The organism is Streptomyces sp. NPDC058000, assembly GCF_042886435.1.
Taxonomy (GTDB): Bacteria; Actinomycetota; Actinomycetes; order Streptomycetales; family Streptomycetaceae; genus Streptomyces.
The window spans coordinates 1-90758 of sequence record NZ_JBHVQS010000034.1 but is presented as its reverse complement, the minus strand read 5'-3'; the positions used below and the strand labels follow the sequence as shown (position 1 = coordinate 90758).

Here is a 90758-nt window from a genome sequence, read left to right as displayed (position 1 = left end):
ACGTAAAGCGAAGCAGTCCGACACACCCCAGCCCCACAGCCCCGACACCGCGGCCGAACAGCCCGCGCAGCGGACCCCGCCCCGCGCAGCGGACCCACCCGCCGCAGGCGAAACGCCGCCGCGCAACGGCAACGCCCGCGCCGCCAGGCGCAAAAACAGCAACCCCCACGGCGGGACGGCCGACAACGTGGGAAGCCAGCCAAGCGCAGCGCCGGGCCGGGCCACGCCTCACGACGCAGCCCGGCGCATCGCATCAGTCCTGTCGGCTGGAAACCTCGATGAGGTGGAACCCGAACTGGGTCTTCACCGGTCCCTGGACCGTGCCGATCGGGGCCGAGAAGACGACCGTGTCGAATTCCTTGACCATCTGTCCCGGACCAAACGATCCGAGGTCGCCGCCTTGACGACCCGAGGGGCACGTGGAGTGAGCCTTTGCGACCTCTGCGAAATCCGCTCCGGCCTCAATCTGGGCCTTCAGCTCCGACGCTTTTTCCTCGCTGGGGACCAAGATGTGACGTGCAGTTGCCCTGGCCATTTTGTTACGCCCTTTCGAGTAGACATCAACGCCGCCAAAGATTATGCGCCTAAGGGTCTTCGAGGTGGTAGCAATCACTGCCCCAACTCGCCACAAGTCCCTTCGGGCTTCCGTAAGCGGCTTCCGTAAGTCAGGCTGCACTATCTCACAGGCGATCACGCCATGGCCCACCAGACAGGGGGCCTTCCGCTGTTGTCGGTACAGGGCCGCTACTTCCGCGGCCTGGAGCGGGTGCACCTCGGATCCCACGGTTCCGGGGAGTCCGGGGTACATCCGTAGTACAGCCGACGAGATCAGCACTTGCCGTGCGTGATCAGCCCCGCGATCCCATGCATCGCCAACCCGCTCCACCAGGTCCATGGCCGCCATGCCGGCGTCCTATTCAATCGCTGCGAGCGTTCACGGGATCCCCGGGGGGCGCGCCCCCATTCCCTCCTTCCCCCCTTCCCCCTTCATTTGATCGACAGGTAGGGGACTTCCGCATGGCTATTCGCATGGCTAATTGAAGTGTTTCCACGGAACGCGGGACACCGACAAATGGAGCCCTTTTGTGTCGCAGGGATCCGAATTTGTTGGATAGCCGACCGCGACGGAAGTCAGCGAGGGAGTCTCAGCGGCTGGAAGGGTGCGGACATGAATGCGGAACAAGCCCGGCAGGTGGACGCCACGCTGCGGCGGCTCGGCAACTCCGGAGTCGTCGCGCCGGCAGACCCGGAGAACGCGGCAGGTGACCGGCGCGCGTACGACAGTGCAGACATCGAGACCCGCAAGGGCACCACCCTGGGCGCCGGCCTGGCGTCGGACGACGTGATGCGGTGGCTCCGTAGCGTCCCCGAGCAGCCCCGTCCTGGCCCTCTCCGGACGGGGCTCTCTCAGGCCCAGCACAGCAGTGGTCGTGATGAGCTTCGGGAAGTCAAAAGTGTGGGAGGCGAAGGAAACGCGCCGCTACCGCGCCCCGTACACCGGCTGCGCCGGCTCCGCAGCGGTCAGCAGGTCGCGGACGGCCGGGCCCACCTTCGCCGGAGCCCAGCGGGCGCCTTGGTCGGTGGTGGGGCCCGGCCGCCAGCCCTCCATCACGGTGATCCGGCCGCCTTCGGCTTCGAAGACCCGGCCGGTCACGCCGGTGCTGTCGGCGGAGGCCAGCCAGACGACCAGGGGGGAGACGTTCTCAGGGGCCATGGCGTCGAAGACGCCTTCCGCGGGCGTCGCCATGGTCTCGGCGAAGGTCTGCTCAGTCATCCGGGTACGGGCCGCCGGGGCGATGGCGTTGGCCTGGACGCCGTAGCGGCCCAGTTCGGCGGCGGCGACGAGGGTGAGGCCGAGGATGCCGGCCTTGGCCGCGGAGTAGTTGCCCTGGCCGACGCTGCCCAGTAGGCCGGCGCCCGAACTGGTGTTGATCACCCGGGCGTCGGGGGTGCGCCCGGCCTTGACCTCGGCCCGCCAGTGTGCGGCGGCGTGCTTGAGCGGCAGGAAGTGGCCCTTGAGGTGGACCCGCATCACCGCGTCCCAGTCGTCCTCGTCGAGGTTGACCAGCATCCGGTCGCGCAGGAACCCGGCGTTGTTCACCAGGGCGTCCAGGCGGCCGAAGGCGTCCAGGGCGGTGGCGACGAGGGAGCCGGCGCCGTCGTCGGTGGTGATGTCGCCGGTGTGCGCGACGGCCCGGCCGCCGTGTGCCCGGATCTCCTCGACGACCTGCTGGGCGGGGCCGGCGGAGGCGCCGGCGCCGTCGGCCGCGACCCCGAGGTCGTTGACCACCACGGCGGCCCCCTCGGCCGCCAACGCGAGGGCGTGGGCGCGGCCCAGGCCCCGGCCGGCCCCGGTGACGGCGGCGACGCGTCCGGTGCAGATTCCGGTCATCTCATGACTCCTTGGGGTGGTTGGCGGTGGCGGCGTCGAGGAAGGCGGGGCGTTCCCCACCGCCATGGACGAGCAGGCTGGCGCCGCTGACGTAGCCGGCGCGGCCGGAGGCGAGGAAGACGCAGGCGTCGCCGATCTCGGTGGGTTCGGCGAGCCGGCCGAGCGGGACGGTCGCGCCGACCGCGGCGACGCCCGCCTCGTCCCCGTAGTGCAGCGCGGAGAGTTCGGTCCGCACCATGCCGAGGACGAGGGTGTTGACCCGGACGTGGGGCGCCCATTCGACGGCCATCGAGCGGGCGAGGTTGTCCAGGCCGGCCTTGGCGGCGCCGTAGGCGGCGGTGCCGGGTGAGGGGCGGGTGCCGCTGACGCTGCCGATCATGATCATCGAGCCGCCGTCCGGCTGGCCGCGCATCACGTCGTACGCGGCGAGCGAGGCGGTCATCGGGGCGATCAGGTTGAGCTCGACGACTCGGGCGTGGCGTTCCGCGGCGGTCTCGCCGAGCAGCCGGTAAGGAGAGCCGCCGGCGTTGTTGACCAGGCAGTCCAGGCGGCCGTGGTCGGCGGCGACGGTGTGGAAGAACTCCCGGACGACGTCCGGTTCGCGCAGGTCGAGGGGGCGGAACCGGGCCGTGCGGCCGTCCGCCGTGACCGGGGTGTCCGGTGGCCGCCGGGCGCACACGACGACCTCCGCGCCGGCCTGGAGGAAGGCCCGGGCGATCCCGGCGCCAACGCCCCGGGTACCGCCGGTGACGACGGCGACCCGTCCGGTCAGATCGAGGTTCAGGGGCAACTGGTACCTCCCGCAGCGGGCGATCCGCTGCTAACTTCGCTACCTAACAAACGCTTGGTGGAAAGGTAGCTGATCTGCTCATGGGTGTCTCCACCTCCGCACCCGACCAGGGCGTCGCGGTCGTCACCGTGGACTTCCCCCCGGTCAACGCGCTGCCCGTACAGGGCTGGTACGACCTCGCCGACGCCGTACGGGCCGCCGGCCGCGACCCCGACGTCCGCTGTGTGGTGCTCACCGCACAGGGCCGCGGATTCAACGCCGGCGTCGACATCAAGGAGATGCAGCGGGACACCGCGGCCGGCGGCCACGGGGCGCTGATCGGCGCCAACCGTGGCTGTGCCGAGGCGTTCGCCGCGGTCTACGAGTGCGAAGTGCCGGTGGTCGCCGCCGTGCACGGCTTCTGCCTGGGCGGCGGGATCGGCCTGGTGGGCAACGCCGACGCGATCGTGGCCAGCCACGACGCGACCTTCGGCCTGCCCGAACTGGACCGGGGCGCGCTGGGCGCCGCCACCCATCTGGCCCGCCTGGTCCCCCAGCACCTGATGCGGGCGCTGTACTACACCTCGCGGACCGCCACCGCCCACGAACTACAGGCGCACGGCTCGGTCTGGAAGGTGGTGCCGCGCGACGAACTGCACGACGCGGCAATGGAGTTGGCCCGGGAGATCGCCCGTAAGGACGGCTACCTCATCCGGCTCGCCAAGGCCGCCATCAACGGCATCGACCCGGTCGACGTACGCCGTAGCTACCGCTTCGAGCAGGGCTTCACCTTCGAGGCCAACCTCAGCGGGGTCGCGGACCGGGTCCGTGACGCCTTCGGCACGGACCGGCCCCACAAGGACGAGGAGGACCGATCGTGACCGACAAGACCATGACCCCCGAGGACGTCGTCGCGCGGCTGCACAGCGGGATGACCCTGGGCATCGGCGGCTGGGGCTCCCGCCGCAAGCCGATGGCGCTGGTCCGGGCGTTGCTCCGGTCCGACGTCACCGACCTGACCGTGGTCTCCTACGGCGGACCGGACGTGGGACTGCTCGCCGCCGCCGGGAAGATCCGCAAGCTGATCACCGCGTTCGTCACCCTCGACTCGATCCCCCTGGAGCCGCACTTCCGCGCGGCCCGACAGGCCGGCGGGTTCGAGCTGAGCGAGGTCGACGAGGCGATGTTCATGTGGGGGTTGCAGGCGGCCGCCAACCGGCTGCCCTTCCTCCCGGTCCGGGCCGGCCTGGGCTCGGACGTGATGCGGGTCAACCCCGACCTGAGGACGGTCACCTCGCCGTACGAGGACGGCGAGACCTTCGTCGCGATGCCGGCACTGCGGATGGACGCGGCACTGGTCCACCTCAACCGCGCCGACCGGCTCGGCAACGGCCAGTACCTGGGTCCCGACCCGTACTTCGACGACCTGTTCTGCGAGGCGGCGGACCACGCCTACCTCTCCTGCGAGGAGCTGGTGGACGACTTCGGATCCGCCGTCCCGCAGACCCTGCTGGTCAAGCGGCACGCGGTCACCGGCGTCGTGGCGACGCCGAACGGCGCGCACTTCACCTCCTGCACCCCGGACTACGACCGGGACGAGGCGTTCCAGAAGCTCTACGCGACCACGCCCTGGCCGGAGTTCGCCGCACGGTTCCTGCACGGGGACGAGAAGAGCTACCAGTCGGCCGTCCAGACCTGGCACGAGGAGAACCGATGACCAGCCGCGCCGAATACTCCGTGCTCGCCTGCGCCGACGCCTGGCGCGGCAACGGCGAGGTGCTCGCCAGCCCGATGGGCGCCGTCCCGTCCATCGGCGCCCGGCTCGCCAAGCGGACCTTCTCCCCCGACCTGCTGCTCACCGACGGCGAGGCGCTGCTGGTGGGCCTCGACGGGCGGCCCGAGGGCTGGCTCCCCTACCGCCAGCACCTGGCCATGGTCACCGGCGGCAAGCGGCACGTGATGATGGGCGCCAGTCAGCTCGACCGGTTCGGCAACCAGAACATCTCCTGCATCGGTGACTGGGAGCGGCCCACCCGGCAGCTCCTCGGCGTCCGCGGCGCCCCCGTCAACACCCTGAACAACCCGACGAGTTACTGGGTTCCCAAGCACTCCCGGCGGGTCTTCGTCGAGCAGGTCGACATGGTCTGCGGGGTCGGCTACGACAACGCGGCCGCCGCCGGGCCGTCCGCCACCCGCTACCACCGCATCCCGCGGGTGGTCAGCAATCTGGGCGTCTTCGACTTCGCCACCCCGGACCACGCCATGCGGCTGGTCTCGCTGCACCCGGGCGTCACCGCCGCGGAGGTGCAGGAGGCCACCGGCTTCCCGCTGGCCCGCCCCGACGAGGTCCCGTACACCCGGGAACCCACCGCCGAGGAGCTGCGGCTGATCCGCGAGGTGATCGATCCGAAGGGGCTGCGCGACCGCGAGGTGCCGGCGTGAGCACCGACCGCACCCCGGCCACCGGCCCCGTCACGGACGACGCCCCCATCGACGCCCCCCTCACGGCCGACGCCCCGGTCCTCGCCACCCGGCTGACCAAGCTGGTCGGGGTGCGGCACCCGATCGTGCAGACCGGGATGGGCTGGGTGGCCGGCCCCCGCCTGGTGTCCGCCGCCGCCAACGCCGGTGCGCTGGGCATCCTGGCCTCCGCCACCATGACGCCCGACCAGCTGCGGGCCGCGGTCCGCGAGGTCAGGTCCCGCACGGACCAGCCGTTCGGCGTCAATCTGCGGGCGGACGCCGGCGACGCCGCCGAGCGCGTACGGATCATCGCCGACGAGGGCGTCCGGGTCGCCTCCTTCGCACTGGCGCCCTCGCGGGAGCTGATCGCCCGACTCAAGGACGCCGGGGTGGTGGTCATCCCGTCCATCGGGGCCCGGCGGCACGCCGAGAAGGTCGCGGCCTGGGGCGCCGACGCGGTCGTCGTCCAGGGCGGCGAGGGCGGCGGCCACACCGGGAACGTCGCCACCACCGTGCTGCTCCCCCAGGTCGTGGACGCGGTGGACATCCCGGTGATCGCCGCCGGCGGCTTCTTCGACGGCCGGGGCCTGGTCGCCGCGCTCGCCTACGGGGCGGCCGGGATCGCCATGGGCACCCGCTTCCTGTTGACCTCGGACAGCACCGTGCCGCCGGCCGTCCAGGCGCGCTACCTGGAGGCGGCGGTCAAGGACGTCACCGTCACCACGAAGGTCGACGGGCTGCCGCACCGGATGCTCCGCAGCGAACTGGTCGAGGCCCTGGAACGGTCCGGGCGCAGCACCGCGCTGCTCAAGGCGGTGCAGCACGCCGCGTCGTTCCGGAAACTGTCCGGCCTGAGTTGGGCCCAGATGGTCCGCGACGGGCTGGCGATGAAGCACGGCAAGGATCTGACCTGGAGTCAGATCCTGCTGGCGGCCAACACCCCGATGCTGCTGAAGGCATCGATGGTGGACGGCCGCACCGACCTCGGCGTGATGGCCTCCGGGCAGGTCGCCGGGGTGATCGAGGACCTTCCGTCGTGCGCCGAACTGGTCGACCGGATCATGGCCGAGGCGCACCGGTCGCTGGCGGGCCTCCCCCGCTGACCCACCGCCCGGGGTGCGGACCGGCACCGGCCCGCACCCCGGGCCCCTTCCCCCTCCCACAGGAGCTGCCGCGTGTACCCCTCCCGACGACGCGTCACCACCCTGCTCTTCGGCTCCGCGCTCACCCTCGGCGGGCTCACCGCCGCCGGCTGCGGAGCCACCGCCGCTGCCGCCACCACCCCACGTACCCCGCGGAGCACCCCGCCGCCCGACCGCCGGGTCCCGCTGCACGGTGCGGTCAACTGCCGTGATCTGGGCGGCTACCGGACCGAGGACGGAAAGCAGCTGCGGTACGGCCGGCTGTTCCGCTCCGACGCGCTCGCCAAGCTGACCCCGGAGGACGTGACCGCGCTCGGCCGCCTCGGGCTGCATACGGCCATCGACATGCGGGTGGCCTCGGAGGTCTCGTTCGACGGTGCGGACCGCCTGCCCGCCGGTCTGACGGTGACGTCGCTGCCGATCGACGACACCGGACTGTTCGCCGCGATGCAGGCGGCCATCGCCACCAAGGACCCGGTCGAGCAGCAGCGTCGGCTGGGCGACGGCAAGGCAGAGACCCTGATGCGTGACATGTACCCAACATTCGTCACCAGCGCCGCCAACCGCACCGCCTTCGGCGCGATGCTCACCCGGATCGCGGACGGCGACCGGCTGCCGCTGCTCTTCCACTGCACCTCGGGCAAGGACCGCACCGGCTGGCTGAGCTACCTCCTACTGCGCCTGCTCGGCGTCCCGCACGCCACCGCCGCCCAGGACTACCTGCTCTCCAACGCCCTGCGCCACGACGCCGACGCCGCGGTGCGCGCACAGCTCAAACAGGCCGGGCTGATGCAGGACCCGGACCTGCTGATCCCGCTCCAGGAGGTGCGCACCGGCTATCTGACGGCCGGACTCGACCGACTGCACCGGACCTACGGCAGCATCCCGCGCTACCTCACCGCCGGACTGGGCGTGGACGCCCGAACGACGGCCCGGATCCGCGCACAACTACTGCGCTGACCCGGACCGCGACCCGCCGGGCGGCAGCCCGGCGCCCCTCCATGAACTCGCGCCTTCCCGCATTCCATTGCAGGAAAGCGCAGGAAGTGCAGGAAAACGCAGGAGCTTGCCATGACCATCTCCCAGCCGTGATGGATCAGTGGGTGGTGCGGGTCTTCGGCCGCTTGGGAGCGTTCAGCGAGCGCCGACCCGTCCAGGTTCAGCTGATCGGCCAGGGCGTACGCGTCGACGGTCCTCCGCAGGCTCGCCACCGAGGTGAAGCGGAGGGCGCTGGCGTCCAGGTCGAGGTCCAGGTCGAGGTCGAGGTCGAACGGTTCCGGCAGGCGGACGGTACCCATGCGGGTGTTCCCCAGACCCGGGTACGGCCTTCACGTTGGGGTTGCTACAGGTTGACGCCGCCGGTGACGTCGATCTTGGTTCCGTGCGCGCGCAGTCCGGCCATGAGCGTGTCCACGTCGTCGGGAACGCCCAGTTCGGCGCCCACGATGAACGCCCGGCCACCGGCCTCGGCGATGGCCGCGGCGGTCTCCTTGGCCGCCGCCTCGTTTCTGCCGTAGTGCACGGCTACCAGAGCACCGGCCCGGGCCAGGCGTTCGGCGATGCCCCGCCCGATGCCCCGGCTGCTGCCGGTGACCAGCGTGACCTTCCCACTGAGGTTTCCCATGTTCACTCCTTGACCGTGTTCCGCAGCCTGAGCAGGCTGACGGCCCAGGTCACCGGGGTGACGCCGAACCGCTCTCAGAGGCGTTCGATGATGGTGACGTTGGCCTGTCCGCCGCCCTCGCACATGGTCTGGAGGCCGAACCGGCCGCCGGTGCGCTCCAGTTCGTTCAGCAGCGTGGTCATCAGCCGGACCCCGGTCGCACCCAGCGGGTGGCCGAGCGCGATGGCGCCGCCGTTGACGTTGACCCGCTCCGGATCGGCGCCGGTCTCCTTCAGCCAGGCCAGCACCACCGGCGCGAACGCCTCGTTGATCTCGACCAGGTCGATGTCGTCGATCGTCATCCCGGCCTTCTTCAGCGCGTACGCGGTGGCCGGGATCGGTGCGGACAGCATCCGGATCGGGTCCTCGGCACGGACCGAGAGGTGGTGGATCCGGGCGCGCGGGGTCAGGCCGTGCTCGGCCACCGCCCGCTCGGAGGCCAGCAGCATCGCGGCGGCCCCGTCGGAGACCTGCGAGGAGACCGCGGCGGTCAGTCGGCCGCCCTCCACCACCGGCGCGAGGCCCGCCATCTTCTCCAGCGAGGTGTTCCGGCGCGGCCCCTCGTCGGTGGTGACCTCCCCGTACGCGACGATCTCCCGGTCGAAGCGGCCCTCGTCGATGGCCCGGATCGCCCGCTGATGGGAGCGGAGCGCGAACTCCTCCATGTCCTGGCGGGAGATGTCCCACTTGGTGGCGATCAGTTCGGCGCCGTGGAACTGGTTGACGGGCTGGTCGCCATAGCGGGCCCGCCAGCCCTCGGAACCGGCGTACGGGCCCTGGGTGAGCCCCAGCGGCTCGGCGGCCTGGCGGCTGGCGAAGGCGATCGGGATCTGCGACATGTTCTGCACCCCGCCCGCCACGACCAGGTCCTGGGTGCCGGACAGCACCCCCTGGGCGGCGAAGTGCACGGCCTGCTGCGAGGAGCCGCACTGCCGGTCGACGGTGACACCGGGCACCTCCTCCGGCAGCCCGGCGGCCAGCCAGCAGGTCCGGGCGATGTCCCCGGCCTGCGGCCCGACCGTGTCCAGGCAGCCGAAGACGGCGTCCTCCACCGCGGCCGGATCGATCCCGGTGCGCCCCATCAGCGCGGTCAGCACGTGTGCGCCGAGGTCGGCCGGGTGGACGGCGGAGAGTCCGCCGCCCTTCTTCCCCACCGGGGTGCGGACGGCATCGACGAGGTACGCCTCGGACATGATGAACTCCTTGGTCAGATTGTGCGGATGTACCGGTCAGTCCCGCAAGGCGATGCCGTCAAGGACCATCGAGAGGTACTGGCGGGCGATCTCCTCGGGACTGTGCTGTGCGCCCGGCCGGTACCAGGAGGCCGCGACCCAGACGGTGTCGCGGACGAACCGGTACGTCAGCCGGATGTCGAGATCGGTGCGGAAGACCCCGTCGGCCACCCCGCGCTCCAACGTGCCGAGCCAGGCCCGGGCGAACCGGCGCCGGGCGTCGGCGAGGTAGCCGAAGCGCGGATGCCGGTCGGCGAGGTGCCGGGCCTCCTTCTGGTAGATCGCGACCGCGGCGCGGTGCCGGTCGATCTCCCGGAACGACTCGGTGACCAGCGCCTCGATGGTCTCCCGCGGGCCGAGGCCGGCCGCCAGGACCGCGTCGTAGCCGGCCCACAGCTCGTCCAGGAAGGCGGTGAGGATCTCGTCGACCATCGATTCCTTGGAATCGAAGTGGTAGTAGAGGCTGCCCGCGAGCATGCCGGCCGCGTCCGCGATCTGCCGGACGGTGGTCGCGTTGTAGCCCTGCGCGGCGAACACCTCGGCGGCGGTGGCGAGGAGTTCGCCGCGCCGCTCCTCACGCATGCTGCGAGCTGACCGAGACGGTCTCCCCGGTCATGTAGGAGGCGTAGTCACCGGCCAGGAAGACGATCACGTTGGCCACCTCCCACGGCTCGGCGTAGCGGCCGAACGCCTCCCTCGCCGTCAGCTCGGCCAGCAGTTCGGGGGTGGTGACCTTCACCAGGTGCGGGTGCATGGCCAGGCTGGGCGAGACCGCGTTGATCCGCACTCCGTACTCGGCGGCCTCCATCGCGGCGCAGCGGGTCAGCGCCATCACCCCGGCCTTGGCGGCGGCGTAGTGCGCCTGGCCGCGCTGGGCGCGCCAGCCCACGACGGAGGCGTTGTTGACGATCACGCCGCCCGCGCCCGCGGCCTTCATCCGGCGCAGCGCGGCCCGGGTGCAGCGGAAGGTGCCGCCCAGGGTGACGTCGATGACCTTCGCCCACTGGTCGTCGGTCATGTCGACGAGGTCGGCGGTGCCGCCGAGTCCGGCGTTGTTGACCACGATGTCGAGCCGGCCGTGCCGCTCCTCGGCGAGCGCGTACAACGCCGCCACCTGCGCCTCGTCGGTCACGTCGCAGGGCAGTCCGGCGACCCGGTCGGCCCCGAACTCCTCGGCCAGCGCGGCCGCGCTCTCCGCCAGCCGGCGGGCGTGCGCGTCGCCGATGACGATCCGGGCGCCCTCCTCCAGGAACCGGCGGGCGGTGGCGCCCCCGATCCCCGCCCCGGCGGCGGCGGTGATCACCGCCGTCCGCCCCTTGAGCAGACCGTGACCGGGCACGTAGGACGGTGCCGTCATGCCTTCGCCTCCTTCGGCAGGCCGAGCACCCGCTCGGCGATGATGTTCCGCTGGATCTCGTTGGAGCCCGCGTAGAGGGTGTCGGCGCGGGAGAAGAGGAAGAGCCGTTGCCAGTCGTCGAGGTCGTACGGCTCGCCGGCGGTGAGCATGCCGCCCGCGCCGCAGACGTCCATGGCGAGTTCGCCCAACTCGCGGTGCCAGGTCGCCCAGTAGATCTTCCCGATGGACGCCTCGGGGCCGGGGGCGCCGGCGGCGACGCCCTCCAGCATCCGCAGGGCGTTGCAGCGGATGGTTTCCAGGCCGATCCAGGCCCGCGCCAGCCGGTCGCGGATCAGTGGGTCGTCCGCCGCGCCGTTCCACCGCGCCAATTCCATCAGCGTCTCCAACTCCCGCCGGAATCCCACCTGTTGGCCGAGGGTGGAGACCCCGCGCTCGAAGCCGAGGGTGGCCATCGCGACCCGCCAGCCGTCGCCCGGTGCGCCCACCACGTGCGGGGCGCGGGCCCCGTCGAAGAACACCTCGTTGAACTCCGAGGTGCCGGTGAGCTGGGTGATCGGCCGGATGTCGACGCCGGGCCGGTCGAGCGGGACGAGGAGGTAGGAGAGGCCCCGGTGCCGGACGGAGCCCGGTTCGGTGCGGGCGACGACGAAGCACCACTGGGAGTCCTGGGCGAGTGAGGTCCAGATCTTCTGCCCGTCCACGACCCAGTCGCCGCGCTCCTCGTCCCAGGCCGCCCGGGTCCGGACGTTCGCCAGGTCCGAGCCGGCGTCCGGTTCGCTGTACCCCTGGCACCACAGCTCCCGGACGGCGGCGATCTCCGGCAGGAAGCGGGCCCGCTGCGCGTCGGTGCCGAAGGCGATCAGGGTGGGGCCGAGGAGTTGCTCGCCGATGTGGTTGACCCGGGCGGGGGCGTCGGCGAGCGCGTACTCCTCGTGGAAGGCGACCTGTTGTTCCAGGGTCGCCCCGCGCCCGCCGTACTCCACCGGCCAGCCGACGCAGGTCCAGCCCGCGGCGGCCATATGCCGTTCCCAGGCCAGGCGTTCGGCGAACGCCTCGTGTTCCCTGCCGGGGCCGCCTCGGCCGCGCAGGGCCGCGAACTCCCCGGTGAGGTTGGCCCGCAGCCACCCGCGGATCTCGGTGCGGAAGCTCTCGACGGTGGTGGGGGCCTCGACGCTGCTCATGGCCGTACGTTAACCTACCAAACACTTGTTAGGGAAGGAGGTCACCGATGACCGCCGGCGAAGAAACGCCCGTGGTGCGCTACGCCCGTCAAGGCCCGGTCGCCACCGTCACGATGAACCGCCCGGACTACCGCAACGCCCAGAACTCCGCGATGACCTACGCCCTGGACCGCGCCTTCTACCGCGCCGCGGACGACGACGAGATCAAGGTCGTGGTGCTGGCCGGCGAGGGCCGGCACTTCTCCGCGGGCCACGACATCGGCAGCCCCGGCCGGGACGCCCACCTCCCGTTCGACCGCAGGGCCGGACTGTGGTGGGACCACTCGGACAAGACCGGCGCGGAGAGCCGCTACGCCCGCGAGTCCGAGGTCTACCTGGGGATGTGCCGGCGCTGGCGGGAACTGCCCAAACCGGTGATCGCCTCCGTCCAAGGAGCGTGTGTGGCCGGCGGTTTGATGCTCGCCTGGATCTGCGATCTGATCGTCGCCGCCGACGACGCCTTCTTCGCCGACCCGGTCGTCCGGATGGGGATCCCCGGCGTGGAGTACTTCGCCCACCCGTGGGTGATGCCGCCACGGATCGCCAAGGAGTTCCTCTACACCGGCGACCGGATGCCGGCCCAGCGGGCGTACGAACTGGGCATGGTCAACCGCATCGTCCCCCGCGCCGAACTCGCCGACCGGACAAGGGAGTTGGCGGAGCACATCGCCGAGATGCCGCGGATGGGCCTGGCGCTGACCAAGCGCGCCGTCAACCAGGCAGAGGACCTCCAGGGCCTGCACACCGGCCTGGACTCGGTCTTCGGCCTGCACCACCTCGCACACGCCCACAACGCCGAGACCGCCCGGGACTCACTGGGCGGGATGGACATCAAGAAGATGAAGGAGGCCGGTTCCTGATGGACCTGGACGCCAGCGACGCCGACGCCGCGTTCCGGGCCGAGGCCCGCGCCTGGCTCGCCGCGCACGTCCCCACGACGCCACTGCCGTCGTTGGAGACCCGCGAGGGGTTCGCGGCACACCGCGCGTGGGAGCACCAACTCGCCGCCGACCACTGGTCGGTGGTCTCCTGGCCGGCCGAGCACGGCGGCCGGGACGCCACCCTCTTCCAGTGGCTAATCTTCGAGGAGGAGTACTACGCCGCGGGCGCCCCGGGCCGGGTCAGCCAGAACGGCATCAACCTCCTCTCCCCCACCCTCTTCGAGCACGGCACACCGGAGCAGCGCACCCGCATCCTCGGTCCGATGGCGACCGGTGAGGTCATCTGGGCCCAGGCGTGGTCCGAGCCGGAGGCCGGTTCGGACCTGGCGGCGCTGCGTTCGACGGCGGTACGGACCGACGGCGGCTGGCTGCTCCGCGGCCAGAAGACCTGGTCGTCCCGGGCCGCCTTCGCCGACCGCGCGTTCGGCCTGTTCCGCAGCGAGCCGGGCACCGCCCGACCGCACCAGGGCCTGACCTATCTGATGTTCCCGCTGGACGCACGCGGGGTGACGGTGCGTCCGATCGGCCGACTGGACGGCAAACCGGCCTTCGCCGAGCTCTTCCTCGACGACGTCTTCGTCCCGGACACGGACGTCATCGGCGAGCCCGGCCAGGGCTGGCGGGTGGCGATGAGCACCGCCGGCAACGAACGCGGGCTGACCCTGCGCAGCCCCGGCCGGTTCACCGCCGCCGCCGAACGGCTCACCGCGCTGTGGCGGGAGACCGCCGACCCGGCCGACACCGCGCTGCGCGACCGGGTCGCCGACGCGGTGATCGGCGCCCGCGCCTACCAGCTGTTCACCTACGCCAACGCCTCCCGGATCGCCGCCGGAGGCGACCTCGGCGCGGAATCCAGCCTGAACAAGATCTTCTGGTCGGAGCTGGACATCGCCCTCCACGAGACCGCGCTGGACCTGCTCGGTCCTTACGGCGCACTCGCCGACGACGCCGACGACGCCCCGGCACACGGCAGTTGGGCCGAGGGCTACACCTTCTCCCTCGCCGGACCCGTCTACGCGGGCACCAACGAGATCCAACGCAACATCGTCGCCGAGCGGCTGCTCGGCCTGCCGAAGGAGGCCCGGGCATGACGGAGCGCGGAAAGAACCGGGCCGGCACCGGCCGTCCCGGTCTCCCGGAAGGGCGCTGCCGATGCGCTTCCTGCTGACCGATGAGCAACGGGAGTTCGCCCGCACCCTGGATTCCCTGCTGGGCGCGGCCGGCACTCCGGCCGCGGCTCGGGCCTGGGCCGCCGGGGAGCACAAGCCCGGCCGCGACCTGTGGGCCCGGCTCGCGGAGACCGGGGCGTTCGCCCTCGCGGTCCCCGAGGAGTACGAGGGGATGGGTCCGCTCCCCCTCGAACTCGCCGTGGCCTTCACGGAGTTGGGGCGTCATGCGGTACCGGGCCCGCTGGTGGAGACCGCCGCCGCGGCGGTCTTCCTGCACCGGTTGGGGGACGCCGAGGCGGCGGCCACCTGGCTGCCGCGGATCTCCGCCGGTGACGCGGTCATCAGCCTGTGCGCGGACGGCGCCCCGTTCGCGCTGGACGCGGACGCCGCCGACGCCGTTCTGGTGGTCCGGGGCGACACGGTGTGCCGCACCGAGACCCACGGCCCGGTCCAACCCGCCCTCGACCCGGCCCGGCGGCTGTCCCGCCCGCTCGGCGGCACGGTCCTCGCCCGCGGCCCGGCGGTCAGCGCGGCGGCCGGGCACGCCACCGACCTCGCCCGGCTGCTCACCGCCGCCCAGGCGCTCGGGCTGGGCCGGGCGCTGCTGGCCGGGACCGTCGACTATGTGCGCCAACGCACCCAGTTCGGGCGGGCGATCGGTTCGTTCCAGGCGGTCAAGCACCGGCTGGCGGACGCCCTGATCGGGCTGGAGTTCGCCCAGCCGCTGGTGCACGCTGCGGCCCTGGCGCTGGCCGCGGACGCCCCGTCGGCCGGCGCGGAGGTGGCGGCGGCGAAGGTGGCGGCCGGCGAGGCGGGCTACGCCGCGGCGCGCACCGCCCTCCAGTTGCACGGCGCGGTCGGCTACACCGACGAGCCGGACCTCTCCCTGTGGATCCGCAAGGCCCGCCCGCTGCGGGACGCCTGGGGCACGCCGGCCGAGTGCCGGGCCCGGGTCCTGGCCGGATAGTCCCCGCGGACCGCGCGGACCCGGCCCCCCCGATCACCTCCGGGGGCACGGGACCGCACCTGCTTCCTCTTACGTCATCGCCTTGTGAATCAAGCGACTTGACGGTCTGTCAGTCCCAGCTCGGCGGCCAGGCGTCGCCGGTGTGCGGCGGGCGTGCCGAGGAGCTGGGCGCTGCCGTGCGCCCGCTTGAAGTAGCGGTGGGCGTCGTGCTCCCAGGTGATCCCGATCCCGCCGTGCAGTTGGATCGTCTCCCCGGCCACCGCCGAGAACGCCTCCGCGCAGGCGGACTTGGCGGCCGCGGCGTACCGGGGCAGCTCGGGCGCGCCGTCGGCGGCGGCGTACGCGGCGCCCAGCGCGATCGACCGGGCCGCCTCCACCTGGACGTAGGCGTCCGCCAGCCGGTGCTTGACGGCCTGGAAGGAGCCGATGGGGCGGCCGAACTGGACCCGTTCCCGGGCGTAGCCGACGGTCAGTTCCAGGCAGCGTTCGGCCGCCCCGACCTGTTCGGCGGCGAGCGCCACGATCCCCAGGTCCCGCACCCGGGCCAGCGCCCGTTCGCCGTCACCGTCCGCGCCCAACAGCCGGCCCGCGGCCCCGTCCAGCACGATCCGGGCCTGCGGACGGGTGGGGTCCATCGGCACCAGTCGCTCCCGGCGGACGCCGGGCCCTTCCACCGGGACGTCGAAGAGCGAGACCCCGGCGGCGGTCCGGGCGGCCACCACCAGCAGCGCGGCGTCCGCACCGTCCAGTACGTGGTCCTTGACGCCGGTCAGCCGCCAGCCGCCGTCCGGTGTCCGGTGGGCCGCGGCACGGACCGCGGCCGGCTCCCAGGAGCCGTCCTCGGCCCAGGCCAGTGCGCCCACCGCGGCCCCCTCGGCGAGCCCCGGGAGCAGTTCGGTGTCCCCGCAGGCGAGCAGGGCCTGGGTGGTCAGCACCGCGGACCCCAGGAAGGGCACGGGCGCCAGCGCCCGCCCCAACTCCTCCATCACCACATGGACTTCGAGCGGTCCGCAGCCGGCCCCGCCGTACTCCTCGGGCACCGCCAGCCCGGCCGCGCCGATCTGCCCGGTGAGCGGGCCCCAGGCGTCCGGACCGGACTGCCGCGCCAGCAACTGCCGTACCGCGGCCCGTAGTTCCTCCTGCTCGTCGGTCGGTCTCATCCGCCGCTCCTCCCTTCGTTGCTGGCCGTCCGGCGCAGCTCGCCCTTGAGGATCTTGCCGCCGGCGTTGCGGGGCAGTTCCGGTACGAGGTGGTAGTGCCGGGGCACCTTGAAGTTGGCGAGCCGTGCGCGGGCCCAGTCGGTCAGCTCCCCCGGTTCGGGCGCGGCGCCTTCGGTGGGGACGACGAACGCCACCCCGACCTCGCCGAGCCGCTCGTCGGGGGCGCCGACCACGGCGACGTCGGCGATCGCCGGATGGTCGCGCAGCACCCGTTCCACCTCCGCCGGATAGGCGTTGAAGCCGCCGACGACGTACATGTCCTTGATGCGGTCGGTGAGGGTGAGGAAGCCGCGGTCGTCGAGGACGCCGACGTCGCCGGTGTGCAGCCAGCCGTCGGGGTCCACGGCGGCGGCGGTGGCGGCGGGGTCGTCGAGGTAGCCTGGCATGACGTGGTAGCCGCGGGTCACCACCTCGCCCGGTTCGCCGGGTGGCAGGGGTCGGTTGGCCGGGTCGACGATCCGCAACTCCGTGCCGGGGAGCGGCAGTCCGACGGTGTGCGCGAGGGTTTCGGCATCGGCGTCGGTCGGGCAGATGGCGACGACCCCGGCGGATTCGGTCAGCCCGTAGGCGGTGAAGACGTCCGGGATCCCGAGTTCCGCGCGGATCCGTACGACGAGTTCGGCGGGGACGAGGGCGGCCCCGGTGCCGGCCAGCCGCAGCGAGTCGAGGCGGTGCCGGGCGCGTTCGGGGTGGTGGAGCAGGCCGTGGAAGACGGTCGGCGGGCCCATCAGCACGGTGATCCGCTCGTCGGCGGTGCGTCGCAGGATCCGGTCGGCGTCGTAGACCGGTTCGGGCAGCATGGTGGCGCCGCGCAGCAGGCAGGCGAGGATCCCGGCCTTGTAGCCGAAGGTGTGGAAGAAGGGGTTGACCAGCAGGTAGCGGTCGCCGGCACGCAGGGTGACCAGCCGTGCCCAGGCGTCGAAGACCCGCATGGTCTGGCCGTGGGTGGCGAGCACGCCCTTGGGGCGGCCGGTGGTGCCGGAGGTGAAGAGGATGTCGGACAGGTCGTCGGGGCCGACGGCGTCGGTGCGCGCGGCCAGTTCGGCATCGCCGGTGCGCCGGCCGGCCGCGAGGTAGGTGTCGTAGGAGAGGGTGCCGGGCCGTTCCGCTTCCCGGGGCGGGCCGTCGTCGCGGAGCAGCACGGTGCCCCGGAGCCGCCCCAGGTCCTCGCCGGAGTCGTGCAGCAGGTCGTCGTAGTCGCAGCCGAGGAAGCCGCGGGCGGTGAACAGCACGGTGGCGCCGCTGCGCCGGATGATGTCGGCGGCCTCGGCCGCTTTGTAGCGGGTGTTGAGGGGTACGAGGACGGCGCCCACGGAGACCGCGCCGAGGACGGCGGTGATCCACTGACGGCTGTTGGGGGCCCAGACGGCGATCCGGTCCCCGTGCCGTACTCCGTAGGCGATCGCGGCGCGTGCCGCGGCGGTGATCTCCTTCTCCAACTCTGCGAAGGTCCAACGGACTTCGCCGTCGGACAGCGCTTCACGGTCACCGTGGGCGCGGGCCGCGTGGGCGGCGAGTCGTGCGACGGTGGCCGGTGCCGCCGGCTGCGGCGGCCCTTGAGTGGTGTGGTGTGCCCAGGTCATCGGCCCTCCCGCTCCCTTGCTCGGAGGTGGCGGTGATGTGCGGTGCGGTACCGCCTACTTGACGTGTGGACGTGGCCGGTATCCAATCACAGTGTTTCGGTTAGGCATATACCTAGTAGAAACAAGTAGAGAAAATAACTCCACTCGGGAGGTCGCGTGCCCACCTACACCCCGCCCACCACTCCCGCCACACGGTGCGACGACGCCGCGATGCGGGACACCCTCAGCCGCTTCTGCACCGGCGTGGCGGTGATCACCGCAAGCCAGCCCGACGGACGGCCGGCCGGTATGGCCGTCCAGTCGTTCTCCTCGGTGTCCCTGGACCCGCCGCTGGTGTGCTTCTGCCCGGCCGGGACGTCCACGACCTGGCCGAAGATCAACGCGGTCGGACGGTTCGCGGTCAACGTCCTCGCCGCCGACCAGCAGGAGCTGTGCCGGCAGTTCGCGGTCACCGGCGGCGACAAGTTCACCGGCGTCGACTGGCGTTCCGGTATCAACGGCGCACCGCTGCTGACCGCGGCGCTCGCCACCATCGAATGCGAGGTGGCGGACGTACTGCCCGGCGGCGACCATCTGATCGTGCTCGGCCGGGTCACCGCCCTGACACCCCCGGAGCGACTGCGCGAGACCGACCCGCTGCTCTACTTCCGGCGCACCTACGGGCGCTTGGGCCCGTCTTCGCCGGGAGCGGCGTCGGCGTCGGCGGCCTCCGCGGCCACCATCTCGTCCAAATCGGCCAGCATCGCGTCCGCCAGGTCGCGTTCGGAGGCGTAGTACCGCTCCGACCACTTCAACGCGAGCGAGGGGTAGGCCCAGGCCGCCTCGGCGCGGGCGCCGGCGGCGTCCGCCTCGGCGCGCTGCCGCATCGTCTCGGCGTACTCCCGGTGCCGACCCAGCACCTCGCGCATCTGCTCGGCCTCCAGCAGGTGCCCCAGCCAGAGCCGCAGCATCACGCCGTGCTTGAGCACCGGCGGCTCCACGGGCGCCTCGCGCGCCCATCGGCGGACCGCCGCCATGCCCTCGTCGGTGATGACGTAGACCCGCTTGTCGCGGTTGCCGGTCTCCTGGGCGACCATCCGCGAACTGACGTAGCCGACCTTCTCCAGGCGCTTGAGCTCGCCGTAGATCTGGCTGAACGACGGGCTCCAGTAGAAGAAGCGCAGCGACCAGTCCGACCACTTCTTGAGGTCGTAACCGGACAACTCCTCACCGAAGGAGAGGAGTCCGAGCACCGCCCAGCTGGTCGCCGGCAGCGCCGGGCGCTCCGCGTCGTCCCCGGCCTGCGCTCCGCGCGCCTTCTTCTCCGTCACGCTCCGCAGTCTACGGCCTAGCCGATCCCCCACCTGACGGGACATCGCAGGCCCCCTTCCCTCTCACCGCGTATACCTGCTAGACATATTCCTATTAGAAATAGTCTCCCCATCCTCCAGAACCAGGAGGCAGTTCCATGAAGTTCTCGATGATCTTCGAGGCACAGCTGGCCGACCCGACGCCCGAACGGGAGCGCCAGGTCATCCACGACTGCGTCGAACAGGCCGTCTACGCCGAGGAGATGGGCTTCGACCGCATCTGGGCGGTGGAGCACCACGCGCTGAGCCAGTACGCGCACATGAGCGCCTCGGAGATCTTCCTCACCTGGGTCGCCGCCCGGACCTCCCGGATCCGGATCGGCCACGGCGTGGTCACCATGCCGTTCGGCTACCAGCACCCGGTGCGGGTAGCCGAACGGGCCGCGATGCTCGACGTCCTCTCCGGCGGCCGCGTGGACATCGGCGCCGGACGCGGCGCCACCAAGCAGGAGATGTCGATGTACGGGGTCCGGCCCGAGGACACCTACCCGCAGATGGAGGAGGCGTTGCAGATCTTCAGCAACGCCTGGCGGGAGGAGACCTTCGAGTGGCACGGCACGCTCGACATCGGCCCCGGCGCGATCCTCCCGCGCCCCGTGCAGGGCCCGCACCCGCCGCTGTTCATGGCGTGCAGCAAGCACGACACCCTCAAGCTCGCCGCCGAACTGGGCATCGGCGCCCTGGTGATGGGGTTCGCCGGCGCCGACGACGTGCGCACCATGCGCAAGGTCTACGACGAGGCGATCGCCACCCGCGGCGGCGACCGGCTGGTCTCCACCGAGACCAACGACCACTTCTCCGCGCTCTGCCCGACGATCGTGCTGGACGACGGCCCGGCCGCGTACCGCCTCGGCACCCGCGGCCAGCGGTTCTTCGCCGAGGCGATCGCCCACTGGTACGGCAACGGCCCGGCGCCCACCGTCCACGACGAGCACGACGACCACGTGGCGGCGCTGGCACAGGACCGCCAGGAGCTGGTCGCCAAACTGCACGAGGCCAACATCCCGGCCCGCCCGGTCGACACCGGCACCTACAACGCCCAGCACGCCTACGGCACCGCCCAGGACGCCATCGCCTACGTCGAGCAGCTGCGGGAGATCGGGGTGGACGAGGTGATGTGCCTGATCCAGATGGGCACCGTGCCGCAGGAAGCCTGCATGGAGACCATCCGGCACTGGGGCGAGACGGTCATCCCGCACTTCCGGGCCCTGGAGGGACAGGCATGACCGCCGACGGAGTGTCCTTGGACGGCAAGGTCGCGGTGATCACCGGCGCCGGGCGCGGGCAGGGCGCGGCCGAGGCCCGCCTGTTCGTGGCCTCCGGCGCCCGGGTGGTGCTCGGCGACGTCCGCGAGGAGGAGGGCCGGGCGCTCGCCGCCGAACTCGGCGACGCGGCCCGGTTCGTCCGGCACGACGTCACCGACGCGGACGGCTGGCGGACGGTCGTCGACACCGCGGCCACCGCCTTCGGCCGGCTGGACGTCCTGGTGAACAACGCCGCCCTGTGGCGGACCGCACCGGTCGACCAGGAGACCGAGGAGAACTTCGACCGCCTGCTGCGGGTCAACCTCCTCGGCCCCTTCCTGGGCATCCAGGCGGCCGTCCCCGCACTACGGAGCGCGGGCGGCGGCTCGATCGTCAACATCTCCTCGACCGCCGGACTGCGGGGCATCCCGGGGCACTCGGCCTACGGGGCGAGCAAGTTCGGGCTGCGCGGGCTCACCAAGTCCGCCGCGCTGGACCTGGCCGCGGACCGGATCCGGGTCAACTCCGTCCACCCGGGCATGATCGACACCCCGATGGTGGCGGGCGCCCTGGGCCCGGCCCCCGGCGAACAGGAGTGGCCAAGGGTGCCGCTGCGCCGCATCGGCCGCCCCGACGAGGTGGCGGAGCTGGTCCGCTTCCTGGCGTCCGACGCGTCCGCGTACATCACCGGCGCGGAGTTCGCGGTGGACGGGGGGTTGACCACCCGATGACCGACGCCCCGCCCGGCCCCGCGGCCGGCGGCCCCGACCCGCTCTCCCCCCGGGCGCGGGCGATCGTGGACGCGATGTCCGCGGGCTTCCCCGACCCGGCGCGCGGCCCGTTGGACGCCGCCGCGCTGCGCCGCGCCTCCCGGGCCGCGCGGCCCGAACCCGGGGACGGCACGGTTACCGCGGCCGACCGCACCGTCCCCGGCCCGCCCGGCGCCCCCGCCCTCCCGGTGCGCGTCTACCGGCCGGACGCCCCCGCCGCCGGCCCCCGCCCGCTGGTCGTCTTCTTCCACGGCGGCGGCTGGGTCCTCTGCGACCTGGACACCCACGACGGGCTGTGCCGCCAACTCGCCCGGCGCTGCGACGCGGTGGTGGTCTCCGTGGACTACCGCCGGGCCCCGGAGGACCGCTTCCCGGCCGCCGCCGAGGACGCCTACGCGGCGACCCGGTGGGCCCTCGCGCACGCGGCGGAGCTGGGCTGCGACCCGGCCCGGGTGGCGGTCGCGGGCGACTCCAGCGGGGGCAACCTGGCCGCCGCGGTCACCCTGCTGACCCGGGACCGCGGCGGGCCGCCGCTCGCCGCCCAGCTGCTGGTCTACCCGGCCCTCGACCACCGCCTGGCGGGCCGCTCGGCCGTCGCGTACGCCACCGGCTTCTTCCACACCACCGCCCACATGCGCTGGTACTGGGACCAGTACCTGGGCCCGGACGGCGACCGGGGCAACCCGTACGCCGCGCCCGGCCTCGCCCCGGATCTGACCGGTCTGCCGCCCGCCCTGCTGGTGCTGCCCGAGTGCGACCCGCTGCGGGACGAAGGGCTCGCCTACGGACGGGCGCTGCGGGCCGCCGGCGTCCCGGTGCGGGTGGACGCGTACCCGGACACCTTCCACGGGTTCCTCGGCGCCGCGGGAACGCTGCCGGCGGCGGACGCCGCGTTGGAGGCGGCCGGCAACTGGCTGGTCGGCACCCTGCGTGACGGCGGCGTGACGAGCGGGTGAGGGACGGGTGGCGAGGGTGGTGACAGTGTGCGGGGGAGCCGTGGCGGCCCGTCGATGCGGTGCGCCGCCGCACGTCGAGTGCCAGACTTGAAGCACCGCGCCCGGCGGCCGGCCGGGGCCTGGGGACCGAGGGGAACGACATGACCTGGGCATCTTGGACGACGGTGGGGATCCACGCCCGCCCCGGCGCGGTGCAGACCGAGGAGATCGGCCCGATGCAGGGCGATCTGACCATCCACACCACGTGGTCGGAGGACGAGGCGCACGTCGCCGTGCAGTACACCGGGTCCTCGGACTGGTACACCATGGTCGGCAGCCCCGTCCCGTGCCACTCGGAGGCGGACAGCCGCGCCTTCCACCAGGCCGTCGTCGAGGCGGTCCGCGGCGGCGAGAAGGCCCAGGCATCGCTGGAGGAGCTCTTCCGCACCGGCTAGGGCCGGCCCTGAGGCGCGCCCTCCATCCCTGACCGACCGGCCGGGACGGCATCAGCCGTCCCGGCCGTCGTCGTGTCCGGAAAATCTTTCGCGCGCCCGCACAACCCCCGTGCGGTCCGGTGAGTCTTTCCCGCCAGAACACGATTGGTCATCTTCCGACTACCTAAAGCTGATCAATTATCAATTTTTGACTACCTAGCGTTGAAAATTGATCATTCCTCTTTACATGCCCATGCCAGACATACCAGGGTCTGTGCGGGGCCGGACGGCCCCCGCGGTGTGCAACGCCACCGCGTGTACGGGCGGTTGACGCATGCCACCGCCCACAGCACATAAGGACGCAATTCTGTGCGTAGGCCCCACATACGCAGCCGCCACCTGGCGATAGCCCTGGCCGTCACCACGGCCGCCACCCTCACCGCCGGCGCGGCCATCGCGGCCCCCGCCGCCCCCGCCGCCCCCTCGACCGCCGGCACCCCCTCCCTCGTCGCCACGGCACGCGCCGCCGCCTACGCGCACTCCGCGACGACCGGCGTCAGCAAGCAGGACACCCTCACGGTCACCGACACCCTGGTCGACCCCGACGGCCACCGGCACGTACGGTTCGTTCGGACCCACCGCGGTATGCCGGTGCTCGGCGGCGACCTGGTCATCCACCTCGGTGCGGACTCCGCCTACCAGGGCGTGACCCGGGCCGCCCGCCACCAGGTCGACCTCCCCGCCACCGACCCGAAGCTGTCGGCCCACCAGGCCGCCGCCAAGGCCGCCGCCGCGGCACAGGGCACCGCCGGCGAGCCCCAACTCGTCGTCGACGCCCGCGAAGGCCGGACCGCGCTCGCCTACCAGGTGCAGGTCGACGACAGCCGCACCGTCGAGGCCGGCGGCGCCCGGACCGTCGTCATCGACGCCACCACCGGCAGCGTCCTCAGCAACATCCCGGTCAACGACCCGTTCCTGTCGCCGTCCGTCCTGCACAAGCTCCGGCAACGGGGCGAGCGCCTCACCCCCGGCACCGCGGCGGCCACCACCCCGGCCGCCCCGAACAAGCCCGCCGCCGGCCACTACCCGGCCCCGGCCACCGGCACCGGCGCGTCCCTCTTCGTCGGCACCGTGCCGCTGTCCACCACGCAGACCGCCAAGAACGCATTCGTCCTGCGGGACGGCACCCGCGGCAACACCGAGACCCGGGACGCCGGCGGCAAGGAACTCGACAAGTTCATCGCCGCCAAGCCCCTCACCCACGGCACCAACCGCTGGGGCAACGGCACCACCGCCGACCGGACCACCGCCGCCGTCGACGCCCAGTTCGGCATCACCAGCACCCTGGACTTCTACAAGAAGACCTTCGGACGCAAGGGCATCAAGAACGACGGCGCCGGCGCGCACGCCCTGGTCCACTTCGGCAAGAACGTCGGCAACGCCTTCTGGTCCTCGGACTGCGGCTGCATGCTCTACGGCGACGGGGACGGCAAGCTCTTCACCAAGCCGCTGGTCGTCCTGGACGTCACCGGCCACGAGCTGACCCACGGCGTGGTCGACGCCACCGCCGGCCTCCAGCCCACCCGCGTCGACGCGGAGGGCCACCAGTTCGGCGAGCCGGGCGCGCTCAACGAGTCGCTCGCGGACATCTTCGGCAGCGCCGTGGAGTTCGCCGCCAACAACCCGAAGAACCCGCCGAACTACCTCATGGGCGAGAAGCTCGGCCTGGCGCAGAAGTTCCTGCGCCGACTGGACAAGCCGTCCCTGGACAAGCTCGAAGGGACCGTCGACTACTGGTCGAAGGACACCTACGACACCGAGGTGCACGCCGGCTCCGGCGTCTCCTCGCACGCCTTCTACCTGCTGGCCGAGGGCAGCGGCAAGAAGACCATCGGCGGGGTCGCCTACGACTCCCCCACCTACGACGGCGCCAAGGTGACCGGCATCGGCCGGGACAAGGCCACCGCGATCTTCTACCGGGCGCTCACCCGGTACATGGTCTCCACGACCGACTTCCACGACGCCCGGACCGCCACCCTCCAGGCCGCCAAGGACCTCTACGGCGCGGGCAGCACCGCGTACCGGACGGTCGACCGGGCCTGGGCCGCCGTCAACGTCACCACCGCCAACGCGCCCACGCGGTGACGCGATGACGCGATGACGCGATGACGCGATGACGCGAAGCTGACCCGACGGGACGCGGTGCCCCGCCACGCGCGGGGCGCCGCGTCCTGGCCCGCCCGGGCTGCCGACGCCTACGTTGACGCCATGACCGTGCGCACCGACCGGGCCCGTCGCCCCGGCAGCCTCGCCGCGGCGGGCGTCTTCGCGATCGGCATGGCGGGCACGACCCTGCCCACCCCGCTCTACGGGCTCTACCGCCAACAGCTCGGCTTCTCCGAACTGATGGTGACCGTGGTCTTCGCCACCTACGCCCTCGGGGTGATCACGGTCCTGTTCGGCGCGGGCAACCTCTCCGACGAGACCGGTCGGCGCCCGGTGCTGTTCGCCGCGCTGGGGCTGTCCGCGGCGAGCGCCCTGTGCTTCCTCTTCGAAGGCGGGCTGCCGATGTTGCTGCTCGGCCGGGTGCTGTCCGGCTTCGCGGCCGGACTGTTCAGCGGCGCCGCCACCGCCGCCGTCCTGGAACTGGCCCGCCCCGGCCGGGAGTCCCGGGCCGGCTTCGCCGCCACCGCCGCCAACATGGGCGGTCTGGGCTGCGGCCCGCTCCTCGCCGGTCTGCTCGCGCAGTACGCGCCCCGGCCGCTGGCCCTCCCCTTCCTCGTCCACCTGCTCCTGCTGGCCGTCGCCTCGCTGGTGACCGGGCTCCTCCCGGAAACCGTCGCGCACCCGCACCGGCCGCGCTCCCGCCGGCCCCAGGGGCTGGTGGTCCCCCCGGCGGTCCGCGGGGTGTTCGCGCCCGCCGCGGTCGCCGCGTTCGCCGGTTTCGCACTGCTCGGGCTGTTCACCGCGATCGCGCCGAGCTTCGTCGCGCAGACCCTCGGCGTGCACAACCTCGCGGTTTCCGGGGCGGTCGTCTGCACGGTCTTCCTCGGCTCGACCCTCGGCCAGTCCTTGACCGGCCGGATCGGCGTGCGCGCCGCGCTGCCGACCGGCTGTCTGATCCTGGTACTGGGACTCCTCCTGGTCGGCGCCTCGCTCGCGGCGACCTCGCTGCCCGTCCTGGTCGCCGGCGCGCTCTGCGGCGGCACCGGCCAGGGCCTGGCGTTCCGCGCCGGGCTCACCGCGGTCAGCGCCGCCGCCCCGTCGGAGCACCGCGGCGGCACCCTGTCGGCCTTCTTCCTCGTCGCCTACCTCGGCATCTCCCTGCCGGTGGTGGGCGTCGGCGCGCTCAGCACGGAACTGGGGCTGCGCGGCGCGGGCCTCACCTTCGCGGGGTGCGTCATCGCGGTGGCGGTGGCGGTCGGCGGGTACGTCCTGCGGCGCCCGCTGCCGGCGGAGCGTCCGGCCTGATGCCGCACGGCCCGACCGGGACTGGCTCGCCGCGTTCCGGGAAGGGCTCCAACGACGGCTGTCCGCCGTCGAGTTGAGACATCTGCTCCAGAAGGTGAGACCTCGGGAAGGGGGACCGCCCGTCCGCCGGCAGACCCGGCGGTGACGATCCGGTGGCCGCGCACCACACCGGTACAGGGCCCGCGCGCAGGCATCGTGCCCCGTGCCGGAACATCGGCACACCGCATCACAGGAGTCCTCGTATGGCCGACACCCACCACCACGCCCGTCCGGACGACGCCACGGCCGCAGCAGTCGACCCGGCATCCCCCTGCGACCTGCTCGTCCGGGACGCCCGCCTGCTCGTCATCGACGGCGACACCGAGATCCCCGGCGGTTGGATCGCGCTGCGGGACGGCCGGGTCGCGGCGTACGGTCCCGCCGGCGCCGAGCCGGCGCGGGCCGCCCGTACGCTCTCCGCCGCCGGCCGCCTGGTCACCCCCGGCCTGATCAACACCCATCACCACCTGTACCAGAACCTCACCCGTTCCTACGCGCCCGCCGTCAACGGCACCCTCTTCACCTGGCTCACCACCCTCTACCCCCTCTGGGCCGCCCTCGACGAGGAAGCCGTCCACCTCTCCACCTACGTCGGCATCGCCGAACTGCTCATGGGTGGCTGTACCACCTCGACGGACCACCACTACGTCCATCCGCGCCCCCGCCTGATCGACGCCCAGATCCGCACCGCCCAGGAGTTGGGCTTCCGCTTCCACGCCACCCGCGGCTCGATGACCCGCTCGACCGAGGACGGCGGCCTGCCGCCCCGCTCGGTCACCCAGACCGCCGAGGAGGTGCTGGCGGACAGCGAACGCCTGGTCCGCGCGTACCACGACCCGGCCCCGGGCGCGCTGACCCGGGTCGCGCTCGCGCCCTGCTCACCGTTCTCGGTGACCCGGGAGCTGATGACCGCCACCGCCGAGCTGGCCGAGCGGCTGGACGTCCGGCTGCACACCCACCTCGCCGAGGACCCGGACGAGGACACCTACTGCCTGGACACCTACGGCTGCCGGCCGGTCGAGTACTTCGAGTCCGTCGGCTGGATGACCGACCGCACATGGGTCGCGCACTGCATCCACCCCACTAAGCAGGAGCGCGCCCGGCTCGCCGCCGCCGGTGTCGGGGTGGCGCACTGCCCCAGCTCCAACATGCTGATCGCCGGCGGCACGGCGGCGGTCCAGGAGATGCGCGGGCTGGGCATGCCGGTCGGCATCGGCTGCGACGGATCGGCCTCGACCGACCACGCCTCGCTGTGGCTGGAGACCCGGGGCGCGCTGCTGCTCGGCCGGTACCGCGGCGGCCCGGCGGCGATGACCGCCCGGGACGCCCTGGACGTCGCCACCCGCGGCTCGGCCCGCTGCCTGGGCCGGGCGGACGAGTTGGGGCACCTGCGCCCCGGGGCCTGTGCCGACCTCGTCGTCTGGGACACCCCCGAGGTGGCGCTGGCCGGGGCGCTCACCGACCCGGTCGAGGCGTGGCTGCGCTGCGCCCCGTCCCGGGCCTGGACCACGGTCGTCGGCGGCCGGGTCCTCGTCGACGGCGGGGAGCTGCAACTCCCCGAGTTGACAACGAAGTTGCGGGAGCACGCCCGGGTCGCCCGGCGGATGCAGGGCCTTGACTGACGTAGCGTCAGTCGGCTGCTGGCGCCCCCTCGGCCCGGCGTCGCCCGTGGTGGAATGCGAAGTGGAGCCCCAGGGCGACCACCAGCGCCGCGGTCGAGGGGCTGCCGAAGACCAACTGCCACCACTCCGGGAAGCGGTGGTAGAGGCGCGGGGCGACGACCGGCAGCATCCCGGTGCCGATCGCCGCCGCCGCGATCAGCAGGTTGTCGCCCTGGTCGAGCCCGGCCCGGCGCAGGATGTCGATACCCACCGCGGCGACGGTGGCGAAGCACATCAACGAGGCTCCGCCGACCACGGGTTGGGGGAGGGAGGCGATCAGCTCGCCCAGTTTGGGGAGGGTGCCCAGGAGCACCATCACGACGCCGCCGGCCGCGGTGACGTACCGGCTGCGGATGCCGGTCATGAGGGTCAGTCCGATGTTTCCGGCGAAGACCGTGTCGGGGAAGGAGTTCATGGCGCCGCCGAGCACCCCCGACAGGCCGTCGGCGGCCAGGCCGCGGCCCAGCGCCCGGTCGGTCAGCGGCCGCTCCACCGCCTCGGCGACCGCGATCATCTGCGCGGTGGACTCGGCGAACACCACCAGCATCACCACGCACATGGAGACCACCCCGGCGAGCGGGAAGGTGGGGGCGCCGAAGCGGAACGGGGTGACCAGCCCGATCCAGTCCGCGTCCGCGACGCCGGAGAAGTCGGTGAGCCCCATCGGGATCGCCGCCAGGGTCCCGGCGAGCAGTGCCAGCAAGACGCTCACCTGAGCCAGGAAGCCGCGCAGGAACCGCCGGAGCAGCAGCAGGAAGCCGATCACCCCGCCGGCCAGGGCCAGGTGGGCGGGCGGGGCGTAGTCCGCCGCGGCGGGGTCCGGTCCGGCGATCATGCCGGGGGCGGCACCGATCAGCGCCAGCCCGACGACGGTGATCACCACCCCGCTGACCAGCGGCGGGAACGCCCGCAACAGCCGGGCGAACGGGACGGCGACCAGCATCCCGAAGAGCCCGGCGGCGATCATCGAGCCGTAGACCGCGGGCAGCCCGTACTCCCGGGCGATCATGATCATGGGGGTGACGCAGACGAAGGACCCGCCGGTGACCAGCGGCAGCCGGACCCCGAGGAACCGCCCGGCGCCCAGGCTCTGTACGACGGTGACCAGGCCGGCGACGAAGACGTCCGCGTTGACCAGGGTGCTGACCGCCTCGCCGGACAGTCCCGCGCCGGCGCCGAACATCAGCGGGACGGCGATCGCGCCCGCGTACATCACCAGTGCGTGCTGCACCCCGAGGCTCATCGTCCGGCCGGCGGTGGGGTGCCGTTCGCCGTCGGTGCGGACGGGTCGGGGGCGGCGGAGCGGCGTGCGACGCGGCGTCAGGGGCATGACGGACCTCTCGGGCACGGGTGGGGCCGGGCGGTGGGGGAGGCGCCCGGCCCCTGCCGTCTGCGGCGCGGGCCGGTCGCAGCTGCCGTTGGGAAAAGGCCGGGTGACGGTCAGTCGCTGCGGGCCGCGCGCAGCCGGGCGGCCTCGCGGGGCGAGTTGGCGTTGGGCTTCCCGGCGCGCGAGCCGCCCAGCTTCTCGGCGAGGTGCCGGCCGACGGTGGTGGGCGGGTACAGCGGCTCGGTGCCCACCGGGACGCAGCCGGGCAGGCAGCTGATCTCGGCGTCCCAGTTGCCGTCGTGGAAGAACGCGGCGGAGCGGCGGCGCACCACGTGTCCGGTGGCGTCGGTCGGCGGCAGCACCCGGTGCATGGTCGACAGCCATCGGTCGTTGGTCCAACGCGCCAGCAGATCACCGAGGTTGACCAGCAGACAGCCCGGTTCGGGCAGGACGTCGTGCCAGCACCCCTCGGTGTCGAGGATCTGCAGCCCGGGGACCCGGTCGGCCCACAGCACGGTGACGATGCCGTAGTCGGTGTGGGCGCCCATCCCCATCTGGTCGCGGTCGACGACAAGTCCCTGCTCGGGGAGCAGGTAGTGGTTCATCCGGAGCACGTCGAGCGAGTGGTCGGTGAACGGTACGAAGTAGTCCGCGGGCAGTCCCAGGGCGTGCGCGAAGATCCCGGTCAGCCGCCGGGCGAGCCCGCCCGCCTGCGTGCACCACTCCGTCACCGCTTCCCGGTAGCCCGGCACCGGCGGCCAGAGGTTGGCCGGATAGTGCGCCTCGGGCAGGTCGAGGCCGGGGAAGGCGGCCGCCTCCGCGCCGACGTTGAACGCTTCGAAGAGGTCCTCGGCCGCGGCGGGCACCCCCAGGCTCAGGCTGAGCTTCTCGGTGCGCGGCGGGGTGTAGCCGCGGTTGACGTCCGGCGACGGGGCGCGCAGCGCCTTCTTCTCGTCCATCGGGAGGCCGAAGAAGTCGTCCAGCGCCGCGGCGAACGCGCGCACCGCGGCTTCGGGGATCCCGTGCCCTCTGATCTGCATGAATCCGACGGTGCGGGCCGCCTGGTCGATCTCGCCCGCAATGCCGGCCCGGTCGGCGGCGGTGCCGTCCGTCCAGGCGGAGATGTCGATGACGGGTACGTCGAGTACGCCGTTCACGGCCGTGGCCCTGCCCATCGCATGCCTTCCTTCTGTCGCGCTCGGTCCCCTCCGGGGCGCTCGGCGGTCCCGCTCGGCGCCCACCCACCTCTATCCGCTTCAACAGTTTGATGAACGCCTTGTGAACGACCTCCTGGGGAACAAGCTGAAAGCAGCCGGCCGTTGGCCGATATCCGCAGGTCAAATCCCCTCTATGCGGCGACACTTCGCCGAATACCGAACAGTTGCCGACCTAACCTCCCTCGCATGACCACCCCCTCCCGGGACACCACCCGCGCACCCCGCATACTGCCCTCCGACCCCACCCCCTCCCGCCCCTCCGCCAGTCGCCCCGCCCTGGCGGCCGCGTCCGTCACCGTCGTGCTCTGGGCCTCCGCGTTCGTCGCCATCCGCGGCGCCGGCGCCGCCTACTCCCCCGGCGCGCTGGCCCTCGGCCGACTCCTGACCGGCTCCCTGGTCCTGGGGGTGTTCCTGCTCGTCCGGGGCGGCGGCCGGCCGCCGCGCGCCGCCTGGCCGGGCATCCTCTGCTCGGGCGTGCTGTGGTTCGGCGTCTACACGATCGCCCTCAACTGGGGCGAACGGGAGGTGGACGCCGGCACGGCGGCGCTGCTCGTCAACACCGGCCCCGTCCTGATCGCCCTGCTCGGCGCCCGGTTCCTGGGCGAGGGGCTGCCGCGCCGACTGTTCGCGGGGCTGGCGGTCTCCTTCGCGGGCGTGGCGGTGGTGGGCCTGTCGATGTCCAGCGGCGGGCGGTCGTCCGTGCTCGGCGTCCTGCTCTGTCTGCTGGCCGCCGTCGGCTACGCCGGCGGGGTGGTCGCCCAGAAGCCCGCCCTGCGCCACACCAGCGCGCTGACGGTGACCTGTTACGGCTGCCTGACCGGCGCCGTCGCCTGTCTCCCGTTCGCCGGCACCCTGGTCTCCGAGGCGGCCCGCGCGCCCCTCGCGGCGACCCTGAACATGGTCTACCTCGGCGTCTTCCCCACCGCCGTGGCCTTCACCACCTGGGCGTTCGCCCTGGCCCGCAGCACCGCGGGCCGGATGGGCGCCACCACCTACGCGGTACCGGTACTGGTGGTCCTGATGTCCTGGCCGACCCTGGGCGAGGTCCCCGGCCCGCTGACCCTCGCGGGCGGGGCACTGTGCCTGGTCGGCGTGGCGCTCACCCGCCGACCGGCACGCCGACCCCGCTTCCCCGATCGTGCGTGAGGAGGTCCGGGGCCTGTCCGACCCTGTGCCACCGGACACGCGCTAAACGACGTCTAAGCCCGGAGGGTGGCCGTCGCGCGGGACCAGACCTCGTCCGGCGCGGCGCACGGGACCTCCCAGGTGGACGACGTCACGGTGCCGCGCCCCCGGTAGCGGAGCATGACCGCCACATGCGCCGGCGTGCCCAGGAATCCGGCGAGCGCGGCGCGGTCCCGCCAGATCGCCACCGCCCCGCAGCGGCGGGCCATCGGGCGGGCCCAGAGCCACATGCCGTGTGCGCCGTCCAGTGCGGGCCAGTCCGCCGCGAGCCGGCGTGCCGCGCGGTACACACCGGGCAGGTCCGCGACCGTGGACAGCCGGAGGTCGGTGACGCTGACGAGCGCGGGGCCGGCCCGGCCGCTGTCCGGGCCGGCGATCCAGGAGGTCCTCAGCACGCCGGCGCCCGCCAGTCCGGCGAACGGCCCAGCATCGTCAGGATCCGGTCCAGCGTCCTGGCGCCTTCGGCCACCGGCAGGCCGGGCCGGAAGGAACTGCCGGTGGCGAGCCGGGCGGCGCCGTCCGGGACGGCCCGGGCGATCGGCAGGGCGGCGTCGAGGAGTTCGGGGTCCGGGTCGTAGCGCAGGTCCAGGCTCCGTGCGAGGTCCCAGCTGTGGACGACGTAGTCGATGAGGTGGAAGCCGATGGCCTGGATGGCGGGGAAGGTCCGGTCGGTGGTGAATTCCGGGAGGGCGAACGGGAGGTCGGGGTCCGCCACGGTCGCGAAGGCCGCGAGGACGTCCTCGGCGGCGTGGCGGTAGCGCATCGCCGCGAGGGGGACGTCGTCGCCGAGCGGGCGGACCGCCCAGTGCGCCAGGTCCCGCCCGCGGCCCAGCGCGGCCGCCGCGAACCCCTGGTGCTGGGCCGTCAGGTGGCCGAGCAGCGCGGCCAGGTCCCATCCCGCACAGGGGGTGGGCCGGGCCAGGTCTCCGGGGGTGAGCCGGTTCACCAGCGTCACGCTGTCCCGCACCGCGCGGGCGTCGCACTTCCGCAGGCGGTCCAGGTCCGCCCGTCCCGTCGTCGCGGACGCCGCGTGCGCCGCGTCCCGTCGTACCGAGTTCGTATGCATGTGCTTACGATCTGCGTGAGCACATGATCTGTCAAGGGGTATTTTCTGCTGCATGGCCGAGCACGCAGCACCCAGGGACACCCCGACCGAAGGGCGGTCGACCGCCCGCCCCGACCTGGCCGCGATGCTGGTCCCGCTGTGCCGCGCCCTGGTGGACGCCGAGCGGCCGGTCCTCGACGCGCACGGGCTGACGATGTGGGCGTACGCGGTGCTGCTGCGCCTCGACGAGACCCCGATCCGGACCCAGGCCGCCCTGGCCGAGGCCATCCGGGCCGACAAGACCCGGATCATTCCGATCCTGGACGACCTGGAGACCCGCGGGCTGATCCACCGCCGGCCCGACCCCGGGGACCGCCGGGTCCGGCTGGTCTCCGTCACCCCCGAGGGACGGCGACTGCGGGACGCCGTCCAGGCCGACATCCAGCGCGGCGAGGAACAGCTGCTCGCCCACCTTCCGACCGCCGACCGGGAAGGGTTCCTGCGCGGCCTGCTGGCGCTGCACGCCCTGCCCGAGATCCCCCCGCACCACCCCTCGCGCGACGCCTGACCGGGCCCGGCGGCCGCACGGCGCCGCACACGGCAGATGCCGGCCGGGCCGCCCGTAGGCGGTGGGTCCCGGCCGGCACCCGCCGACGCGGTGTCCGATCGCGTCACGCGGCGACCATGCCGCTCACTTCCGCTTGCCGTGCTCGAAGTGCCCCTCGTGGAAGCCGTCATGGAAGACCGGGTTGCCGTCGATGACGGCCGCGTCGAACGAGCGGCCGACGTACCAGCCCCTGCCGTAGTGGTGGTCCTTCCCGCCGGCCAGCGCGTGAGGCTGCGCCGGCCGGCCAGCGGACTGGCCGAAGGCCGTCAACTCACTGCGTCTGAAGGGGAGTTGACGGCGACCTTCGGGGTCCCTGCGGAGCCTCCGTGGGGCCGTGCCGGACCCGGCCGCAACCCGAGCGTCACCAGAATGACGGCCACCGCCAAGAAGCCGGCGAGCACCGCGAAACCGGTCAGGCTGGTGCCGGTGGCGTCGGTGAGCCAGCCCACCAGGTACGGACCGGCGAAGCCGCCGAGGTTGCCCAGTGCGTTGATCAGGCCCATCGCCACGGCCACCACCTCGAAGCGGAGCAGCTGACCGGGGATGGCCCAGAAGGGTCCGTAGGGCGCGTACACCGCGGCGGCCGTGACGCACAGCAACAGCATGCGCGGCAGCGCGCCGTGCACCACCTGCCCCAGCAGCAGGGCCGCGATGCCCACCACCAAGGGGATGGCGACCGCCTGTCGCCGCCGGCCGGTGCGGTCCGACCAGACGGCGTTGCCGATCATCACGACCAGCGCCACCGTGAACGGGACCGCGGTCAGCAGCCCGACCTCGGTGGCGGAGCCGTTGTGGGTGAGCTCCTTGATGACGGCCGGCAGCCACAGGCTGAAACCGTAGAAGCCGGTGATCCAGAAGAAGTAGACCCCGATGAGGACCAGGACGGAGCGCTGGCGGACCGCGCCGAGGTAGGAGCCGCCGCCGGTCGCGGGCTTGGCGGCCTCGTCGGCGGCGATCGCCCGCGCCAGGTGGGCGGCCTCCGCGGGGGAGATCCAGCGGGCCTGCGCGGGGCGGTCGGAGACCGCGAACCACCAGACCACCGCCCACAACAGCGGCGGCACCCCTTGGAGCACCAGCACCAAGCGCCAGCTCGCGTGGTCGAGCATCCAGCCGGAGAGCGGTGCCATCAGCACCGACGACAGTGGCAGGCAGGCCATCCACAGGGCGTTGGCGCGGGCCCGCTCGCGGAGCGGGAACCACGAGGCGAGGAGGATCAGCACGGCCGGCCAGACGCCGCCCTCGAAGAAGCCCAGCACGAACCGCGCGGCGTAGAACTGGGCCCGGGTCTGCACCAGGCCGGACAGCACCGCGGACAGGCCCCAGGCGACCATGAGGATCAGGACGGTCTTGCGGGCGCTCCAGCGCTGCGCGAGGACCGCCGCCGGGATCTGGAGGAAGACGTAGCCGAGGAAGAAGATGCCGCCGGCCAGCCCCTTGTCGGCGTTGGACAGGTCCAGGTCGCCGTGCATGTAGGGGAGGACGACGGAGACGTTGTTGCGGTCGAGGTACGCCAGCATGTACATGATCGCGGCGACCGGGATGACGTAGAGCCAGCGCTGGGCCGGTACCGGCCCGGAAGGTGCGGTGGCGGTGCCGGCCGTCGGGTCGCCGGTCTGCGGAGCGTCGTTCATCGGGCCACTGCCGTCCCGTAGGCGGCGCGGATCCGGTCCGTGCAGCGGCTGAAGTCGGCGGCGGCGCGGAAGGCGGCGGCCATGGTGGCGTGCGAGGCGCGCCCGCTGCCCGCGATGTCGAACGCGGTGCCGTGGTCGACGGACGTCCGCAGGATCGGCAGGCCGACGGTGACCGAGACCGTACCGGCGAAGTCGACCGTCTTGGCGGGGATGTGGCCCTGGTCGTGGAAGTGCGAGAGCACCCCGTCGAAGCGGCCTTCGAGCCCCTGGTGGAAGACCGAGTCGGCGGGGACCGGCCCGGTCACGTCCAGCCCCTCGGCCACCGCCTCGGCCACCGCCGGGGCGAGCACGGTGATCTCCTCGTCGCCGAAGTGGCCGCCCTCGCCGCCGTGCGGGTTGACCGCGGCGACCGCGAGCCGGGGCGCGTCGTGGCCGAAGACCCGCAGTGCGGTGACCGCGTGGCGGATGCTCGCGGCGACCCGGTCCTCGGTGAGCTGGTCCAGGGCCTTGCGGAGCGCGAGGTGGCGGGTGGTGAAGAAGATCTTCAGGCCGCGGACCACGAACATGGTGTCCACCCGGGCCGCACCGGTCAGCTCGCCGAGCATCTCGGTGTGCCCCAGGTGCCGGGAACCGGCCGCCCAGATCGCCTCCTTGTTGATCGGCGAGGTGACGACGGCGTCGACCTCGCCGGCCAGCGCGGCCCGGGTGGCGGCCTCGATCGCGGCCACCGCGGAGCGGCCGGCGACCGGGTCGATCCGCCCCCAGGGCAGATCGCCGGGGGCGACGCCCAGGTCCAGGACGTCGAGGGTGCCGGGCGCGAACCGCGCCTCACCGGGCGCGCCGACCGGGTTCACCCGGACGTCGAGTCCGCAGACCCGCACGGCCCGGCGCAGCACGGCGGCGTCGCCGACCGCCAGCCCGCGCCCGAGTGCGGCGCTCGCCGGGTCGGCGAGGGTACGGGCGGTGATCTCCGGTCCGATCCCGGCCGGGTCGCCCAACGTCACGGCCAGCAGCGGGAGTTGACTGCCGGGAGGTCGCCGGTGGTCCGTCGTGTCCGTCGTCGTCATCTGTCACCTTTCACGGGGTGAGCGCGGTGCGGTTGCCGGCCGCGCGCAGGTGTTCCAGGCAGTCGCGGGCCGCGTCCGGCCCGCCGATCAGCCCGCCCTTCGTGGCGAAGAGCAGTCCGTCGTGGGCGCCGCCGACCAGGCGTCCGGCGATGGCCAGCGGCAGCACCTCGCTGTCGATGGCGAAGCCGTCGGCGCCCAGCGCCGCGGTCACCGCGGCGGCGACATCGCCGCCCGAGGCGTACAGTCCGCCGGGGCTCAGCTCGTCGACCGCCCGCCGGGCGACCTCGGCCAGGCAGCGCAGAATGCCCGCGGCGGCGGCCGGATCGGGTGCCGCTCCGGCCGCCCGGGGCCCGGCGGGCAGGACCCGGACGCCGAGGACGGTGGCGCCCTCCGCCGCGGCGGCGCGCAGCGCGTCCAGCACCCGGTCGGCGTCGGGGCGGTCCGGGTCGAGATCGGCCCAGCGGGCGCCGAGTGCCGCCTCGGTACGGGCGAGTTGGTCGCGGGTGCGGTCGGTGACGCTGCCGACGACGGCGAGCACCCGGACCGGGGCCACCGCGGGACGGATCCCGAGTTCGGCGGCGAGGGCGGCGCCGAACGGCCCGGAGTCCAGCGCCAGCCAGCGGATCCCGTCCTCGACGGCCAGCGTCGCGGCGGCCCGGGCGACCGTCCGCAGGTGCGCGTTCTCGGTGGCGTCGCAGACCACCACCTCGGCCCGGCTCGCCCGGAGCGCCGCGGCCACCGCGTCGGGACCCTGTTCCACCACGTCCAGCGGGAGTTCGCCCAGGGTGCGGCGGGTCTGCGCGCCCAGTACGGCGGCGACCCGGGAGTGCCGCACCGGGTCGAACGGGTCGCGGGCCACCGCCGTCCGGGTCAGCGGTACCCCGTCGACGAGGTGCAGTCCGCCGACCGTGGTGCGGCCGGCGTCCGGGAAGGCGGGGACGGCCAGCGTGCGGATCCGGGCGGTGGGGGCGCGGGCCGCCAACGCGTCGGCCACCGCGTCGAGTTCGCTGCCGGGGTTGCCGCGCAGTGTGGTGTCCACCCGCTTGACGATCAGGGGCGCGTCCCCGGCGGTGTCGGCGGCGGCCCGGACGGCGGCGTAGGCGCGGGCGGCGGGCCAGTGTCGGGAGGCGGTGTTGACGACGAGGACGTCCACCCGGTGGGCGTAGCGGGCCACCTGGGCGGGGTCGCTGACGGTGACGGCCCGCAGGCCGCGCCGGGCGTAGAGGGCCCCGGTGGCGTTGCTGCCGGTGAGGTCGTCGCCGATGACGAGCACCTGGGCCATGGGCTCCCCTCCCGCCGGTTCCGCAATGACCGGACCGCGCAAGGAAGTTGCGCGATTCACGCAATGCAGGGTGGCGAGCGGCGGGACGGCCTGTCAAGAGCCGTGCGCGGGAGCCTCCGGCGCGTCGGGGTCCGACTGCTCCGCGCCCGGTAGCACCGGCCAGCCCGCCGCGGCGAACGCCGCCAACCGCCGCCCGCCGCGCCCCTCGTGCCCGTCGCGCCCGTCGCCCCCGGCACCCGCGGCGCCCGCGGCACCCGCGGCACCCGCGGCGCCTGAGATCAGCCCGGTGCCGTACGGCATCGCCGCCCAGTAGGGGAAGCCCCCTCCCCCGGCGAGCTTGGAGCCGTCGGCGAGCACCCAGGCGGCTCGTGCGCACCGCGCCATGGTCTCCTTCAGCGCGGCCTGTTCCGGGTCCGGGCAGTTCACCCCGCGCCGCGGGTCCACACCGTCCACGCCGAGGAAGGCGAGGTCCGGGGTGATCCCGCGCAGCGCCTGGTCGGTGCGGGTGCCCAGCAGCGACTCGTTGGGCCGTCGCAGCCGGCCGCCCAGCACCACCACCTCCACCTCCGCGTCGGCCAGCTCGACCAGGGTGGACAACCCGTTGGTGACGACGGTGATGTCGGTCCGGGCGCGCAGCTCGTGCGCCAGCCGCGCCACCGTGGTGCCGGCGTCCAGCAGCACCACGTCGCCGCTGCGGACGAGGGTGGCGGCGGCCCGGGCGATGGCGCCCTTCTCGGTGCGGTGTTCCCGGGCCTTGTCGTGCCAGGACCGCTCGGCGGCCCGGTGGTCGACCGCGCCGCCGTACGTCCGGGTGATCCGGCCGCCCTCGGCGAGCGCGGCCAGGTCGCGGCGGACGGTGGACAGCGAGACCCCGAAGGCGGCGGCGAGGTCGTGCACGGTGATGTCACCCGCGCCGAGCAGCTCCACCATGCGCTCCCGCCGGTGCCGGGTGGCCGGACGTTCCCCACTGGTCACGTGACTGCGCCCCTCCCCGCCGCGTCCCGCTGCTCCCCCGACTGCCGTAAGTTGCGCGCTTCGCGCAACTGGAGGGTAGCAGCCGGGAGTTGCCCCGGTCAGGGCCCGTGGTCGTCGGGCGCCTCCGGAGCCCGGACCCCGTCGGACAGTGCCTGCTCGGTCCAGATCACCTTGCCGTCGCCGGTGTAGCGGGTGCCCCACCGCTCGGCCAGCTGCGCGATCAGGAAGAGGCCGCGGCCGCCCTCGTCGGTGGTGGCGGCGTGCCGCAGGTGTGGGGAGGTGCTGCTGTGGTCGGCGACCTCGCAGATCAGCGCGCGGTCGTGGATCAGCCGGATCCGGATCGGGCCGGCGGCGTACCGGATGGCGTTGGTGACCAGCTCGCTGAGGATCAGCTCGGTGGTGAACGCCTCGTCGGCCAGCCCCCACTCGATCAGCTTGCGTACCGCGGCCGCGCGCACTGGGGCGACCGCGGACGGGTCGGCCGGGACCTCCCAGTCGGCGATGCGCGTGGCGTCCAGCCGTCGGGTGCGGGCGACCAGCAGGGCGATGTCGTCGGTCGGGCGGTCCGGCAGCAGCGCGTCGAGCGCCGCCTCGCAGGTCTCCTCCGGGCTCTGCCCGGGACGGCCGCCGAGGGTGCGGCCGAGGAGGGCCATGCCCTCGTCCATGGCCCGGGAGCGGTCCTCGACGAGCCCGTCGGTGTAGAGCACCAGGCGACTGCCCTCGGCGAGTTCCAGTTGGCAGGTGTCGAAGGGCATCCCGCCGAGCCCGAGCGGCGGGCCGCCGGGCACCTCGGCGAACTCCGCACTGCCGTCCGGCCGCAGCACCAGCGGCTGGACGTGCCCGGCGCGGGCCATGGTGCAGGTGCCGGTGACCGGGTCGTAGATGGCGTAGAGGCAGGTGGCGCCGGTGATCGGGGCCTTGGGGCCGTTGCCGGTGCCGTCCGCGCCCTCGTCCTGGTCGATCCGGGTGACCAGCTCGTCGAGGTGCCACAGCAGCTCGTCGGGCGGGACGTCGAGGGTGGCGAAGTTGTGGATGGCGGTGCGCAGCCGGCCCATGGTGGCGGCGGCGTGCAGACCGTGTCCGACGACGTCGCCGACGACCAGGGCGACCCGGGTGCCGGGCAGCGGGATGATGTCGAACCAGTCGCCGCCGACGCCGCCCAGCCCGCCGAGGCCGGCCTGCGCGGGCAGATAGCGGAAGGCGGCCTCGACGGCGTTCTGGTCGGGCAGGCCGCGCGGCAGCAGGCTGCGCTGGAGGGTGACCGCCATGGTGTGCTCGCGGGTGTAGCGGCGGGCGTTGTCGATGCTCACCGCGGCGCGGGCGACCAGCTCCTCGGCGAGCGAGAGGTCCTCCTCGTCGAACGGCTCGGGGGTGTGCGAACGCCAGAAGAGGGCCGCGCCCAGGATCGCGCCGCGGGCCCGTAGGGGGACCGCGATCAATGAGTGGATGCCGTGCGCGACGATCTGCCGGGCGCGTTCGGGGTCCTGCCGCTGCCAGCCGGAGAACGCGGCCAGGTCGGCCTCCAGGACCGGTTCGCCGGCCGGCAGCCGGGTGCCGAGGACGGTGGTGGGCGCGAACCGCATCGGCTCGCCCACCGGGTACAGCGACCCGTCGGGCACCTCGCCGCCGATGGCCGTGCGGCGCATCGCGGCGGCCGGGCCGGCGGTCTCGGGCTCCTCGCCGTTCAGCACCGATTCGGCCAGGTCGATGGTGGCGATGTCGCTGAACCGCTCGGCGGCGAACCGGGCCAGTTCCTCGCAGGTGCGCACCACGTCGAGGGTGGTGCCGATCTCGGCGCCGGCGTCGTAGAGGAGTCTCAGCCGTCCGCGGGCGAGGTCGGCGCGGCCGGTCAGGGCCCGGAGTTCGGTGGTGTCACGGAGGGTGGTGACGCTGCCGGGCGGGCCGCCTGCGCGTTCGGTGGAGCGCTGGTTGACCGCGAGCAGCCGTTCCCCGACCGGGTGCACCTCGTCGGTGACGACCCGGCCGGACTCCAGCAGCACCGCGGTGGCCGGGTCCAGCCCCAGTTCGGCGACCTGGCGGCCCTCGACGTCGGGCGGCAGGTCGAGCAGCCGCCGGGCCTCGTCGTTGGCGAGCACCAGCCGCCCGTCGCCGCGGACGATGATCACTCCTTCCCGGACCGCGTGCAGCACCGCGTCGTGGTGCTCGTACATCCGCGTCATCTCTTCCGGCCCCAGCCCGTGGGTCTGGCGCCGCAGTCGGCGGGTGACCAGGGCGGTGCCGCCGGTGGTGAGCAGCAGCACCCCGGCCGCGGAACCGAAGAGCAGCGGGAACTGGTCGTTGACGACGCCGCTCACCTTGCTGATGGTGATGCCCGCGGAGACCAGGCCGACGACCTTGCCACCGCCGCCGACGACGGGCACCACGGCCTGGACGAGCGGCCCGATGGTGCCGGTGATCTTCTCGGTGACCACCCTTCCGGCCAGGGCGGGCCCGATGTCGCCGACGAACTTCTTGCCGATGCGGTCGGTGAGCGGGTGGGTGTAGCGGATGCCGTGGGTGTTCATGACGACGAGGAAGTCGACCCCGGAGCCTTTGCGGGCGGCTTCCGCGCGGGGCTGGAGCACGGCGGTGGGGTGGGGGCTCTTGAGGTCCGCTTCGAGGCCGGGCGCGTTCGCGAAGGTCTGGGCCACGGCGATCGAGCGGTGCCGGGCCTCCCGTTCGGAGTCGGTCCCGGACTGCAGCACCAGGGCCGCGATGGCGGCGGCGACGAGCATGACCACGATCGCCACTTGCAGGAGAAAGACCTGACCAGCGACAGTTCGCATCCGCAGAACCGAACGCGGGCGGCCGTAGCGTCCGGCCATGTCCTCTTTCTACACCTCCCGCATACGGTGGGCGAGCCGCGCACTGCGCAGCGCAGCGGCCCCGGAAAGCCTGCGGCACAGCAGCGTCAGTAAAACCTGTCGGTATGTTTCCCGGCTACGGGTGTGCGCTCCCCGGCTCCCTCCATGTAACTCTTCCCACAGGCCGGGGCGGTTGCGGAGCGGCCGAGGATCTGCCGGAAGGCGCCGGCGCCGGGCGCAACGTTCCTGGTCAGCGGCGCTTACTCGGGAGTCGGGCGGGGCGCGGGGGCGGTCGGCGGGCGGCCGGAGCCGGGCCGGGCGCCGCCGGGCGCGTATGAGACGTTCGTGGGCATGCATGTTGCAGCAGAGGAGATCCGTGCCGAGGCGGCGGTGCTCATCGACGACCATGCGCGCGGAGCGTGGCAGCCGAACGACGCGGACCGCCGGGCCGCCGTCGCGCTGTTCCGCTGTCTGGAGACGGGGCTGCCGCTCACCGGCGAGCAGGTCCGTGCCGCCGTCGCGCACCCGGAACCTGCGGGGCGGGCGACCGCCGGGCTGCTGGCGCTGCTGCGGGCCACCGCCGGTCTGCTGGACGACGCGGACGTGGCCGACGGCCCCGCCGGGCGGGATGCCGTCGACCACGTGTGTCTGCTGCTGGACGCGCTGGCGCTGTCCCGGCCGGACGGCCGGTAAGAGCGCGGGCGGTCAGGCCCGGGCCGGCTCGGCGGCCGTGGCCAGTTCGTCCTCGGGGACCGAGATGACCCAGTGGCTGTCCTGCCGCGGGCGGAGGTAGAGGGCCCAGTAGGCGGCGGCCACCGCGATCACCCCACCGGTGATCAGCAGGCTCTTGGCGCTCTGTTGGCAGAGCACCCAGACCAGGACCAGGACGATCAGCGCCGGGACCACCGGCCACAGCGGCATCCGCCAGGCGAGCCGGTTCTTGTGCTCGCCGCGGCGGGAGACCAGGGCGCCCAGCGCGACGAAGACGTACATCCCGGCGACGGCCACGCCGGTGACCTCGTTCAGGGTGTCGAGGGTGACGAAGCACAGTGCGGCACCGGGGACGCCGACCGCGAGGGTGGCCGCCCAGGGGGAGCCGAAGCGCTTGCCGACGTGCGAGAAGATCCGGTTGACCGGGGTCGGCCAGGCCGCGTCGCGGGCCGAGGAGAAGACCACCCGGGAGTTCTGGATCACCATCACGATCGCCGCGTTGATGATCGCCAGGGCGATGCAGAGGCTGACGAACGTGCCGACGGCGGAGTTGCTCCAGCCCTGCACCATGCCGGCGATGTCGCCGGCGCCGAGCGTCTTGAGGTCGGGAGCGCCGAGGGTGATGGCGACGACCGGGACGAGGACCACGGCGGCGCCGATGGCCAGCGTCCACAGGACGGTCCGGGAGACGTTGCGCCGCGGGTTCTCCATTTCCTCGGCGAGGTACACCGCGGTGGAGAAGCCCTGGAGGATGAAGAGCGCGGTGGCGAGCCCGGTCACGATCAGCCCGCCGGTGACCGCGGCACTGGTGCCGTGCCCGGCGTCCATGACGGGGTGGATGAGGGTGCTCGCGGGCCGGCTGGTGTGGCTGAAGCCGAGGAACGCCACGACCGCTGAGGCCACCACCTCCAGGACCAGGAAGATGCCGGTGATCCAGGCGTTGGCGCGCAGGTCGAGCAGGCCCATGGCGGTCGCCAGCAGCATCACCGCGGCGGCGGTCGCCTGCTTGTCCAGGTGCACGATCGGGGCTAGGTAGTCGGCGGTGCCCAGCGCGATGATGGGCGGCACGATCATGACGACGATCAGGGAGAGCACGAAGACCAGCCAGCCCGCGAGCCGGCCCATCAGGGTGCCGACCATGGCGTACTCGCCACCGGAGCTGGGGATGAGGGTGCCCAGCTCGGAGTAGGTGAAGGCCACGCCCACGCAGAGCACAGCCGCGATGGCGATGGTCAGTGCCGTCCCGGTGCCGAGGGTGGCGAACGAGTCCGGCACGATCACGAAGAGCGAGGACGCCGGGGTCAGGCAGGACAGGGTGAGCAGGGTGCCGCCGACCACACCGATGGATCGGGTGAGTTTGGGGCTGTCCGCCGGTTTCGCGGTCCGGGCTTCCGGCGCTGTGGCGGCGGTGACAACTGGCGTGGTGGGCATATCGGTCATCCGGATCCCATCGGTGCTGGAGGCGAAGAAGGGGCGGCACTGTAGGGGGAAGTGCCGGTGAGCGGTCGCACCAGATGCACTGCGGGGCCGCTTCGGTGACCGGAATACAACCTCCGTCGGACCCTCCCGTCAAGAGTTTGTTAAGCCCGCGTGGCAACGGAATCCGTAGCTGTTGCCGCACCAAACACGGTTTTCCATGTCATGCGGGCCACATCCACGCGGATTTCGCGGGACGTTGCCGGGCTGCGGATTCTTCGGCCGCGCGGTCCGGCGACTTTCGCCGTGCGGTGCCGGCACCGGCGGAATTCAGCCCTCGTGGCGCCGGATGCGGGCGATCAGCAGTGCCACGTCGTCGTGGTCGTTGCCGTGCCGCAACTCGCTCAGGAGGCGGTCGCAGAGTTCCTCCAGCGGCCGCTCGGGTTCGGCGAGCAGTCCCAGGAGGCGGTCCAGGCGGGTGTCGATGGCCTGGTCGCGGGTCTCGATCAACCCGTCGGTGTAGAGCACCAGCTGGTCGCCGGCGCGCAGCGGCACGGCGGTCTGCTCGAAGGACACGTCACCGACGCCGCCCACGCCGAGCGGGGCGCCGGTGGGCAGGTCGAGGAGTTCCGGCGGCCGGCCGGGGCGCACCACCACGGGCGGCAGGTGGCCGGCGACCGCGATCCGGCACTCCTCGCGGTGCGGGTCGTGGACGGCGTAGAGACAGGTCGCGAAGGCCGGGTCGAGGCCGCCGGCGATGTGGTCGAGGTGGTGGAGCACGTCGGCCGGCGCGAGGTCGAGGTCGGCCAGCGCACGGGTGGTGGTGCGCAACTGTCCCATGGTGGCGGCCGCGTTGATGCCGCTGCCCATCACGTCGCCGACGACCAGCGCGGTCTTGTCGCCGGCGACCGGGATGACGTCGTACCAGTCGCCGCCCACTTCACTGGCCGCCTGCGCGGGCTGGTAGCGGTAGGCGATGTCCATCGTGGCGGGCTGCGCCGGCCGGTGGTTCATCAGGTGCCGCTGGAGGGTGAGCGCGGTGCGTCGTTCGCTCTGGTAGGAGCGGGCGTTGTCGATGCAGACCGCCGCCCGGGCGGCCAGTTCGACGGCGAGCACCGCGTCGTCCTCGTCGAAGGGCACGGGGTTGTCCGTGCGGTAGAGCGAGAGCGCGCCCAACACCTCGCCGCGGGCGATCAGCGGCACCGCCAGATAGGAGTGCAGCCCGGCCTCCCGCAGCAGCTCGGCGCCCTGCGGGTCGGCGGCGATGTGCCGACGGTCCTCCGGGCCCACCTCGGTGACCAGCACCGGGCGGGCCGTGGTGACGCAGCGGGTGATCAGCCGCTCGGTCTCGTAGGCGGCGAGGTGTCCGGTGGGGTCGGCGGCGCGGACGGCGGGCGTCTCGCCGGCCGCGGCGACCGCCAGGGCCCGGAAGCGGGCCGGGCCGCCGCGGCCGGGTACGCCGGGCCGGCGGCCGTCCAGGACGGCGTCGAGGACGTCGACGGCGGCCAGGTCGGCGAGCTCGGGGACGATGACGTCGGCCAGTTCCTGGGCGGTCTGGCCGACGTCCAGGGTGGTGCCGACGGTCGCCGAGGCGTCCGCGATGATCGCCAGCCGTCGGCGGGCGTGGGCCGCCTCGGTCGCGGCCCGGTGCTGCTCGGTGACGTCCACGACGGAGGTGGCCAGGCCCAGCACCCGACCGTTGGCGTCCTCCAGCCGGTAGTACGAGACCGACCACGCCTGGTCGACGTCGGGGTGGGCGGCGGTGCGGCCGACGGAGAACTGGTCCAGCAGCGGCCGGCCGGTGGCCAGCACCTCGCGCATCCGCTCCTCGATGACGTCGGTCTCCAGGAACGACAGGGCGTCCCGGACATGCCGGCCGATGTGCTGCTCGGAGGGCAGGTCGTTGATCCGCTCCAGCGCCGGGTTGACCATCACGAACCGCAGTTCCGCGTCGAGCACCGCCAGCCCGATCGGCGACTGGGCCACCAGCCGCACCGACAGCGCCAGGTCCCGCTCCACCTCGCGCAGTACGGCCTGGTCGGTGGCGATGCCCAGGGCGTAGGAGGCGCCGTGCTCGTCCTGGAGCCGCATGTTGCGGAATTCGACCAGCCGGGTGCTGCCGTCCTTGTGCCGGACGGGGAAGACCCCGGCCCAGCTCTCACCGCCGGACATCACCTCCGCGAAGAGGCGCAGAACGAGGTCGACGTGCTCGGGGTGGACCAGCAGCCGGGCGGCGGACCGGCCGAGCGCCTCCTCGGCGGCCCACCCGAAGAGCTGCTCGGCCTGGGGGCTCCAGAGCGTGATCCGGCCCCTGGCGTCGAGCATGACGGCGGCCACGCCCAGCACGTCCAGCAGACCGCCGGGCTGCGCGGGCCCGGCCCCGGCCTGGGCAGCACTGTCCGGGAACGCGTCGGTCGCACCCATCCAGGCACTCCTTCCGCCGGTCTCCTGACCGACAGCCGTGGCGCTCCGTGCACGGCCGGGTCGTGCCGTGCTGCCGCTGCCCTCCATCATCCCTCGACACCGGACGGACCCGCAGGCAGAGCGGGGCCCACCAGAGGCGGGGACCGTACCGGATGGAGCATTATGGGCCGCCCTCGCCCGGCCCGGCGACCGGGTTGACGATATTGATCCACTCGACGATGGCCGGACAACGCCCGCGTGGGGACACTCGACTTGGAGATGTCGATCTCTTGGGACTACTCTGACTTTAGTTGCTGGAGGCAACCAATAATCGTCAGTCGCACCACCGGCGTACCCCCATACGCCGCCGGGGTCAGGAGGACACCCTCAATGCCCATATCCGACCAGCCGTTCCGCACATATGTGGAGGAGAACCTCGATGCACTTAACCGCGACCCGGACCACGAGGTGCTGGTCCACCAGGGCCGCCGGGTCACCGGCGGCGAGTTCCGCACCCTGGTCCTGCGGATGGCCCGCGCACTGCGCGACCGAGGAGTCACCCGCGGCACCACCATCACCCTGCTGAGCGGAAACCTCCCCGAGACGGTCGCCGCCCGCTACGCCGCCAACCTCGTCGGCGCCCGGGTCAACCACCTGTACAACAAGCTCTCCGCCGACTCCCAGGCCGCGATCGTCCGCGACGTCGAGACCCGCGCCCTGATCGTCGACCCGCGGCTGGCCGAACGGGCCGCGGAACTGGTCGAGTTGGCGCCCGTCCCGGACGTTCTGGTACTCGGTCCGGCCAAGCTGGGCACCGACCTGCTGGAGCTGGCCGCCGGCCAGAGCGACGAGCCGTTCACCGCCGACGCCCAGCCCGACGACATCTGCACCATCCGCCACACCGGCGGCACCACCGGCCACCCCAAGGGCATCTGCACCACCTTCGAGCAGGCGCGGTGGTTCCAGGGCGTGCTCCCGGAATACGAGGACGTGGAGCACCGGCAGCTGGTCTGTACCACCCTCGCCCACGCGGCCGGCTACATGGCCGACACCATGCTGCAGTCCGGCGGCACCGTCGTCCTGCTCGACGACTTCGACGCCAAGGAGGTCCTCGCCACCATCGAGCGCGAGCGGATCACCGCGCTGTTCCTGCTGCCGCCGCTGCTGTACCAGATGATGGACCACCCCGACCGCCCGCAGACCGACACCTCCAGCCTGCGGATGGTCACCTACGGCGGCTGCCAGGCATCGCCGGCCCGACTGGCCGACGCGGTCCGGGCGTTCGGGCCGGTGCTCCTTCAGGGCTACGGCCAGAACGAGGCCGGCGGCATCAGCGTGCTGCTGCCCGAGGACCACGACCCGGACCGCCCCGACCGGCTGCGCTCGGCCGGCAAGGTGCTGCCCGACGTCGAGGTGGCGATCCGCGACGAGTCCGGGCGTGATCTGCCCACCGGAGAGCACGGCGAGGTCTGCGTCCGCTCCGTCATGATCATGCAGGGGTACTGGAAGCAGCCGGAGCTCACCGCGGAGGTGCTGCGGGACGGCTGGCTGCACACCGGGGACGTCGGATTCCTGGACGACGAGGGCTACTTGACCATCGTCGACCGGCTCAAGGACATGATCGTCGTGGTCGGCGGCCATGTGTACACCACCGAGCTGGAGGACCTGCTGAACTCGCACCCGCAGGTACTCCAGAGCGCCGTCTACGGCGTCCGCGACGCGGACCGGATGGAGCGGGTGCACGCGACGGTGGTGCGGACCCCCGGCGGTGACGTCGACGCGGAGCAGCTGCGCGCGATGGTGCGCGAGGTCCGTGGCGCGATGTACGAACCGGCCCGGATCACCTTCGTCGACGCGCTGCCGCTGACCGACGCGGGCAAGCCGGACAAGAAGGAACTCCGGCGCCGCGCCGAGGAGTCGGGCGCCGCGGTCTGATCCGACCGGCCGGTCCCGGGGCACCGGCACCGGGCCGGCAAAGGTGGGCCGCCGCAGTACGCGACTGCGGCGGCCCACCGGGCTGCCTCCGGTCAGAACCACCAACCGAACAGACCGCGGAGGATACGCCCGAGCAGCCCGAGGTCATGGCCCTCGCGGCCCTCGCAGCCCTCACGGTGTTCACGACCGCGATGGCCCTCGCGACCGTGGCGGCCCTCACGGCCCTCCTTGCCGAACCGACCGAAGCCGAAAAAGTCGCACTCGTCGTTTCGGTGGTGACGGAAGTTACGGCCGTGATCGCCACGACCGTGGTCGCCGCTCACCGCAACGGTCTGGCCCTGAGGGGCGGCCTGGGCCATACCGGCAACCGGGACGACGGTCGCGGCGGCGAGCGCCGCGGCGGCCAGGGAACGGCCTATGTACTTACGCATTGGGTTTCTCCTGGGTGGCAGGAAATCGGACACGTGATGGGTACCTCGTGCCGATGCATTCCTCGCAGGCACGGCGCACGGCCACTCCAACGGCCTCCGGAGTTGGGCCGATCGAGGCACCTCCGGGACAGCGGGCCGAGCAGGGTCCCGGGGCCGGTCCGGTCAGTGCTTGCGGGCCCGGCTGGGCTGGACCCGGGCCGGTTCGCCGGGCATCTTCGGGTGGTCCGGCGGGTACGGCAGGTCCCCCAGGCCCTCGTCGGCGGCGTGCCGGTCGGCCAGTTCCAGCAGCGACTCCAGGCCGAAGGCATGGTCCGCCATGTCCGCGTGGACATCGCCGAGTTCGGCGAACCGGGGCGGCACGGTCCGCAGATCGAAGTCCTCGGGCGCGGCGTCGGACAGCTCCTCCCAGCGCAGCGGGGTGGAGACCGTCGCCCGGGGCCGGGCGCGCAGCGAGTACGGCGAGGCGATGGTGCGGTCGCGGGCCATCTGGTTGTAGTCGACGAACACCTTCTCGCCGCGTTCCTCTTTCCACCAGGCGGCGGTCACCAGCTGCGGCAGCCGCCGCTCCAGGGTCCGGGCCACGGCGATGGCGGCCCGTCTGACCTCGGTGAACGTCCAGTGCGGGCGGATCGGCACGTAGACGTGCACGCCGCGGCCGCCGGACGTCTTCGGCCAGCCGCACAGCCCGTGCTCGGCCAACAGCGCGCGCAGCTCGTGCGCGACCGTGACGGCGTCGGCGAACCCGGTGCCGGGCTGCGGGTCGAGGTCGATCCGCAGTTCGTCGGGGTGCTCGGTGTCCGCGCGCCGGACCGGCCAGGGGTGGAAGGTCAGACACCCCAGGTTGGCCGCCCAGACCACGGCGGCGGGTTCGGTGGGGCACATCTCGTCCGCGAACCGTCCGCTGGGGAAGGTGATCCGGGCGGTGGGCAGCCAGTCCGGCAGGCCCTTGGGGGCCCGCTTCTGGTAGAAGAACTCGCCCGCTACGCCGTCCGGGAACCGCTGCATGGTGGTCGGCCGGTCCCGTAGGCCCCGCAGTACCCCGTCCGCGACGGCCAGGTAGTACTGGGCGACGTCCAGCTTGGTGAACCCACGCTCCGGGTAGTACGTCTTGTCCGGGTTCGACACGCGCACCGCGCGACCCGCGACTTCCAGCTCCACAGCTCGGGTTCCGGCCATGCCTCCACGCTAGGTTCCGCCGGGAGCCCCCGCCCGCCGGGACGGACCGGCCCGTCCCGGCGGGCGGGAACGGGCGGCGGCCCGCAGGATCGGGACCATGGACCTGCCCGTGATGCCCCCGGTCTCCCCCATGCTCGCCAAACCGGTGGCGAAGATCCCCGCCGGCATGCAGTACGAGGCCAAATGGGACGGCTTCCGCGTCCTGGTGTTCCGGGACGGCGACGAGGTCGAGATCGCCAGCCGCACCACCAAGTCACTCAGCCGCTACTTCCCCGAGGTCCTCGCTGCGGCGCGGGCCGAACTCCCGCCGCGCTGTGTGCTCGACGGCGAGGTCGTGATCGCACACGACGGCCGGCTGCACTTCGAGGAACTGCTGGAGCGCATCCACCCGGCCGACTCCCGGGTACGGACGCTGGCCGCCCGCACGCCCGCCTCGCTGATCGCCTTCGACCTGCTGGCCCTGGACTCCGCGTCGCTGCTGGACGAACCGCAGGCGGCCCGCCGGGAAGCCCTCGTCGAGGCGCTGCGGCCGGCCCGGGCACCGGTGCACACCGCGCCCGCCACCACCGACCGGGAGCTGGCGCAACGGTGGTTCGCGCAGTTCGAGGGGGCCGGGCTGGACGGGGTGATCGCCAAGCCGCTGGACCTGCCGTACCGGCCGGGCGACCGCGTGATGTACAAGGTCAAGCACGCCCGGACCGCCGACTGCGTGGTCGCCGGCTACCGGCTGCACAAGAGCGGGCCTGTGGTCGGCTCGCTGCTGCTCGGGCTGCACGACGACGCGGGGCACCTCCAACACGTCGGGGTGTGCGCCTCGTTCCCCATGGCCCGGCGGCGCGCCCTGGTCGAGGAGTTGGCGCCCCTGCGGATGGCCGACGACGAGACCACCGGCCACCCCTGGGGCGACTGGGCCGACGAGGCGGCGCACAACTCCCGCCGGATGCCGGGCGGACCGAGCCGTTGGAGCGGCGGCAAGGACCTGTCGTGGGTGCCGCTGCGCCCGGAGCTGGTGTGCGAGGTGGGCTACGACCACATGGAGGGCAGCCGGTTCCGGCACACCGCGCAGTTCCGCCGCTGGCGCCCCGACCGCACACCGGTCAGCTGCACCTACGCGCAGTTGGAGGAGCCGGTCGGCTACGACCTGGGTGAGCTGCTGGGTGACTGACGCGGGGCGGCCGGTCAGCCCTCCGGCGGCCAGCGGCGCCGGCTCTCCCCCGGCGCCAGCCGGTCCACCACCTCGGCGAGCTCCCAACACACCTGCTCGATCCGCCGGCGGATGGTGTTCTGCTCGGTGACGATCGCCGACAGCAGCAGCGCGGTGAGCGCGGCGGAGGCGTTGAGGGCCTGGAGGTTGACCATGGTCTCCAGCAGGCTCAGACCGGTGAACGGGCCGTACCCGCCGTTCGCCGCGCTGATCGCGAAGACCGAGATCACCAGGACACAGGGCGCCGCACCGATCAACTGGAACCGCAGCGCCGCCCACACGATCAACGGGAAGACCAGGAAGAGCAGGGACAGCGACGTCCGGGTCATCACCAACGAGACCAGCACCGTGGCCGCCAACAGCGCGGCCGCCTCGACCCACCGGTAGAGGGGGATGTTCCGGGGCGGTCGGAGCATCCGGCCGGCGAGCACCAGCGGGGTGATCACCAGGACGCCCATTGCGTCGCCGACCCACCAGGAGGCCCAGGTGCGCCAGAAGTCCCCGGCGGGCAGCGCCCCGGTGAGCACCTGGGTGCCGCTGCCGAGCGTCGCACTGATCACCATCGCGGCGAAGGCGCCGAGGGAGACCAGCGCCACCCCGTCGCGCAGCCGGTCGAGTTCGATGCGGAAGCCGACGTGGCGCAGCATCAGACAGGCGCACACCGGCGCGGCGGTGTTGCCCGCCACCACGCCGAAGCCGGCGAGGTCCAGGCTGGTGAGCGTGGAGATGACCAGGAGGGTGCCGACGGCGATGCCCGGCCACATCCGCAGGCCCAGCAGGAGCAGGAAGCTCAGGGCGATGCCCGTGGGCGGCCACAAGGGGGTGACCACGGCACCCGCGACCACCACCTGCTCCAGCAGACCGACCTTCGCGGCCCCGTAGTAAGCGGCGGCGAGCGCGAGGTTCCCCAAGGCTGCCGGGGCCAGCCGACGGATTTCCCCGGTGCGCACCACGTCTGCCATCAGACAACGCCGGTGGCCGGGCACCGGACGCGACACGCGCTCCCGGTCCGCGCTTCACCCGGCCCCGCGCCGCGCCGCGTCGTGGCGCAGCACGATCACCGCGGCGTCGTCGGTGTGACCGGTCAGTTCGGCGACGCACATCACCGCGCCGGCGACCTCGGCCGGATCGTCCCCGGCCTTGGCACGGACCAGCCGGGCCACCTGCGCCAGCCCGGCCTCGATGGGGAACGACGGCCCCTCGATCACCCCGTCGGTGAACAGCACGAACGCACCCGCCGCGGTGAGCCGCCGATGGGTGACCGGATACCGCTGTCCGGGCAACACACCGAGCGGGATGCCCCCGGGGTCCTCGACCAGGCCCCAGCGTCGGTCGGTGGTGGCCCAGATGCCGGGTACGTGCCCGGCGCGGGCGCTGGTCAGTTCCCAGGTCGTCGGGTCGAAACGGACGAAGGTGCAGGTCGCGAAGAGTTCGCAGTCGATGGAGAGGAGCAGGTCGTTGGCCCGGCTGAGCACCTCGCCGGGGTCGGCGGCGTACGCGGCGACGGCGCGCAGCCCGATCCGGATCTGTCCCATGAACGCGGCGGCCTCGACGTCATGGCCCTGCACGTCACCGATGGAGAAGGCCAGCGACCCGTCCGGCAGCGGGAACCCGTCGTACCAGTCGCCCCCGATGGCGAGGCCGTGCCGGGCGGGGGCGTAGGTGGCGGCGGTGCGCAGACCGGGCAGCTCCGGGAGGGCGCCCGGCAGCATCTCGCGCTGCAGGACCTCGGCCAGTTCCACTCTGGCCCGCTGGAACTCCGCGCCTTCCCGCGCCTGGGCGGTCAGCCGCCCGAGCGTGGTGAGCAGATCGTCGGCGCTCGCCGACCGCGGGGGACGACGCCGAAGCATGGCCCCATCATATTTCGGGGGTCCGGTATCCGCTTGACGGCCGTGGGGCCGGTCCGGTGGATCACGGCCGGGTCCGTGGGCTCAGGCGGCGGGCTGCCGGGCCGTGGTCAGCTGGCCGACGCCGGACCGCACCGCCCAGAAGAACACCGCCAGCGCGACGGCGGCGACGGTGGCCGAGTCGTACGGGGCGGGCAGGTGACCGGAGCCCTTGAAGGTGCCCAGCCAGGACAGCGCGGTGAGCACAAGGAGGTAGACCACCAGCCAGGCGCCGGTGCGGAGTTCGGCCGCCAGCGGGCGGCGCGGTCCGGCGCCGTCGTCCTGCGCGGCCCGGGCGCCGGGCCGCCGCATCCCCAGGAAGAGCAGGAGTCCGGCCAGGACCAGCGGCAGCGCCAGCCGCAGGTGCTGCCAGCCCGACCAGTAGACGAACTCGCTGGCCACCACGAAGCTCAGCGGGGCGATCCAGCGCAGTCCGGGGACCCATCCGGCGGTGCCGCCGCCCGCCTCGGTGCGGAAGACCGCCACGGCGACCGCGGAGGCCGCGTAGATCAGCAGGTACATGTCGCCCATCACGCTGACGATGTCCTGCCAGCCGCCGAACGGCAGCAGGAACAGCACGATCACGACGAGGTTGACGGCCAGCGCCCGGCGCGGCGTGCCGGAGCCCTCGTCGACCTTCATGAAGTAGCGGGGGATGGTGCCGTTCTTGGCCAGCGCGTAGGTGTGCCGGGCGTCGATCGCCACGCCTACGTAGGCCGAACCGCCGGGCGAGAGCACCGCGTCGGCGTAGAGCATGGTGGAGAGCCAGTGCAGATTGAGGATCAGGGCCAGTTGTCCGAAGGGGGAGTCGAAGGAGACGCCCTTCCAGCCGCCGCCGAGCAGGTGCTCGGGGACGGTGAACAGGTAGGCCACCTGGAGCGCCAGGTACATCAGGAGGGCCAGGCCGATACCGGCCAGGACGGCCCACGGGAGGGTGCGGCGGGGGTTCCGGGTCTCGCCGGAGAAGTCCAGCGGGGCCTGGAAGCCGTTGACGGAGTAGACGATGCCGCCGCCGGCCAGCGCGGTCAGGCAGGCGACGTAGCCGTAGGGGGCGAACCCGCCGTGGTCGGTGAGGCGTCCGGAGTGCCAGCCGGAGGCGATCAGGGCGAGCACGGTGGCGACCGGTACCGCGATCTTGAAGATCGAGACCAGGGTGTTGAGTCGGGCGAACAGCCGGACCGCGAACCAGTTCAGCGCGGTCAGCAGCACGCTCAGGCCGCCGCCCAGGGCCAGCCCGGCGAGGGTGAGGGTGTGGCCGTTGTAGAGGCCGGGGAGGTAGTGCGCGGTGTACTGCATGATGGCGCTGATCTCGGCGGCGGTGCCGCCGACCGACAGCAGTACCGACCAGCCGATGAGCGTGCCGACCAGCCGGCCGTTGGCGAACAGCGGCCAGCGGACGGTGCCGCCGCCCTCCGGTCGGGACGCGCCCAGCTCGATCATGACCAGCGCGACCAGCCCGCACAGCACGCCCGCGCCCACCCAGGACAACAGCGCGGCCGGGCCGGCGGTCTGCGCGGCGTACATGGCGGCGAACAGCCAGCCGGAGCCGACGATGTTGGAGAAGCCGATCCCGGTCAGTCCCCAGAAGCCCAGGTCCCGCCGCAACCGGCGTTCCTGCGCCCGCACTTCGGATGCGGCGCCCCCGGCCGGTTCACCCGATACCTGACGTTCCGCCACGGAACAGCCTCCTCGACTCGCTGTCTGCGCTGGTCAGGACCCTACTCGACATGTTCGCGCCACAGGGCCGGTCGCCGGCGGACAAGACGAAAGGCACGCTAGGCGAGTTGCTCGGGGGTGAGGCCGAAGGTCTCGGTGAGTCCCCGGCGTCCGGCGTCGGTGGGTCGGACGACCCTCCGGTACCGGCCGTTGCGCAGCCAGTCCAGGGCGAACAGCCGGGCGGTGACCGCGCCGCCGAGCGCACCGGCGAGGTGGTGGCGGCGCTCGGCCCAGTCGATGCAGTAGCGCACCGCGGAGCGTCGGCGCGGCAGCCCTTCCAGGTCGACGCCGAGGGCGGCCAGTTCGCGGCGGCCGTGCGGGGTGAGGAGGTAGGAGACCTGGGCGGGCCCGGAACCGGTGCGCTCCTCCTGGAGGGTGCCGTCGGCCAGCAGGGCGTCCAGCAGGGCGACGCCGAGGCGGCCCGCCAGGTGGTCGTAGCAGAGGCGGGCGCGCAGCAGGGCCTTGGCACGGGTGTCGGCGTTGAGGGAGCGCACCGGCAGCGGCCGGGCGATCAGGGCGAGCTGTTCCAGGGCGCGGGCGACGTCGGGGGTGGCGAGCCGGTAGTAGCGGTGCCGGCCGTCGAGTTCGACGGTGAGCAGCCGCGCCTCGCGGAGCCTGGCCAGGTGGGCGCTGATGGTGGAGTTGCTCACTCCGGCCTCGGCGGCCAGGGCGCTCGCGGGCAGCGCGCCGCCTCCGGCGAGGGCGAGCAGCACCTTGGCGCGGGAGGGGTCGCCGATCGCCGCGGCGACCTCGGCCACGTCGGTCTCGGTGCGGGTTGCGGGCTCCGTCCGGGCGTCCATACCGCGACCGTACGGCGCGCACGGTTCGTCGGCCAGCGAAACGTTCTCACGCTCGCGTCCTGTGGGGGGCGGTCCGGCGGCAGCACGCTCCCGGGCCGCCCCCGGCCGCCCCGTGGCGAGAACGTTTCGCCAGGGACCGTAGCGATCCGACCCGACACTGACCGCATGTCGACACTCAGCACCTCCGCACCCGCCCCGCCCCGCACCGGACGCGCCTCACCGCTCCCCCTGGTGGCCGTGTGCCTGGGCTACTTCCTGGTCATCCTGGACGTCACCGTGGTCACCGTGGCGCTGCCGGACCTGGGCCGTGCGCTGGGCGCCGGGGTGACCGGCCTCCAGTGGACGGTGGACGGCTACACCCTGGTCTTCGCCGGGCTGCTGCTGTTCTGCGGCGGACTGGCCGACCGGTTCGGCGGGCGGACGGTGTTCCTGGCCGGACTGGCGGTGTTCGCGACGGCCTCGGCCGGGTGTGCGCTGGCCCCGTCGGTCGCGGTGCTGGTCCTGGCCCGGCTGGTGCAGGGCGTCGGCGCGGCGCTGTTGGTGCCCGCGTCGCTGGCGCTGCTCCGGGCCGCGTACCCGGAACCGGCCGCCCGCGCCCGTGCGTTCGGCGTCTGGGGCGCGGTCGCCGGGCTGGCCGCCGGGGCCGGGCCGGTGCTCGGCGGGGTGCTGGTCGCCTCGTTCGGCTGGCGCGCGGTGTTCCTGGTGAACCTGCCGGCCAGTCTGGCCGCCCTGGTGCTGACGATCCGTCAGGTGCCGCGCTCCCCCGCCGTTCCCACGCACCGCGGCCTGGACGTGCCGGCCCAGACGGCCGCGGCGGTGAGCGTGGCGGCCCTGGCGGCCGGCTGCATCGAGGCCGGGGCCCCGGGCCGGCCCCTCGCCGTCGTCCTCGGCGCGTTCGCCGTCGCGCTGCTCGGCCTGGCCGCGTTCCTGCTCCTGGAACGCCGCGCGCCCGCCCCGATGCTGCCGCTCGCCCTCTTCCGCAACCGGACCTTCACCGCCTCCGCGGCCGTCGGCGTCCTGCTCAACACCGGTTTCTACGGGCTGTTGTTCCTCGCCCCGCTCTACTTCCAACAGGTCCACCACTACAGCGCGCTGCGCACCGGCTTCGCGCTCCTGCCGGCCGTCGGCCTGGTGGCGGCCGGCTCGGCGCTGGCCGGGCGCCTGACGGCCCGGACGGGGCCCCGGCCACCGATGGTGGCGGGCCTGGTCATCGGGGCGGCGGGGCTGGCCGGCTGGCTGTGCGCGGGGCCCGGTACGCCCTATGTCGCGCTGGTCGGTCCGATGGCCGCCGCCGGTTTCGGCACCGCGCTGACCATGCCGGCCGCCACCGCGGCGGTGATGGAGTCCGCCCCCGATGACCGCGGCGGCGCGGCGGCCGCGGTCTTCAACGCCGCCCGGCAGGTGGGCAGCGTCCTCGGTGTGGCGGTCTTCGGCACGCTGACCGCCGGCGGGCTGGTGGCGGGGCTGCACGGCGCGGCGCTGGCCGCGGCCGCCGGGTTCCTGGCCGCGGCCCTGCTCGCGGCGCGCTGGGTGCCGGGTGCGACGCGGCGGCCGGATCCGGCCGGTTGGCGCGGGCGGCCAGAGGGGCGGGCCACCCGCGGCTCAGCCGAAGGCGATCAGCCCGGCCGCCACCAGCACGACCACCATCGCCCCGACCACACACGCGGTGATCACCTTCCGCTGCCAGGGCGCGAGCCAACCGCCCGCTAGAGCGCCGCCCATCCGCCCGTACTGCTCGATCCGTCCCATCGGTGTCAGCGGCTCGGTGGTCCCCTGCGGCATCCCGCTGGTCCAGTCCGGGCCCGGCTGCGGATAGCGGCGGCGCCAGCTCTCGTCCTCCCGCCACGGCAACGTCATAGGGCTGCTCCTCACGGTCGTTCCCCCCTGCCGCATGCCCGTGATCCGCACCGGCACACCCGCGTCCGGGGCCGGCGGTCACCCGCAGGTCCAACAGCCCGCCCAGCAGGCGGAGCGGACCCGGTGGTGGCGCAGTTGGAGCTCGGTGAGCCCGTCGTCGCGGGCCTCCTCGTGGGGTTCGTCCGCGAGCGCACGGGCCTGGGCGAGCCGGCCGTACACGATGACGGTGAGCGCCGCCAACTCTTCGGGCTCGGCTCGGCCCCGGACGATGCGCAGCGGTACCTCGGCGGGGTCCTCGGTCGGGCGGGTCACACGGCCGACGCTAGGAGCGGGCGCCGGCGGCGGCGCGGCGGCCTGCGCCGTTCGGCGGCCGGGCGGCCTCCCCAAGCGTGATTTCGGCGGGCCCGACCGTGTTGTTCCCAGGCGGCGCAGGGCCGGCGGCAAGGATCGCGCGCAAATACGGGCACGCACACCGGCGGCGGATGCCGCAGTGGGGATGGCTGGGCGATGAGACATGAGCGGACCGGCGACGACCGGGGCGTGGCGCAGGGCGACGGGCGCCGAGGGTTCCTCAAGTACGCGGCAGGGGTCGCGGGGGTGGCGGCCGGCGCCGGGCTGGGCGGCGGCGCGGCGGCAGCCGTGCCGGCGGGCCGGTCGGCGACCGACCCCACGCCGGAGCGGTCCGTGGACGGCCGGCCGCTGCCACCGGACCGGGTGCCGTTCCACGGGCACCGCCAGGCCGGCATCCTCACCCCGCAACAGCTGTTCTCCGGCTTCGCGGCGTTCGACGTGCTGGTGCAGGACCGGGGGGACCTGACCCGGCTGCTGAAGAAGCTCACCGAGCGGATCCGGGTGCTGACCGCCGGGGTGAAGCCGAGGGACGAGAGAACGGCGGAGGAGCCACGGACCCCGGACTCGCTGACCGTCACGGTCGGCCTCGGGGCGTCCCTCTTCGACGACCGATTCGGGCTCGCCGGGCACAAACCGCGGCACCTGAAGGCGATGCCGGCGTTCCCCAACGACCGGCTGGACCCGGCGCGCTGCCACGGCGATCTGTCGCTCCAGGTCTGCGCGGAGCATCCGGACGCGATCGTGCACGTCCTGCGCGACCTGGGCCGGGAGACCCACGGGATGATGCGGCCGCGGTGGCGGATGGACGCGTTCATGAACCCGTCGCGGCCCTCGGGGTCGCCGCGGAACTTCCTCGGTTTCAAGGACGGGATCGTCAACCCCGACACCGGGGCGGCGGCGGAGATGGACCGGCTGATCTGGGTGACGCCCCGGTGCGGGGAGCCGGACTGGGCCGAGGGCGGCAGCTACCAGGTGCTGCGGCTGATCCGTTTCCACTCCGAGTCCTGGGACCACGTGGCGGTATCCCGCCAGGAGAAGATCTTCGGGCGGCACAAGGCGAGCGGTGCGCCCCTGGGCCGCGAGAAGGAGGACGCCCCGCCGGACTATGACGATGATCCGGACGGCCGGACCATCCCGCTCGACGCGCACATCCGGCTCGCCAACCCCCGTACCCCGCATTCCGACAAGTCCCGTTTCCTGCGCCGGAGTTACAACTACGACCAGGGCTACGACCGGCGCGGCCGGATGAACCTCGGGCTGGTCTTCTGCGGCTACCAGCAGAACGTGCAGCGCCAGTTCGCCACCGTGCAGCGCCGGCTGCGCCACGAGCCGCTGGCCCCCTTCATCACCCCGGAGGGCGGCGGCTACTTCTTCGTCCTGCCCGGCGTGCGGGACGAGGAAGACTGGTTCGGCTCACGGCTGATGCGGGACACCCCCCTGGGACCCTGAGTCGGAGGTTCGTCGTGAGTTGGGTATCAGTCGCCCTGGGTCGAAGGCCCCAGCGTTTTCGGTAGTCGTCGGTGACTGATGCCCGACGGCAGGTGCCTGAGGGGTGGGTGCGTCACCGCACCCACCCCTCAGGCTCTGGCCCGCACCGCGCACAGACCTTCAGGCTCCATCGGCCCACTGTTCAACGACAAGGCCCGTGACGTCGTCGGCCTCTGCCTCGCCCCACCGGAGAAGGCTCTGGCGCTGTGTCTGGACAAGAAGTCGCAGTTCCATGCACTGGACCGATCTCAGTCGGTGCTGCCGATGATGCCGGGGTGCCTGCCTGTATGCGGCAGCTGGGCGTAGTCCTCGCCGAACTCGGGCGGTATGCGGACGGGGTTGCTGCCGTGGAGCGCGAAGTGCTTGACCGCCGTCAGTTCGGCGATGCTCGGTGGCAGGGCGATGATTTGCCACCGTTCCCCGGCGCTGAGTCCGGCGAGAGGACGGAACTCCCGCCCATCGTCCGCGGCCTCGTCGATCAACTCCAGTGGACGTTGCCAGCCGGCGGCCGCGGTGTCCTGGCCGTGCGTCTCTCCTCCGCAAGCACGCGGAGGCGCGGGGAGATCGCGGTCCCCGCGCCGATCAGCGCGCCCGGCGCCAGGACCGTACCGGCCGGACGTGCCACGCCCGTCCCGGTCACCGCGCCGCACGTCGTCCGGCCGGTGCTGATCCGGCGGCCGCCGCGGGTCACGGCGATCGGGACGGTAGCCGGTTCGGTTACCGTCCCGGCGTCGCAGCGCAGTGCCGTCGTGGTGGCGAACGCCCCGACGTTCACGTTGCCGCCGAGAACCGAATCCCCACGAACGGCGGCTGCTTCATGAAGCAGCCGCCGGCCGGGACGTACGGGTGGTCTCCGAGCCGAAGCCGGCCTGGCAGTTCGGGCCGATGATCATGTGGTCCCGCACCGGGGCGCCGGCGGAGAGGACGGAGCCGGAGCAGATGAGCGCGGGCTGACGACGCGGGCTCCGGCCTCGCCCCGGGCGCCTCCCGCACTCTCAGCGGCCTCCGCCGGCACTCGCCGCCGAGAACGACATCGCGACCGCGCCCGCCCGTGCACCACCCTCCGAGTGGTGCGTCCGGCGCACCCACCCGCCGCCGTAGACCGGTGCCTGTGCCTGGCCCGCCACCGGGGCTTGCGCCTGGCCCGCCACCGGGGTCTGCGCCTGGCTCGTCACCGGGGTCTGTGCCTGGCGCTGCGGGAGGCGGTTCATCTGCGCCCTCACGTGGATCACCCGGTGCTTCGTCCCGTGCATCCCCTGACGCGCCTTCAGGTGCTGGACCGCCACCTTCCCGTCCGTCGGGTTCACCGTGTAGCGCACGCCCTCGTGCGTGACGGACCGGTGGGTCGAGCTGAGGGTGGCGATCTGCTTGTTCTTGATATGGATCTTCGCCGTGTAACTGCCGTTGACCTTCTGCACGGTGGCCCGCGCGCCGTTGGTCAGCGTGACCGTACGGGCCGGGCCCGGCTTGATCTTGCCGTGGTTGCTCACGCCCAGCGGCATGGCGTGGACACGCGTGCCGTCGAAGTAGACGTAGATGCCCTTGGTGTAGCTCTGGCCCTTCTTCAGGGTGGCGAACGGCTTGCCGCTGCCGATCGTCTGGAGATCGCAGACCCCGTTGTGGATCACGGCCTCCATGGCGCCGCCGATGTAGACGGCCCTGACCTTGTCCTTGGCCGTTGCCTGGGGTGCGGTGCGCTCGGCGCCGGCGGATGCGGGCCGGTCCTGCTGCCCCGGAGTGCCCGCGGCGAACGCGGTGGCCGGTACGGCCACGGCCCCGGCGAGCGCGGCGGCGGCGCAGAGGGCACGCAGGGAGGTGCGCGAGGCGGGGAAGGTGCGGGAGGTCTTCATGGAGCTCGTAACCCTTCTCGATGTGCAAAGTGCGCGAAGTGGTTCGCCGAACCAATGCAAACCAATACAAACCGATCCATTTCTGGATCAATTCCGACAGCTCGGAATATTAGACACAGTTCGCCCGGCCGAAAGGAACGAGGCGCACGGTTCGCGGATGTCGTGTCCGACCCTTGGCCCCCGCCAGAACTCCGGCCGGGCCCGCACGAGACTCCCGCGGGCGCCGCGGCCCGGCGGGACCGGACGCGTTCCGCGCATTCGACCCACGCATCGACCAGATGCTGTGGAACCCGCGCTACGGCGGCGTCGACATGGGCCTGGCCTATGCGGATACCCACGTGCCCTGGATCGGTACGAGCGTGTCCCTGTTACAGGACGTGCTGTCGATGCACACCGTCTGGAGCATCTGCGTCCCGATCGCGCTCGTCGAGGTGTTCAGCGCGGACCGGGCCCGGCCGTGGCTCGGCCGACCGGGGTTGGCCTTGACCGGCGTGGTCTTCGTGGCGGGTTCGGCGTTCCTCGCCGTCGTGCAGTACCAGAGCGGGAAGTTCATGGCGTCGACGGCCCAGTTCGTGGGGGCGTCAGTCGCTGTCGTCGCTCTGATCACCGCGGCCTTCGTGGTGGGCCGGCACCGGCTGCGGCCACGGAACGCGGCCACGCCCGCGCCATGGCTGGTAGGCACCGTGGCGTTCGCGGCCGGCAGCCTGTACTGGGCCCGCGACACCCTGCTCTCAGAGAGCGTGTCGCCCTGGGTGCCGGTGACCCTCTGGTGCGTCCTGGCGGCCGGCGTCGCGTGGCTGTGCGCCCGCTGGTCGCGCAGTCCCGGACGGAGCCCGCAGCACCGGCCGGCCCTGACCGCCGGCGCCTTGCTGACCTATGTCTGGCTGGGTTTCACGCACGCGCGGGAGATGGACGTCCCGTACGGCACGGCGCTTCTGGGCAACGTGGTCTTCAGCGCGGCGGCCGCGGCCCTCCTCGGCGCGGCGGCGGTGCGTCTGCGCCGGCAGGCCCCCGCCCCGGAGGTCGGGTGACGGTGCCGTCCGCCAACGGGGACCGTGGACAGGCGCCGACGGCGAGAAGGCCCCCATCTCGACCCACCACAGCGGCGGGCGCCGTACCGGCGTCGGCCTTCGGGTCAGCAGCTCAGGTGGTCTCCGGGCGTGGTGCCGAGGATCTGCACGAAGCGCGTGTAGTTGTCGATCCGGTTCTGCACCTGGCCGGGGTTGCCGCCGTTGCATTCGAGGGAGCCGTTGATGCTGCGGATGGTCTCGCCGAAGCCGGCGCCGGTGACCATGGCGTTGTGCGGGGTCATGGTGCCCGGACCGGTCTGGGTGTTCCAGTACCAGAGCGCCGTCTTCCAGGCGACGGCGGCGTCCTGCTCCACCAGGTACGGGTTGTTCAGCAGGTCGATCCCCAACGCGTCTCCGGCGGCCTTGTAGTTGAAGTTCCAGCTGAGCTGGATCGGTCCGCGTCCGTAGTAGGCGGCCTGACCGGCCGGGCACCCGTACGGCTGGGTGGCGTCGCAGTAGTGCGGGTAGTTGCCGGTGTTCTGCTCCACCACGTAGACCAGACCGCCGGTCTCATGGCTGACGTTCGCCAGGAAGGCCGCCGCCTCCTGGCGCCTGACGGTGTCGCTCCCGGTGTTCGCGAATTCCGGGTAGGCGCTGAGCGCGGCGGTCAGTCCGCTGTAGGTGTAGAACGGATTCCGGTTCGGGAACATCTGGTTGAACTGCGCCTCGCTGACGACGAATCCCTCCGCTCGGGTCGCGGCGCCGGCCGGGGCCGTACAGGAGGGGCAGGCCGCCGTGGCCGCCGCGGGCGATGCCGGTACGGCGAGGGCGAGGCCCACGGCCATGGTGGTGGCGCTCAACAGGGCGGCGAGGCGGGATCTCATGGCGGTGACTCCTTCGTGCGGCCGGGCTCCGGCGGACCGGGAAGGCGGCCACTGTGGGGGGAAGTGCCGTACGAGACAGGCTTGTTGACGCGTAATCAGGCAGGATCCACCGCTGCGACCGACGAGGGCCGGCGGTCTAGACCAGGTCACCCTACGGGCGGCCGGATGCCATGTCCATACCACTACAGGTCCCGGGCGGCGCCCCGGCACGGACCGGCATGACCGCCCCCGAGCGGCAGCGGCCGCGGTGGCGGTCAGGTGCAGTTGTCGGGGGCCGGCCGGTCGGCGAAGCGGCCGGCGAGCCAGTCGGCGGCCGGTACCGCGCCCACGATCGCGCCGAGCACGTGCTCGCCGAGCGGTATCGGGGTCCACTGGACGCGGGCGCCCCGGGCGCACCAGTCGGCGCGCAACTGCTTGCCGACGGCGTACGGGATCAGTTCGTCTGCGGTCCCGTGGTAGAGGTACACCGGCGCGTCCGGGGTCCGGGTGCCGAGCGCGGACTCCCGCAGCCGGGCCTGCCAGTCCGGTTGGTGCAGCGGGTTGCTGACGGTCACGTCGGAGATCTTCCTGAAGAGCCCGGCGGCGACGTCGGCGGCGACGCAGTGGGTGCGCAGGAACGCGACGTCACGCCGGCCCCGGTCGTTGAGGTACCGCTCCAAGTGCAGTTCGGGGAAGGCGGCGTTCTGGCCGATGGCGGCCATCAGGATCAGACCGGCGCCGACGTTCCCGTCGTTGGCGTCCGCCACCTTCAGGAGGTCGGCCGGGACGCCGCCGGTCGCAGTGCCCTTCACCTTGAGGTCGGGCGCGTAGGTCCGGTGCAGTTCGGCGGCCCAACTGCTGGCCTGGCCGCCCTGGGAGTAGCCCATGATGCCGACCGGGGAGTCCTCGCCGACGCCGGCGGCGACCGCTTCGGGGAGCCGCTCGGCGGCCCGGGCGGCGTCCAGGACGGCCTGTCCCTCGGCGCGTCCGACGGTGTAGGTGTGGTCGCCGGGGGTGCCCAGCCCCTCGTAGTCGGTGACCGCGACCGCCCAGCCGCGGGCGGTGAGCTGCTGGATGAGGTTGGCCTCCATGGTGGTGCCCTTGGGGAAGCCGGCCGAGGGCGCGCAGGAGTCGCCGAGGCCGACGGTGCCCACGGCGTAGGTGACCAGTGGGCGGGGGCCCGTGCGGCCGTCGTCGGGCACGATGACGGTGCCGGAGACGGTGGTGGGGGTGCCCTTGGCGGTGGTGGAGCGGTAGGTGAGGTGCCAGGCGCGGGTGCGGGTCGGCTGGCCGGGTAGCGGGTGGAACGAGGTGGGGGCGGAGGTCACGACGTCGCCGGGGCGGCCGGCCGCGGTCCGCGGCGGGTCCGCGGCGGCGGCGCCGACGGTGCCGAGGGTCAGGGCCAGCGCGGCGGCGGCGCCCGGGGCGATGGTGCGGAGGTGCATACGGATCTCCCAACTGGCTTATGTGCCTTGATGGTTGGGCCGACCGTAGTGAGTTGCGGGTGGGGAAGGAGCTGACCGGAACGCTCAGCTTTGCTGGCCGCGGGGCACAGCCGGCGGCTGCCCGCCGGGCCGCGGGGTGGCACCGGTCAGCCGGTAGGCGCCGGGGGTGGTGCCGGTCCAGCGGCGGAAGGCGCGGTGGAAGGCGGCGTCCTCGGAGAAGCCGATCCGGGCGGCGAGTGCGGCGATCGACTCCGGCCCGTCGGCCAGCGCGGCGAGCGCGGCATCCCGGCGCACCGCGTCCTTGAGCCGCTGGTACGAGGTGCCCTCGGCCCGCAGCCGGCGCCGCAGCGTCGCCGGGCTGACCGCGAGCCGGGCCGCGACCTCACCGGCGTCCGGCAGCCGCGCCGGCGCCGGGGACCGCAGCGCCTGGACGAGGGAGCGGCGCACCTGCTCGGCGACGGTGGTGCCGTAGTCGCGGCGGCCCAACAGGTCGGCCGGGGCCCGGTACAGCAGGGCGGCCAGCGCGGGCTGGTCCCGGACGACCGGCGCGGTGAGCCACCGGGCGTCCCAGCCGGCCGCGGTGTGCGGGGCGCCGAAGCGGACCGGGCAGCCGAACAGCTCGCGGTACTCGTCGGCGTACGCGGGTGCCGGGTGCGCGAACCGGGCCCAGCGCAGCGGGATCCGACGCCCGATCAGCCAGCCGGCGAGCCGGTGCCAGATGAGCAGCAGGCAGGCGGCGACGAAGGCGGTCTCGTCGTGGTGGTGGTGCAGATCGCTGCGGACGGCGAAGACGGCGAGTCCGTCGTCCGGGTGGGTTTCGACGGCCAGGTCGGGGCCGCCGGGGAAGAGCCCGTAGAAGCGGGTGGCCCGCTCCAGGGCGGAGCCGAGGTCCGGGCAGCTCAGGCAGGTGTGGCACATCATGGCGAAGGTGCCGCGGCGGCTGGGGACCGGGCCCAGGCCCAGGAACTCGTCGTCGGTGGCCTGGTGCAGGGCCCGGATCAGGCGGGTGAACTGCTCCGCGGTGACCCGGGCCCGGTCGTCGGCGAGCAGCAGCGGCGGGATCCCGGCGCCCTGGAGCAGCGGTGCGGTGTCGATGCCGAGCCGCCGCGCCCCGCCCAGCGCCGCCCGCACGTGGTGCACCGCGATCGTCAACCGACTCATACCGGGACCTCCCGGCCGCCGGCCGGGAGGACTACCGTGCTCCGCTCGCCCATGGCCCGACACCGTAGCGGCGTGCGGCCAAGAGGTCAGCGGCTGCGGCACCACCGGTCGGCCGGGGCCGGCGCGCCCGGCTGACCGGTGGCCGACTGCCCGGCCGGCTCAGCAGATCCGGGGCAGCTGCTCACCCAGCGGCAGGTCGACCACCCGCGTGCCGCCGAGCGGGGTGCGGGCCACCACCATGCCGGGGTGGGCGGCGACCGCCTCGCCGATCACCGCGGCCCCGGCGCCCAGCGGGTGGGCGCGCATCGCGTCCAGGACGGCGTCGGCGTGCTCGCGGGGGACGAAGGCCACCAGCTTGCCCTCGTTGGCGACGTACATCGGGTCGAGGCCGAGGATGGCGCAGGCGTTGGCGACGGTCGGCGGTACGGGGACGGCGCGCTCGTCGATGACCACGCCGGTGGCGGAGGCGGTGGCGATCTCGTTGAGCGCGGCGGCCAGTCCGCCGCGGGTGGGGTCGCGCAGCACGTGCAGGTCGGGGGTGACCGCGAGCATGGTCTGGACGAGGCCGCCGAGGGCCGCGCAGTCGCTCTCGATCTCGACGCCGAACTCCAGGCCCTCGCGCACGCTCATGATGGCCACGCCGTGCACGCCGATGTCACCGCTGACGATCACCACGTCGCCGGGCACCACCCGCTGCGGCCGCAGGTCGACGCCGGGCGGGATCACCCCGATGCCGGCGGTGTTGAGGTAGACCCCGTCGCCGCGGCCGGCCTCGACGACCTTGGTGTCGCCGGTGGCCACCTCCACGCCGGCGGCCCGGGCCGCGGCGCCCATCGCGTCGGCGACGCCGGCGACCACCGGCATCTCCACGCCCTCCTCCAGGATGAAGCCGCAGGAGAGGTAGGCGGCCCGGGCGCCGCTCATGGCGAGGTCGTTGACGGTGCCGTTGACGGCGAGGTCGCCGATGCTGCCGCCGGGGAAGAACAGCGGCCGGACGACGTAGGAGTCGGTGGAGAAGGCCAGCCGCTGCCCGCCGAGCGCGAAGACCGCGGAGTCGCCGAGCTGGGCGAGGAGTTCACCGCCGAAGGCCGGCACGAAGATCTGCTGGACGAGTTCGGCGGAGAGCGCCCCGCCCCCGCCGTGTCCCATGACGACGCGCGGGGTCTCGCGCAGCGGGGTGGGACAGGTCCAGCCGGTGATGTCGACGGTGGGCAGGTCGCGGGGGCCCTGCCCGGTGGCGGGGGTCCGCGAGGTGGTGTCAGACAACGGGGGTCGCCTCCAAGGGGGTCGGCATGGCGCCGAGCCGGCGGTACAGGTAGTAGGCGGCGCAGGCGCCCTCGCTGGAGACCATGGTGGCGCCGAGCGGATTGCGCGGGGTGCAGGTGGTGCCGAACGCCTCGCACTCGTGGGGTTTGATCAGCCCTTGCAGGACCTCGCCGCTGCGGCAGGCGGCGGGTTCGCGGGTGGCGATGCCCTCGACCGAGAAGCGGTGTTCCGCGTCGTAGTCGCGGTAGCGCTCGGAGAGCCGCCAGCCGCTGGCGGGGATGGTGCCGATGCCGCGCCAGGCGCGGTCGGTGACCTCGAAGACGTCGGCCAGCATGGCCCGGGCGGCCGGGTTGCCGTCGGGGCGGACGGCGCGCGGATAGGCGTTGTCGACGGTGTGCTCACCGCGTTCCAGTTGCCGGACGGTGCGGCGGATGCCCTCCAGGATGTCCAGCGGTTCGAAGCCGGTGACGACGATCGGCACCCGGAAGCGGTCGGCCAGGGCTGGGTACTCGTCGGTGCCCATCACGCTGCACACGTGTCCGGCGGCCAGGAACGCCTGGACCCGGCAGCTCGGCGAGGTCATGATCGCCTCGATCGCGGGCGGTACCCGGACGTGCGAGACCAGCATGCTGAAGTTGCGGATGCCCAACTTTCGGGCCTGATAGACCGTCATGGCGTTGGGCGGGGCGGTGGTTTCGAAGCCGATGCCGAAGAACACCACCTCGTGGTGCGGGTTCTGCTGGGCGATCTTCAGCGCGTCCAGCGGGGAGTAGACCACGCGGACGTCGCCGCCCTCGCTGCGCACCCGGAACAGGTCGCGGTCGGTGCCCGGGACCCGGAGCATGTCGCCGAACGAGCAGAAGATCACCCCGGGGCGGGCGGCGATCTCCAGCGCCTTGTCGATGACCGAGAGCGGGGTGACGCACACCGGACAGCCCGGTCCGTGGATCAACTCGACCTCGTCCGGCAGGAGTTGGTCGATGCCGTGCCGGATGATGGTGTGCGTCTGGCCGCCGCAGACCTCCATCAGCGCCCACGGCCGGGTCGCCGTGGCGCGGATGTCGTCCAGCAGCCGCCGGGCCAGCTCCGGATTCTGGAACTCGTCGATGTACTTCACTGCCGCGCCTCCTGCGCCTGTGGTTCGTCCTGGCCGGCGGCCGCTTCCCAGGGATCTCCGAACTCCTCTTGGAGCAGCCCGAGTTCCTCGAAGAGGGCCAGGGTCCGGCGGGCCGACTCCTCGTCGAGCCGCTGCAACGCGAAGCCCACGTGGACGATCGCGTACTCACCGACCGCGAGGTCCGGGACGTATTCCAGGCACACCTCCTTGACCACCCCGCCGAAGTCGACGGTGGCCATCCGGGTGCCGTCCCGTTCCTCGATCTCCATCACCTTGCCGGGCACCGCCAGGCACATGGGTCCTCCTCGTCGTACGGGTGCGGATGCGGGTACATACGGGCTAGGCGTCGCGCCTGCGGGCCGCGACCAGCAGCTGGCCGAGGGCCAGTCCGCCGTCGTTGGGCGGGACCAGGCGGTGCCGCAGCACCGTGAAGCCGTCCTGCCGCAGCATCCGGGCGACGGCCTCGGCCAGCCGGGTGTTGACGAAGACCCCGCCGGTCAGCGCCACGGTCGCCAGGCCGGTGCGCTCCCGGGCCAGGCCGCAGCAGCGCCGGACCAGCCCGGCGACCGCGGTGTGGAAGCGGGCCGCGACCAGCGCCGGGCCGGCGCCGGCGGACACGTCCTCGGCGACCGCGGCGAGGACCGGGGCGGGGTCGGCGACCAGCGCGGCGCCACCGCCTGCCGCGGCGCCGGTGCGCAGCGCGAAGGTGTAGCCCGGGCCGCGGTCGTCGCCGGCGGCGCGGGCGGCGGCCTCCAACGCGACGGCGGCCTGGGCCTCGTAGCCGGCGTGGTGGCAGATCCCGGCGAGCGAGGAGACCGCGTCGAAGAGCCGGCCCATGCTGGAGGTCGGCGCGCAGTTGAGATTGCGGTCCAACTGGCGTTCCAGCAGCCGCAGTTCGTCCGGCGAGCAGGCGGCCACGGGGGGCAGGTCGGCGGTCCAGGGGAGGCCCGCGGCGTGGAGGTGGGCGAGGGCCATCCGGTAGGGGCGGCGGACGGCGGTGTCGCCGCCGGGCTGCGGGACGTAGCCGAGTTGGGCGAAGCGGCGGTACCCGGCGTAGTCGGCGAGGAGGATCTCGCCGCCCCAGATCGCGCCGTCGTCGCCGTAGCCGGTGCCGTCGAAGGCGACGCCGATCACCGGCTGCCGGCCGTCCAGCCCGTGTTCGGCCATGGCCGCGGCGATATGGGCGTGGTGGTGCTGGACCCGGACCAGAGGTCTGCCGCGGGTGTGCCGGCGGGCCCACTGGCCGGTGCGGTAGCCGGGGTGCCGGTCGGTGGCGAGCAGCCGCGGCCGGACCCCGGTGATGGTCTCCAGGTGTGTGCCGGCCCGCTCGAACGCCAGCTGGGTGGCCAGGTCGTCCATGTCGCCGATGTGCGCGGACAGCCAGGCCCGGCGCCCCTCCCCCAGGCACAGCACGGTCTTGAGGTCCCCGCCGGTGGCCAGCGCGGGCCGGACCGGCACCGGGAGCGGCACGGGGTACGGGGCGCAGCCGCGCGAGCGCCGGACGTACAGCGGCTCGCCGTCGCTGATCCGGACCACCGAGTCGTCGCACGGGACCTGGATCGCCCGGTCGTGGCCGAGCCAGGCATCCGCCAGGCGCACCAGCCGCACCAGGGCGTCCTCGTCGTCGGTGACGAGGGGAGCGCCGGCCACGTTGCCGCTGGTCATCACCAGCAGCCGGGGCCCCGGGGGGTCGCCCGGCAGGCCGAACAACAGGTGGTGCAGCGGGGTGTAGGGCAGCATCAGCCCGAGGTCGGGGCAGCCGGGGGCGACGGCCGCGGCGACCAGGGGCGCGCCGGGCGCGGGCCCGTCGGGGCGCCGGCGCAGCAGCACGATCGGCCGCGCCGGCCCGGTGAGCAGCGCCCGTTCCTCCGTGCCGATCTCCACCAGCTGGGCCACGTCGTCCAGGTGACGTGCCATCAGGGCGAACGGTTTGTCGCCGCGGGCCTTGCGGCGCCGCAGCTCGGCCACCGCGCGGTCGTTCCCGGCGTCACACACCAGGTGGTAGCCGCCGAGTCCCTTGACGGCGACGATCGCGCCGTCGGCGAGCAACCGCCGGGTGCCGGCCACCGGGTCGCCGGGCACCGGGCGCGGCGCGCCACCGGGGTCGTCCGGGCCGGCGTCGTCCGGGCCGGCGGCCAGCAGCCGCAGCCGGGGACCGCAGTCGTGGCAGGCCAGGGGCTGGGCGTGGAACCGCCGGTCGGCCGGGTCGGCGTACTCGGCCGCGCAGCGCGGGCACATCGGGAAACCGGCCATGGTGGTCTGGGCGCGGTCGTAGGGCAGCGCGCGAACGATCGTGAAGCGGGGGCCGCAGTGCGTGCAGGTGACGAAGGGGTGCCGGTAGCGGCGGTCGGCCGGGTCGGTCAGCTCGGCCAGGCAGGCGTCGCAGGTGGCGGCGTCCGGGGCGACCAGGGTGCGGGCGGGGCCGCGGGTGTGCGAGGCGAGGATGGCGAAGCCGGTGCCGCCGGTGACCACGATGTCCTCGCCGTCCACCGCTTCCACGACCGCGAGCGGGGGCGCTTCGGCGCGCAGCCGGGCACCGAAGCGGTGCAGGGCGCCGGGCGGCCCCTCGATCTCGGCCACCACGCCCTCGCCGGTGTTGCTGACGTGGCCGGTCAGGCCCAGTTCCGTGGCGAGGCCATGGACGAACGGGCGGAATCCGACGCCCTGGACGATGCCGCGCACGGTGATCCGGCGGCGGGCGGCGGCCGTTGCGGAAGTCTCGGCGGGGCGCGCGGTGCAAGGCGCTCCAGTGGCGGTGGCCTCCCCTGCTCCACCCGATTCGAGAGCGGGCCGAACGGTGCCGGCACCGGGCTGCCCGACGGTCATGAGCGGCTCGACCCCACCACACCGCGGTCGCCGACCCGGCCCGCCGGGCCGTCGTGCACGTGGTGCGACTGACGGGTCATCACCGGGATGTGCGCCGGCCCGCGGTCCCGGGCCGCCAGGGCCCGGTCCAGCAGCGTCCCGAGGCCCTCGCCGCCGCGGACCGAGGTGCGGACGACCTCGGCACCGGGGTTGACCCGTTCCACGTTGTCGCGGAAGGCCGCCTCGTCGAAGTCCACCGCCGCGGCGATGTCGGTCTTGGTGACCAGCACCAGGTGGGCCAGACCGAAGGCGGTGGGGTACTTGAGGGGTTTGTCCTCGCCCTCGGTCACCGAGGCGAGCACCACCCGCAGCGTCTCCCCCAGGTCGTACGAGGCGGGGCAGACCAGGTTCCCGACGTTCTCGACGAACAGCAGCCGGGTCCCGGTGGGCAGCCAGCCGTCCAGGTGCCCGCCGAGCATCTCGGCCTCCAGGTGGCACAACCCGTCGGTGAGCACCTGTTTGACGGGGACCCCGGAGCGGGCCAGCCGGACCGCGTCGTTCTCGGTGGCGAGGTCGGCGGTGAGCGCCGCGACCGGCACCCCGCGTTCCCGGGCGAGGGTCAGCTCCCGCTCCAGCAGGGCGGTCTTGCCGCTGCCCGGGCTGGAGAGCAGGTTGACGACCGCGGTGCCGCGGCCCGCCAGTTCCTCGCGCAGGGTGTGGGCGCAGGCGTCGTTCTTGGCGAGCACGGCCTGTTGCAGTTCAAGGACACGGCACATGGGATCAGCGCTCCTCGTGCATCGGAGGGGGTACCGGGGCGTCCTGCCAGCTGACGTCGACGATCCGCAGTTCGCGGCCGGAGAGCAGCTCCACGGACGCCCCGCCGCACCCGGGGCAGCTCAGGCGCGGCGGCATGCCCGCCGGCCAGGTCCGGTCGCAGGAACCGCAGCGGGCGCGGGCCGCGACCGGTTCGGTGATCAGCTCGGCGCCGGCCAGCACCGTGCCCTCGCACGCGAGTTGGAAGGAGAAGGCCAGGGCGTCGGGGACCACGCCGGCCAGTTCGCCGACCTGGAGCCGGACGCTGCTGACCGCGGTCGCGCCGGCGGGCCGTAGCGCGCTTTCCACCTGGTCGATGACCGCCAGCGCGATGGACATCTCGTGCATCGGTCCGTCTCTCTCTGGTGTGACGACCGGTTGCCGCTGGCTTCATTAGACGGTGCGGTCCCGGGGCGTCCGGGGTGCCTCGCCGGGGTGGCGCGGCGGCATACACCGTTCGGTGCAGCGCGCCCGCCACCCGTGGAACCGGCCCGGCCTCACATGGCGCGCATCCGCAGATAGCGCTTGACGTCGGGCAGGTTGCGCAGGGCGAGCGCGAGGGCGGCGGCCAGGGCGCCGCCGAGGGCGAACTTCAGCATGGTGTCGTGTTCCTCTCACTGGGGGCAGCCGGTGCACCGGTGGCAGCCGGCTCCGGTTCGTCGGCGCCGACCAGCCGCAGTACGAGCCGGACGGCCTCGTCGACGGCGGCGGCGACCGGCGCGCTCAGGCCGATCCCTTCGGTGGTGTCGGCGGGTTCGCAGCCGACGACCAGGACGCGTTCCGGGCCGCGGGCGCCGGTGCCCGCGCTGAGCGTGTCGAGCAGCGCCAGGACGGCGTCCGGGGTCATGTGGTGGGCGTCGATCGGGGTGTTCCCGGGGCGGGCCGCGGTGTCGGCTGCGTCTGTGGCGTCCGTGGCGTCGAGGAGGTAGAGCGCGCCGGGCTCGCCGCCGCGGGCCGCGGCGTCCACCAACAGCACCGTCGCGTAGCCGTCCAGCATCCGGTAGGCGAGGTGTACGCCGCGGACGCCGGCGTCGACCAGTTCCACGCCATCGGGGAGGGTGTGCGCGCCGAGTACGCGGACCGCCTCGACGCCGAAGCCGTCGTCGCCGAGGAAGATGTTGCCGACGCCGGCAATCAGGGTGCGGCCGGGTGGGAAAGGCACAGTGCGGCCGGGTGGGAAGGGCACAGCGGGGCCGGGCGGGAAAGGCGCAGCGGGGCCGGGTGGGAGGGGCGCGGTGCGGCCGGGCGGGAAGCTGGGGGGCGGGTCGCTGCTCACTCGTCCTCCAGGAGCGCGAGTTCGTCGGGTTGGAAGTAGAGGAACCGGCCCTGTTCGCGCCGGATGTCGGCGCCCGGGTCGCCGTCGACGGTCACCGCGAGGTGCACCCCGCCGTCCACGTCGTGCAGGACGGCCTCGATCTGTGCGGTGCGCCCGTGCAGGAAGAGGTCCTGGGCGTCGGTGCGGCGTCGGCCGGGGTTCAGCGCCACCCGGCTTCCGGCGCCGACCGAGCGGCCGTCGACGGTGATCCGGTCGGTCAGCGGGTCCACGTCGCGGTCACCGGCCGGGTCCCACCAGGGCGTGTCGGGACGGGTCGGTTGCGGGGCCGGGTCGGGTCCGGTGACCTCGCGCAGCGCCCGTACGGCACCGTGCAGCCGCTCCAGCACCTCGGGCGGCATCCCGTCGGCGAGGTCGATCACCTCGGCGGCCCGGGGGTCGGTGCCGCGGGCCTCGCGTTTCTCCTGGTCGGTGAGGGCCGCCGTGCGGAGGGCGAGGATCTCGTCGATCTCCAGGGCGTCGTAGAGCGCGCCGGGGCTCTCGGGGGCGATGGCCGGGTGGTCCTCCAGGATGATCGGGGCGGACAGCATCACCTGGGTACTCCCGGGCGGGCCGGCCAGCACCGGCCAGGTGTGTTCGTTGCGGCAGTCGGCGACCGCGCCCCGGGCCCATTCGGGCGGGTCGGTCTGGGAGTGGAACCGGCCGGCGCTCAGGCCGAGGAGGAGGTGTGCGGCGACCAGTGAGCGGGGCAGGGCCGCGTCCCGGTCGTCCGTCGCCGGGTCCGGGACCCAGTCGCCGGTGTTCTGCACCGTCGCGGTCAGCTTGACCACCGCGTACGGGCCGGCGATCTCCTCCGCGGTCAGCCGCAGCACCCCGTTGATCTCTTCGCGGCGGCGCACCAGCCGGCCGACGAGCTGGCCGTCGGCGTCATGTACCGGCTCGGTGTCCTCGCCCGGTGGCCAGGTCAACGGGACGGTGACGCCGTCCCCGGCGAGGTCGGCGACCGCCACGTCGAGCGGGCAGCGCTCCTCGATGCCCTCGTCCCACGGGACCAGCACCCGGTCGGGAAGTTCCAGTTCCGGTACGGTCACGAACTCCCCGTCGGGGCACCGGCGTTGGACGGTACGCCGCTGGGCGCGCAGAAACCTGAGCTCGACGCGGAGCCGGGCGCCGGCGCGGGGCTCCATGAGGCATTCGGTGCGCTGGTGGGAGGTTTCGGCCCGGTCGGCGCCCCAGCCGGGCGGTACGAGGACGCCGAACTGCCAGCGCAGCCGGTTCTTGGCGGCGGACGCCCGGTAGGGGTAGAGCACGTAGCCCTCGAAGAGCACGGCGTCCGCGACGTGCCGGGCGGCGGCGAACCGTTCCGCCAGGGGGTCCGTGGGCGCGGGGGTGGTCACGGTGCGGTCCTCTCGGTGACGGGGCGGGCGACGGCGGTGGGGAAGCCCGGGGATCCCGGTCCGGCGCCGTCCGCGGCGGCCAGCAGCGCCGCGACGGTGGCCTCCCAGGACGGCAGGGCGTGCCGGGACCGGAACGCCAGCAGCCCGTCCAGGCTCTCCCGCGGCAGCCGCAGCCAGCCGCAGCCGGGGAAGTGGGTGTCGGTCATCTCGCGCCACACGGCGGTCGGGAGCCGGCACTCGGCTTCCTTGTGCCAGGGCACCGGGGTGACCTGGAAGCCGCCCGGGCCGGCGAAGACGGTGCCGGAGAAGAGCAGCAGCAGCGGCACCTCGCCGTCGCGCAGGGCGTGGACGTAGCGGCCGGCGGCGACTTCCAGGTCGTAGCTGCACGGGACCGGCAGGTCCACCTCGGTCTCGCCGGTGAAGCCGGGGACGATCAGGGAGACCTGGGCGAACTGGAGGGGCTTGAGGGTGCTGCCCCAACGGGACCGCACCCCGAAGAGGTCGGCCAGCGCGGCGGCCTCTTCGGGGTCGTAGTCGCGCCGGGCCGGTTCGATGCGCAGTTGGCAGCGGAGTGCCAGGGCGTGCACCCGTGCCGCTCCGGCGGCGGTGATCCGCAGCCGGAAGAGGAGGGTCGGGGCGGCGGCGTAGCGGTCGGCGCGGACGCCGGTGCAGACGAAGGACAGCTCGGTCACGGCCGCTGGGCCTCCTCGCGCGGTTCCCGGGCCCGGCGGGCGATGTCGGCGAAGAAGTCCGCCAGGGCGGCGCGGGCCTCGGCGCCGCCGTCGAAGCCGCGCCACAACAGCCGCAGCCGGCCGGTGAGTTCGTAGGCGAGGTCGACCGGGATCAGGTGGCAGTCGGTGCGGCCGTCGCCGCGGTGCAGCAGCAGGGCCTCGACGTCCGGGGCGAGGAGGTCGGCCAGGCGGGTGGCGTCGCGGACGGCCTGCCAGGCGGCCGGGTCGAGTTCGCTCTCGGTGGCGCCGGCCGGGCTGGGGTAGAGCGCCACCACCCGGCCCAGGGCGGCGTTGTCCAGGAGGAAGGCGACGCCGACGGGGATCCGGAGCCGGTCCCAGACCGCGTCGTCGAGGTGGTGGCCGGGGTCGGTCAGGAAGCGGTCCGGGACGGTGCGGAACTGCCCGCCGCCGGCCCCGGGCCGCTCGAAGAGCAGCGCGCAGTGCGGGCAGGCGCAGGCCAGCGCGCGGTTCCGGGTGTCGACCAGGTGGCGGTGGCGGCCGCCGAGTTCGGTGCCGCACAGTTCGCAGCGTTCGGGCGGCGGGGGCGCGGGGGCCCGGAAGCGCCGCAGGCCGCGGTGGGCGGCGGCGGTCGACGGGGCGCTCACGACGCCGGGGCGGCGGTCGGCGGACGGCGGGAGATCTGGAGCAGGGGCAGCTCCGGAGCCGCGGTCCGGGTCTCCCACGCGACCGAGGTGACCTCCGGCGCGAAGCAGGACAGCGCGCCCTCGATCTCCGACCGGTCGGCCGCGCCGCCGCACCCGCAGCCGCCGGCGGCGCTCTCCGCCAGCCGCAGCGCCCCGGTCTCCGGGACGAACTCCGCGACCTCGACCGCGTCCTGGCTCCGTACGCTGGCCAGTGCCCGGTCGATGCGGGTGGCGGCGTCCTCCGGGTGCAGGTCGTGCAGCACCAGCAGGCCGCTGACCAGGGCGTCCCCCAGCAGGGCGGTCCGTGGCCCGTCCGCGCCGGTGCGCCGCTCGACCAGGTGCATGATGCGGGTCAGTCCGGCGCCGTAGAAGTCCATCAGGACGCGGACGAGTTCCTCGGCGGTCGCGGCCGTCGCGGCGTCACCGTGCTCGGTGAGCCGGGCCAGCAGTTCCTCGACCCGACGGCCGGTCAGTTCGGCGTCGGGGGCGGCGACGGGCGCGGTCATCCGGCGAGCCCGCTCAGCCCGGTGGGCACGTGCATGCTCTGCACGGTCCGGCCGTTGCCGACGTACATGTGGACGCCGCACGGCAGGCACGGGTCGAAGCTGCGCACCGCCCGCATGATGTCGATGCCCTTGAAGTTCTCCGGGGAGTTCTCCTCGAAGATCGGGGTGTTCTGCACCGCGTCCTCGTAGGGGCCCGGGGTGCCGTAGGAGTCGCGGGTGCTGGCGTTCCACGGAGTCGGCGGGTAGGGGTGGTAGTTGGCGATCTTCCCGTCGCGGATGACCATGTGGTGCGAGAGGACGCCGCGCACCGCCTCGGTGAAACCGCAGCCGATGGACTCGTCGGGGACCTCGAACTTCTCCCAGGTCTGGGTGCGTCCGGCGCGCACCTCCTGGAGCCCCTGTTCGGCGAAGTGCAGCGCCATGGCCGCCGCGTACGCCTGGAAGTAGGTGCGGGCGCGGTTGCGCTCCAGCGCGTTGCTCCACTTCGGGATCTTCCACTCGAAGCGGGTCTCGGGCCGGGTCATGCTGCGCGGCAGGTCGATGACGACGCTGTTGCCGGTGGCCTTGACGTACGGGGTGTCGACGAGCCCGGACAGCGCGGTGGACCACAGGCGGGCGATCGGGCCGCCGCCGGTGTCCAGCGCCAGGTGCTCCTTGCCGTCGAACCAGCGCGGCGACATCACCCAGCTGTACTTGTCGTTGAAGTCCCGCTTCTGCGGGGCGGGGATGGTGTGCTGGTTCCAGGGGTGGCGCGGGTCGATGGGGTTGCCGAGCGGGTCGTGGGTGACGAACTGCTCCTGGCCCTCCCAGTCTTGGTAGTAGGAGCTGCCGAGCAGGATGCGGATGCCGAGGTTGATCTCGGTGAGGTCGTTGGTGACCAGCTTCCCGTCGACGATGACGCCCGGGGTGACGAACATCTTGCGACCCCAGTCCGTCATGTTGCGGTAGGTGAAGTCGCAGTGCTCGGGGTCGTTGAGCGCGCCCCAACAGCCGAGCAGCACCCGCCGCCGGCCGACCTCCTCGTAGCCGGGCAGCGCCTCGTAGAAGAAGTCGAAAAGGTCGTCGTGGAGCGGCACCACGCGCTTCATGAATTCGACGTAGCGCATCAGCCGGCTGAGGTAGTCGGTGAAGAGCTGGACGCTGGCCAAGGTGCCGACGCCGCCCGGGTAGAGCGTGGAGGGGTGCACATGGCGGCCCTCCATCAGGCAGAACATCTCCCGGGTGTAGCGGCTGACCTGCAGCGCCTCGCGGTAGAACTCGCCCTCGATGGGGTTGAGGGAGGTCATGATGTCGGCGATGGTGCGGTAGCCGTGCTCGCCGGCGTGCGGGGCCTCGGTGCGCTGGGCGAGCTCCCAGACGCCCGGGTTGGTCTCCCGGACCATCTTCTCGCAGTAGTCGACCCCGACCAGGTTCTCCTGGAAGATGTTGTGGTCGAACATGTACTCCGCGGACTCGCCGAGGTTGATGATCCACTCGCCGAGGTGCGGGGGCTTGACGCCGTAGGCCATGTTCTGGGTGTAGACGGAACAGGTGGCGTGGTTGTCGCCGCAGATCCCGCAGATCCGGCTGGTGATGAAGTGCGCGTCGCGCGGGTCCTTACCGCGCATGAAGACGCTGTAGCCGCGGAAGACGGACGAGGTGCTGTAGCACTCGGCGACCCGCTTCTGCTTGAAGTCGATCTTGGTGTGGATGCCCAGGCTGCCCACGATCCGGGTGATCGGGTCCCAGGACATCTCCGTCAGACCGCTGCCGTCACCGGCCGTCTTGGTCTTCGGTGCCATTGTCTGTGCCATGCCCTTCTTCGCGTGCCGGGGTGGGGGTCTGACGGAGCCTCGGACAGGGGTGTGGTCACCAGGGGCGGCGGTAGCCGGTGGTCAACTTCTCGCCGCGGTGCCGCCACTTGGGTTCGTGGTCCACGGTCCGGGCCGTGATGCCGCGCAGTCGGCGGACGACGTTGCCGTAGGCGGAACTGGCGGTGCTGGAGAGCTTGGCGCCGGGCGGCTCGTCCATGAACGGCATGAACTTGTCGGGGAAGCCGGGCATGGTGCAGGCGATGCAGACCCCGCCGACGTTGGGGCAGCCGCCGATGCCGTCCATCCAGCCCCGCTTGGGCACATTGCATTTGACCACGGGACCCCAGCAACCGATCTTCACCAGACACTTGGGCGAGTCGTAGGTCGTGGCGAACTGGCCCTGCTCGTAGTACCCGGCCCGGTCGCAGCCCTCGTGCACGGTCTCGCCGAAGAGCCAGGTGGGCCGCAGCTGGTCGTCCAACGGGATCATCGGGGCCGCACCGGCCGCCTGGTAGAGCAGGTAGACCAGGGTCTCGGAGAAGTTGTCCGGCTTGATGGGGCAGCCCGGTACGCACACGATCGGGATACCGGCCTTGGACTTCCAGTCCCAGCCCAGGTAGTCGGGCACGCCCATGGCGCCGGTCGGGTTGCCGGCCATGGCGTGGATACCGCCGTAGGTGGCACAGGTGCCGATGGCGACGACGGCGAGCGCCTTGGGGGCCAGCCGGTCGATCCACTCACTGGTGGTGATCGGCTGCCCGGTCTCGGGGTCGTCGCCGAAGCCGCACCAGTAGCCCTCCGGCTTGATGGCCTCGTTGGGGACGGACCCCTCGACGACCAGCACGAACGGGTCGATCTCACCGCGTTCGCCCTTGAAGAACCACTCGATGAAGGTGTCGGCGCCCTGGGTGGGCCCGCTCTCGAAGTCGATCAACGGCCAGTGGACCTGGATCTTGGGCAGGCCCGGCAACACGCTGAGGGCGATCTCCTCGATGCTCGGCTGGGTCGCGGCGGTCAGCGCGACCGAGTCACCGTCGCAGCTCAGACCGGCGTTGATCCAGAGGATGTGGATCGGGGACTCGTCCTCGCCCTTCCGTGCGGACGGGGCGGTCGCGGGGGCAGGTGCGGCATCCATGGCGATGTGCCTCCTCGGGGAGGTGGGCAACGGAAGCGCTCGGCACGGCTTCCGTCCACCTTGGTAACACCGCCGGGGAGGCAGGGAGAGCCGACGAGGGCCGTTCCGGTGACGCACCAGCGCCGGAACGGCCCCACGGCCCGAGGAGGGACTGCCGTCAGGACGGCACTCCGGACTCCACCGTGGACACGGTGAAGGTGCCGCCGCACACCCGCAGCCCGCCGCTGCCGGTGGTCATGGACTCCTTGGAGCCGGGCGGGTAGACGAACACGATCTGCGAGTTCTTCCAGCAGGGGATGTCCGAGACGCCCTCGTTGACCGTGTGCAGCACGGCGTGCGCGCTCTGTCCGGGCTGGAGCCGCACGCTGCCACCGGCGCCGCCCTCGCGGGAGGCGGGCGTGCCGACCGCCGAGCCGTCGCGCTGGATCAGCGAAACGCCCGGGAAGCCGCGCAGCGAGCACGCCTTCTTGCCCTTGTTGGTGAAGACCAGCGGCACCCGGATGTTGCCCGCGCCGACGTCGGTGCGGCCCAGGCGCAGCGACATGTTCTCCGCGGTGCAGCGGTCCGAGGCCGTCATGGCCGAGGGGTTGGCCTGGCTGGCGTTGGGAACGCCGGCGGTGCCGGCGGAGGGCTTGGCCACGTTGGACGGCCGGGCCGAGTTCCGCGCGGACTGCGCACTGCCACCGCTCGACGGCGCGCCGTTCGCGCTGGAGGTGGCGGGCGCGGCGGCCGACGAGGACTGGGACGCGCTGTCCGTGCCGTTCTGGCAGGCGGAGAGCGTCAACGCGGTGACGGCGATCAGCGATCCGGCGGCGACACGGCGGCCGCGGCCGAGGGTCTTGATGGTGAGCGACATGAGTCCCCCTCGTCTGTTAGGTGGGTACCCTCGTAAAGGTGGGTGCGTACGGTCCGTCCGTTGCTCTTCCAGCGTGCTCCCGAGCACTGCCAGTCCGCTAACGAGGCACTAACACCCCACTAACGAGGCCGCGCGCCCGGTTCGACGCTGTCCCGGCGACCTGTGTGACCAGCCGGAACACCGGTGCGCCGCCCAGGCTCGCAGAAATATCCGCGGTTGCGGGCGCGGCACTACGAGGTTCGGCCGTTTCAGCCTTCCCGCCCACCGGCCCCGGAAGACTCCTTGTGCCCCGGGCGTCCCGTGCCACAGGCCCGTGCCCCTGGTAAGTGCGCAGGGCCGGGCCCCGGGCGTCAGCGCTGGTGGAGTCGCCGTGCGCCCGGGGCGGACCGGGGTCCGCACTCGACCGAAATCCCACCATAGGGTGTGGACGAGACGCTTCCCTTGACGCTGAGGTTGCACGGGGACGGCGCTTTCCGGCCACCGGCCGCCCGGCGGTGCCGCCGGGCGGCCTCGCGGGTCCGGTGGCGCTACTTCCGCGCCGCCCGGTTGACGGCCGCCAGCACGGCCCGCACCGACGGGACCAGCACGGAGGGGTCCTGGCTCGCGCCCCGGTAGACGCCCCGTCCGGTCTGGCAGCGGACGCGGAGGTGGCCGGGGCTGGTGACGGTCGAGAGCCGTGGCGGTCGGGCTTGGGGGCGGTCAGGCCACCGGCGGGAAGGCGGCAGTGGCGCCTTGGCGGCGGGAAGCCGACAACGCGGGGCGCGCCCTCAACGCTCCCCCGCCCCGCCCGGCTGCACCAGGTCGAGATCCAGCCGCTCGTCCGTGCCCCCCGCCAGGGATATCGGCGCCGCGTGCGGCGGATATCCGGCTGCCGAGAGCGTGTAGTGACGGCCCTTCAGATCCGCGAACGCATAGGCACCGTCCGGCCCGGTGACTGTGTGACCGGCCACCGTCCCGTTCTCCAGCAGGGTCACGGCGGCATCGGCCAACGGCTGCCCGGCCGGCCCGCGGACCGTGCCGCGCACCGTGGCGGTGAGCCGCAACCGAACGTCCTGGCCGGCCGGCCCACCCCCCGCATCCGCTCCGACGCCACCGGTCAACTGCACGGCGAGCGCCTCCGGTTGGTGCCCCGCTGCACTGAGGACGAGCGTGTAGTCACCGTCCGGCAACTGGCCGACCTCCCAGCGCCCGTCGGCACCGCTCGACGTGCGGGTCACCACATCGCCCCGGCCGTCGGTGATCACCACGCTCGCACCGGCCAGCGCGGTCCCGTCCGGACCGCCGCGCAGGATGCCGTGGAGCCGGCTGCCGGTGGAGGTCAGGACCAGCTCCACCTCGGCCACCGTGCCCTCGCCGTAGTGCGTGGCCGAGACGGCCTGCGGGATGTGGCCCGGGGCGGCGCCGGTGAGGACGTAGGTGCCCGCGGCCGGGGCGGCGAGCGCGTAACTCCCGTCGGGCGCGGCCGTGGTGACCCCGGCCTGCTGCCCGTGCCGGTCGATCAACGTGACGGTGGCACCCGGAACCGGCCCACCGGCGGTGTCGACGACCTGCCCCCGGAACCCGGCAGCACCCCCGTCGACCACACCCACCACATCGACGGAGTCGACGGAATCGACAAGACCAACTGAACTGACCTCACCGGCCGCACCGGCCGAGGCCCCGGACGCAGTCGGCTTCCCGGCCAGGGTCGAGCCGCCGTCCTCAATCGAACCGTCCGCCTCTGCGTCACGTTCCTCCGCACTCTGCGCCACCAACGTCTCCCGCGCCCCGGCCGCCTTCCGCTGGGACGGCAGGAAGGCCGCCACCAGCAGGCCGAGGGCGACCGCGGCGGTGGCGATCAGGAACGAGACCCGGAACCCGGCCATCGTGGGCACCGCAACCGGCCCCAGCGGCTCGGACATATGGGCCAGCACCATGCCGATCACGGCGCTGGACACGGAGGTGCCGATCGAACGCATCAGGGTGTTCAGACCGTTGGCCGCGCCGGTCTCGGACGGGTCGACGGCCCCGACGATCAGCGCCGGGAGGGAGGAGTACGCCAGGCCGATGCCGGCGCCGACCACCACCGCGACAATGATGGTCTGCCAGGGGGCCTGCATCAGGCCGATCCCACTGCCGTAGCCGATGCCGATGATCAGCATGCCGAGCAGCAGCGAGATCTTGGGGCCGCGCCGGGCGGCGATCCGGGCGTACACCGGTGCCACGAACATCATCGTCAGCCCCAGCGGCGCCACGCACAGCCCGGCTACCACCATCGACTGGCCGAGGCCGTAGCCGGTCGACTTGGGGAGTTGGAGCAGCTGGGGCAGCACCAGCGAGATGGCGTAGAACGCCACCCCGACCGTGATGGAGGCGAGGTTGGTGAGCAGCACCTCGCGCCGGGCGCTGGTGCGCAGATCGACCAGTGGGTCGGAGATCCGCAGCTCCATCACGCCCCACAGCGCCAGGATCAGCGCCGCGGCCCCGAACAGGCCGAGGGTGGTGGGTGATCCCCAACCCCAGTCGCTGCCCTTGGTGATCGGCAGCAGCAGGGTGACGAGGCCGACGGACAGGCCGAGGGCGCCGGCGACGTCGAAGCGGCCGGGCGCCCGCACCGAGCTCTCCGGGACGGCGAACAGGGTGAGCAGCATCGAGAGCACACCGAGTCCGGCGGCGGCGAAGAACAGCGTGTGCCAGTCGGCGTGCTGGGCCACCAAGGCCGCGGCGGGCAGCGCGAGCCCGCCGCCGACGCCGATCGAGGAGCTCATCAGGGCCATGGCCGAGCCGAGCCGCTCCCGGGGGAGTTCGTCGCGCATCAGGCCGATGCCGAGGGGTATCGCGCCCATCGCGAAGCCCTGGAGCGCCCGGCCGACGATCATGATGATCAACTGGCTGGTGAATCCGCAGATCAGCGAGCCGATGACCATGATCGCGAGGCTCGCCAGCAGCATCCGCCGCTTGCCGTAGAGATCGCCGAGGCGGCCCATGATGGGCGTGGCGACGGCGCCGGCGAGGAGGGTGGCCGTCATGACCCAGGTGGCATTGCTGGGCGCGGTGCCGAGCAGCGTCGGCAGGTCCTTGATGACCGGCACGAGCAGCGTCTGCATCACCGCGACGACGATGCCGGCGAAGGCGAGGACGGGGACGATGCCGGCGCGCGCTCTGCGGTGTCCACCCTCTGGGGGCGGGGGCAGCGGCAGCGCGGCGGCGGAGTCCGCCGTCCTCGCGGGGTGCTGGTCCGTCGTCGTCCGGGTCATGCGGGCGGCCTCCAGGGCGGCAGGAGTGAGCGAAAGGGTGCGCCGTGCGCGACGGTGCGCGGTGCGCGGGCAGGGGGAACACCCCCTGGTACGTGCATGACGAACATTTCAATTCGGGGGGCTATTCCAAGCCACGCGGTCCCGTCTCACACCACGGTCGGTGATCTCCATCACGCCCGCCGCGCGCAGCCACTGCCCGCGCCAACTTCCGTGCGCCGCACGGCCGATCGCCCCCTCCGGCCACCGGGCCCACCCGGCCCGTCCAGGCGCCGATCCACGCCCGGGCCCGTCCGTCACCCCGTTCATCCGCCCACCCCCGACTCCGTTCCGGACACTGGATCCAGTGAACCGCACGCCACTGACAATCAGTCGGACGAAGGATCAAGAGGGGGTCAAGGGTGGAGTGCGCGCACCACGGTCGCGCTGGGACGGAACCGACTTACCGGTACACCGGGGGAACTTCCCTCCACCGGGCAACTTCCCCGCACCGGAGGACTTCCCCGCCGGAGCCCGCTCGTTCGACGAGCCCGGAACACCGCGCCTCGGCAGTCCCGCTACGGAGCCGCGTCCAGCAGGGCCGCGCCGGCCTCCGCCGCGTCCTCCCCGCCGTCCGCATCCTCCCCATCCGCCTGACTGCGGAGTTCCGCGTCCAGCTGCGCGCCCCGTTCCGGGTCGAGTTTGAGCTTGGCGAGTATGGCGGGCACGGCGATGGTGGGCAGGGTGTGCTCGAAGAAGACGGTGAGCCGGTGGCTGAGGTCACCCTGATCGGAGAACGCCTTCGACATCATCTGGAGTCCGGCGAAGGCACCGACGAACAGCTCGGCGGTGTCCCGTACGTTGACGCTCTCCATGACCTCGCCGCGCGCCTTGGCCTCCTTGAGCAGGCCCTCGACGAACGAGGACCACGCCGACATCGACTGCTTGCGGTCGAGGTGGTTCGAGCCCTGCTCGATGGCGAGACGGGCGGCGCCGCGCTGGATCGCGTCGTGCCGGAGCCGGTACGCGAGGATCTGACCGGCGTCCACGAACTCCTGCAGCTTGATCTGCTGCGGCCGCACGGCGATGTCCAGCACCTGCTCGTGCAGTACCGCGAGCGCGAGGTCCTCTTTGGAGGGGAAGTGGAAATACAAGGCGCCCTTCGTCACGCCAGCGCGCGCGAGGATCTCCGCGATGGTCGCGCGGTCGAAGCCGAGCTCGTCGAAGACCGACGCGGCGGCTTCCAAGATCACTCGCCGAGTCCTGATCGCGCGATCCTGACGTGCCACAGAACGCCTCCTGTCCCTCAAAGGGTTGAGTCTCTCAGTAATTCGCTATGACCCAAGTCTCCTCCAGATCGGCGACTGCTCTCCACGCCTCGGCACCGGCATTGAAAAGAAAACCGGATGGTACGTATCTTAACCGTTGTCCGGAACTCTTCCGCATTGATGCCTAGGGGCGGTCATGAGCGACACGTTGCAGGTCAGCGGCACAATTCGGCCCACGACCCGACGTCAGACGCAGCCGGTTTGGAATCGACCCGCCACGGCCCGCCCTGGGCACGGCGAGGAAGTCTCCGTCCCCGGCACGTTCGTGCACCGCCCGCGCGCACAGGACGTGCTCATCACGTCCTGGCAGCGGCTCGACGACAGCCACTTCTCCGTCACCGCGCTATGGCCCCATGACCACCCGTACTTCGTGCGGAGCCACGGCCGACACCACGTCATGCTCACCGGCGAGACCATCCGCCAGGCGGGACTGCTGCTGTCGCACGCCGAACTCGGCGTTCCGCTCGGCCACCACTTCGTCCTCGGCGACCTCGTCTACACGACGGACCCCGAACACCACGCCACCAGCGGCGCGCCGACCCGGCTGACCATCGACGTCACCTGCAGCCGCACCCGTATGCGGGCGGGTGCGCTGGCCAGCAGCCGGTTCGACATGACGCTCCGCGCGGGCGGCCGCATCGTCGCCACGGGGCACTCCAGCGTGAGCGTCACCTCACCCGCCGTATACCGCCGGATCCGGGGCGAGCGGCTGGCGGCCCGACGACCGGCGGGCCCGCTCGGCACGCCGGTCGAGCCGGAGTTGACCGGCAGTGCCGCCGACCGCGATGTGCTGCTCTCCCCCACCGGGCGTCCGGGCCAGTGGCTGTTGCGGATCTCGCCCGGCCACGCCACGGTCGTCAACCCCGAGAACGATCACGTACCGGGCCTGTCGCTGCTGGACGCGGCTCAGCAGGCCGCCCGCGCACTGATCGCACCCGTCCGCTTCGTCCCGTACGCCTTCGGCACGGAGTTCCGCCGCTACGCGGAGCACGGCACCCCGTGCCTGATCGCGGCGCGCCGGGTCCCGCCCGCGATCCCCGGCACCACCACGGTCGAGGTCACCGGCTCCCAGCACGGCAAACCTGTCTTCGTCTCGGCCCTGACCGCCCTGGACACACACCACTCCCCGCTATGAGCCCGCGCGGCTCATCCTCACGAGCCCGTGCGGCTCGTGTTCCGTGCGGGCGCACGACGAGCCGGAAGGCCGGACGGCCGTACGGCGGGCCGACTGACGCGTCGGCCGACCCGCCGCGCCCCACGACATCCCCGGTCACGGCGGCGAAAAATGACCGCCATGAGTACTACGGAAGGCCGAAAACCACCATGGGTGACCTCAACGGAAAGACCGCGCTGGTAACGGGATCGAGCCGAGGAATCGGCCGGGGCATCGCGCAGCGCCTCGCCCAGGACGGTGCGCTGGTCGCCGTCCACTACGGAAGCAACGACAGCGCGGCCAAGGAGACCGTCGAGAGCATCCGGGACGCCGGCGGCCGGGCGTTCCCGATCGCCGCGGAGCTGGGTGTCCCGGGCGACGCCGAGGCGCTGTTCACCGCCTTCGACGCCGAACTGGCCGCGGCCGGCGCGGAACCGGGCCTGGACGTCCTCGTCAACAACGCCGCGATCAGCCTGCCGGGGCACATCGACGACGTGACGCCGGAGGAGTTCGACCGGACCATCGCGGTCAACACCAAGGCCCCGTTCTTCATCATCCAGCACGGTCTGCGGCGGATGCGCGACGGTGGGCGGATCGTCAACGTCTCATCTGCGGTGACGACCACGGCCTTCCCCTCGACGATCGCCTACGGGGTCTCCAAGGGTGCGATCGACACGCTCACCCGCACGCTCGCCAAGGACGTCGGCGGGCGCGGGATCACGGTGAACACCGTGGCGCCCGGATTCATAGAAACCGACATGAACGCCGCCATGCGGGCAACTCCCGAAGCACATGCGGCACTTGCGGCCATCTCGGTGTTCAACCGGCTCGGCCGCCCCGCGGACGTCGCGGACGTGGTCGCCTTCCTGGCCTCCGACGACTCCCGCTGGATCACCGGCCAGCGCATCGACGTCACCGGCGGGTCGATGCTCTGACGGTCGCGTCCGGGCGCTCCGACCCCCGTCCGGAGCGCCCGGGCCGCGCCCCGCCGTCTCAGGCGGCGCCCGAGCGCACCCCCTCCAACCCCAACAACAGCCGCTTCCGCTCCAGGCCGCCCGCGTAGCCGGTGAGCGAGCCGTCGGCGCCGATGACGCGGTGACAGGGCCGGACGACCAGGAGGGGGTTGGCGCCGATCGCCGTCCCGATGGCGCGGACGGCGCCGCGCGGTGCGCCGATGGCGGCGGCGATCGCCCCGTAGGTGGTGGTCGTGCCGTACGGGATGGCCTCCAGCGCCGCCCAGACGCGTTGTTGGAAGTCGGTGCCGCGGGGGACGGCTGCGAAGGTGAACGGGTCCGGCACGCCGTCGAAGTAGCCGCGGAGCTGGCGGGCGATCTCGGCGAACGCGGCCGGATCGTGCGTCCAGCCCTCCTGGACGACCGTCCCGCGCTTCTGGCCCGGTACGGAGAGCGAGGCCAGCGCGGTGCCGCCGGGCGCGGTGGCCGATCGCTCGCCCACCAGCAGGAGTTCGCCCAGGGGGCTGTCGAGGGTGGCGTACAGGGTCATGCGTCGATCCGTTCTGTCGGGTTCCGGTGCCGTGCGGCGGAGGCGGTGGGGGCGGCGGAGTCGGCGGCCCAGAGGTAGTGGGTCGCGTAGGAGCGCCACGGGCTCCAGAGGGCCGGGGCGGTGCCCGAGGGCGGTTCGCCCAGGAGGACGTCGGGGTCGCCCAGGGCCCGCATGCGGAGGTAGCCGGCGGTCCACGGGCCGATGCCGGGGAGTGCGCGCAGCGCGCGTTCGGCCCGGTCGCGGTCGGTCCCGGCGTCCAGGACGACGTCCCGGGTGGTGAGCGCGGCGGCGAGGGCGCGCAGCGCGGCGGCCCGCGACGGGGGCAGGTCGAGCCCGGTGAGCGGCGCCCGGGCCAGCTCCGCGGCCCGCGGGAAGAGGTGGGTGAGGGTGCCGGCGGGCCGCGGCAGCGGCTCCCCGTGCGCGGCGACCAGGCGTGCGCCCAGGGCCCGGCCGGCGGCGGTCCCGGTCCGCCGGCCGAGGACTGCGCGCACCGCGAGCTCGTCCGGGTCCACCGTGCCCGGGGACCGCAGTCCCGGGCACCGGGCGACCAGCGGGGCCAGCACGGGGTCCGCGCCGAGTCGTTCACCGACCGCGTACGGGTCGGCGTCGAGGTCGAACAGGCGGCGGATACGTTGGGCCGCGGTGGTGAGGTCGCGCAGTTCGGTGAGGTGCAGCCGGCAGTCCAGCCAGCCGTCGCCGACGACCTCGTCGACCTCCGCGATGCCGGTGCCGTTGGGCAGCCGCAGGGTCCGCCGGTACGTGCGGCGGCCGGGTGCCCCGGTGACCTCCTCGATCCCGTCGAACGCCCGCTGTTCCAGGTAGTCGAAGACCTGCCGCGCCGCGTACGGGCCGCGGAACGCCAGCCGCAGCGGCAGCACACCGGGCGTGCCGGACGGGGTCGCCGGACCGGAGCGGGCGCCGGGGCGGACCGCCCGCAGCCCGCTCGGGGTGAGGGCGTAGATCTCCTTGATGGTGTCGTTGAACTGCCGGACGCTGGCGAATCCGGCGGCGAAGGCGATCTCGGCGACCGGCAGGCCGGTGGTCTGGAGCAGCACCCGCGCGGTGTGTGCGCGCTGCGCCCGGGCGAGTGCGGTGGGCCCGGCGCCGAGTTCGGCGGTCAGCTGTCGTTGCACCTGCCGGGCGCTGTAGCCGAGCCGGGACGCCAGTCCGGCCACGCCTTCCCGGTCGACCACACCGTCGCCGATCAGGCGCACCGCCCGCCCCACGACGTCTGCCCGGGCGTTCCACTCGGCCGAGCCGGGCACCGCGTCGGGACGGCACCGCCGGCAGGCGCGGTATCCGGAGCCCTGGGCGGCCGCGGCGGTCGGGAAGAAGGTGACGTTGCGCCGCCGCGGGGTCGTGGCGGGGCAGCTGGGCCGGCAGTAGATCCCGGTCGTCGACACCGCGAAGAAGAACGCCCCGTCGAACCTGGCGTCCCGGCTCCGCACCGCCTCGTACCTGCTGTCCTCGCTCATCACACCCCCACTGTGCGCCATCCCGCGCCGGCGCTCTGGCGGAAATCGGACACGGCGTTCGGCGGTGCCGTCAGCCCGTGGGCAGCTCCGGGGGCCGGGTGCCCGGCGTGAGGCCGGCCAGGGCGGCCGTCCGGAGGGCCGCATCGAGGGCGAACGGGTGCGTACGGCCGGGGTCCGCGCAGTGCAGGACGGGTCGGAGCAGCTCCGCGTCGAGGGCGGCGCGGCGTGCGGCGGCAAGGAGCGCGTCGGCGTGGGCCTGCGCCGCGTCGAGGTCACCGACGCCGTGGTACGCGTCGAAGAGCGGGCAGTCGAAGCCGCTGTACGGGGCGCTGACGAGGCGGCTGCCGTCGTCGTGGGAGTCGTCGGTGGGGACGGCGTGCCAGCCGCTGTCCGGGTCCACCCAGGAGAAGAAGCCGATGGGTGCCTGCTTCAGGACGGCGGACCGCAACCGGTCGTCGGGCGTGCCCTCCCAGGCGTCGCGGAGCCAGTCAGGGCCGGTGGCGAGGGCCTGCGGCAGGTCGTCGTAGAGGTCCCCGGGCAGATCGTGGTCCTTGCCCATGACGACGGCCCGGCCGTCACCGAACGGGATCAGCTGCCACCAGTTGCTACTGCCGTCGTCATGGCTGAGGCCGTCGTCGCCGACCCAGTAGCCGGTGTCGTGCCCGGCCGTCTGGATGACCGCCATGACCGCGCCTTCCAGCCACAGCTCCGCCAGATCCCACATTCCGGGTCCCCCTCGTACGCGTTCCCTTGAGTCGGCGCGGCCGTCGGACAGGACGGCGGCACCGCGCGATGACGGTGCGGGCGGCGTGGTGGCGTGCGCCGGGCCGACCGCACGGCGGAACGGTATCGCTCGGGTACTGGGCGGGGGCCGGGCAGGGGGCCGGGCCCCTCACGCCGACGGCATCGGCCAGTCGTTAAGGGAGCCGCCGCGCCACTCGACCAGGCGGGGGTCGTCCAGGGCGATGTCCTCGACCGGGTTGGCGACGCCCGCGCGGCGGAGGAACTCGGCCACGTCCCCGCGGCCATGGGCCAAGCCGACGATCTGCCCGTGCACGGTCACCCGGCGTCCACCGGAGGGCGTCGGTGGGTGCACGATGACAGGCGGATGCTCGGACATGCCTCCAGCGTGCGCCGGGCTCCGCACGCTCGCACCTCGGCGGTGGGATCTCACCCGGACGGAAGGGATCCCGGCCGGGCGGGGAGGCCGGCGCCGGTGCGGGGTGGTTTCCGGGCCGGCCAGGAAGGGCGGGCGCGGACCTGAATCGAGAGCGAGAGCACGAGGGTGCCAGTGAACAACCCCATGGAGTCCGCCGAGTTCTCCCGGGACCCGTATCCGCTGCTCGCCGCGCTCCGGGCGCGCGGCCCGGTGCAGCGGGTGCGGACCGGCAAGGACCGTACGACCTGGGTGGTGACCGGCTGGGCGGAGGCGCGGGCGGCGATGGCCGACGGGCGGCTGTCGAAGGACACCGCGCGGTATTTCGCGGACCGGCCGTCCGGGCGCGATCTGGCGCCCGCCGTCAGTCGGAGCATGCTGGCCACCGATCCACCGGACCACGGCCGGCTGCGGAAACTGGCCATGACGGCGTTCACTCCGGCGGCGGTGGGCCGACTGGCGCCCCGGGTCCGGGAGATCGCGGAGGGGCTGGCCGCGGCGCTGGGCCGGGCCGGGGAGGCGGCCGACGGCGGGCCGGTCGATCTGGTCGAGGGCTTCGCGGCACCGCTGCCGATCGCGGTGATCTGCGAGCTGCTGGCGGTGCCGGAGGCGGACCGGGATGCGGTGCGCCGGTGGTCCGACGACCTGTTCGCGGCGGCGGATCCGGACACCGCGGACCGGGCCTCGCACGCGCTGGCCGGGTATGTGACGGAGCTGATCGCGGCGCGGCGCGCGGCGCCCGGGGACGACGTGCTGAGCGCTCTGATCGCCGCCCGGGATGCCGGCGACCGGCTGACCGAGCCCGAACTCGTCTCGCTGGCCGTGCTGTTGGTGGTCGCCGGGCACGAGACCACGGCCAATCTGATCGGCAACGGGCTGCTGGCCCTGCTCCGCGACGACGCGCTGCGCGCCCGCCTGCGGGACGATCCGGGGCTGCTGCCCGCCGCGGTGGAGGAGTTCCTGCGGTACGAGGCGCCCGTGACGCTGGCGACCTTCCGTTACGCCACGAAGGAGTTCGACCTCGGCGGCGTCCGCATCGGGGCGGGGGACGTGGTCCTCGTCTCCCCCGGTGGCGCCAACCGCGATCCGGCGCGGTTCGACGAGCCGGACACGGTGCGGCTGGAGCGGGCGGTCCCGAGCGGGCATCTGTCGTTCGGGCACGGTCCGCACCACTGCCTGGGTGCGGCGCTGGCCCGCACCGAGGCCCGGATCGCGTTCGAGGTGCTGCTCGCCCGCTTCCCCGGACTGCGGCTGGCGGCGGACGCTCGCCATGACGCCGCCGGCCCCGACAGCCCCGACGGTGTCACGTGGCGACGGACGCGGCTGATGCGTGGACCGGCTCAACTCCCCGTCGTCCTGGGGCCGCTGCGGGCGGCACCGGTGGTGCGGACGTGACGTTCCCCCCTCGAATTCGCGTGCAGCACGCTCGGAACTGACCGGCCTGGCCGCCAGCCCCGAGCGGTTCACCGCCCCTTCAGGGGATGCGCGCGGGACGCGTACGGGACGTGTACCGGACGCGTCCGGGACATGGGCTGGCCGCGTGCGAGGCGCGGCCGGAAACAGCGCACCGGCGCCGCGGCCGCAGTGCGGCGGCCACGGCGCCGGTTGTCCGGTGCCGGTCGCGGTACGGAACCGCTGACCGGGTCTCAGTCCTTGAGGTCGTATCCGGAGAGGCGTTCGACGCCGCGGAGGAGGGCGGAGTGGTCCAGGCCGCCGTCGCCCTGGGCGCGC

General features: G+C 73.1%; 83 protein-coding genes and 2 pseudogenes. 28 read left to right on the top strand and 57 right to left on the bottom strand.

The genetic code is table 11. The features are described 5' to 3' along the window. Positions 1-253: 253 nt before the first annotated feature. The 3 genes from ACFVT2_RS27825 to ACFVT2_RS27815 all read right to left on the bottom strand — a co-directional run bounded on the left by ACFVT2_RS27825 (position 254) and on the right by ACFVT2_RS27815 (position 3182). Positions 254-535: a peptidylprolyl isomerase gene (locus ACFVT2_RS27825; RefSeq protein WP_390022246.1), complete on the bottom strand. Its 282-nt coding sequence runs from the start codon at positions 533-535 to the stop codon at positions 254-256. 945 nt (positions 536-1480) lie between these two features. Beyond that, positions 1481-2392: an SDR family oxidoreductase gene (locus tag ACFVT2_RS27820; protein ID WP_390022238.1), complete on the bottom strand. Its 912-nt coding sequence runs from the start codon at positions 2390-2392 to the stop codon at positions 1481-1483. Position 2393: 1 nt separating this feature from the next. After that, positions 2394-3182, bottom strand: a complete 789-nt coding sequence (locus tag ACFVT2_RS27815; protein WP_390022236.1) for an SDR family oxidoreductase — start codon at positions 3180-3182, stop codon at positions 2394-2396. A gap of 80 nt (positions 3183-3262) precedes the next feature. On the opposite strand from ACFVT2_RS27815, the gene ACFVT2_RS27810 reads away from it, so the two are divergent. From ACFVT2_RS27810 to ACFVT2_RS27790, 5 genes are all read left to right on the top strand, one after another. Further along, positions 3263-4042, top strand: coding sequence for an enoyl-CoA hydratase family protein (locus ACFVT2_RS27810; RefSeq protein ID WP_390022235.1), 780 nt, complete (start codon positions 3263-3265; stop codon positions 4040-4042). Continuing rightward, a complete protein-coding gene (locus ACFVT2_RS27805; protein WP_390022233.1) occupies positions 4039-4878 on the top strand; it encodes a CoA transferase subunit A in 840 nt (279 codons plus the stop codon). Before ACFVT2_RS27810 ends, ACFVT2_RS27805 begins: the two co-directional genes overlap by 4 nt. After that, positions 4875-5603: a CoA-transferase subunit beta gene (locus ACFVT2_RS27800; protein WP_390022232.1), complete on the top strand. Its 729-nt coding sequence runs from the start codon at positions 4875-4877 to the stop codon at positions 5601-5603. Before ACFVT2_RS27805 ends, ACFVT2_RS27800 begins: the two co-directional genes overlap by 4 nt. A 47-nt stretch (positions 5604-5650) precedes the next feature. Then, positions 5651-6727 carry an NAD(P)H-dependent flavin oxidoreductase gene (locus ACFVT2_RS27795; RefSeq protein ID WP_390022245.1) on the top strand — a complete coding sequence of 359 codons (1077 nt, stop codon included), beginning with the start codon at positions 5651-5653 and terminating at the stop codon, positions 6725-6727. Between the two features lie 72 nt (positions 6728-6799). Then, a complete protein-coding gene (locus tag ACFVT2_RS27790; protein ID WP_390022231.1) occupies positions 6800-7726 on the top strand; it encodes a tyrosine-protein phosphatase in 927 nt (308 codons plus the stop codon). Positions 7727-8129: 403 nt separating this feature from the next. Here ACFVT2_RS27790 and ACFVT2_RS27785 read toward each other — a convergent pair. The 5 genes and pseudogenes from ACFVT2_RS27785 to ACFVT2_RS27765 form a co-directional block, all read right to left on the bottom strand. After that, positions 8130-8390, bottom strand: a pseudogene (locus ACFVT2_RS27785) (SDR family NAD(P)-dependent oxidoreductase); the annotation flags it as partial. A gap of 74 nt (positions 8391-8464) precedes the next feature. Continuing rightward, positions 8465-9622 carry an acetyl-CoA C-acetyltransferase gene (locus tag ACFVT2_RS27780; RefSeq protein ID WP_390022229.1) on the bottom strand — a complete coding sequence of 386 codons (1158 nt, stop codon included), beginning with the start codon at positions 9620-9622 and terminating at the stop codon, positions 8465-8467. Between the two features lie 36 nt (positions 9623-9658). Then, the gene (locus ACFVT2_RS27775; RefSeq protein ID WP_390022228.1) at positions 9659-10243 is read right to left on the bottom strand and encodes a TetR/AcrR family transcriptional regulator; all 585 of its coding nucleotides are present in this window, start codon (positions 10241-10243) and stop codon (positions 9659-9661) included. Next, positions 10236-11018, bottom strand: a complete 783-nt coding sequence (locus ACFVT2_RS27770; protein ID WP_390022227.1) for an SDR family oxidoreductase — start codon at positions 11016-11018, stop codon at positions 10236-10238. Before ACFVT2_RS27770 ends, ACFVT2_RS27775 begins: the two co-directional genes overlap by 8 nt. Beyond that, complete coding sequence (locus ACFVT2_RS27765) at positions 11015-12199, bottom strand: acyl-CoA dehydrogenase family protein (protein WP_390022226.1); 1185 nt, start codon at positions 12197-12199, stop codon at positions 11015-11017. Before ACFVT2_RS27765 ends, ACFVT2_RS27770 begins: the two co-directional genes overlap by 4 nt. Positions 12200-12246: 47 nt before the next feature. On the opposite strand from ACFVT2_RS27765, the gene ACFVT2_RS27760 reads away from it, so the two are divergent. The 3 genes from ACFVT2_RS27760 (at position 12247) to ACFVT2_RS27750 (ending at position 15315) form a co-directional block, all read left to right on the top strand. After that, positions 12247-13098 carry an enoyl-CoA hydratase gene (locus ACFVT2_RS27760; protein WP_390022224.1) on the top strand — a complete coding sequence of 284 codons (852 nt, stop codon included), beginning with the start codon at positions 12247-12249 and terminating at the stop codon, positions 13096-13098. Next, positions 13098-14270, top strand: coding sequence for an acyl-CoA dehydrogenase family protein (locus ACFVT2_RS27755; RefSeq protein WP_390022222.1), 1173 nt, complete (start codon positions 13098-13100; stop codon positions 14268-14270). Before ACFVT2_RS27760 ends, ACFVT2_RS27755 begins: the two co-directional genes overlap by 1 nt. Before the next feature lie 61 nt (positions 14271-14331). Next, a complete protein-coding gene (locus ACFVT2_RS27750) occupies positions 14332-15315 on the top strand; it encodes an acyl-CoA dehydrogenase family protein (RefSeq protein ID WP_390022221.1) in 984 nt (327 codons plus the stop codon). Positions 15316-15404: 89 nt separating this feature from the next. On the opposite strand, the gene ACFVT2_RS27745 is transcribed toward ACFVT2_RS27750, so the two are convergent. Both ACFVT2_RS27745 and ACFVT2_RS27740 read right to left on the bottom strand, forming a co-directional pair. Further along, a complete protein-coding gene (locus ACFVT2_RS27745; RefSeq protein ID WP_390022220.1) occupies positions 15405-16475 on the bottom strand; it encodes an acyl-CoA dehydrogenase family protein in 1071 nt (356 codons plus the stop codon). Then, entirely contained in the window at positions 16472-18118 is a 1647-nt protein-coding gene (locus tag ACFVT2_RS27740; protein ID WP_390022218.1) for a FadD3 family acyl-CoA ligase, read from the bottom strand. The genes ACFVT2_RS27745 and ACFVT2_RS27740 overlap by 4 nt, the downstream gene beginning before the upstream one ends. Before the next feature lie 156 nt (positions 18119-18274). Here ACFVT2_RS27740 and ACFVT2_RS27735 point away from each other — a divergent pair, with 156 nt between their 5' ends. Continuing rightward, positions 18275-18892: a flavin reductase family protein gene (locus tag ACFVT2_RS27735; protein WP_390022217.1), complete on the top strand. Its 618-nt coding sequence runs from the start codon at positions 18275-18277 to the stop codon at positions 18890-18892. Here ACFVT2_RS27735 and ACFVT2_RS27730 read toward each other — a convergent pair. Continuing rightward, positions 18775-19428 (bottom strand): PadR family transcriptional regulator, encoded by a 654-nt coding sequence (locus ACFVT2_RS27730; protein ID WP_390022216.1) that lies wholly within the window; start codon positions 19426-19428, stop codon positions 18775-18777. The genes ACFVT2_RS27735 and ACFVT2_RS27730 overlap by 118 nt on opposite strands. Before the next feature lie 137 nt (positions 19429-19565). Between ACFVT2_RS27730 and ACFVT2_RS27725 the strand changes: the two genes are divergently transcribed. The 7 genes from ACFVT2_RS27725 (at position 19566) to ACFVT2_RS27695 (ending at position 27982) form a co-directional block, all read left to right on the top strand. After that, positions 19566-20693 carry an LLM class flavin-dependent oxidoreductase gene (locus ACFVT2_RS27725; protein ID WP_390022215.1) on the top strand — a complete coding sequence of 376 codons (1128 nt, stop codon included), beginning with the start codon at positions 19566-19568 and terminating at the stop codon, positions 20691-20693. After that, positions 20690-21442 (top strand): glucose 1-dehydrogenase, encoded by a 753-nt coding sequence (locus ACFVT2_RS27720; protein WP_390022214.1) that lies wholly within the window; start codon positions 20690-20692, stop codon positions 21440-21442. The genes ACFVT2_RS27725 and ACFVT2_RS27720 overlap by 4 nt, the downstream gene beginning before the upstream one ends. Further along, entirely contained in the window at positions 21439-22437 is a 999-nt protein-coding gene (locus ACFVT2_RS27715) for an alpha/beta hydrolase (protein WP_390022212.1), read from the top strand. Before ACFVT2_RS27720 ends, ACFVT2_RS27715 begins: the two co-directional genes overlap by 4 nt. A gap of 140 nt (positions 22438-22577) precedes the next feature. Further along, positions 22578-22871: a hypothetical protein gene (locus ACFVT2_RS27710; RefSeq protein ID WP_390022211.1), complete on the top strand. Its 294-nt coding sequence runs from the start codon at positions 22578-22580 to the stop codon at positions 22869-22871. A gap of 348 nt (positions 22872-23219) precedes the next feature. Next, positions 23220-24995, top strand: a complete 1776-nt coding sequence (locus ACFVT2_RS27705; protein WP_390022210.1) for a M4 family metallopeptidase — start codon at positions 23220-23222, stop codon at positions 24993-24995. Positions 24996-25118: 123 nt separating this feature from the next. Then, positions 25119-26321 carry an MFS transporter gene (locus ACFVT2_RS27700; protein ID WP_390022209.1) on the top strand — a complete coding sequence of 401 codons (1203 nt, stop codon included), beginning with the start codon at positions 25119-25121 and terminating at the stop codon, positions 26319-26321. Positions 26322-26563: 242 nt separating this feature from the next. After that, a complete protein-coding gene (locus tag ACFVT2_RS27695; protein WP_390022208.1) occupies positions 26564-27982 on the top strand; it encodes an 8-oxoguanine deaminase in 1419 nt (472 codons plus the stop codon). A 7-nt stretch (positions 27983-27989) separates the two neighbouring features. On the opposite strand, the gene ACFVT2_RS27690 is transcribed toward ACFVT2_RS27695, so the two are convergent. Together ACFVT2_RS27690 and ACFVT2_RS27685 are read right to left on the bottom strand one after the other, a co-directional pair. Continuing rightward, positions 27990-29351: a nucleobase:cation symporter-2 family protein gene (locus ACFVT2_RS27690; RefSeq protein ID WP_390022207.1), complete on the bottom strand. Its 1362-nt coding sequence runs from the start codon at positions 29349-29351 to the stop codon at positions 27990-27992. Between the two features lie 110 nt (positions 29352-29461). After that, on the bottom strand, positions 29462-30523 hold the full coding sequence (locus ACFVT2_RS27685) for an isopenicillin N synthase family dioxygenase (RefSeq protein ID WP_390022206.1): 1062 nt from the start codon (positions 30521-30523) through the stop codon (positions 29462-29464). A gap of 228 nt (positions 30524-30751) precedes the next feature. Here ACFVT2_RS27685 and ACFVT2_RS27680 point away from each other — a divergent pair, with 228 nt between their 5' ends. Continuing rightward, complete coding sequence (locus ACFVT2_RS27680) at positions 30752-31711, top strand: DMT family transporter (RefSeq protein ID WP_390022205.1); 960 nt, start codon at positions 30752-30754, stop codon at positions 31709-31711. A gap of 53 nt (positions 31712-31764) precedes the next feature. Here ACFVT2_RS27680 and ACFVT2_RS27675 read toward each other — a convergent pair whose 3' ends face one another. After that, a complete protein-coding gene (locus ACFVT2_RS27675; protein WP_390022203.1) occupies positions 31765-32145 on the bottom strand; it encodes a hypothetical protein in 381 nt (126 codons plus the stop codon). Continuing rightward, on the bottom strand, positions 32139-32816 hold the full coding sequence (locus ACFVT2_RS27670; protein WP_390022202.1) for a TIGR03086 family metal-binding protein: 678 nt from the start codon (positions 32814-32816) through the stop codon (positions 32139-32141). Before ACFVT2_RS27670 ends, ACFVT2_RS27675 begins: the two co-directional genes overlap by 7 nt. A 52-nt stretch (positions 32817-32868) precedes the next feature. Here ACFVT2_RS27670 and ACFVT2_RS27665 point away from each other — a divergent pair, with 52 nt between their 5' ends. Next, positions 32869-33363: a MarR family winged helix-turn-helix transcriptional regulator gene (locus tag ACFVT2_RS27665; protein WP_390022201.1), complete on the top strand. Its 495-nt coding sequence runs from the start codon at positions 32869-32871 to the stop codon at positions 33361-33363. Positions 33364-33486: 123 nt separating this feature from the next. Here the strand turns inward: ACFVT2_RS27665 and ACFVT2_RS27660 are convergent, their stop codons facing one another. The 6 genes from ACFVT2_RS27660 to ACFVT2_RS27635 form a co-directional block, all read right to left on the bottom strand. Further along, on the bottom strand, positions 33487-33672 hold the full coding sequence (locus ACFVT2_RS27660; protein ID WP_390022199.1) for a hypothetical protein: 186 nt from the start codon (positions 33670-33672) through the stop codon (positions 33487-33489). Then, positions 33669-35033 carry an MFS transporter gene (locus ACFVT2_RS27655; protein ID WP_390022198.1) on the bottom strand — a complete coding sequence of 455 codons (1365 nt, stop codon included), beginning with the start codon at positions 35031-35033 and terminating at the stop codon, positions 33669-33671. The genes ACFVT2_RS27660 and ACFVT2_RS27655 overlap by 4 nt, the downstream gene beginning before the upstream one ends. Beyond that, positions 35030-36100, bottom strand: a complete 1071-nt coding sequence (gene pdxA / locus ACFVT2_RS27650) for a 4-hydroxythreonine-4-phosphate dehydrogenase PdxA (protein ID WP_390022197.1) — start codon at positions 36098-36100, stop codon at positions 35030-35032. Before pdxA ends, ACFVT2_RS27655 begins: the two co-directional genes overlap by 4 nt. A gap of 10 nt (positions 36101-36110) precedes the next feature. After that, complete coding sequence (locus tag ACFVT2_RS27645) at positions 36111-37382, bottom strand: four-carbon acid sugar kinase family protein (RefSeq protein ID WP_390022196.1); 1272 nt, start codon at positions 37380-37382, stop codon at positions 36111-36113. Positions 37383-37475: 93 nt separating this feature from the next. Then, positions 37476-38357: a DeoR/GlpR family DNA-binding transcription regulator gene (locus ACFVT2_RS27640; protein ID WP_390022195.1), complete on the bottom strand. Its 882-nt coding sequence runs from the start codon at positions 38355-38357 to the stop codon at positions 37476-37478. 98 nt (positions 38358-38455) lie between these two features. Further along, the gene (locus ACFVT2_RS27635) at positions 38456-41182 is read right to left on the bottom strand and encodes a SpoIIE family protein phosphatase (protein WP_390022193.1); all 2727 of its coding nucleotides are present in this window, start codon (positions 41180-41182) and stop codon (positions 38456-38458) included. Positions 41183-41512: 330 nt separating this feature from the next. Here ACFVT2_RS27635 and ACFVT2_RS27630 point away from each other — a divergent pair, with 330 nt between their 5' ends. Beyond that, on the top strand, positions 41513-41854 hold the full coding sequence (locus tag ACFVT2_RS27630; RefSeq protein ID WP_390022191.1) for a hypothetical protein: 342 nt from the start codon (positions 41513-41515) through the stop codon (positions 41852-41854). A gap of 12 nt (positions 41855-41866) precedes the next feature. Here the strand turns inward: ACFVT2_RS27630 and ACFVT2_RS27625 are convergent, their stop codons facing one another. After that, the gene (locus tag ACFVT2_RS27625; RefSeq protein ID WP_390022190.1) at positions 41867-43312 is read right to left on the bottom strand and encodes an APC family permease; all 1446 of its coding nucleotides are present in this window, start codon (positions 43310-43312) and stop codon (positions 41867-41869) included. 306 nt (positions 43313-43618) lie between these two features. Beyond that, positions 43619-45712: a SpoIIE family protein phosphatase gene (locus ACFVT2_RS27620; protein ID WP_390022188.1), complete on the bottom strand. Its 2094-nt coding sequence runs from the start codon at positions 45710-45712 to the stop codon at positions 43619-43621. Positions 45713-46081: 369 nt separating this feature from the next. Between ACFVT2_RS27620 and ACFVT2_RS27615 the strand changes: the two genes are divergently transcribed. Continuing rightward, complete coding sequence (locus ACFVT2_RS27615) at positions 46082-47626, top strand: AMP-binding protein (protein WP_390022187.1); 1545 nt, start codon at positions 46082-46084, stop codon at positions 47624-47626. A 92-nt stretch (positions 47627-47718) separates the two neighbouring features. Here the strand turns inward: ACFVT2_RS27615 and ACFVT2_RS27610 are convergent, their stop codons facing one another. Next, on the bottom strand, positions 47719-48090 hold the full coding sequence (locus ACFVT2_RS27610; protein ID WP_390022185.1) for a hypothetical protein: 372 nt from the start codon (positions 48088-48090) through the stop codon (positions 47719-47721). Positions 48091-48219: 129 nt separating this feature from the next. Next, positions 48220-49233 (bottom strand): non-homologous end-joining DNA ligase, encoded by a 1014-nt coding sequence (ligD, locus tag ACFVT2_RS27605; RefSeq protein WP_390022184.1) that lies wholly within the window; start codon positions 49231-49233, stop codon positions 48220-48222. 97 nt (positions 49234-49330) lie between these two features. Here ligD and ACFVT2_RS27600 point away from each other — a divergent pair, with 97 nt between their 5' ends. Further along, complete coding sequence (locus ACFVT2_RS27600) at positions 49331-50398, top strand: ATP-dependent DNA ligase (protein ID WP_390022182.1); 1068 nt, start codon at positions 49331-49333, stop codon at positions 50396-50398. A gap of 14 nt (positions 50399-50412) precedes the next feature. On the opposite strand, the gene ACFVT2_RS27595 is transcribed toward ACFVT2_RS27600, so the two are convergent. The 4 genes from ACFVT2_RS27595 to ACFVT2_RS27580 form a co-directional block, all read right to left on the bottom strand. Next, the gene (locus tag ACFVT2_RS27595) at positions 50413-51390 is read right to left on the bottom strand and encodes an MASE1 domain-containing protein (protein ID WP_390022243.1); all 978 of its coding nucleotides are present in this window, start codon (positions 51388-51390) and stop codon (positions 50413-50415) included. 63 nt (positions 51391-51453) lie between these two features. Then, a complete protein-coding gene (locus ACFVT2_RS27590) occupies positions 51454-52287 on the bottom strand; it encodes a PP2C family protein-serine/threonine phosphatase (protein WP_390022181.1) in 834 nt (277 codons plus the stop codon). Between the two features lie 81 nt (positions 52288-52368). Further along, positions 52369-53928, bottom strand: coding sequence for an APC family permease (locus ACFVT2_RS27585; protein ID WP_390022241.1), 1560 nt, complete (start codon positions 53926-53928; stop codon positions 52369-52371). A gap of 170 nt (positions 53929-54098) precedes the next feature. Then, positions 54099-54839 carry an ArsR/SmtB family transcription factor gene (locus ACFVT2_RS27580; RefSeq protein ID WP_390022180.1) on the bottom strand — a complete coding sequence of 247 codons (741 nt, stop codon included), beginning with the start codon at positions 54837-54839 and terminating at the stop codon, positions 54099-54101. A 165-nt stretch (positions 54840-55004) separates the two neighbouring features. Between ACFVT2_RS27580 and ACFVT2_RS27575 the strand changes: the two genes are divergently transcribed. After that, on the top strand, positions 55005-56549 hold the full coding sequence (locus ACFVT2_RS27575; RefSeq protein ID WP_390022178.1) for an MFS transporter: 1545 nt from the start codon (positions 55005-55007) through the stop codon (positions 56547-56549). On the opposite strand, the gene ACFVT2_RS27570 is transcribed toward ACFVT2_RS27575, so the two are convergent. Together ACFVT2_RS27570 and ACFVT2_RS27565 are read right to left on the bottom strand one after the other, a co-directional pair. Then, positions 56442-56696, bottom strand: a complete 255-nt coding sequence (locus ACFVT2_RS27570) for a hypothetical protein (RefSeq protein WP_390022177.1) — start codon at positions 56694-56696, stop codon at positions 56442-56444. The two genes, ACFVT2_RS27575 and ACFVT2_RS27570, sit on opposite strands and share 108 nt — an antisense overlap. Positions 56697-56774: 78 nt before the next feature. Then, the gene (locus ACFVT2_RS27565; RefSeq protein ID WP_390022175.1) at positions 56775-57008 is read right to left on the bottom strand and encodes an acyl-CoA carboxylase subunit epsilon; all 234 of its coding nucleotides are present in this window, start codon (positions 57006-57008) and stop codon (positions 56775-56777) included. Between the two features lie 195 nt (positions 57009-57203). On the opposite strand from ACFVT2_RS27565, the gene ACFVT2_RS27560 reads away from it, so the two are divergent. Both ACFVT2_RS27560 and ACFVT2_RS27555 read left to right on the top strand, forming a co-directional pair. Beyond that, entirely contained in the window at positions 57204-58496 is a 1293-nt protein-coding gene (locus tag ACFVT2_RS27560; protein WP_390022173.1) for a Dyp-type peroxidase, read from the top strand. 140 nt (positions 58497-58636) lie between these two features. Further along, positions 58637-58811: pseudogene (locus ACFVT2_RS27555) on the top strand (IS630 family transposase); the annotation flags it as partial. Here ACFVT2_RS27555 and ACFVT2_RS27550 read toward each other — a convergent pair. Together ACFVT2_RS27550 and ACFVT2_RS27545 are read right to left on the bottom strand one after the other, a co-directional pair. Beyond that, a complete protein-coding gene (locus ACFVT2_RS27550; protein WP_390022172.1) occupies positions 58784-59017 on the bottom strand; it encodes a hypothetical protein in 234 nt (77 codons plus the stop codon). The pseudogene ACFVT2_RS27555 and the gene ACFVT2_RS27550 overlap by 28 nt on opposite strands. Before the next feature lie 513 nt (positions 59018-59530). Further along, entirely contained in the window at positions 59531-60385 is an 855-nt protein-coding gene (locus ACFVT2_RS27545; protein WP_390022170.1) for a hypothetical protein, read from the bottom strand. A 278-nt stretch (positions 60386-60663) separates the two neighbouring features. On the opposite strand from ACFVT2_RS27545, the gene ACFVT2_RS27540 reads away from it, so the two are divergent. Continuing rightward, positions 60664-61416 (top strand): hypothetical protein, encoded by a 753-nt coding sequence (locus ACFVT2_RS27540; RefSeq protein WP_390022169.1) that lies wholly within the window; start codon positions 60664-60666, stop codon positions 61414-61416. A gap of 104 nt (positions 61417-61520) precedes the next feature. On the opposite strand, the gene ACFVT2_RS27535 is transcribed toward ACFVT2_RS27540, so the two are convergent. From ACFVT2_RS27535 to ACFVT2_RS27440, 20 genes are all read right to left on the bottom strand, one after another. Next, positions 61521-62279: a chitinase gene (locus ACFVT2_RS27535; RefSeq protein ID WP_390022168.1), complete on the bottom strand. Its 759-nt coding sequence runs from the start codon at positions 62277-62279 to the stop codon at positions 61521-61523. A 254-nt stretch (positions 62280-62533) separates the two neighbouring features. Next, the gene (locus tag ACFVT2_RS27530; RefSeq protein ID WP_390022167.1) at positions 62534-63703 is read right to left on the bottom strand and encodes a lipase family protein; all 1170 of its coding nucleotides are present in this window, start codon (positions 63701-63703) and stop codon (positions 62534-62536) included. A gap of 84 nt (positions 63704-63787) precedes the next feature. Continuing rightward, positions 63788-64864, bottom strand: a complete 1077-nt coding sequence (locus ACFVT2_RS27525) for an AraC family transcriptional regulator ligand-binding domain-containing protein (RefSeq protein ID WP_390022166.1) — start codon at positions 64862-64864, stop codon at positions 63788-63790. Between the two features lie 159 nt (positions 64865-65023). Next, entirely contained in the window at positions 65024-66130 is a 1107-nt protein-coding gene (gene hypE, locus ACFVT2_RS27520) for a hydrogenase expression/formation protein HypE (protein WP_390022164.1), read from the bottom strand. Next, positions 66123-67247 carry a hydrogenase formation protein HypD gene (gene hypD / locus ACFVT2_RS27515; protein ID WP_390022163.1) on the bottom strand — a complete coding sequence of 375 codons (1125 nt, stop codon included), beginning with the start codon at positions 67245-67247 and terminating at the stop codon, positions 66123-66125. Before hypD ends, hypE begins: the two co-directional genes overlap by 8 nt. Further along, positions 67244-67543 (bottom strand): HypC/HybG/HupF family hydrogenase formation chaperone, encoded by a 300-nt coding sequence (locus tag ACFVT2_RS27510; RefSeq protein WP_390022162.1) that lies wholly within the window; start codon positions 67541-67543, stop codon positions 67244-67246. Before ACFVT2_RS27510 ends, hypD begins: the two co-directional genes overlap by 4 nt. 43 nt (positions 67544-67586) lie before the next feature. Further along, positions 67587-70073 (bottom strand): carbamoyltransferase HypF, encoded by a 2487-nt coding sequence (hypF, locus tag ACFVT2_RS27505; protein ID WP_390022160.1) that lies wholly within the window; start codon positions 70071-70073, stop codon positions 67587-67589. Beyond that, the gene (gene hypB / locus ACFVT2_RS27500; RefSeq protein WP_390022159.1) at positions 70070-70828 is read right to left on the bottom strand and encodes a hydrogenase nickel incorporation protein HypB; all 759 of its coding nucleotides are present in this window, start codon (positions 70826-70828) and stop codon (positions 70070-70072) included. Before hypB ends, hypF begins: the two co-directional genes overlap by 4 nt. 4 nt (positions 70829-70832) lie before the next feature. Next, positions 70833-71213: a hydrogenase maturation nickel metallochaperone HypA gene (locus ACFVT2_RS27495; protein WP_390022157.1), complete on the bottom strand. Its 381-nt coding sequence runs from the start codon at positions 71211-71213 to the stop codon at positions 70833-70835. 149 nt (positions 71214-71362) lie between these two features. After that, positions 71363-71464 carry a DUF6893 family small protein gene (locus ACFVT2_RS27490; protein ID WP_390022156.1) on the bottom strand — a complete coding sequence of 34 codons (102 nt, stop codon included), beginning with the start codon at positions 71462-71464 and terminating at the stop codon, positions 71363-71365. Beyond that, positions 71458-72027 carry a hydrogenase maturation protease gene (locus ACFVT2_RS27485; protein WP_390022154.1) on the bottom strand — a complete coding sequence of 190 codons (570 nt, stop codon included), beginning with the start codon at positions 72025-72027 and terminating at the stop codon, positions 71458-71460. Before ACFVT2_RS27485 ends, ACFVT2_RS27490 begins: the two co-directional genes overlap by 7 nt. Before the next feature lie 110 nt (positions 72028-72137). Further along, entirely contained in the window at positions 72138-73535 is a 1398-nt protein-coding gene (locus ACFVT2_RS27480) for a hypothetical protein (RefSeq protein ID WP_390022153.1), read from the bottom strand. Continuing rightward, entirely contained in the window at positions 73532-74227 is a 696-nt protein-coding gene (locus ACFVT2_RS27475; RefSeq protein WP_390022151.1) for a DUF6084 family protein, read from the bottom strand. Before ACFVT2_RS27475 ends, ACFVT2_RS27480 begins: the two co-directional genes overlap by 4 nt. Beyond that, the gene (locus ACFVT2_RS27470) at positions 74224-74871 is read right to left on the bottom strand and encodes a DUF5947 family protein (protein ID WP_390022150.1); all 648 of its coding nucleotides are present in this window, start codon (positions 74869-74871) and stop codon (positions 74224-74226) included. The genes ACFVT2_RS27475 and ACFVT2_RS27470 overlap by 4 nt, the downstream gene beginning before the upstream one ends. Then, on the bottom strand, positions 74868-75416 hold the full coding sequence (locus ACFVT2_RS27465) for a hypothetical protein (protein ID WP_390022149.1): 549 nt from the start codon (positions 75414-75416) through the stop codon (positions 74868-74870). Before ACFVT2_RS27465 ends, ACFVT2_RS27470 begins: the two co-directional genes overlap by 4 nt. After that, the gene (locus tag ACFVT2_RS27460; RefSeq protein WP_390022240.1) at positions 75413-77197 is read right to left on the bottom strand and encodes a nickel-dependent hydrogenase large subunit; all 1785 of its coding nucleotides are present in this window, start codon (positions 77195-77197) and stop codon (positions 75413-75415) included. Before ACFVT2_RS27460 ends, ACFVT2_RS27465 begins: the two co-directional genes overlap by 4 nt. Before the next feature lie 67 nt (positions 77198-77264). Beyond that, positions 77265-78344 carry a hydrogenase expression protein HypE gene (locus tag ACFVT2_RS27455; protein WP_390022147.1) on the bottom strand — a complete coding sequence of 360 codons (1080 nt, stop codon included), beginning with the start codon at positions 78342-78344 and terminating at the stop codon, positions 77265-77267. A gap of 157 nt (positions 78345-78501) precedes the next feature. Then, complete coding sequence (locus ACFVT2_RS27450; protein ID WP_390022146.1) at positions 78502-79200, bottom strand: DUF4232 domain-containing protein; 699 nt, start codon at positions 79198-79200, stop codon at positions 78502-78504. 767 nt (positions 79201-79967) lie between these two features. Continuing rightward, on the bottom strand, positions 79968-82436 hold the full coding sequence (locus ACFVT2_RS27445) for an MFS transporter (RefSeq protein WP_390022144.1): 2469 nt from the start codon (positions 82434-82436) through the stop codon (positions 79968-79970). Between the two features lie 554 nt (positions 82437-82990). After that, complete coding sequence (locus ACFVT2_RS27440) at positions 82991-83701, bottom strand: ScbR family autoregulator-binding transcription factor (protein WP_390022143.1); 711 nt, start codon at positions 83699-83701, stop codon at positions 82991-82993. A gap of 175 nt (positions 83702-83876) precedes the next feature. Between ACFVT2_RS27440 and ACFVT2_RS27435 the strand changes: the two genes are divergently transcribed. Beyond that, a complete protein-coding gene (locus ACFVT2_RS27435; protein WP_390022141.1) occupies positions 83877-84875 on the top strand; it encodes a ScbA/BarX family gamma-butyrolactone biosynthesis protein in 999 nt (332 codons plus the stop codon). 188 nt (positions 84876-85063) lie between these two features. Further along, on the top strand, positions 85064-85828 hold the full coding sequence (locus ACFVT2_RS27430; RefSeq protein ID WP_390022140.1) for an SDR family oxidoreductase: 765 nt from the start codon (positions 85064-85066) through the stop codon (positions 85826-85828). Between the two features lie 58 nt (positions 85829-85886). Here the strand turns inward: ACFVT2_RS27430 and ACFVT2_RS27425 are convergent, their stop codons facing one another. From ACFVT2_RS27425 to ACFVT2_RS27410, 4 genes are all read right to left on the bottom strand, one after another. After that, the gene (locus ACFVT2_RS27425) at positions 85887-86396 is read right to left on the bottom strand and encodes a methylated-DNA--[protein]-cysteine S-methyltransferase (RefSeq protein WP_390022139.1); all 510 of its coding nucleotides are present in this window, start codon (positions 86394-86396) and stop codon (positions 85887-85889) included. After that, positions 86393-87871, bottom strand: a complete 1479-nt coding sequence (locus tag ACFVT2_RS27420) for an AlkA N-terminal domain-containing protein (protein ID WP_390022138.1) — start codon at positions 87869-87871, stop codon at positions 86393-86395. The genes ACFVT2_RS27425 and ACFVT2_RS27420 overlap by 4 nt, the downstream gene beginning before the upstream one ends. Positions 87872-87941: 70 nt before the next feature. Then, complete coding sequence (locus tag ACFVT2_RS27415) at positions 87942-88595, bottom strand: hypothetical protein (RefSeq protein ID WP_390022137.1); 654 nt, start codon at positions 88593-88595, stop codon at positions 87942-87944. 168 nt (positions 88596-88763) lie between these two features. Next, positions 88764-88991 carry a hypothetical protein gene (locus ACFVT2_RS27410; RefSeq protein WP_390022136.1) on the bottom strand — a complete coding sequence of 76 codons (228 nt, stop codon included), beginning with the start codon at positions 88989-88991 and terminating at the stop codon, positions 88764-88766. A gap of 171 nt (positions 88992-89162) precedes the next feature. On the opposite strand from ACFVT2_RS27410, the gene ACFVT2_RS27405 reads away from it, so the two are divergent. Beyond that, positions 89163-90422, top strand: a complete 1260-nt coding sequence (locus ACFVT2_RS27405) for a cytochrome P450 (RefSeq protein ID WP_390022135.1) — start codon at positions 89163-89165, stop codon at positions 90420-90422. Positions 90423-90758 lie beyond the last annotated feature (336 nt).

Excerpts from the sequence above, each read along its gene's own strand:
- ligD (WP_390022184.1), bottom strand. The coding sequence starts at position 49,233 with ATGGCCGGAACCCGAGCTGTGGAGCTGGAAGTCGCGGGTCGCGCGGTG.
- hypF (WP_390022160.1), bottom strand. The coding sequence starts at position 70,073 with ATGACCGTCGGGCAGCCCGGTGCCGGCACCGTTCGGCCCGCTCTCGAA.
- ACFVT2_RS27810 (WP_390022235.1), top strand. The coding sequence starts at position 3,263 with ATGGGTGTCTCCACCTCCGCACCCGACCAGGGCGTCGCGGTCGTCACC.
- pdxA (WP_390022197.1), bottom strand. The coding sequence starts at position 36,100 with ATGACGACGACGGACACGACGGACCACCGGCGACCTCCCGGCAGTCAA.
- ACFVT2_RS27490 (WP_390022156.1), bottom strand. The coding sequence starts at position 71,464 with ATGCTGAAGTTCGCCCTCGGCGGCGCCCTGGCCGCCGCCCTCGCGCTC.
- ACFVT2_RS27655 (WP_390022198.1), bottom strand. The coding sequence starts at position 35,033 with ATGAACGACGCTCCGCAGACCGGCGACCCGACGGCCGGCACCGCCACC.
- ACFVT2_RS27445 (WP_390022144.1), bottom strand. The coding sequence starts at position 82,436 with ATGACCCGGACGACGACGGACCAGCACCCCGCGAGGACGGCGGACTCC.
- ACFVT2_RS27455 (WP_390022147.1), bottom strand. The coding sequence starts at position 78,344 with ATGGATGCCGCACCTGCCCCCGCGACCGCCCCGTCCGCACGGAAGGGC.
- ACFVT2_RS27510 (WP_390022162.1), bottom strand. The coding sequence starts at position 67,543 with ATGTGCCTGGCGGTGCCCGGCAAGGTGATGGAGATCGAGGAACGGGAC.
- ACFVT2_RS27820 (WP_390022238.1), bottom strand. The coding sequence starts at position 2,392 with ATGACCGGAATCTGCACCGGACGCGTCGCCGCCGTCACCGGGGCCGGC.
- ACFVT2_RS27745 (WP_390022220.1), bottom strand. The coding sequence starts at position 16,475 with ATGAGACCGACCGACGAGCAGGAGGAACTACGGGCCGCGGTACGGCAG.
- ACFVT2_RS27670 (WP_390022202.1), bottom strand. The coding sequence starts at position 32,816 with ATGCATACGAACTCGGTACGACGGGACGCGGCGCACGCGGCGTCCGCG.
- ACFVT2_RS27685 (WP_390022206.1), bottom strand. The coding sequence starts at position 30,523 with ATGGGCAGGGCCACGGCCGTGAACGGCGTACTCGACGTACCCGTCATC.
- ACFVT2_RS27590 (WP_390022181.1), bottom strand. The coding sequence starts at position 52,287 with ATGCTTCGGCGTCGTCCCCCGCGGTCGGCGAGCGCCGACGATCTGCTC.
- ACFVT2_RS27825 (WP_390022246.1), bottom strand. The coding sequence starts at position 535 with ATGGCCAGGGCAACTGCACGTCACATCTTGGTCCCCAGCGAGGAAAAA.
- ACFVT2_RS27690 (WP_390022207.1), bottom strand. The coding sequence starts at position 29,351 with ATGCCCCTGACGCCGCGTCGCACGCCGCTCCGCCGCCCCCGACCCGTC.
- ACFVT2_RS27625 (WP_390022190.1), bottom strand. The coding sequence starts at position 43,312 with ATGACCGATATGCCCACCACGCCAGTTGTCACCGCCGCCACAGCGCCG.
- ACFVT2_RS27725 (WP_390022215.1), top strand. The coding sequence starts at position 19,566 with ATGAAGTTCTCGATGATCTTCGAGGCACAGCTGGCCGACCCGACGCCC.
- ACFVT2_RS27580 (WP_390022180.1), bottom strand. The coding sequence starts at position 54,839 with ATGGACGCCCGGACGGAGCCCGCAACCCGCACCGAGACCGACGTGGCC.
- ACFVT2_RS27695 (WP_390022208.1), top strand. The coding sequence starts at position 26,564 with ATGGCCGACACCCACCACCACGCCCGTCCGGACGACGCCACGGCCGCA.
- ACFVT2_RS27420 (WP_390022138.1), bottom strand. The coding sequence starts at position 87,871 with ATGAGCGAGGACAGCAGGTACGAGGCGGTGCGGAGCCGGGACGCCAGG.
- hypB (WP_390022159.1), bottom strand. The coding sequence starts at position 70,828 with ATGTGCCGTGTCCTTGAACTGCAACAGGCCGTGCTCGCCAAGAACGAC.
- ACFVT2_RS27710 (WP_390022211.1), top strand. The coding sequence starts at position 22,578 with ATGACCTGGGCATCTTGGACGACGGTGGGGATCCACGCCCGCCCCGGC.
- ACFVT2_RS27530 (WP_390022167.1), bottom strand. The coding sequence starts at position 63,703 with ATGCACCTCCGCACCATCGCCCCGGGCGCCGCCGCCGCGCTGGCCCTG.
- ACFVT2_RS27680 (WP_390022205.1), top strand. The coding sequence starts at position 30,752 with ATGACCACCCCCTCCCGGGACACCACCCGCGCACCCCGCATACTGCCC.
- ACFVT2_RS27495 (WP_390022157.1), bottom strand. The coding sequence starts at position 71,213 with ATGCACGAGATGTCCATCGCGCTGGCGGTCATCGACCAGGTGGAAAGC.
- ACFVT2_RS27770 (WP_390022227.1), bottom strand. The coding sequence starts at position 11,018 with ATGACGGCACCGTCCTACGTGCCCGGTCACGGTCTGCTCAAGGGGCGG.
- ACFVT2_RS27780 (WP_390022229.1), bottom strand. The coding sequence starts at position 9,622 with ATGTCCGAGGCGTACCTCGTCGATGCCGTCCGCACCCCGGTGGGGAAG.
- ACFVT2_RS27615 (WP_390022187.1), top strand. The coding sequence starts at position 46,082 with ATGCCCATATCCGACCAGCCGTTCCGCACATATGTGGAGGAGAACCTC.
- ACFVT2_RS27450 (WP_390022146.1), bottom strand. The coding sequence starts at position 79,200 with ATGTCGCTCACCATCAAGACCCTCGGCCGCGGCCGCCGTGTCGCCGCC.
- ACFVT2_RS27700 (WP_390022209.1), top strand. The coding sequence starts at position 25,119 with ATGACCGTGCGCACCGACCGGGCCCGTCGCCCCGGCAGCCTCGCCGCG.
- ACFVT2_RS27575 (WP_390022178.1), top strand. The coding sequence starts at position 55,005 with ATGTCGACACTCAGCACCTCCGCACCCGCCCCGCCCCGCACCGGACGC.
- ACFVT2_RS27635 (WP_390022193.1), bottom strand. The coding sequence starts at position 41,182 with ATGGCCGGACGCTACGGCCGCCCGCGTTCGGTTCTGCGGATGCGAACT.
- ACFVT2_RS27545 (WP_390022170.1), bottom strand. The coding sequence starts at position 60,385 with ATGAAGACCTCCCGCACCTTCCCCGCCTCGCGCACCTCCCTGCGTGCC.
- ACFVT2_RS27775 (WP_390022228.1), bottom strand. The coding sequence starts at position 10,243 with ATGCGTGAGGAGCGGCGCGGCGAACTCCTCGCCACCGCCGCCGAGGTG.
- ACFVT2_RS27535 (WP_390022168.1), bottom strand. The coding sequence starts at position 62,279 with ATGAGATCCCGCCTCGCCGCCCTGTTGAGCGCCACCACCATGGCCGTG.
- ACFVT2_RS27715 (WP_390022212.1), top strand. The coding sequence starts at position 21,439 with ATGACCGACGCCCCGCCCGGCCCCGCGGCCGGCGGCCCCGACCCGCTC.
- ACFVT2_RS27765 (WP_390022226.1), bottom strand. The coding sequence starts at position 12,199 with ATGAGCAGCGTCGAGGCCCCCACCACCGTCGAGAGCTTCCGCACCGAG.
- ACFVT2_RS27560 (WP_390022173.1), top strand. The coding sequence starts at position 57,204 with ATGAGACATGAGCGGACCGGCGACGACCGGGGCGTGGCGCAGGGCGAC.
- ACFVT2_RS27435 (WP_390022141.1), top strand. The coding sequence starts at position 83,877 with ATGAGCGACACGTTGCAGGTCAGCGGCACAATTCGGCCCACGACCCGA.
- ACFVT2_RS27760 (WP_390022224.1), top strand. The coding sequence starts at position 12,247 with ATGACCGCCGGCGAAGAAACGCCCGTGGTGCGCTACGCCCGTCAAGGC.
- ACFVT2_RS27750 (WP_390022221.1), top strand. The coding sequence starts at position 14,332 with ATGCGCTTCCTGCTGACCGATGAGCAACGGGAGTTCGCCCGCACCCTG.
- ACFVT2_RS27430 (WP_390022140.1), top strand. The coding sequence starts at position 85,064 with ATGGGTGACCTCAACGGAAAGACCGCGCTGGTAACGGGATCGAGCCGA.
- ACFVT2_RS27465 (WP_390022149.1), bottom strand. The coding sequence starts at position 75,416 with ATGACCGCGCCCGTCGCCGCCCCCGACGCCGAACTGACCGGCCGTCGG.
- ACFVT2_RS27620 (WP_390022188.1), bottom strand. The coding sequence starts at position 45,712 with ATGGGTGCGACCGACGCGTTCCCGGACAGTGCTGCCCAGGCCGGGGCC.
- ACFVT2_RS27720 (WP_390022214.1), top strand. The coding sequence starts at position 20,690 with ATGACCGCCGACGGAGTGTCCTTGGACGGCAAGGTCGCGGTGATCACC.
- ACFVT2_RS27410 (WP_390022136.1), bottom strand. The coding sequence starts at position 88,991 with ATGTCCGAGCATCCGCCTGTCATCGTGCACCCACCGACGCCCTCCGGT.
- ACFVT2_RS27630 (WP_390022191.1), top strand. The coding sequence starts at position 41,513 with ATGCATGTTGCAGCAGAGGAGATCCGTGCCGAGGCGGCGGTGCTCATC.
- ACFVT2_RS27665 (WP_390022201.1), top strand. The coding sequence starts at position 32,869 with ATGGCCGAGCACGCAGCACCCAGGGACACCCCGACCGAAGGGCGGTCG.
- ACFVT2_RS27600 (WP_390022182.1), top strand. The coding sequence starts at position 49,331 with ATGGACCTGCCCGTGATGCCCCCGGTCTCCCCCATGCTCGCCAAACCG.
- ACFVT2_RS27740 (WP_390022218.1), bottom strand. The coding sequence starts at position 18,118 with ATGACCTGGGCACACCACACCACTCAAGGGCCGCCGCAGCCGGCGGCA.
- ACFVT2_RS27525 (WP_390022166.1), bottom strand. The coding sequence starts at position 64,864 with ATGAGTCGGTTGACGATCGCGGTGCACCACGTGCGGGCGGCGCTGGGC.
- ACFVT2_RS27645 (WP_390022196.1), bottom strand. The coding sequence starts at position 37,382 with ATGGCCCAGGTGCTCGTCATCGGCGACGACCTCACCGGCAGCAACGCC.
- ACFVT2_RS27460 (WP_390022240.1), bottom strand. The coding sequence starts at position 77,197 with ATGGCACCGAAGACCAAGACGGCCGGTGACGGCAGCGGTCTGACGGAG.
- ACFVT2_RS27415 (WP_390022137.1), bottom strand. The coding sequence starts at position 88,595 with ATGTGGGATCTGGCGGAGCTGTGGCTGGAAGGCGCGGTCATGGCGGTC.
- ACFVT2_RS27800 (WP_390022232.1), top strand. The coding sequence starts at position 4,875 with ATGACCAGCCGCGCCGAATACTCCGTGCTCGCCTGCGCCGACGCCTGG.
- ACFVT2_RS27425 (WP_390022139.1), bottom strand. The coding sequence starts at position 86,396 with ATGACCCTGTACGCCACCCTCGACAGCCCCCTGGGCGAACTCCTGCTG.
- ACFVT2_RS27540 (WP_390022169.1), top strand. The coding sequence starts at position 60,664 with ATGCTGTGGAACCCGCGCTACGGCGGCGTCGACATGGGCCTGGCCTAT.
- ACFVT2_RS27755 (WP_390022222.1), top strand. The coding sequence starts at position 13,098 with ATGGACCTGGACGCCAGCGACGCCGACGCCGCGTTCCGGGCCGAGGCC.
- ACFVT2_RS27570 (WP_390022177.1), bottom strand. The coding sequence starts at position 56,696 with ATGACGTTGCCGTGGCGGGAGGACGAGAGCTGGCGCCGCCGCTATCCG.